Annotated in this window: 101 protein-coding genes, 1 tRNA gene, 2 pseudogenes and 1 riboswitch (1 of these 105 running past the window's edge); of the genes and pseudogenes, 59 read left to right on the top strand and 45 right to left on the bottom strand. The window is 35.5% G+C overall.

Going from position 1 to position 115,343, the window contains the following annotated elements:
* Positions 1-195: 195 nt before the first annotated feature.
* Both F6U93_RS03335 and hutH read right to left on the bottom strand, forming a co-directional pair.
* Positions 196-501 (bottom strand): GIY-YIG nuclease family protein, encoded by a 306-nt coding sequence (locus F6U93_RS03335; RefSeq protein ID WP_150936831.1) that lies wholly within the window; start codon positions 499-501, stop codon positions 196-198.
* An 892-nt stretch (positions 502-1,393) separates the two neighbouring features.
* Positions 1,394-2,884: a histidine ammonia-lyase gene (gene hutH, locus F6U93_RS03340; RefSeq protein ID WP_225312536.1), complete on the bottom strand. Its 1,491-nt coding sequence runs from the start codon at positions 2,882-2,884 to the stop codon at positions 1,394-1,396.
* A 226-nt stretch (positions 2,885-3,110) separates the two neighbouring features.
* On the opposite strand from hutH, the pseudogene F6U93_RS14800 reads away from it, so the two are divergent.
* The 4 genes and pseudogenes from F6U93_RS14800 to F6U93_RS03355 all read left to right on the top strand — a co-directional run bounded on the left by F6U93_RS14800 (position 3,111) and on the right by F6U93_RS03355 (position 6,906).
* Positions 3,111-3,467: pseudogene (locus F6U93_RS14800) on the top strand (LysR family transcriptional regulator).
* Positions 3,452-3,832 carry a LysR substrate-binding domain-containing protein gene (locus F6U93_RS14805; protein WP_262713933.1) on the top strand — a complete coding sequence of 127 codons (381 nt, stop codon included), beginning with the start codon at positions 3,452-3,454 and terminating at the stop codon, positions 3,830-3,832. Before F6U93_RS14800 ends, F6U93_RS14805 begins: the two are co-directional and overlap by 16 nt.
* 307 nt (positions 3,833-4,139) lie before the next feature.
* Positions 4,140-5,939: a DEAD/DEAH box helicase gene (locus F6U93_RS03350; RefSeq protein ID WP_150936835.1), complete on the top strand. Its 1,800-nt coding sequence runs from the start codon at positions 4,140-4,142 to the stop codon at positions 5,937-5,939.
* 172 nt (positions 5,940-6,111) lie between these two features.
* Positions 6,112-6,906, top strand: a complete 795-nt coding sequence (locus tag F6U93_RS03355; RefSeq protein WP_150936837.1) for a carboxypeptidase-like regulatory domain-containing protein — start codon at positions 6,112-6,114, stop codon at positions 6,904-6,906.
* Between the two features lie 259 nt (positions 6,907-7,165).
* Here the strand turns inward: F6U93_RS03355 and F6U93_RS03360 are convergent, their stop codons facing one another.
* On the bottom strand, positions 7,166-7,822 hold the full coding sequence (locus F6U93_RS03360; protein WP_150936839.1) for a TrmH family RNA methyltransferase: 657 nt from the start codon (positions 7,820-7,822) through the stop codon (positions 7,166-7,168).
* A gap of 182 nt (positions 7,823-8,004) precedes the next feature.
* Here F6U93_RS03360 and F6U93_RS03365 point away from each other — a divergent pair, with 182 nt between their 5' ends.
* From F6U93_RS03365 to F6U93_RS03375, 3 genes are all read left to right on the top strand, one after another.
* Positions 8,005-9,123, top strand: a complete 1,119-nt coding sequence (locus F6U93_RS03365) for a tetratricopeptide repeat protein (protein WP_150936841.1) — start codon at positions 8,005-8,007, stop codon at positions 9,121-9,123.
* An 81-nt stretch (positions 9,124-9,204) separates the two neighbouring features.
* A complete protein-coding gene (locus tag F6U93_RS03370; RefSeq protein ID WP_150936843.1) occupies positions 9,205-9,885 on the top strand; it encodes an SIR2 family NAD-dependent protein deacylase in 681 nt (226 codons plus the stop codon).
* A 61-nt stretch (positions 9,886-9,946) separates the two neighbouring features.
* The gene (locus F6U93_RS03375; RefSeq protein WP_150936845.1) at positions 9,947-10,354 is read left to right on the top strand and encodes a hypothetical protein; all 408 of its coding nucleotides are present in this window, start codon (positions 9,947-9,949) and stop codon (positions 10,352-10,354) included.
* 11 nt (positions 10,355-10,365) lie between these two features.
* Here the strand turns inward: F6U93_RS03375 and F6U93_RS03380 are convergent, their stop codons facing one another.
* Both F6U93_RS03380 and F6U93_RS03385 read right to left on the bottom strand, forming a co-directional pair.
* On the bottom strand, positions 10,366-11,601 hold the full coding sequence (locus F6U93_RS03380; protein ID WP_150936846.1) for a glycosyltransferase: 1,236 nt from the start codon (positions 11,599-11,601) through the stop codon (positions 10,366-10,368).
* A 40-nt stretch (positions 11,602-11,641) separates the two neighbouring features.
* Positions 11,642-12,106, bottom strand: coding sequence for a heme-binding domain-containing protein (locus F6U93_RS03385; RefSeq protein WP_150936847.1), 465 nt, complete (start codon positions 12,104-12,106; stop codon positions 11,642-11,644).
* Between the two features lie 49 nt (positions 12,107-12,155).
* Here F6U93_RS03385 and F6U93_RS03390 point away from each other — a divergent pair, with 49 nt between their 5' ends.
* Both F6U93_RS03390 and purB read left to right on the top strand, forming a co-directional pair.
* Positions 12,156-12,719, top strand: a complete 564-nt coding sequence (locus F6U93_RS03390) for an adenylosuccinate lyase (RefSeq protein ID WP_150936849.1) — start codon at positions 12,156-12,158, stop codon at positions 12,717-12,719.
* Positions 12,720-12,962: 243 nt separating this feature from the next.
* A complete protein-coding gene (purB, locus tag F6U93_RS03395) occupies positions 12,963-14,306 on the top strand; it encodes an adenylosuccinate lyase (RefSeq protein ID WP_150936851.1) in 1,344 nt (447 codons plus the stop codon).
* 429 nt (positions 14,307-14,735) lie between these two features.
* Here purB and F6U93_RS03400 read toward each other — a convergent pair whose 3' ends face one another.
* From F6U93_RS03400 to F6U93_RS03415, 4 genes are read right to left on the bottom strand one after another with little or no spacing between them, the layout of a single operon-like run.
* On the bottom strand, positions 14,736-15,278 hold the full coding sequence (locus tag F6U93_RS03400) for a DUF4252 domain-containing protein (protein ID WP_150936853.1): 543 nt from the start codon (positions 15,276-15,278) through the stop codon (positions 14,736-14,738).
* A gap of 12 nt (positions 15,279-15,290) precedes the next feature.
* Positions 15,291-15,887 carry a DUF4252 domain-containing protein gene (locus F6U93_RS03405; protein WP_225312539.1) on the bottom strand — a complete coding sequence of 199 codons (597 nt, stop codon included), beginning with the start codon at positions 15,885-15,887 and terminating at the stop codon, positions 15,291-15,293.
* 4 nt (positions 15,888-15,891) lie between these two features.
* A complete protein-coding gene (locus F6U93_RS03410) occupies positions 15,892-16,374 on the bottom strand; it encodes a hypothetical protein (RefSeq protein ID WP_150936855.1) in 483 nt (160 codons plus the stop codon).
* Positions 16,361-16,870: an RNA polymerase sigma factor gene (locus F6U93_RS03415; protein ID WP_150936858.1), complete on the bottom strand. Its 510-nt coding sequence runs from the start codon at positions 16,868-16,870 to the stop codon at positions 16,361-16,363. The genes F6U93_RS03410 and F6U93_RS03415 overlap by 14 nt, the downstream gene beginning before the upstream one ends.
* A 177-nt stretch (positions 16,871-17,047) precedes the next feature.
* Here F6U93_RS03415 and F6U93_RS03420 point away from each other — a divergent pair, with 177 nt between their 5' ends.
* From F6U93_RS03420 to F6U93_RS03430, 3 genes are read left to right on the top strand one after another with little or no spacing between them, the layout of a single operon-like run.
* Positions 17,048-18,565, top strand: coding sequence for a S41 family peptidase (locus F6U93_RS03420; RefSeq protein WP_150936860.1), 1,518 nt, complete (start codon positions 17,048-17,050; stop codon positions 18,563-18,565).
* Between the two features lie 13 nt (positions 18,566-18,578).
* Positions 18,579-20,042 (top strand): S41 family peptidase, encoded by a 1,464-nt coding sequence (locus tag F6U93_RS03425; protein ID WP_150936862.1) that lies wholly within the window; start codon positions 18,579-18,581, stop codon positions 20,040-20,042.
* Positions 20,043-20,049: 7 nt separating this feature from the next.
* Positions 20,050-20,775 (top strand): Dph6-related ATP pyrophosphatase, encoded by a 726-nt coding sequence (locus F6U93_RS03430; RefSeq protein ID WP_150936864.1) that lies wholly within the window; start codon positions 20,050-20,052, stop codon positions 20,773-20,775.
* Positions 20,776-20,827: 52 nt separating this feature from the next.
* Here the strand turns inward: F6U93_RS03430 and F6U93_RS03435 are convergent, their stop codons facing one another.
* Both F6U93_RS03435 and F6U93_RS03440 read right to left on the bottom strand, forming a co-directional pair.
* Positions 20,828-21,901, bottom strand: coding sequence for a YncE family protein (locus F6U93_RS03435; RefSeq protein ID WP_225312541.1), 1,074 nt, complete (start codon positions 21,899-21,901; stop codon positions 20,828-20,830).
* 9 nt (positions 21,902-21,910) lie between these two features.
* Positions 21,911-23,785, bottom strand: a complete 1,875-nt coding sequence (locus F6U93_RS03440; protein WP_150936868.1) for a TonB-dependent receptor plug domain-containing protein — start codon at positions 23,783-23,785, stop codon at positions 21,911-21,913.
* A gap of 27 nt (positions 23,786-23,812) precedes the next feature.
* A riboswitch (cobalamin riboswitch) is annotated at positions 23,813-24,048 on the bottom strand.
* Positions 24,049-24,138: 90 nt separating this feature from the next.
* On the opposite strand from F6U93_RS03440, the gene F6U93_RS03445 reads away from it, so the two are divergent.
* The 4 genes from F6U93_RS03445 to cobC are packed head-to-tail and all read left to right on the top strand — an operon-like array spanning position 24,139 to position 26,986.
* Entirely contained in the window at positions 24,139-24,642 is a 504-nt protein-coding gene (locus tag F6U93_RS03445) for a bifunctional adenosylcobinamide kinase/adenosylcobinamide-phosphate guanylyltransferase (RefSeq protein ID WP_150936870.1), read from the top strand.
* 4 nt (positions 24,643-24,646) lie between these two features.
* Positions 24,647-25,669: a nicotinate-nucleotide--dimethylbenzimidazole phosphoribosyltransferase gene (gene cobT / locus F6U93_RS03450; RefSeq protein WP_150936872.1), complete on the top strand. Its 1,023-nt coding sequence runs from the start codon at positions 24,647-24,649 to the stop codon at positions 25,667-25,669.
* Between the two features lie 4 nt (positions 25,670-25,673).
* The gene (locus F6U93_RS03455) at positions 25,674-26,435 is read left to right on the top strand and encodes an adenosylcobinamide-GDP ribazoletransferase (protein WP_150936874.1); all 762 of its coding nucleotides are present in this window, start codon (positions 25,674-25,676) and stop codon (positions 26,433-26,435) included.
* Positions 26,420-26,986, top strand: coding sequence for an alpha-ribazole phosphatase (gene cobC, locus F6U93_RS03460; RefSeq protein WP_150936876.1), 567 nt, complete (start codon positions 26,420-26,422; stop codon positions 26,984-26,986). The genes F6U93_RS03455 and cobC overlap by 16 nt, the downstream gene beginning before the upstream one ends.
* A gap of 494 nt (positions 26,987-27,480) precedes the next feature.
* On the opposite strand, the gene F6U93_RS03465 is transcribed toward cobC, so the two are convergent.
* Positions 27,481-28,131, bottom strand: coding sequence for a Dph6-related ATP pyrophosphatase (locus F6U93_RS03465; protein ID WP_150936878.1), 651 nt, complete (start codon positions 28,129-28,131; stop codon positions 27,481-27,483).
* 86 nt (positions 28,132-28,217) lie between these two features.
* Between F6U93_RS03465 and F6U93_RS03470 the strand changes: the two genes are divergently transcribed.
* The 7 genes from F6U93_RS03470 (at position 28,218) to F6U93_RS03500 (ending at position 35,536) form a co-directional block, all read left to right on the top strand.
* The gene (locus F6U93_RS03470; RefSeq protein ID WP_150936880.1) at positions 28,218-29,357 is read left to right on the top strand and encodes an ABC transporter substrate-binding protein; all 1,140 of its coding nucleotides are present in this window, start codon (positions 28,218-28,220) and stop codon (positions 29,355-29,357) included.
* Entirely contained in the window at positions 29,358-30,386 is a 1,029-nt protein-coding gene (locus F6U93_RS03475; protein ID WP_150936882.1) for a FecCD family ABC transporter permease, read from the top strand. It begins immediately after the preceding gene.
* Entirely contained in the window at positions 30,386-31,180 is a 795-nt protein-coding gene (locus F6U93_RS03480; RefSeq protein WP_150936883.1) for an ABC transporter ATP-binding protein, read from the top strand. Before F6U93_RS03475 ends, F6U93_RS03480 begins: the two co-directional genes overlap by 1 nt.
* Before the next feature lie 127 nt (positions 31,181-31,307).
* The gene (locus F6U93_RS03485) at positions 31,308-33,032 is read left to right on the top strand and encodes a tetratricopeptide repeat protein (RefSeq protein WP_150936885.1); all 1,725 of its coding nucleotides are present in this window, start codon (positions 31,308-31,310) and stop codon (positions 33,030-33,032) included.
* Between the two features lie 185 nt (positions 33,033-33,217).
* Complete coding sequence (gene rmuC, locus F6U93_RS03490; RefSeq protein ID WP_150936886.1) at positions 33,218-34,606, top strand: DNA recombination protein RmuC; 1,389 nt, start codon at positions 33,218-33,220, stop codon at positions 34,604-34,606.
* Between the two features lie 12 nt (positions 34,607-34,618).
* The gene (locus tag F6U93_RS03495; protein ID WP_150936888.1) at positions 34,619-34,993 is read left to right on the top strand and encodes a 6-phosphogluconate dehydrogenase; all 375 of its coding nucleotides are present in this window, start codon (positions 34,619-34,621) and stop codon (positions 34,991-34,993) included.
* A 6-nt stretch (positions 34,994-34,999) separates the two neighbouring features.
* Positions 35,000-35,536 carry an acyl-CoA thioesterase gene (locus F6U93_RS03500; protein WP_150936890.1) on the top strand — a complete coding sequence of 179 codons (537 nt, stop codon included), beginning with the start codon at positions 35,000-35,002 and terminating at the stop codon, positions 35,534-35,536.
* A 47-nt stretch (positions 35,537-35,583) separates the two neighbouring features.
* On the opposite strand, the gene carB is transcribed toward F6U93_RS03500, so the two are convergent.
* Positions 35,584-38,439, bottom strand: a complete 2,856-nt coding sequence (gene carB / locus F6U93_RS03505; protein WP_150936892.1) for a carbamoyl-phosphate synthase large subunit — start codon at positions 38,437-38,439, stop codon at positions 35,584-35,586.
* A gap of 113 nt (positions 38,440-38,552) precedes the next feature.
* Positions 38,553-38,714 carry a 50S ribosomal protein L34 gene (gene rpmH, locus F6U93_RS03510; RefSeq protein ID WP_042495769.1) on the bottom strand — a complete coding sequence of 54 codons (162 nt, stop codon included), beginning with the start codon at positions 38,712-38,714 and terminating at the stop codon, positions 38,553-38,555.
* 302 nt (positions 38,715-39,016) lie between these two features.
* On the opposite strand from rpmH, the gene F6U93_RS03515 reads away from it, so the two are divergent.
* Positions 39,017-39,592, top strand: a complete 576-nt coding sequence (locus F6U93_RS03515) for a DUF2892 domain-containing protein (protein WP_150936894.1) — start codon at positions 39,017-39,019, stop codon at positions 39,590-39,592.
* Positions 39,593-39,848: 256 nt separating this feature from the next.
* On the opposite strand, the gene F6U93_RS03520 is transcribed toward F6U93_RS03515, so the two are convergent.
* The gene (locus F6U93_RS03520; RefSeq protein ID WP_150936896.1) at positions 39,849-40,775 is read right to left on the bottom strand and encodes a lytic transglycosylase domain-containing protein; all 927 of its coding nucleotides are present in this window, start codon (positions 40,773-40,775) and stop codon (positions 39,849-39,851) included.
* A 36-nt stretch (positions 40,776-40,811) separates the two neighbouring features.
* Positions 40,812-41,480, bottom strand: a complete 669-nt coding sequence (locus F6U93_RS03525) for an alpha/beta hydrolase family protein (RefSeq protein WP_150936898.1) — start codon at positions 41,478-41,480, stop codon at positions 40,812-40,814.
* Positions 41,481-41,595: 115 nt separating this feature from the next.
* Between F6U93_RS03525 and F6U93_RS03530 the strand changes: the two genes are divergently transcribed.
* Positions 41,596-41,892, top strand: coding sequence for an N-acetyltransferase (locus tag F6U93_RS03530; protein WP_150936900.1), 297 nt, complete (start codon positions 41,596-41,598; stop codon positions 41,890-41,892).
* A 62-nt stretch (positions 41,893-41,954) separates the two neighbouring features.
* On the opposite strand, the gene mtaB is transcribed toward F6U93_RS03530, so the two are convergent.
* Positions 41,955-43,280 (bottom strand): tRNA (N(6)-L-threonylcarbamoyladenosine(37)-C(2))-methylthiotransferase MtaB, encoded by a 1,326-nt coding sequence (gene mtaB / locus F6U93_RS03535; protein ID WP_150936902.1) that lies wholly within the window; start codon positions 43,278-43,280, stop codon positions 41,955-41,957.
* 148 nt (positions 43,281-43,428) lie between these two features.
* Between mtaB and F6U93_RS03540 the strand changes: the two genes are divergently transcribed.
* Entirely contained in the window at positions 43,429-45,051 is a 1,623-nt protein-coding gene (locus tag F6U93_RS03540; protein WP_150936904.1) for an ABC transporter substrate-binding protein, read from the top strand.
* On the opposite strand, the gene F6U93_RS03545 is transcribed toward F6U93_RS03540, so the two are convergent.
* The 4 genes from F6U93_RS03545 to F6U93_RS03560 form a co-directional block, all read right to left on the bottom strand.
* Positions 45,035-45,739 carry a lysoplasmalogenase family protein gene (locus tag F6U93_RS03545; protein WP_150936907.1) on the bottom strand — a complete coding sequence of 235 codons (705 nt, stop codon included), beginning with the start codon at positions 45,737-45,739 and terminating at the stop codon, positions 45,035-45,037. The two genes, F6U93_RS03540 and F6U93_RS03545, sit on opposite strands and share 17 nt — an antisense overlap.
* Positions 45,740-45,761: 22 nt before the next feature.
* A complete protein-coding gene (locus F6U93_RS03550; protein ID WP_191963446.1) occupies positions 45,762-46,457 on the bottom strand; it encodes a lysoplasmalogenase family protein in 696 nt (231 codons plus the stop codon).
* 267 nt (positions 46,458-46,724) lie between these two features.
* On the bottom strand, positions 46,725-47,900 hold the full coding sequence (locus F6U93_RS03555) for a GlmU family protein (RefSeq protein WP_150936911.1): 1,176 nt from the start codon (positions 47,898-47,900) through the stop codon (positions 46,725-46,727).
* Positions 47,901-48,050: 150 nt separating this feature from the next.
* Positions 48,051-48,302 (bottom strand): type B 50S ribosomal protein L31, encoded by a 252-nt coding sequence (locus tag F6U93_RS03560; protein WP_150936913.1) that lies wholly within the window; start codon positions 48,300-48,302, stop codon positions 48,051-48,053.
* A gap of 172 nt (positions 48,303-48,474) precedes the next feature.
* Here F6U93_RS03560 and F6U93_RS03565 point away from each other — a divergent pair, with 172 nt between their 5' ends.
* The 8 genes from F6U93_RS03565 to F6U93_RS03600 all read left to right on the top strand — a co-directional run bounded on the left by F6U93_RS03565 (position 48,475) and on the right by F6U93_RS03600 (position 56,631).
* Positions 48,475-49,008 (top strand): DUF4199 domain-containing protein, encoded by a 534-nt coding sequence (locus F6U93_RS03565; protein WP_150936915.1) that lies wholly within the window; start codon positions 48,475-48,477, stop codon positions 49,006-49,008.
* Positions 49,009-49,046: 38 nt separating this feature from the next.
* Positions 49,047-50,003 carry a glycosyltransferase family 2 protein gene (locus tag F6U93_RS03570; RefSeq protein WP_150936917.1) on the top strand — a complete coding sequence of 319 codons (957 nt, stop codon included), beginning with the start codon at positions 49,047-49,049 and terminating at the stop codon, positions 50,001-50,003.
* Positions 50,004-50,095: 92 nt separating this feature from the next.
* A complete protein-coding gene (locus F6U93_RS03575) occupies positions 50,096-51,826 on the top strand; it encodes a phospho-sugar mutase (protein ID WP_191963447.1) in 1,731 nt (576 codons plus the stop codon).
* Positions 51,826-53,652 carry an ABC transporter ATP-binding protein gene (locus F6U93_RS03580; protein ID WP_150936919.1) on the top strand — a complete coding sequence of 609 codons (1,827 nt, stop codon included), beginning with the start codon at positions 51,826-51,828 and terminating at the stop codon, positions 53,650-53,652. Before F6U93_RS03575 ends, F6U93_RS03580 begins: the two co-directional genes overlap by 1 nt.
* Positions 53,653-54,066: 414 nt before the next feature.
* Positions 54,067-54,921, top strand: coding sequence for an oxidoreductase (locus F6U93_RS03585; RefSeq protein WP_150936920.1), 855 nt, complete (start codon positions 54,067-54,069; stop codon positions 54,919-54,921).
* Positions 54,922-55,101: 180 nt separating this feature from the next.
* The gene (locus F6U93_RS03590) at positions 55,102-55,644 is read left to right on the top strand and encodes an RNA polymerase sigma factor (RefSeq protein WP_150936922.1); all 543 of its coding nucleotides are present in this window, start codon (positions 55,102-55,104) and stop codon (positions 55,642-55,644) included.
* 33 nt (positions 55,645-55,677) lie between these two features.
* A complete protein-coding gene (locus tag F6U93_RS03595; protein ID WP_150936924.1) occupies positions 55,678-56,187 on the top strand; it encodes a hypothetical protein in 510 nt (169 codons plus the stop codon).
* Positions 56,188-56,190: 3 nt separating this feature from the next.
* Positions 56,191-56,631, top strand: a complete 441-nt coding sequence (locus tag F6U93_RS03600) for a sensor of ECF-type sigma factor (RefSeq protein WP_150936926.1) — start codon at positions 56,191-56,193, stop codon at positions 56,629-56,631.
* Here F6U93_RS03600 and F6U93_RS03605 read toward each other — a convergent pair.
* Positions 56,628-57,776, bottom strand: coding sequence for a WD40/YVTN/BNR-like repeat-containing protein (locus tag F6U93_RS03605; protein WP_225312543.1), 1,149 nt, complete (start codon positions 57,774-57,776; stop codon positions 56,628-56,630). The two genes, F6U93_RS03600 and F6U93_RS03605, sit on opposite strands and share 4 nt — an antisense overlap.
* Positions 57,777-57,978: 202 nt before the next feature.
* Here F6U93_RS03605 and F6U93_RS03610 point away from each other — a divergent pair, with 202 nt between their 5' ends.
* From F6U93_RS03610 to F6U93_RS03625, 4 genes are all read left to right on the top strand, one after another.
* Positions 57,979-59,193 (top strand): RsmB/NOP family class I SAM-dependent RNA methyltransferase, encoded by a 1,215-nt coding sequence (locus tag F6U93_RS03610; protein WP_150936928.1) that lies wholly within the window; start codon positions 57,979-57,981, stop codon positions 59,191-59,193.
* A gap of 706 nt (positions 59,194-59,899) precedes the next feature.
* Positions 59,900-63,574 (top strand): phosphoribosylformylglycinamidine synthase, encoded by a 3,675-nt coding sequence (purL, locus tag F6U93_RS03615; RefSeq protein WP_150936930.1) that lies wholly within the window; start codon positions 59,900-59,902, stop codon positions 63,572-63,574.
* Between the two features lie 152 nt (positions 63,575-63,726).
* Entirely contained in the window at positions 63,727-65,748 is a 2,022-nt protein-coding gene (locus tag F6U93_RS03620) for an ATP-binding protein (RefSeq protein WP_191963448.1), read from the top strand.
* A gap of 6 nt (positions 65,749-65,754) precedes the next feature.
* On the top strand, positions 65,755-66,378 hold the full coding sequence (locus F6U93_RS03625; protein ID WP_150936933.1) for a response regulator transcription factor: 624 nt from the start codon (positions 65,755-65,757) through the stop codon (positions 66,376-66,378).
* A gap of 75 nt (positions 66,379-66,453) precedes the next feature.
* On the opposite strand, the gene F6U93_RS03630 is transcribed toward F6U93_RS03625, so the two are convergent.
* From F6U93_RS03630 to pflB, 3 genes are all read right to left on the bottom strand, one after another.
* The gene (locus tag F6U93_RS03630) at positions 66,454-67,956 is read right to left on the bottom strand and encodes a DUF3360 family protein (protein ID WP_150936935.1); all 1,503 of its coding nucleotides are present in this window, start codon (positions 67,954-67,956) and stop codon (positions 66,454-66,456) included.
* A 217-nt stretch (positions 67,957-68,173) separates the two neighbouring features.
* On the bottom strand, positions 68,174-68,923 hold the full coding sequence (gene pflA / locus F6U93_RS03635) for a pyruvate formate-lyase-activating protein (protein ID WP_225312548.1): 750 nt from the start codon (positions 68,921-68,923) through the stop codon (positions 68,174-68,176).
* A gap of 93 nt (positions 68,924-69,016) precedes the next feature.
* Positions 69,017-71,242: a formate C-acetyltransferase gene (gene pflB / locus F6U93_RS03640; RefSeq protein WP_150936939.1), complete on the bottom strand. Its 2,226-nt coding sequence runs from the start codon at positions 71,240-71,242 to the stop codon at positions 69,017-69,019.
* Between the two features lie 423 nt (positions 71,243-71,665).
* Between pflB and F6U93_RS03645 the strand changes: the two genes are divergently transcribed.
* The 7 genes from F6U93_RS03645 (at position 71,666) to F6U93_RS03675 (ending at position 82,014) form a co-directional block, all read left to right on the top strand.
* Complete coding sequence (locus tag F6U93_RS03645; protein WP_150936941.1) at positions 71,666-73,438, top strand: AMP-dependent synthetase/ligase; 1,773 nt, start codon at positions 71,666-71,668, stop codon at positions 73,436-73,438.
* A gap of 114 nt (positions 73,439-73,552) precedes the next feature.
* Positions 73,553-73,987 (top strand): MarR family winged helix-turn-helix transcriptional regulator, encoded by a 435-nt coding sequence (locus tag F6U93_RS03650; RefSeq protein WP_150936943.1) that lies wholly within the window; start codon positions 73,553-73,555, stop codon positions 73,985-73,987.
* Positions 73,988-74,005: 18 nt separating this feature from the next.
* Positions 74,006-76,414 carry a 3-hydroxyacyl-CoA dehydrogenase/enoyl-CoA hydratase family protein gene (locus F6U93_RS03655; protein WP_150936945.1) on the top strand — a complete coding sequence of 803 codons (2,409 nt, stop codon included), beginning with the start codon at positions 74,006-74,008 and terminating at the stop codon, positions 76,412-76,414.
* 139 nt (positions 76,415-76,553) lie between these two features.
* Positions 76,554-77,744, top strand: a complete 1,191-nt coding sequence (locus F6U93_RS03660) for an acetyl-CoA C-acyltransferase (RefSeq protein ID WP_150936947.1) — start codon at positions 76,554-76,556, stop codon at positions 77,742-77,744.
* 126 nt (positions 77,745-77,870) lie between these two features.
* Entirely contained in the window at positions 77,871-79,673 is a 1,803-nt protein-coding gene (locus F6U93_RS03665; RefSeq protein WP_150936949.1) for an acyl-CoA dehydrogenase family protein, read from the top strand.
* A gap of 122 nt (positions 79,674-79,795) precedes the next feature.
* Positions 79,796-81,445 (top strand): M1 family metallopeptidase, encoded by a 1,650-nt coding sequence (locus tag F6U93_RS03670; RefSeq protein WP_150936951.1) that lies wholly within the window; start codon positions 79,796-79,798, stop codon positions 81,443-81,445.
* Positions 81,446-81,447: 2 nt separating this feature from the next.
* Positions 81,448-82,014, top strand: coding sequence for a YdeI/OmpD-associated family protein (locus F6U93_RS03675; RefSeq protein WP_150936953.1), 567 nt, complete (start codon positions 81,448-81,450; stop codon positions 82,012-82,014).
* 131 nt (positions 82,015-82,145) lie between these two features.
* On the opposite strand, the gene F6U93_RS03680 is transcribed toward F6U93_RS03675, so the two are convergent.
* Entirely contained in the window at positions 82,146-82,556 is a 411-nt protein-coding gene (locus F6U93_RS03680; RefSeq protein ID WP_150936955.1) for a DUF4293 domain-containing protein, read from the bottom strand.
* 184 nt (positions 82,557-82,740) lie between these two features.
* Here F6U93_RS03680 and rho point away from each other — a divergent pair, with 184 nt between their 5' ends.
* Together rho and F6U93_RS03690 are read left to right on the top strand one after the other, a co-directional pair.
* A complete protein-coding gene (gene rho, locus F6U93_RS03685) occupies positions 82,741-84,435 on the top strand; it encodes a transcription termination factor Rho (protein ID WP_150936957.1) in 1,695 nt (564 codons plus the stop codon).
* Between the two features lie 156 nt (positions 84,436-84,591).
* On the top strand, positions 84,592-85,284 hold the full coding sequence (locus F6U93_RS03690; protein ID WP_150936959.1) for a carboxylesterase family protein: 693 nt from the start codon (positions 84,592-84,594) through the stop codon (positions 85,282-85,284).
* Positions 85,285-85,376: 92 nt separating this feature from the next.
* On the opposite strand, the gene F6U93_RS03695 is transcribed toward F6U93_RS03690, so the two are convergent.
* The 4 genes from F6U93_RS03695 to proS all read right to left on the bottom strand — a co-directional run bounded on the left by F6U93_RS03695 (position 85,377) and on the right by proS (position 87,977).
* Complete coding sequence (locus tag F6U93_RS03695) at positions 85,377-85,760, bottom strand: hypothetical protein (protein WP_150936961.1); 384 nt, start codon at positions 85,758-85,760, stop codon at positions 85,377-85,379.
* 193 nt (positions 85,761-85,953) lie between these two features.
* Positions 85,954-86,205, bottom strand: coding sequence for a 30S ribosomal protein S20 (gene rpsT, locus F6U93_RS03700; RefSeq protein ID WP_150936963.1), 252 nt, complete (start codon positions 86,203-86,205; stop codon positions 85,954-85,956).
* A 23-nt stretch (positions 86,206-86,228) separates the two neighbouring features.
* A tRNA-Glu gene (locus F6U93_RS03705) sits at positions 86,229-86,300 on the bottom strand.
* A 198-nt stretch (positions 86,301-86,498) separates the two neighbouring features.
* Positions 86,499-87,977, bottom strand: a complete 1,479-nt coding sequence (gene proS, locus F6U93_RS03710; protein ID WP_150936966.1) for a proline--tRNA ligase — start codon at positions 87,975-87,977, stop codon at positions 86,499-86,501.
* A gap of 99 nt (positions 87,978-88,076) precedes the next feature.
* Here proS and F6U93_RS03715 point away from each other — a divergent pair, with 99 nt between their 5' ends.
* The 5 genes from F6U93_RS03715 (at position 88,077) to yidD (ending at position 93,652) form a co-directional block, all read left to right on the top strand.
* Positions 88,077-89,168: a hypothetical protein gene (locus F6U93_RS03715; RefSeq protein ID WP_150936968.1), complete on the top strand. Its 1,092-nt coding sequence runs from the start codon at positions 88,077-88,079 to the stop codon at positions 89,166-89,168.
* A 94-nt stretch (positions 89,169-89,262) separates the two neighbouring features.
* Entirely contained in the window at positions 89,263-90,810 is a 1,548-nt protein-coding gene (locus F6U93_RS03720) for an OmpP1/FadL family transporter (RefSeq protein ID WP_150936970.1), read from the top strand.
* 238 nt (positions 90,811-91,048) lie between these two features.
* A complete protein-coding gene (gene folE, locus F6U93_RS03725) occupies positions 91,049-91,726 on the top strand; it encodes a GTP cyclohydrolase I FolE (protein ID WP_150936972.1) in 678 nt (225 codons plus the stop codon).
* Between the two features lie 61 nt (positions 91,727-91,787).
* Positions 91,788-93,269: a cysteine--tRNA ligase gene (gene cysS / locus F6U93_RS03730; protein ID WP_150936974.1), complete on the top strand. Its 1,482-nt coding sequence runs from the start codon at positions 91,788-91,790 to the stop codon at positions 93,267-93,269.
* Between the two features lie 158 nt (positions 93,270-93,427).
* The gene (yidD, locus tag F6U93_RS03735; protein ID WP_150936977.1) at positions 93,428-93,652 is read left to right on the top strand and encodes a membrane protein insertion efficiency factor YidD; all 225 of its coding nucleotides are present in this window, start codon (positions 93,428-93,430) and stop codon (positions 93,650-93,652) included.
* 102 nt (positions 93,653-93,754) lie between these two features.
* Here the strand turns inward: yidD and F6U93_RS03740 are convergent, their stop codons facing one another.
* On the bottom strand, positions 93,755-95,215 hold the full coding sequence (locus F6U93_RS03740; protein WP_150936979.1) for an aminoacyl-histidine dipeptidase: 1,461 nt from the start codon (positions 95,213-95,215) through the stop codon (positions 93,755-93,757).
* Positions 95,216-95,368: 153 nt separating this feature from the next.
* Between F6U93_RS03740 and F6U93_RS03745 the strand changes: the two genes are divergently transcribed.
* Positions 95,369-96,436, top strand: coding sequence for a DUF3810 domain-containing protein (locus F6U93_RS03745; RefSeq protein ID WP_150936981.1), 1,068 nt, complete (start codon positions 95,369-95,371; stop codon positions 96,434-96,436).
* A 1-nt stretch (position 96,437) separates the two neighbouring features.
* Here the strand turns inward: F6U93_RS03745 and F6U93_RS03750 are convergent, their stop codons facing one another.
* Positions 96,438-97,232 carry a DUF6503 family protein gene (locus F6U93_RS03750; protein WP_150936983.1) on the bottom strand — a complete coding sequence of 265 codons (795 nt, stop codon included), beginning with the start codon at positions 97,230-97,232 and terminating at the stop codon, positions 96,438-96,440.
* A gap of 83 nt (positions 97,233-97,315) precedes the next feature.
* Between F6U93_RS03750 and F6U93_RS03755 the strand changes: the two genes are divergently transcribed.
* Together F6U93_RS03755 and F6U93_RS03760 are read left to right on the top strand one after the other, a co-directional pair.
* Positions 97,316-98,107 (top strand): TrmH family RNA methyltransferase, encoded by a 792-nt coding sequence (locus F6U93_RS03755; protein WP_150936985.1) that lies wholly within the window; start codon positions 97,316-97,318, stop codon positions 98,105-98,107.
* A gap of 146 nt (positions 98,108-98,253) precedes the next feature.
* Entirely contained in the window at positions 98,254-99,486 is a 1,233-nt protein-coding gene (locus tag F6U93_RS03760; protein WP_150936987.1) for a M48 family metallopeptidase, read from the top strand.
* An 88-nt stretch (positions 99,487-99,574) separates the two neighbouring features.
* Here the strand turns inward: F6U93_RS03760 and F6U93_RS14810 are convergent, their stop codons facing one another.
* Complete coding sequence (locus F6U93_RS14810; RefSeq protein ID WP_225312549.1) at positions 99,575-100,384, bottom strand: OmpA family protein; 810 nt, start codon at positions 100,382-100,384, stop codon at positions 99,575-99,577.
* Between the two features lie 18 nt (positions 100,385-100,402).
* Positions 100,403-101,794 (bottom strand): annotated as a pseudogene (locus F6U93_RS14815) (DUF5723 family protein); the annotation flags it as partial.
* Between the two features lie 81 nt (positions 101,795-101,875).
* Here F6U93_RS14815 and F6U93_RS03770 point away from each other — a divergent pair.
* The 3 genes from F6U93_RS03770 (at position 101,876) to secA (ending at position 106,452) form a co-directional block, all read left to right on the top strand.
* Positions 101,876-102,454: a cob(I)yrinic acid a,c-diamide adenosyltransferase gene (locus tag F6U93_RS03770; protein ID WP_150936989.1), complete on the top strand. Its 579-nt coding sequence runs from the start codon at positions 101,876-101,878 to the stop codon at positions 102,452-102,454.
* 251 nt (positions 102,455-102,705) lie between these two features.
* Complete coding sequence (locus F6U93_RS03775; protein WP_019387375.1) at positions 102,706-102,927, top strand: DUF2795 domain-containing protein; 222 nt, start codon at positions 102,706-102,708, stop codon at positions 102,925-102,927.
* Between the two features lie 165 nt (positions 102,928-103,092).
* Positions 103,093-106,452, top strand: a complete 3,360-nt coding sequence (secA, locus tag F6U93_RS03780; RefSeq protein ID WP_150936991.1) for a preprotein translocase subunit SecA — start codon at positions 103,093-103,095, stop codon at positions 106,450-106,452.
* A gap of 110 nt (positions 106,453-106,562) precedes the next feature.
* Here secA and F6U93_RS03785 read toward each other — a convergent pair whose 3' ends face one another.
* Both F6U93_RS03785 and F6U93_RS03790 read right to left on the bottom strand, forming a co-directional pair.
* Complete coding sequence (locus tag F6U93_RS03785) at positions 106,563-107,021, bottom strand: DNA breaking-rejoining protein (RefSeq protein ID WP_150936992.1); 459 nt, start codon at positions 107,019-107,021, stop codon at positions 106,563-106,565.
* Positions 107,022-107,089: 68 nt separating this feature from the next.
* Positions 107,090-107,773: a peptidoglycan DD-metalloendopeptidase family protein gene (locus tag F6U93_RS03790; protein WP_150936993.1), complete on the bottom strand. Its 684-nt coding sequence runs from the start codon at positions 107,771-107,773 to the stop codon at positions 107,090-107,092.
* A gap of 137 nt (positions 107,774-107,910) precedes the next feature.
* Here F6U93_RS03790 and ttcA point away from each other — a divergent pair, with 137 nt between their 5' ends.
* On the top strand, positions 107,911-108,678 hold the full coding sequence (gene ttcA, locus F6U93_RS03795; protein ID WP_150936994.1) for a tRNA 2-thiocytidine(32) synthetase TtcA: 768 nt from the start codon (positions 107,911-107,913) through the stop codon (positions 108,676-108,678).
* Between the two features lie 281 nt (positions 108,679-108,959).
* On the opposite strand, the gene rimO is transcribed toward ttcA, so the two are convergent.
* The 9 genes from rimO to F6U93_RS03840 all read right to left on the bottom strand — a co-directional run.
* On the bottom strand, positions 108,960-110,264 hold the full coding sequence (gene rimO, locus F6U93_RS03800; protein ID WP_150936995.1) for a 30S ribosomal protein S12 methylthiotransferase RimO: 1,305 nt from the start codon (positions 110,262-110,264) through the stop codon (positions 108,960-108,962).
* A gap of 215 nt (positions 110,265-110,479) precedes the next feature.
* Positions 110,480-111,454 carry a signal recognition particle-docking protein FtsY gene (gene ftsY, locus F6U93_RS03805; RefSeq protein WP_150936996.1) on the bottom strand — a complete coding sequence of 325 codons (975 nt, stop codon included), beginning with the start codon at positions 111,452-111,454 and terminating at the stop codon, positions 110,480-110,482.
* 210 nt (positions 111,455-111,664) lie between these two features.
* Complete coding sequence (locus tag F6U93_RS03810; protein ID WP_150936997.1) at positions 111,665-111,817, bottom strand: DUF4295 domain-containing protein; 153 nt, start codon at positions 111,815-111,817, stop codon at positions 111,665-111,667.
* A gap of 47 nt (positions 111,818-111,864) precedes the next feature.
* Positions 111,865-112,047, bottom strand: a complete 183-nt coding sequence (gene rpmG, locus F6U93_RS03815) for a 50S ribosomal protein L33 (RefSeq protein WP_150936998.1) — start codon at positions 112,045-112,047, stop codon at positions 111,865-111,867.
* A 25-nt stretch (positions 112,048-112,072) separates the two neighbouring features.
* Positions 112,073-112,309 (bottom strand): 50S ribosomal protein L28, encoded by a 237-nt coding sequence (gene rpmB, locus F6U93_RS03820; RefSeq protein ID WP_150936999.1) that lies wholly within the window; start codon positions 112,307-112,309, stop codon positions 112,073-112,075.
* 82 nt (positions 112,310-112,391) lie between these two features.
* Positions 112,392-113,642, bottom strand: a complete 1,251-nt coding sequence (locus F6U93_RS03825) for a competence/damage-inducible protein A (protein WP_150937000.1) — start codon at positions 113,640-113,642, stop codon at positions 112,392-112,394.
* Positions 113,643-113,650: 8 nt separating this feature from the next.
* Positions 113,651-113,992, bottom strand: coding sequence for an Hpt domain-containing protein (locus F6U93_RS03830; RefSeq protein ID WP_150937001.1), 342 nt, complete (start codon positions 113,990-113,992; stop codon positions 113,651-113,653).
* A gap of 1 nt (position 113,993) precedes the next feature.
* Positions 113,994-114,605 (bottom strand): fumarylacetoacetate hydrolase family protein, encoded by a 612-nt coding sequence (locus F6U93_RS03835; RefSeq protein ID WP_150937002.1) that lies wholly within the window; start codon positions 114,603-114,605, stop codon positions 113,994-113,996.
* A gap of 65 nt (positions 114,606-114,670) precedes the next feature.
* Positions 114,671-115,343 carry the 3' portion of a 3'-5' exonuclease gene (locus tag F6U93_RS03840; RefSeq protein ID WP_150937004.1) on the bottom strand. The gene runs 104 nt beyond the window's last position, so the window shows 673 of its 777 coding nt (coding positions 105-777); the start codon falls outside the window, past its right edge; it ends in the stop codon at positions 114,671-114,673.

A 115,343-nucleotide genomic window follows, 5' to 3' on the forward strand; every position in this document is an offset into this window, starting at 1 on the left:
ATTGATGTTTTCAACGGTCTTCGAGCGGAGTCGAGAAGTGTAATTATATTTATAAACGCATACGCTATTTCTTTTAATTGAATTTCAAATTTAAACAATATGAAGTTCTTTTTTCTGATGTATTTTGTTCTCGACTCCGCTCGAACACCGGTTTAATTGATGTTTTCAACGGTCTTCGAACGGAGTCGAGAACTCTTACTCTTTGTTCCTGAAATTAGTATCATTCTTGCACTCTGATAACTCAGGCAATAATTCCCATTGATTTTCAATAAGAGCTCTTTTCTTTGCTTGAGACCATTTTTGAATCTTCTTTTCATATAAGAAAGCATCGGCAATATTCATAAAGTATTGTTGAAAAACCAACCTTATAGGCATTCTAGTTTTTGTATAGTTCGCTCCAACTCCAGATTGATGTTGATTTAATCTAACTTCTAAGTTTTTTGTACTACCAGTATAATATGTTCCATCTGCACATTCTAAAATATATAGATATCCTACCATTTGTTAAAGTATTTTTTATTGAAAATTGTTCTCGACTCCGCTCGAACACCAGTTCAATTGATGTTTTCAACGGTCTTCGAGCGGAGTCGAGAAGTGTGGTTATAACTATAAACGCATGCGTTATTTCTTTTAATTGAATTTCAAATTTAAACTACATGAAGTTCTTTTTTTTTGTCATATTTTGTTCTCGACTCCGCTCGAACACCGGTTTAATTGATCTTTTCAACGGTCTTCGAGCGGAGTCGAGAAGTGTGATTATATTTATAAACACATACGTTATTTCTTTTATTTGAATATCAAATTTATACAAAATGAAGCTCTTTTTTTTGTCTTATTTTGTTCTCGACTCCGCTCGAACACCGGTTCAATTGATATTTTCAACGGTTTTCGAGCGGAGTCGAGAACTCTTACTCTTTGTTCCTGAAATTAGTATCATTCTTGCACTCTGATAACTCAGGCAATAATTCCCATTGATTTTCAATAAGAGCTCTTTTCTTTGCTTGAGACCATTTTTGAATCTTCTTTTCATATATATAAAGTTTACGAAAGAAGTGATCTACTAGCTTTTCTGCATCTTAAAAACGAGATCTCAAGTCTCACAGAACTGTTCGAAATAATAATAGTAGAAAAGAGAGGGGATTGTCATGAAAAACGAGATCGCAGTCTCAATACACAAAATAACCTTAATCCTCTCTTTTTATTCTTTCTGTTTTGATACTTAATTTATAACTTATATTTGATAAAGATAACTTAAGATACAAAACGACCTGATGCATCCGTGTCACGGTGTTCGAGTGGAGTCGAGAACATAATTCCTTTACTTTCAACTTTACTTCTCGACTCCGCTCGAAGACCATTAATATTAACTTTTAATTGATTCTTAAGCCCCACTTTACCTTAAATTAAACGCCTGCGTTTTCACTAAGTGTATCATGTTATCTATATCATGTTTTAAAAGTCTATCGCTCTCTAATTTCGGAACTTTTTCGCGAATAATACGATGATTGTCTTCAATAATATCTGAAAAGGTATTAGGCCTTCTAAACTCTAGGGCTTGTGCGCCGTACATGAGTTCGATGGCCAGAATTTTTTCTAAATTCCCTAAAATCTGATTGAATTTACGTCCGGAAATGCTACCCATAGACACGTGGTCTTCCTGCCCCAATGAGGTTGGAATACTATCTGCGGAAGGCGGAAAGCAAAGCGATTTATTCTCTGTAACTAAAGCGGCTGTGGTGTATTGCGGAATCATAAATCCGGAATTTAATCCGCCGCCCGTGGTTAATAAGCGGGGCAAGCCAAATTTACCTTCAATTAAAAGGTAGCAACGTCGGTCTGAAATATTGCCCAATTCCGCGGAAGCGATAGACGCATAATCTAATGCCATGGCTAAAGGTTGTCCGTGAAAATTCCCTCCTGAAATCGCCTCGGTATCACTTAAAACAATTGGGTTATCGGTAACCGAATTCATTTCAATTTCTGCCAATTCTAACACGTGGTAATAGGCGTTTCTTGATGCGCCATGAACTTGCGGAATACAACGCATCGAGTACGGATCTTGCACACGCTCGCAGTTTTCATGCGAATTCACATTCTGAGATGAATACAACAACATGCTCATGCGTTCGGCCACTTCTATATTCCCTTTAAACGGGCGAATTTTATGCAATTCATCTCGAAAAGGTTGCGAACTACCTTGGTAACCTTCAATACTCATGGCGCCACAAACATCGGCGAGATCTAATAAGTACTCCATTTTTTTTAAACCAACAATGGCATGAGCTAATATAAATTGTGTACCATTTATTAAGCCCAATCCTTCCTTAGCTTGAAGCGCCATGGGTTTTAGATTATGCTGATTTAAACCAACTTTGGCATGTTGCATACCATCACCAACCCAAAATTCGCCTTCACCCAAAAGCGGTAAAAACAAGTGAGATAGCGGCGCCAAATCACCTGAAGCACCAACCGAACCTTGCTCTGGAACAACGGGTAATAAATCATTTTCAATAAAGTATAAAATACGTTCAATCAATTCTAAACGTACACCTGAATAACCATGACTTAAAGCATGCACTTTACAAATCATCATGATTTTAGACAAGTTTTTATCTATAGGATTCCCCACACCAACAGCATGAGTAATCAGTAAATTTTCTTGGAGTTTATTGGTTTCTTCAGGGGTGATTTGCACATCACATAAGGGCCCGAAACCCGTATTTATACCATATACCGCCTTGTTGGAATTTGCCATTTTCTCAACTTTTTCACGACAAACTTGTATTTGTTCTACCGCGGCATCACTTAAACTTGCTTTTAAAGTCCCGTTGGCTATGGCCAAGACTTTATCTACTGTTAGGGTGTCAATTCCGTATTTAAACATGATATATTTTTAGGTATTAATTTACGACTTATTTAAAAAACGAGCATCACAAAACCGCCCAAATCACTGATATAAAAACCATTACACACAAAGTAAAGTTTTAATAAAACCAGGAAAAATGAGGTTTCATGGTACTACCTTCAAAATCATCTATAAATTTGATACCAAATAATACAAATATTCTAACATATTAATAATTATGAGTTATCAAATAGAATATAGACATATGAAGTATTTTTTAGCTGTTGCTGAAGAATTACACTTTAGAAAGGCTGCGGAAACACTATTTATTTCACAACCTGGATTGAACCGTTAGATAAAAGCCATGGAACAAGCTTTAGGCATTAAACTATTTGATAGGAACAACCGTCAAGTACAACTCACCCATGCCGGTAGTTATTTAAAATTGGAATTGACCAAAAACTTGAAGCAGCTAGATACCATACTAAACCATGCCAAGCATATTGAAGAAGGCAAAGATGGTGAAGTTCACCTTGGTTATGTGGGGTCTGCCATGCAACATATTATCCCAGAATTATTAGAAAATTCACCAAAAACCACCCTAAAGTGCTATTTAGTTTAAAGGAAATGGGCAATAACAAGCAAATTGAAGCGCTCCTATCTGAAGATATTGATATTGGGTTTGTACGCTTTGAAGGTATTCCAAGAGGTTTAGAAAGTTCGCTCATTTTAAAAGAACCTTTTTGCTTGGTTCTTCCCAAGGCACACCCCATATGTGCTTCAAATTTTGAAAATATGGCGCAGCTAAAAAATGAAGCTTTCATACTTTTTGATCCTGAATACAGTGCTTCTTATTACGAGAAGGTGATGGGTGTTTTTGATTACATTGGTTTCACCCCGATAGTGTCTCATAACACCATTCACGCTAATTCTATTTATAAATTGGTAGAAAAAACTTTGGGATTTCTATCGTGCCTAAAACTTTAGCCAATTCAAACCACTCAAAAATCAAATTTATAACCTTAGACAAGCTTCCGCAAAGCACCTCGCTTTCAGCCGTTTGAAAAAAAGATAATAGCAACCCGATTTTAACCAAAATACGCGACTTAATTCATAAGGAAATCACAAATTAGTTCTATTGATAAATAAAAGACTATCTTTGCCGCTTGAAACTCAGAAAAATGAGTTTAAATTCCTCAGAGTGAGGATGTGTTACTAGAAGTTTAAGGTTAAGTATGTCGATTCGCTTCTTATGTAACACCACATAAAACAATCGAATACTTATATTTTAAGAATGAGCACATTCCAAGAATTAGGTCTTAATGACGACCTATTAAATGCAATTACAGATTTAGGATTTACAGAACCAAGTGAGGTTCAAGCCAAAGCCATCCCAATTTTATTAAATTCTGAAACCGATTTAGTGGCTTTAGCCCAAACCGGAACTGGAAAAACTGCAGCATTCGGTTTTCCAATGCTAGAAAAAATTGATGTAAGCAGCAGAACCACTCAAGGTTTAATCTTATCGCCAACACGTGAGCTTTGTTTACAAATTACCAACGAAATGAAAGCCTATGGTAAATACTGTAAAGGACTTAATGTTGTTGCGGTTTACGGTGGATCTAGTATTACTGACCAAGCCAGAGACATTAAACGTGGGGCACAAATTATTGTAGCAACACCGGGTAGAATGAAAGATATGATTAGCCGTCGCATGGTTGATATTTCTAAAATTCAATATTCCGTGTTAGATGAAGCCGATGAAATGCTAAACATGGGTTTCAAAGAAGATATCACTGATATTTTATCACACACCCCAAAAGATAAAAGCACATGGTTATTTTCTGCAACTATGCCTCGTGAAGTGGCGGCTATTGCCAAAAACTTCATGCATAATCCGCAAGAAATTACCGTTGGTAATAAAAATGAAAGTACGAGTAACGTTTCTCACGAATACTATTTAGTTAACGCTAGAGACCGTTACCAAGCCCTAAGACGTTTAGCGGATGCAAACCCAGATATTTTCTCTGTGGTTTTCTGTAGAACAAAACGCGATACTCAAAAAGTAGCCGAAAACCTGATTGAAGATGGTTACAACGCAGGAGCATTACACGGTGATTTAAGTCAGAACCAACGTGATTTGGTAATGAATGCCTTCCGTAAAAATCAAATTCAAATGCTTGTGGCTACCGATGTGGCTGCTCGTGGTATTGATGTTGATGATGTGACTCACGTAATTAACTACCAATTACCAGATGAAATTGAAACCTATACCCACCGTTCTGGTCGTACCGGTCGTGCTGGTAAAACAGGGGTTTCTATGGTGATTGTTTCTAAAAGTGAGGTGCGCAAAATTAAAAGCATTGAGCGTATTATTAAACGTCAGTTTGATAAAAAAGAAATTCCAGATGGTATGGAAATTTGCGAAGTACAATTAATGTCTTTAGCAAACAAAATTCACAATACTGAGATTAACCCAGAAATTGAAAAATATCTTATAGATATCAATGAAAAATTTGAAGACACTTCAAAAGAGGAATTAATTAAAAAATTCTTCTCTGTCGAGTTTACACGTTTCTTCAACCATTACCAAAAATCTAAAAACTTAAATGTTGCTGAAGGTAGCCAGGACCGTGAAGGCGGACGTGATTTTAAACGTGGTGGCAACGATTCAACCAGATACTTTATTAACGTAGGTTCTAAAGATGGTTTCGACTGGATGAAATTGAAAGATTTCTTAAAGGAACAATTGGAATTAGGTAGAGACGATGTCTTTAAAGTTGAAGTGAAAGATAGTTTCTCTTTCTTTAATACGGAAAACGAAACCAAAGAAAAAGTATTAGCATTCTTTACAGACTTTAAACATGAAGGTCGTTTTGTAAATGTTGAAGTTTCTGAAAACCGTGGTGGCGGAAGGCGTAACGACCGTCGAGGAGGCGGTGGCGGAAAACGTCGTGACGGCGGAAGACGTGATGATAGAAAAGGTAGTTCAGGAAACCGCAGTGAACGCCGTCGTAGTGACAGCTCATCAAAACCAAGACGTTCAGATTCTGGTGGCGGTAACTTCTCAAGACCAAGACGCTCAAGAAGATAATAATTTATAAACAAAAACCTCGACTATTTAAATCGGGGTTTTTGCTTTAAATACTGCTATTTCGTACCTTTATAGTCATACCTTATTGTTAATTTTTAGTCAAAATAAAACGATAAATATTTTTCAAACATTTAGTTTATTACTTTTATCCCCTAATCAACGTTAAGTTTTTATGAAACGCTATCTTATTTTATTAACTGTACTACTCATATCTGCCGTAGGCTTCGCTCAAGAAGAGGAAGATACCATCGTGGCTGATAAAGTTTATGGTGTGGTTATAAATGCGTCAAACGATGCAAAATTAGAGAGCGTAAACATTGTAAACTTAAACCAGGTAAAAGGTACCATAACCAATGCTGATGGTGAATTTGCCATTTCTGCAAAAGTTAACGACACGCTTCACTTTTCATATTTAGGGTTTAAATCCATAAAAGTTCGTGTAACAAATGACTGGTTGAAATTTGGTAGTTCAGAAATTGAATTAACAGAATTAGCCTTAGCCCTTGAAGAAGTGGTTGTAAATCAACTCAGACTTACCGGCTATTTAGAAGTAGATATCAAACAAGTTCCGGCTATGAACGATAATTACCGTTATCAAATTTCTGGATTGGAAGGTACCGGTTATGAAGCCAGTAAAGAATCTGCTTTAACTAAAGTGGTAGGCTCCCTTTTTAACCCCGCCGATTTCTTACATCGTATGTTTGGAAAGAATCCAAACGAGCTCAAAAAGCTTAAAAAAATGAAAGAAGACGACGAGATTAGAAACCTCCTTGCTTCGCGTTTTGATAGAGAAATGCTGACTGTTTTACTTCAAGTTGACCGTGTGGACTTAGACGAAATTGTAAGTCAGTGCAACTACTCCCAAGGTTTTATTCAATCGGCTAACGACCTTCAAATTCTTGATGCTATTAGCGAATGCTACGAAGAATACAAGCTTTTAAGTCGCGGTAGGAATCGTAAGATTTAGTCACTCGGTTATTGGTTTTTAGTTGCTAGTTATTGGCATATAGCCTAAACCGTCAAGCAACGAAATGTCTCACTGAGCCTGTGGGAGCACTTTTCGTTTGTAAGTAATTATAAAAAGGCTTCGACAAGCTCTGCCTGACGCAGCAGATACTTCCAACTTATATACAAATTATGAACATGACGTCACCCTGAGCGTGTCGAAGGGTTTTCATCATGATGTAGCGCCCTCCTATAATCACTTCAAAAGAGATATACCTATGCTACTTCTTTGAATAAAAACGACTCACTACATCTTCATAGCTCTTAATCGTTTTTTTACACCAATCTAGGCGTTTTTCGTTGATTTCATTTTCAGAAAGTTGCCAAGCAATGTCACTTTGCCTCAATTTAGTCGTAACATGTTGCAAAATAATCGCTGCTGAAACCGATATATTCAAACTTTCAGTAAAACCAACCATAGGGATTTTCAAATAACAATCGGCTTCATCTAAAACCGTCTGTGATAAACCTTCTGTTTCTCTTCCGAAGAAAAAACACGACTTCTTACTAATATCAAAATCATGTAATTCGCAATCATTGGTATGTGGTGTGGTAGCCACAATTTGATATCCCTTGGCTTTCACATCGGCAATACAGCTTTTTACATCTTGATAACGATTCAAATCCACCCACTTTTGGGCACCCATGGCAATTTCCCGATCTATACGTTTGCTATTACGTTCTTCAACAATATTTATTTCCTGAATACCAAAAACATCACAACTACGCATCACGGCACTGGTATTATGGAGCTGATACACGTCTTCAGTAGCGACTGTAAAATGTTTCGTTCTATTGGGTAAAACCGTATCAAAGCGGTGCTTTCTGTTTTCAGTAAGATAATATTCTAGGTGTTCTAGGAGTTTTAAATCAATCATGGTTCAAAATTAAGAAAGTTAATTTGTAATACAGAGTTATCGAATCTTAGATTACAATTAAGCGTTTAAACACAAGACGCTTATTAAAAATTCATTTTAGTATTAATTAATAGAAACGTAATAGACTTTATATAATTCTTTTGAATTTAGTATTAAAATGTATTTTTGAGAAAAAATAATACATGATTAAAGTAATTATTGGCGGTTTATTAATTTTAAACTCACTTTTAGGTTTTTCTCAACGTGGAAAACTTTATATGGGATATCCAACTGAATCATATTATAAAAATGGAAATCTAAGAGTATTACGCAGTTTTAAAGAAGGTCAAATATTAGGTTATAAAACCTTTTACAAAAATGGCAGCATACGATCTAACTACGTTTTTAACTCCAAAGGCTACCACGACAGCATAGCTAATTTTTATTATCCGAATGGAAACATTAAAACGGAATGGAAATACAAAAAAGATGTTGTAAAAAAAAGGATTGATTATACCTTAGAAGGAAAAGTCATTAAAGGCAAAAAAGACTATAACAAAATAAAAAAATGTAATGATTTTCTACCTTATGGTCCCGATAATTTAAGATGGGCATATAATAGAGCAAAGTTAAATTCAAAACTAGGTTTTCATGATGAAGCCTTAGAAGATTTTAATTATATTTTATCTAAGGTAAAAGAAGAATGGATAAAACAGTCTCCCTTAAGAACCATGTACCATACTATGGCAATTGACTATGCCGCTACTGAAGATTATGAAAATGCATTAATTTATAATTATAAAGCATTAGGCATAGAATATAATAACCAAGCAGTTTTAAACAATTTAGGCAGTTTATTATTACGTGTGAAAGATTATGACTTGGCTTTGAAATTTTTGGATGAATGTCATAGAATAAACCCTGAAAATTATCATGCTTTTTTTAATAAATCAAAACTTTACCTAGAAACAGGAAACTACCAAAAGGCCTTAGATTTTATAGAAAAAACAATTGCAGATGAAAGAAGTCATAAATTAAGCGAAAAGCACATATCTGAAGAGAAAACCATATGGGTTACAAGAGGCGAATTATACTATATATTAGGACGGCCTGATGAAGCTATTAAAGACCTACAAAAAGCCCTAGTTGAAAACCCGGCAAACTCCTATGCTTACCGTTGTCTCTCATTAATCTACAAAAGCAAAGGCGACCATATCAAGGCCTGCGATGCCTTGTCTAAAGCGGAAGAATATAAATATGATAAAATTTATAACACGAACGAGGTAGAACAACTCAAAAACGACTTTTGTTTAGCAAACTAATGAGGAGCTAAACTTTATTAGGCTTTAGAACTTATTACTAAGCACCAACTTTATCTTACTATAAAAAATTATCTTTATAAAATGAAGCATTTAGTTGTACTTACAGGTGCCGGTATGAGTGCCGAAAGCGGCATCAATACCTTTAGAGACGCCGATGGTTTGTGGGAAGGTCATGACGTCATGGAAGTCGCCACGCCAGAGGGTTTTGCTGCCAATCCGGAACTGGTTTTAGACTTTTACAACCAACGCCGTAAGCAACTCTTTGAAGTAGAACCCAATCAAGCGCACTTTGATTTAGCTGCATTAGAAAAAAACTTCAAAGTTAGTATCATTACCCAAAATGTAGATGATTTACATGAACGTGCAGGTAGTAGTAATGTGATTCACTTACACGGCGAACTACGTAAAGTAAAAAGCACACTTGACGACAATGATATTCTGCCTTGGGATACCGAATTAATTCTCGGTGACCTTTGTAAAAACGGACATCAATTGCGTCCGCATATTGTATGGTTTGGTGAAGCCGTTCCTATGATAGAACAGGCCATAGCCATATGTGAAACTGCTGATATTTTAATGATTATTGGCACCTCTATGCAAGTTTACCCCGCCGCAGGCCTTAAAGATTATGTACCAGAAAACACACCAACATACTTTATCGACCCTAAGCCTAATATAAGTAGTAAAAACAATCTCACGGTTATTGCAAAACCAGCAACAATTGGTGTAAAGGAAGTCTTTGATATTTTAAATAAAAATTGAACTCAAAAAAAGAGGTATGGTTTATGCCTTAAATTAAATAATAATTTAAATTTTATAAAACATGAAAAAAATAAGCACATTAATTCTAGGAGTACTTATGCTTTTCTCTTGTGGAAACGCTAACAAAAACAAAAACGACAAAACTCAAGAAATGGTTGGTAACGATAAAGACAAACATGGCTGTATAGCTTCTGCTGGTTACACATGGAGCGAAATTAATCAAGATTGTATTCGCGTTTTTGAAATAGGGGAACGTTTAAATGCTGTTGAAGAAAACGAAACAAACAGTGTTTTCGTTATTTTTAATGATGAAGACTCTAAACTAGAATTGTTCTTCCTTCCAGAATCCAATGCATCTAAAATTCTACCGATCATGGAAGACGGTAAATATGGGTCTGAGAATTATATTTTTGATAAAAATGAGGGGACTTTAGCAATAGATGGTGCTGTAAAGTATAAACGACTTTAATTACAAATTAATTAATTCTTATTCTTTTCCTCAATCCACCTACTCATAAACTTAGTACTTTGCATCGTGTGGTGCTGTAACATTTGCCCGGTGAAATTATTAAGGCGTCTTTCTTGAAGGTTTAAAAAGGTATCTCCTAACACACTTAAAAACTGTTTTTGAAATTCAGCTTTATTAAAACGCGCGTTTATAACAGGAAATCCGTTTTGTTGTTTATCAATCCATAGTGATTCATTTTGATAGAGTTGCATTGCATTATTGACAACTAATTCAGGGTCATCTTCTATAAATCCGTTAGGCTCAAAATCACCAAACATGCCTTCCGCAGCAATGCTTGACATTACGCATGGTGTTCCGTTTTGCATCGCATCAACCAATTTGCCTTTTAAGCCCGCCCCGAAACGCACAGGCACCAAACATACTTTCGCTTTTTGCATCACGGCATTCACATCTTCCGCAAAACCTTTTATAAAAAAACCTTGTTTTTCATTATGGAGTGGGGTGACTTTTTGAGTGGCGTAAGCGCCGTAAACATGTAATTCGGCTTTAGGTAATTGTTTTTTTATTCGCGGCCAGATGGTTTCTTTTAAATATAAAACGCCGTTGTAATTGGGTTCATGAAGAAAATTTCCGATGGTAATAAAATGTTCTCTTGATTCAAATTTTGGTAATTCTTGTATCGCTTCCGCGGAAATACCTTCCAACATAAATGGTAAATACATTAATAGAGCTGTATCCACCTTAAACTGATTATGAAGAATATTCATTTCAGCTTCCGAAATTATCAAGCTCAAATCACATCTATAAATACTAGCAATTTCACGCTTGGCCACATCATTAAACAGATCACTTTTTTCAAAAGATTTTCCACCTTTAAAAGCTTGCTGTCTGCCTTTTCGTAAACAGTGTAAATCTTCTGTATCTAGAATTTTAATAGCATTCGGGCAATGTTCTGAAACCCGCCAGCCAAATTGTTCTTCCATCATAAAACGGTCAAACAGCACCACACTCGGGTTTATTTCTGAAATAAAGACATCAAAGCTTTCATTATTGAGTTCAATGGCCACCTGCGTAATGCCTATAGTTTCTAAATCAAAGGCATTATCACTTTTAGCACAAGGACTGGCAAACGTGATGTTATAATCATCAGATTGAAAAGTTTCAATAAGCTGCATCATTCTGCTACCAGCAGCCGAACTTTTCGGTTCTGGCCATACAAAACCAATAATTAGTAAATTTTTGTTCATTGGAACAGGCTAAAAACCCAAATAAGATATAAATAAAGAATTATTCAACTGGTAATTGCAAAGCATAACCGGCACGCACAATCTTCGCCCATTCTATAACAGACTGAATTTGTTCATCGCTAAGATTCGCTTCAGTGTGTGTCCAGGTATAAGAATTTAACGGCATTTCTTTTTCTTCAATCATTTCGATAAGTTCATCAAATTTATGGTCTTTTCTTTTCACCGAATTATCTATCCAGTTAGAAAAATTAAGATGTTTTTTTCCGTCGTTAACATGGCTCGCTAACCAATAATTTACAGGCGTAATCTTATCGTACCATGGGTAACGCGTCACATCACTGTGGCAATCGTAGCAAGTTTCTTCTAAAATACGCTTCACATCTTCTGGCGGATTGGTTTCTGCCACAAAAGGTTCAACCGACTGTAAATTCCCTTCATTTCGTTCTGGTCCGAAAAACTGAGCAATGACAAACAAAACGAGTAATACTAAAAATACTTTTTTCATTATCTTGAATATTTATTCTAATTTTAAAAAATAAAAATAAGAAAAGCTTTTGACTACCGCGCAACTTTATGAAGAATTAAATCAAGTCAACCACTCTAAAGAAAAGCGGTTGCACTACGCTAATTTAATATTAGCCAACCCCGATTTACTTCCCAAATTACTAGATATTTTATTTATGGTAGACGATAAAATGTCACCTCGAGCGGGTTGGGTATTAGAATTTATGTGCAGTGAAAACATCGCGCCACTACTCCCCTATTTAGATGTGTTTACCAAAAACATCCATAAAGTACATTTAGATTCTGCGGTGCGCCCTGTCGCAAAAATATGTGAATTATTAGCAAAACACTACACTTCAAAAGAAGCCAACCCCGTTAAAACAACATTAACAACAACACACAAAGACCACATTATTGAAACCTGTTTTGACTATATGATTAATGACGAAAAAGTAGCCGCTAAAGCCTATGGCATGACCACACTTTTTATGTTAGGTTATGAGTACGATTGGGTACACCCCGAATTAAAACTCATACTAAATCGTGATTTTGCAATACAAAGTTCCGCTTTTAAAGCAAGAGCACGACATATTTTGAAAAAGATGAAAACGTAGAGGCTTTAGGGAATTGGTTATAAGCACTAGGCAATAAGCTGTAGGCTGTTGGTTTTAGGCAATAGACCTGTACAACAAAGCCTTCTACCCGCTCTGAAACTTTGAAACCCTGATACTTTGCCTCTTTGATACTCTGAAACTCTGCCGCTCTTAAACCCTGAAACTTTAAAACTTTGCCACTCTGAAACTTTCTCCATTACGCTGAAAAAAACTATATTTGCTACTTCTTAAAATCTAAAATTTATGTCATTATCAGCATTAAATGCCATCTCTCCAATTGATGGGCGTTATAGAAGTAAAGTTAGCGAGTTAGCCCCTTATTTTTCTGAGGAAGCTTTAATAAAATATCGCGTTTTGGTTGAAATCGAGTATTTTATCGCGCTTTGCGAAATGCCTTTACCTCAGTTAGAATCGGTTGACTCTTCTGTTTTTGACAGTTTAAGAGCGATTTACAAGGATTTTTCTACGGAAGATGCCTTGGCCATCAAAAAAATTGAAAGCGTTACTAATCATGATGTTAAAGCCGTTGAATATTTCATTAAAGAAAAATTTGATGCCTTAGGATTATCTGCATACAAAGAGTTTATCCACTTCGGATTAACCTCTCAAGATATTAACAACACTGCCATTCCTTTAAGTATTAAGGAAGCTATCACCGATGTTTACATTCCGGAATACACAACGGTTCTTAATAAATTAAAAGATTTATCTAAAGACTGGGCTGCGGTTTCTATGTTGGCTAGAACACACGGCCAACCAGCTTCTCCTACACGTTTAGGAAAAGAAATTGAAGTTTTTGTGGTGCGTTTAGAAGCGCAATTCAACATTTTAAAAGACATTCCTAACGCGGCTAAATTTGGTGGTGCTACAGGAAACTTTAATGCGCATAAAGTAGCGTATCCAAATAACGATTGGAAGGCTTTTGGAACCCATTTTGTTGAAGAGAAGCTTGGTTTACACCACTCGTTCCCAACCACACAAATTGAACACTACGATTTTATGGCAGCTTTATTTGATGCTTTAAAACGTATAAACACCATCATTATCGATTTAGACCGTGATATTTGGACTTACGTATCTACTGATTATTTCAAACAGAAAATTAAAGCTGGTGAGGTAGGAAGTTCTGCTATGCCGCATAAAGTGAACCCTATTGATTTTGAAAATTCTGAAGGAAACTTAGGGATTGCTAATGCGATTTTTGAACATCTTTCGGCAAAATTACCAATCTCGAGATTACAACGTGATTTAACAGACAGTACGGTTTTACGTAATGTTGGTGTCCCATTAGGACACACCTTAATTGGTTTTAAATCGACTTTAAAAGGTTTAAATAAATTACTTTTAAACGAATCGAAGTTTGCTGAAGATTTAGAAAACAACTGGGCTGTGGTTGCCGAAGCCATTCAAACGATTTTACGTCGTGAAGCTTACCCGAACCCTTACGAAGCTTTAAAAGGTTTAACTCGAACAAATTCGAAAATAAACCAAGAGTCAATATCAAACTTTATTGACACATTAGAAGTTTCTGATGCAATAAAAGACGAATTAAAACGTATTACACCTAGTAACTATACTGGAATTTAATTATTTATGTATGCTAAGCGATAAACAATCTTTAATTCTTACTATGTTGATGGTTGCTGGAATTTTCACTTTCGGCATTCTTGAAATCTTAGGCAATTTTATTGTTTTAACGGTGCTTACGCTTATTTTTTCTACGGTAGTGATTAATTTGATTTTGGTTGAACGAAAATCAAGGCACAAAGCGGAAAAGTAAAAAATAGATACCCTTATTTGATTATCCGTAAACTGACATAATACTAAAAAAATGATTTTGTCCTTCAGATGGAGGCACGACTGAAGAATCTTTCCATGATTAGTGAGATTCCTCGATTCCTCAGAATGACAGAAAACGCAATAAGCGTATTTACGGACATCTGGTAACCTAATAAAAAACGGGCTATTTGAAATTTTCAAATAGCCCGTTTTTAGATTTTAATACGCCCCCTTTGTTTATTCAAAGAAATTTACAATACTTTCAACCTTAGCTTTATCGAAATCAGAATCTTTAAACGCTTTAATTAAGGTCGCTAATTTTTCTGGGTGCATATCATCACCTAAAACACGAACAATACCAAAGCCTTTATCTTTAGAGCTTCCGAAAATGATAACTTCATCGGCTTCAGCATCGGTTCCCGTGTATTGCACTGAAATACGGTCGCCTTTAATATTCAACTCCATTAAGTCATTGTACTTATCATCTTTTAAAATGCCTTTTATTTTTTCAACTTCAGCATTATAAGTATCTACATTATCAGGTGTTATTTTAAAACCTATAAAATTTAATTTATCTACCGAGTTATAGGCTTCCAATTGCTGTTTGGTAAATTGTGATTTATCTACATCAACCATAGAAAGCGGAAAATCTTGAGATATAAAATCTTTGGTTTCCTGGTGTTCTACAAAATAACGCTGCAAAGTTTCAGAATCATTACAACTGGTTAAACCGAAGGCTATAACAAGTGCTAAAAAGCAAGTTTTAACTGTATTTTTCATAACTCTATGCTTTTAGTGTTTTTTTTCAAGGTGTTTTCCGCCAGGAATACTCATTTTATCAGTAAGTTTTGAAATTTGTTTCAAATCGATATCTCCCGTAAGCGATACCACAATAGTTTCGATTTCGCCAGTTTCTTTGCTTACATCTACACCTTGATTCTTCAGCATTCTATCAACACCATTTACAAAAATTAAAAGTTCCTTGACATGGTCGGCATCTTTTCCTTCCTTGACGTAGAATTTTACATCAGTGCCTTCATCTTTAACCTCCATCAACTCTTCCAACGTGTTTGAACGTGAAGTAACCCACTTACTAATATCACCAGCAATAGTTTTATTGGCTGTTACAATAGTTTTAAAACTGGTAATACTTTTTACCATGTCCATATAAGCTTCGGCTTCTGGATCATCGACATTAATGCCCATATTGGCTATCATCTGAAACATTTTTGGTTTTATAGACACGTACGTCACATCGGTATTATCACTGTATTTTTCAAAAATATCGCTTTGTGCCCAGCCCGAAAGCGGAACTAACATAAGCGCTAAAACAGCTATTACAATTTTATTTTTCATGGTTCTTCTTTTTATGGGATTTGAATTTTTCATAAATCTAATGTTTTTGTTCTTTAAATATAATTTGGGTTGCATTTTCTAATTCTTTAAGATAACTTATTGTAGCAGTTCCTTTATTCACTTCTTCGAGATAACCAATGGTTGATGTCCCTTGATTGAGTTTTTCTGAAATCATTGCTAAAGATTTGGTGACTTCTAGATAGGCTAATTCCGGGTCATCATAGGTTCCTAAGTCTTCACTAGACTCTGAACTAGCCCAATAAAAACCAAATAGCAAAACAACTGCTGCAGCCACCGAAATCCATTTAAAAGTAAACCGTCGTTTGGACTCTAACGGCAGTTTTTGAGTAAAGACTTCTTCTTGACTTACTTTATAATAAGCAAACATGCTTTTATAAACTTCTAGATGTGCTGGCACGTCTTCCTCCGAGAAAAACTGCTTTAAGGCCTGTTCTTCAGCTAAAGTTGTTTCGCCATTTTCGTATTTTTCTAGTAAGGCTTCTATTTTATTTAATACCATAATTATGTGTATTAGTCAATTGTTCTCTAATAGTTTTTCTTGCTCTTGATAAGGCGACGCGAATAGCTGTTGGTTTCATATCAAGCATTTTTCCTATCTCATCAAAATCATAAGCTTCAATATCTCTAAGCTGAATAATTAAACGCTGCTGTTCTGGCAAACCTTCTATTATCTTTTCAACCCAATTCATGCTATCGTGCAGTTCAACTTGCTTTTGCAATCCAGTTTGCTTGTCTTCGTAATTGCTATGCACAATTTTTAAATTCTGTGCTTGCTTCGACTTAAGCTTATCATAACAATAATTTTTTGTCATGGTCATTGAAAAAGCTTCCACATTGTTATACCCTTGAATTTTCCCTTTGTTTTTCCACAGTTTAATGAGTACCTCTTGGGTCGCGTCTTCGGCTTCTTCCGTCGAGACCAATAAACGCTTTGCCAAACGAAACACTTTGTCTTTAAACGGTGTTACAATATGTAAAAACTCAGCTTGAGTCATTTTTGGGTTTTAGTTATACAATCGTGTGATTAGGCGATTTGTTATTACGACGAACACATCGCACTTTTGTTACAATTAAAACATTAAAGGCTAGCATTATTTTTTTAGTACGCAATAATCTCTGTAAATTTAGAGTTTATTTGACGACCAACTAAAACCACTAATAACTTATCTTTCATGAAAAAAGTCAAACTATTTAGTTTTCTTACTTTATTGGTCTTTAGTTTTATATTCAGTTGCTCTAAATCTGATGACAGCCTTTCTACTGAAGAACCAGAAACTGAAACAGAGGAACCTGTGGTTTTAGATGATGAAGTTAACGATTTTATATGGTCAAGTTTAAATGAAGTTTATTTATGGCAAGGTGAAGTGCCTAACCTTGCAGATGATAAATTCGCTAGCACCGACGATTATTATGAGTTTCTAAACAGCTACGATTCTCCTGAAAGTATCTTTGAAGACTTACTTTACAGACGTGGTGATGTTGATAAATACAGTGCGATTATTAATGATTCTGAACCTACAAGTAAATCCTACCTAGGTACTACCAAGAGTAACGGATTAGAAATTGGCTTGGGAAGAATAACAAACACCAATGACGTTTTTGGATTTGTTTATTACGTGGCCAATAATTCTGATGCCGCTTCAAAAGATATAAAAAGAGGTGATTTTTTCCTTTCGGTTGATGACCAACAATTAACCGTTTATAATTACGAAGACCTATTGTTTGGAGACAGTGATACTTACACACTTGGCATGGCCACGATTAACAATAACACCATCCAACCTAGTGATAAAAATGTCACATTAACCAAAACAAAAATCACAGACAACCCCATACATATTAGTAAAGTTATAGAAACTCAAGGCATAAAAGCGGGTTACTTCATGTTCCATAGTTTTAATAGTGATTTTGATAATGAACTCAATGCCACCATTGCCGACTTAAAAGCCCAAGGGATTACAGAGTTGGTTTTAGATTTAAGATATAACTCTGGTGGAGATGTTAATTCAGCTTTAGCCTTATGTAGCATGATTACAGGTCAGTTTTACGGAGATGTTCTAATGAAGGAACAGTGGAATGATAAGTACCAAAGCTATTACGAAGAAGAAAATCCAGAACGCCTAATCAACCGTTTTCCTAATCAACTGCCAGATGGCACTCCTATTGCATCCTTAAACTTAAATAAGGTTTATATTTTAACTACTCAAAGCACGGCATCGGCAAGCGAACTAATAATAAATGGCTTAAACCCATATATTGATGTGGTTCAAATTGGTACCAACACCACTGGAAAATATACAGCATCGATTAAATTATATGATGCTGATGATTATAGCGAAGCCAACGCCAACCCAAACCATTCGTATTATTTACAACCATTGGTGTATAAGGCGTTAAATGCAAATGATGTAACCGAGTATGCTGACGGTTTAGAGCCAGATTTCCGTATGACTTACCAAACAAGTTCTGGTAGCACTGCTGAAGGCGAAAACATAGTAAACCTAGGTACTCTTGGTGATGAAAATGAACCTTTTTTAGAAAAAGCCTTATCGTTAATCTCGGGTACTACCACAAAGGCGAGTCTAGTCAACAAAACGATTATAGGTTTAGACGTAGAACTTATTGCAGTCTCTAATGACTTTAAACCCCTAAAAAAAGCTATGTTTACTAGCTTTAAACCCAAAAATTAAATCCTACTTTTTAATGAAACATATTAAAGTCACTATTCTATTTTTATGTACCTGTCTCATGGTGAGCTGTTTTGAAGACATAGACGATCACGCGGTTTCAGCCAGTGATGTTAATCACTTTGTATGGAGCGGAATGAATATCTTTTACCTATATAAAGATGAAGTTCCTAATTTAGCAAACGACCGTTTTTCGAGCGATGGCGAATACGCCAGTTACCTTGATGGGTTTTCACGTCCCGAAGATTTGTTTGAAAGTTTAATTTATAGGAGGGAAACCGTAGACCGTTTTAGCTGGATTGTAGACGATTTTATTGCTTTGGAAGAAGCCTTTAAAGGCGTTAGCATTACCAATGGTATGGAATTTCAGTTATACCAATTATCAAGTACTGAATCTACTGTTTTTGGTATTGTTACTTATGTTTTACCAGATACAGATGCCGAAACAAAAGGGATTACTCGTGGTGATGTTTTTTATGGTGTTGATGGCACAGCACTTACCATTAATAATTATAGCCAGCTTTTAAATCAGGACCAATACAACATTGACCTAGCTACTTACAGTGATAATGGCACTTCTGATAGAGACGATGACAGCCTCACACCACTTAATCAAAGCATAGCACTTACAAAAGGACAGTATTCTGAAAATCCTATTTATATTCATGATGTATTAAACGTAGATACTAAGAAAGTTGGTTATTTAATGTACAATGCTTTTACCGGAACCGATGAATACAACACGCAGCTCAACAATGTTTTCGGAACTTTTAAAGCGGAAGGCGTTAACGAATTGGTTTTAGATTTACGATACAATTCAGGAGGCTCAGTAAATAGTACTATTTTGTTAGCCAGTATGATTACGGGACAGTTTAAAGGTGACATATTTAGCACCGAACAATGGAACAACGAATACCAACAGGTTATTGAAGACTCAAACCCTGAAATGCTTATCAATCGTTTTGTTGATAATAATAAAGGGACCGCACTTAATAGTTTAAACCTCTCTAAAATATATATTCTTACAACTGGCCGAAGTGCTTCAGCAAGTGAGTTAGTTATAAATGGCTTAGCCCCTTACATTCAAGTCGTACAAATAGGCACCACAACCTCTGGGAAATATCAAGCCTCAACCACTTTATACGATTCTCCTAATTTTGGACGTCAAGGCGCTAACCCAGGCCATACTTATGCCATGCAACCCTTAATTTTTAAATCGCTTAATGCTGATGGTGTCACCGATTATTTTAACGGTTTAGCACCAACCATAGAATTAGCAGAAAACATCAACAACCATGGAATTTTAGGAGATGTAAATGAACCACTTCTAGCTGCTGCACTTTCTGATATTACAGGAACAGCTAAAAAAGCAACGAGCAAAAGTTATTCTATAGAAATATTAAAAAACAGCAGCGATTTTAAAACCATGCAACCTGGCATGCACGTGGAAAAAGCGCTGCCTTCACATTTAACAAATTAGTTTGATTTTGAATAAACACAAAACCTACTTCAACTGGAGTTCGGGTAAAGACTCTGCATTAGCTTTGTATCACCTTTTACAAGATGAAAATTATCAAGTTGATGAATTAATTACAACTGTAAATAGTCATTATAATCGTGTGTCTATGCACGGCCTTCGTAAAGAACTGCTAAAAGCGCAAACCGATGCGATTAACATTCCTGCGCAACTAATTGAACTTCCTGAAATGCCAACTATGGAAGTCTATGAGGAGAAAATGCTAGAAATGGTGACACGCCTAAAAAATGAAGGCTTTACACACAGTGCCTTTGGTGATATTTTTTTAGAAGACTTACGTATTTACCGTGAAAAACAACTAGCTAAACAAGGTTTTCAAGCCGTTTTCCCTATATGGAAACGCGATACTAAAGAACTCCTAAATGAGTTTTTAGATTTAGGCTTTAAAACAATTATAGTTTGTGCTAACTCTAAATTCTTTGGAGAAGATTTTGTAGGTACCGTTATCGATAAAAATTTTGTAGCCAATCTACCTGAAGGTGTTGACCCTTGTGGTGAAAATGGCGAATTTCACACCTTTTGTTTTGATGGGCCTATTTTTAAAAACCCCGTACCATTTACTATAGGCGAAAAAGTATTGCGCGAATACAAAGCTCCGAAAACCGAAGATGACGATTCCGTTTGTAAAAGCGATACCGAAACCTATGGGGTTTGGTATTGTGATTTAATTCCATAAAAAATGCCCCCCAAAAAGAGTGGCATTTTATTCTTTCTAAAAGAAATATACTCTAGTTAAAATATATTTTAGCAGCACCTAAGGCCACCTCTTTAGTATCTAGTTTTTCTTGGGTATCTAAATCATAGATATTCAACTTACTAACATCAGAAAAACTGGTATCTGTTGCATAAATTCTATCTGAGTCTACAGCAAAAGCATACATAAAGCCTTCAGCTTCAAGTAATGAGGCGCTTGGTAAATTTGAAGCGCTTTCATTCATAGCATAAATTTCATTATTTAAAGCAAAATAAACAGTACTTCCGTCTAATACCATTAAAGACGGTGAGTTTCCATCAGCAAAAACCAATTCTTCAACTACAGCATTAGAGCTGGTATCAATGGTTGAAATACTAGCTGCCGTCTGACCAACAACATTCCAATCTGCATCATAAATGGTATTCCCTTCAGAAAGCACCATTAAATCACCAACACTGTTGATGAATAATTCATCTGGATTATCTTTTACCGTGATTTCTTCAACAGAATCATCATCAGTATCAATTACCGAAATAATATTGTTTGTAGAATATGCCCCTTTATGAGACACATATAATTTTCCGTTATTTTCTACAATACGCTCTGGACCATTACCAACAGGTATCGTTTCAACAACAGCATTAGAATTTAAATTCACTACTGCGATAAAATCATCAGAATCATTTGACGGGTCTCCCCAATTCGTCACATAACCAGTATCACCATCAACCACCATAAATCTTGGTGTTGATAAGCCTGTAGATATTTCACCTTCATATTCAAAAGTATATCTATCAACCACAGTAATGGTGTTGGCATTATCAACAATAATAAAAGCGCTGTCATCATCAAAAGCAACAGATTGCACGTAAACCCCTAATTCAGTACTGTTTACTTTCTTATAAATTAGGTTTTCAGAAATCGTTAAATCATCTGAAACATAAGATATAGAGCCTGTTCCAGCCCCACTACCTTCACCACTAATTAAGATACCGTTATCATAAGCACCTTTACTTTCTTCTGGGTTTGAACCACCGTCATCATCACTACTACATGATGCTAAAAACAGTAGACTCAAAACAAAAAACTGAGATATTAATTTATTCATTTTCATAGGTTAAAATTTATAGTTTATATTAAAATTAAAGTTTCTATTAGGCATTGGTCGTCTTGGTTGAACCACATAATATTCATCAAAAACATTGTTCACTTTCACACCAAGCGTGCATTGATTGTTCTTAGTATTGAAGAGTCTAAAATCTAAGCCCACATTAGCTACGGCATGTTGCGGCACAATAAAGTCTTCAGAATTACTTTCTGTGGTATACACTTTTCCTGTAACAAGTTGTTGATAGTACAAGCTAAAACGCCCGTAAGTGTACCCCAAGCTACCTTTTAATAAATGCTTCGGAACAAAAATGACTTGCTTTCCAGTTTCTTGATTTATGGATTCGGTATAACTATAATTCACATCAACATGAATGTGGTGTTTATTAAAGCAATTGTTATATGAAAGGACAAGCTCAACCCCTTTATTATCTACATCATCAAGATTTATTGGTACCCAAACATTAGGTTTATTAAGGTCGCCGTTAGGTGTCCAAACTATTTTATCACTAGCATCAATATAAAAAGCACCAATATCTACATTAAATAAATTGTTTTTAAAACCAATACCTACATCTGCTTGCCAAGCGGTTTCAGGGATTAAATCTAAATTACCCTGTCCTGGCCAATATAAATCGTTATATGTTGGTACTCTGTAATTTTTAGAACCATTTGCTCTAAAGAAAAAGCCGTTATTTAGGTGTAGTTTCATCCCTAGAGCATACGTAAAAGGCACTTCATAGTCAGAATTAAAATCTTTTCGAACTTTCGCATTATAATCGAATATCGAACCAATTTTTTGTTCAAAAATGAAAGACTGAGAAAACTGTTTTCTGTTTTTTTCTAAAATTTTATTGGTATTACCGAAGGTGGATTCATATTCAGAATAAGAACTGATACTCGCATTTAATTGAGGCCATTGATAACTGATGTTGTAATTTGCGATATACCGTTTCGATTTTCCGTAATCGTAGTAATCAACCGCTTCATTTTCGAAATAACGGTATTCATCCGATATAAAAGCCAGCTTGGCTTCCTGGTATATTTTTCCCTTGTCATGGGTATAAATTAGCAAGTTCCTGAAACTAAAATCGTTGTACTTATCATTTGCTGAAAACGGATTGGGTAATTCTCCGGAAAAAAAGCGTTCACCCAAATAATTGGCACTATAAAGCTTTAGTTTAGAATAGGTATTCAACAGAAAAGCCGCATTCACATTGAAGGCCAAGTTTTGGTAAGCACCATTATAATTGTATAAATCGCCGTCATTCCAAGGATAATCATTTTCAGACTGCACATAATTAAGTCCGGCATTTAAAGCGAACTTGGCATTCGACACATTAATTTTATACAAACCATTATAAGTCTCAAAACTCCCTACGGAAGCTACAAACTGGTTGGTAATGCGCTCTTTTTCTGAAAACTGTAAATAATCATTCAAGTGTACGGTACCTCCAATGGCTCCAGAACCATACTCTAAACTTCCGCCGCCACTGCGTATATCAATAGCATCAAACAAACTAACGGTTAAAGCATTAAAATCTGTTTGTCCGTTGTTAACAGCATTGATATTTATACCGTTCCAAACCACAGCCGTATTCGTGGCACTCGTGCCTCTAAAACTAACAGAACTGGTACCTCCTGCACCATACTCTTTAACATACAAAGGTGAATTGAAACGCATTAAGGCACTAAACGATTCTGTGTTTTTCAACAAAATAGAATCATTAAGGCGTGTTACTTTATACCCAACGGAATGCTCTTTCAACCTATAATCGGCCTGAATAATCACTTGATCTAAGTGATTCACCAAACTATCATGTTGAGCAAAACCATTAAAAAATGTAAAACAGACTATTACTAGGAATAGATTTTCTTTTTTCATAATCAACTTTTATCCCGAAAGCTTAACGTATTAGTTTTGAATGAGGCAGGTCTCCTGACTTGTTTAATGCTATTTTACCTTCCCAGCTAAAAGCCAGTGGTATATGAAGTGAATAACACCCTTTTTAAAAGGTACCAAAAACAGGTTTTGGCATAAACTTACAGTTGCGGGAACAGTTCTGGACTTAATTAAAAATTGCACCAAATTCCCTTTTAATCCGTTTAACTTCAAAATTAAACAGAACCAAAATTCGCTGCAAAGGTACTACCAATTTTTAAAATCAAAATCATAAATCGGGCATATTTCTCAAAAAAATAATAATCTTTGTGACACTATTTAATACCTCGATTTTTATGATTTATTACATCACAGGTGGCGAGCGCTCAGGAAAAAGCAGTTACGCACAAAATTTAGCCATGTCTTTTACTAACAATCCAAAATACATTGCAACATCAAGAGTTTGGGATGGCGATCATAAAAAACGAATTGATAGACATATTGCCGATAGAGACGAGCGTTGGACCTCCATTGAAGAAGAAAAAGAAGTCGCTAATTTTGTGAACCCAAAAGATGTTGTCGTTATTGATTGTGTTACTTTGTGGCTTACAAACTTCTTTATAGATACCAAAAATGATATCGATAAAGCTCTGGAACTCGCAAAAATAGAATTCAATAAACTGCTCGATATCGATGCTACCATCATCATCATTTCCAATGAAATTGGTATGGGTGTACACGCTCAAACCGAAATTGGTAGACACTTTACCCAACTACAAGGTTGGATGAATCAACACATCGCCAAAAACTCAGATAAAGCCACCATGATGGTTTCTGGAATTCCCTTAACTTTAAAATAATCTCATGATTAAAACAGACGTACAACAAGCGCTTCAACATAAAATAGATACGAAAACCAAACCATTAGGTGCTTTAGGTAAATTGGAAACATTAGCCTTTAAAATTGGAAGCATTCAAAATACCGAAACGCCTACAATAGCTAAACCAGCCATTATTGTTTTTGCAGGAGATCATGGCATTGCTTCAAAGGGCGAAGTGAATCCGTTTCCTCAGGAAGTTACGGCTCAAATGGTCTATAATTTTGTAAATGGTGGCGCTGCCATAAACGTATTCAGTAAAACAAACGACATCGAATTAAAGGTGGTTGATGCTGGTGTTAATCATGAATTTGGTGCTGACTTAAACATCATAAATGCTAAAATAGCCTTAGGCACGAAAAATTACCAAGAAGAACCTGCCATGACCTCAACTCAATGTACCGATGCTATGAGAAAAGCGGGTGATATTGTTGAAAACCTTCATAAAAACGGCTGTAACACCGTTGGTTTTGGCGAAATGGGCATTAGTAATACGTCTTCCGCAGCCTTATTAATGAGCTATTTCACAAAAATACCCATTGAAGACTGTGTGGGCTCAGGAACTGGATTAGATTCTGAAGGTATTTCAAAAAAAGGAAAAATTCTTTCTGAAGTTTATGAAAAGCATCAACCAAAATCTGCCGAAGAAGCGCTTGCTACTTTTGGAGGTTTTGAAATCGCCATGCTTTGTGGCGCTATTTTAAAAGCATATGAATTAAATATGGTGATTGTTATAGATGGTTTTATTGTGACTTCGGCACTACTTGCTGCTCAAGCCATAAACCCTAAAGTTCTAGAGTCCTGCGTTTTTGCGCACAGTTCTAATGAGCAAGGCCACAAAAACATGCTAGAATTTTTAAATGCCGACCCCCTTTTAGCTTTGGGCTTAAGATTGGGTGAAGGCACAGGAGCCGCTTTAGCCATTCCGTTGTTACGGGCTTCTGTAGATTTTTTAAATAACATGGCAAGTTTTGAAAGTGCTGGAGTAAGCGGAGAATCTGAAAACTAAAACCATGAAAAGAGAGTTTCAAATATTTCTAACAGCCATCATGTTTTTCACCCGAATTCCTTGTCCGAAATGGGTCAATCATGAACCTGAGTTTTTAACCAAAAGCTCTAAATATTTTTCTTTAGTTGGCATTATTGTAGGCAGCATAGGCGCCCTTATTTACTTTGGGGCTTCTTTTATTTTTTCTACGGAAATTGCTATCGCTTTAAGTATGGTAGCCACTATTTATGCTACAGGTGCTTTTCATGAAGATGGTTTTGCCGATGTTTGTGATGGCCTTGGTGGCGGATGGACCAAAGAGAAAATCTTACTCATTATGAAGGATTCCCGATTGGGAACCTACGGCGCAGCGGGATTAGGCTTAATTCTGGGCATAAAATTTTTAGCGCTTTCCGACCAACCTCTAGCTTTAATTCCAATAATTATTATTTCGGGCCATAGTTTAAGTCGTTTTATTGCAACCACTTTAATTTACACGCATCCATATGTAAGAGATACAGACGATAGCAAAGCCAAACCTGCCGCTAAAAGCATGAGTTTTTCCATGTTGCTTATTAGCGCCATTTTTGGTATCACTCCCCTATTCTTTTTTAAAACGCCTCTTATTTTCTTAACTATTATTCCCTGTTATTTATCTAAAATGTTTTTAGCAGCGAAGTTTAAAAAATGGCTTGGCGGACAAACGGGCGATTGTGCTGGAGCCGTACAACAATTTTCTGAAGTTATCTTTTACTTAAGTGCTCTAGCCTTATGGAAATTTATCTAATTAGACATACCACACCTGCGGTGGAAAAAGGTATTTGTTACGGGCAAACAGATTTAGAGCTCACTGAAAATTGCGAGGAAGAATTTGAAGCCATTTTATCAAAACTTCCGAAGGAAAAAGAATTTCAGGTGATTACTAGTCCATTGAAACGTTGTACACAACTCGCTCAAACATTTAGTAAAACCATCACCTTAGAGCCACGTTTAAAAGAACTTAACTTTGGAGACTGGGAAATGCAAGCTTGGAACGACATACCAGAAGAAGTGATGAACCCCTGGATGACCGATTTTGTAAATGTTGCCGTTCCAAATGGTGAATCATACGTACAACTCGCTGCCAGGACACAAGCATTCTTTGAAGATTTAGCTACTTCAAAAAACCAAAAAGACATGATCATTGTCTCCCACGCTGGCCCGATGCGTGCGTTCTTGGCTCATGTATTAGACATTCCGCTTAAGGATTCTTTTAAAATAAAAATACAATACGGCGATGTGTTTCATTTGAAATTAGTTCATGAAAATTTTCAGTTGATAACGACTGTTGAATTGTAATAATTCAACAAACTATTAAATTGAATTTTAATTTCAGTGTAAGGCCGAGCAGTTACGAAACAGCAATTTCACAGGTGTTCGAACGGAATCGAGAACAATTATGAATATAGCTTTCCTTACTAATGAGAAATTGAAAACACAGTAACTACTAAGGCTTTTAAAGTAAAAAATCAACCATAATAATACTAACAAGACTGCTTTTCGACTCGAAGATCGTTACAAAACAGCAATTTTACAGGTGTTCGAGCGGAGTCGAGAACATTTATGAATATAGCCTTCCTTACTAATGAGAAATTGAAGATTCAGTAAATTCTAAGGCTTTTAAAGTAAAAATTAACCATAATAATACTAACAAGACCGCTTCTCGACTTCGCTCGAAGACCGTTACGAAACAGCAATTTTACAGGTGTTCGAGCGGAGTCGAGAACAATTACTCAAAAAAAAACAATAACCCTTTTTATGCTACAAATAACAAACACATATTTTCGAACGCATTAACCTTTAAGCTGCAAAACAGCAAAATTATAATTACTAGAAACTGTTTTTTCAACATTCTCTACTTCTACTTTATTTTTAAAAAACGGTGCATTAACCACCAAGGTATGAAACTCCCCATTTTCGCCACAGGCATCAATCCCTTTGTTTTCCAGTTCTTCTACTAAATCTGCGGTAATGGTTCTCCCCAAATAATCAGGCCCTAAGGCTTGATTACAGGATACAATCATGGCTTCAATACCGGCTTCAATCATTTCTAAAACCAAGGCTCTTCTGTTTCCTTGCCATAAAGGTAAAAGGGCTTCTAATTGCGCTGCTGCAGAAACTTTTTCTTCCCAAGCGCGATGTGATTCAATATCGATATCACCGAAAACTGCATGAGATACGGGATAACTTTTAGTGAGAGCTTGTAGATTTTTTATGTATTTCACCTCGTAGTCCGTCCAAGTACTGCTAAAAAAATGAATTGGCAACCCTAAAGCTTCGGACTGTGCTTGCAAAATATTTTTAGGAATGCCGTGCGACCTAGAGCGATCGCCAAATTCATTCATCACATTTAGAAGTACTGCTGGTTTATAGCCTAGTTTTATTGCTTGATAAAAGGCATAACAACTGTCTTTACCACCACTCCAAGAACATAAAAAATTCATGTATTTTTATTTAATTTGCTCAAAAGTAAGCTTCGACCTATCGAAATACAAAAAAATTAATGACCTTTGAACTTCAATTATAATCCATGCGTTTTTTTATTTTACTCTCCCTCAGCCTTCTTTTTTTAACCTCTTGCAAGGATGAAAAAAAAGACAACAATCCCAATTCTGGTGTACAAGTAACCCCAGAAAATCTTAAATATGCTAAAGGGTTTAGCATTAAAAATCATAAAAATCACACCGAAATCGTCGTCACTTCGCCATGGCCCCAAAGCCAGGATGCCTTTCGCTATATTTTAGTCGATAACGAAGAAGACATTCCCAAGTTTGTTGAAGCTGCTATCGTCATTCTACGTCCCATAGGCAAAGTGGTGGCTATGTCTACCACCAATATTCCGGCTTTAGAATATTTAAACCTTGAAAACCGTTTAGTAGGTTTCCCTGGAACGAAATACATTTCTTCAGAAAAAACAAGAACACTCATTGATGAGGGCACCATCAAAGACTTGAACAACGACTTAGAAATTAATATGGAGTTGTTTCTGGAACTCCAACCTGATATCGTCATTGCGTTTACCGTAAATGGAAAGAACAAATCACTAAAACAGATTGAAAAATATGGTTTTCCAATAGTTTTAGATGGCTCATGGACCGAAGAACACCCTCTAGGTCGTGCCGAATGGATTAAGTTTTTAGGTGCTATTTTCAACAAACAAGACGAAGCAAATGCCCTTTTTGAAGACATTGAAGCCGATTATTTAGAAGCCAAACAATTAGCCTTGGAAGTCAATGAAAAACCTATTATTTTTTCAGGGTCTATGTTTAACGATGTGTGGAATGTTCCTGGCGGACGCAGTTATATGGCCCAATATTTTCATGATGCCAACACCAATTATTTATGGAAAGACGACACCTCAAACGGCAGTATTCAACTCAATTTTGAAAATGTTTTAGAACACGCTCAACAGGCTGATTTATGGATCGGCGGAGGGTCATTTCAAACCCTTGAAGCCATGAAAAACAGCCATAAAGGCTATAGTTATTTTGATGCTTATAAAAACAAAAACATCTATACCTATACTAAAAAAATTGGTCCGAAAGGGGGGCTTATGTTTTATGAACTTGGTCCTTTACGTCCGGACCTTATCCTTAAAGACATCATCAACATTTCACATCCAGGGTTATTAGATGATTATGATAATTATTTTTTTAAACGCCTAGACTAGTTGCAAAACACTAAAAGATACCAACTGATATTTTTAGCACTCATCTTGCTACTTGTTCTATGCTTTTTTGTGAACATAAGCTTGGGATCTATTTCTATTCCTAACGCCGAAATTATTCAAACCATTTTCGGAACCTCTAAAAACATTTCGTGGCATCACATCATTATCGATTACAGAATCCCAAAAGCCTTTACGGCTATTATTGTGGGTTCTGGCTTAGGTATTTCTGGCCTTATGATGCAAACCCTATTTAGGAACCCTTTGGCTGGGCCCTTTGTTTTGGGTATAACCTCTGGTGCGAGTTTAGGGGTCGCTATAGTAACTATGGGAACGTCCTTGTTTGGTGGTTTACTTTTAGGGGTTTTAGCTTCCAAATGGACCTTAGTTATGGCAGCCACTTTAGGGAGTTTTTTAGTATTACTTACCGTATTAATTGTGTCAACACGGGTTCGTGATGCTATGGCGATTTTAATTATCGGACTCATGTTTGGAAGCATTTCTGGTGCTGTAGTAAACGTGTTATCTTATTTTAGTTCTGCCGAAGAATTACAACAGTATTTCTTTTGGGGTTTTGGTAGCTTAGGCAATTTATCTTGGAATGAATTACTTATTCTTTTTGTACTCTATGCTTTAGGCATCCTGTTAAGTTTGGGCGCCATAAAAAGCTTAAACTCTCTATTATTAGGTGAAAATTATGCTAAAAGTTTAGGCTTAGACATAAAAAAAAGCAGATTACTAATCATCACATCAACCAGTTTGTTAGCTGGAACTATTACGGCTTTTGCTGGTCCTATTGCCTTTATTGGTTTGGCAATTCCGCACATTACAAGACAGGTTTTTAGCACTTCAAATCATAAAATATTATTACCCGCTGTCTTTTTATTTGGAGCTATTATCATGCTAATTTGCGACAGCATTGCTCAATTACCATCAAGTGATTATACCTTACCTATTAATGCGATTACCTCTTTAATTGGTGCGCCTGTAGTGATTTGGTTATTGGTTAGAAAACGAAAAATGATGTTTTAATGGCAGATTCTAACACACATATCGTTTTAAAAACCGAAGATTTATCAATTGGTTACCGCAGTAAAAAGGACACAACTGTTATTGCTTCCAACATCAATATTGCATTACAAAAAGGTGAATTGGTTGGTTTAATTGGCGCTAACGGTATTGGAAAATCCACACTTTTACGTTCACTTACAAACGTACAACCTAAATTAAGCGGTGGTATTTCAATTAACGATAAAGCTTTAGAATCGCATTCAAATTTAGAATTAGCCAAAGTTTTAAGTTTGGTACTTACTGAAAAGTTAGCCTCTAAAAACCTCACTGTTTTTGAACTGGTAGCTTTAGGAAGACAGCCCTACACGAATTGGATTGGGAGTTTTTCTAATGAAGATATCCACATGATTAATACCGCGCTTAAGCAAATAAACATTGAAAACCTTAAAGACAAAAAGTGTTTTGAATTGAGTGATGGCCAGCTTCAAAAAGTCATGATAGCTAGAGCTTTAGCCCAAGATACCGATTTAATCATTTTAGATGAACCCACCACCCATCTAGATATGTATCATAAAGCCTATATTTTAAAGCTGCTTCAAAAATTGGCTAAAGACACTCAAAAAACCATTTTATTTTCATCTCATGAAATTGATTTAGCCATTCAGCTTTGCGATAAATTGATTGTGATGACTCATGATACGGTGGTTTCAGATGAACCCTGCAACCTCATTTCTAAAGGCACTTTCGACAGTCTCTTCCCAAAAGATTTAATTGCTTTTGATGCGAATACAGGAACTTTTAAGGTGAAAAAATAAAAAGCATAAGCTATTTTTTGTATCTTTAGTAAGTTCATCATTTCCCCGTTTTAAACTCTACCTTATGACACCTATAAATTCTATTTGCAGATAAATAGCTGTTTTCGTTTGGTTTAAATTCGGAATTATGAAAAGTAAACTTATTATCTTCTTAGCATCCCTCATCCCTATACTATTTTTAACTTTCAATCCTAACAGCAACGATAGTTTTGATTATTCAAGAAAAGTTGGAACGAACGCTATAAGTTGTACTCCTGCAAAATTTATGCTTACAGGTGTAGATACAACCAAACAAATTGCCCCATTGTTTGAAAACTTAGGAAACCATAGCTTTAAAGTGACTACTTCAAACGCTTTAGCTCAAAAATTTTTTAACCAAGGACTCAGACTCACTTACGCATTTAATCATGCTGAAGCACATCGCTCCTTTATGGAAGCCTCTAGGTTAGACCCCAATTGCGCTATGGCCTTCTGGGGCCAAGCCTATACACTAGGCCCTAACATAAACGATCCATTACCTGATGATGAACGAAAAATCAAATATAATGAGGCTATTTCTGAAGCAAAAAAACGAATTAGCAACGCTAGTCCTAAAGAACGTACTTTAATCAATGCCCTTTCAAATAGGTACTCAGAAGACTTAGCTAAGGATGTGTCTGAGCTAAACATGGACTATATGAAAGCCATGAAAAAAGTGGCAAATAACTATGGGGAAGACTCTGATGTATTAACATTATATGCGGCTTCAGTTATGAACACCGTCCCGTGGAATTATTGGGATAAAGAAGGGATTCCATCTCCTAATATTCAAGATGCTAAAAATGCCTTAGAGAAAGCCATTCAATTAGATGGCAACAACCCAGGAGCTCATCATTATTACATTCACATGGTAGAACTTCCAAAGCCGGATTTAGCAGTTCCAAGTGCGGAAAAGCTGGGGGAATTAATGCCTTCCGCAGGACATATAGTACACATGCCTTCTCATATATATATTAGAGTGGGACGCTATAAAGATGCCGTTCTTGCCAATCAAAAAGCAATTTTAGCTGATGAAGACTACATATCCCAATGTTTTGCTCAAGGTATTTATCCTTTAGGCTATTACCCACATAATATTCATTTTTTATGGTCGGCCGCAAGTTTATTAGGAGACAGCAAAACGGCCATTGATGCTGCCAAAAAAACGGCCGAAAAAGTACCTGTAGGCGAAATGAAAGAACTTCATTTTTTACAAAATTTTGCAGCAACACCATTGTTAGCCTATACCAGATTTGGTAAATGGAATGACATTTTAACCACACCAAAACCCAATGATGATATCAAGCATTTAAAATTAATATGGCATTATGCCAGAGGAATTGCGTTTATTAGAAAAAACAATTTAAAGGAAGCGAAAGAAGAATTAGAAGCTCTTAAAATCATGACTACAGACCCGGAATTAGAAGCAAATATGGCAACCGGCTTTGATTCCAGTCAAACCATTGCCAAACTAGCTTATGAAGTTGTCGCTGGGGAACTCGCCTTTTATTCAGGAGACCAAAAATTAGCCATAACGCACTTAGAAAAGGCGATAACTATAGAAGACGCCTTAGTTTACAATGAACCTGCCGCTTGGTATATCCCAACAAGACAAAATTTAGGTCATGTGCTTTTAAAATCTAAAAATTATGCCGAAGCAGAAACCGTTTATCGCGAAGATTTAGAAAACCTTCGCCAAAATGGATGGTCTCTAATAGGATTATATCATAGCCTATTGGCACAAGGAAAAACAGATGAAGCAAACGACATTCATAAAGAATTTGATAACGCATGGCGTGACTCAGACATTATGATAAATTCATCAATATTATAAAACGTTCATGTTTGCAACCAACTAAACTTTGTTTAATGACTATTAGATTACATAAGAAAATAAGTAGATTAACGGTTAAAAAATAAGAATCTATAAAATCAAATTCTAAACTTTAAATCTTCTAGCAGCCAAGTTCTATCTTCAGTTTAAAAAATTTATATTTGATTATATTTCCTTTTTTTTAAATGAACGACAACATCATTCTTATTCTTGCTATTCTAATTGCTGCAGCCATTGGGGCTTATGTTGGTAAACTCATTTCACAGCTTAAAAGCAAAAGTGAGAAAAGCAGTTTAGAAGAACGCAACAGCTATTTACAAGAGCAGATCAGGGCCATTAAACAACAAGGTGAAGCCGAAAAACAAAAAGAAAAGGAATATTTTGAAGCACAGTTAAACAACTTAAAAGAAAGCCTTTCAAAGGTTGAAATTGAACGCGAATCGATTCGCCGTGAAAAAGATTTTTTAAATACAGAACTTACGAGGAAGAATTCTGAATTTGAAAACCTTCAGCTGAAAAACAATGAACAAAAAGCTGAAGTCGAGCAGCTTCAAGAAAAATTCACCAAAGAATTTGAAAACTTAGCCAATAAAATTCTAGAGGCTAAATCGGAGAAATTCACCCTTCAGAATAAAGAAAATATCAAAAATATACTGAGTCCGTTACAAGATAAAATTAAAACGTTTGAAGAAAAGGTAGATACTTCTCAAAAGGAAAGTTTGATGATGCATACTGCTTTAAAAGAACAGTTATTAGGCTTGAAAGATCTAAATCTTCAAATGACCAAAGAAACCACGAACCTCACTCGTGCTTTAAAAGGTGATAGTAAAATGCAAGGGAACTGGGGCGAATTGGTTTTAGAGCGTGTCTTGGAGAAATCTGGATTAGAAAAAGACAGAGAATATTTTGTACAACAAAGTTTCACTAGACCAGATGGGACTCGCGTACTTCCAGATGTGGTTTTAAGTCTGCCTGATGGCAAAAAAATGATTATTGACAGCAAGGTATCGTTAACCGATTACGAGCGTTTAGTCAATGCTGAAGACGAAGACAAACCTTTACACCTAAAAGCACACGTAAACTCGATTAAGCGCCATGTTGACCAACTTTCAGAAAAAAATTATCAGGATTTATACGATATGGAATCGCCAGATTTTGTACTCATGTTCATTCCCATAGAACCCGCGTTTGCTGTGGTTGTTAATGAAGACAATTCGATTTACAACAAAGCTTTTGAAAAAAACATCGTGATTGTGACGCCTTCTACCCTATTGGCGACTTTACGCACTATTGACACCATGTGGAACAATGAAAAACAACAACGCAACGCATTAGAAATAGCACGACAAGCAGGCGCGCTGTATGATAAATTTGAAGGCTTGGTTACCGATCTTACCAATGTTGGAAAAAAAATAGATTCAGCAAAAGGCGATTATTCATCAGCAATGAATAAATTAGTAGACGGAAGAGGAAATATCATCGTGAGCATTGAAAAACTCAAAAAAATGGGTGCCAAGGCTAAAAAAGCCCTTCCAGATGCCATTGTTAAACGTGCTCAAGAAGATCACAACTAATACTATGAACAAATGAAAACCTTTATTAAAATTATTATCGTTCTATTCGTCATTGCCGCTGGATTTTTCAGCTTTTTATATTTTGCCAAGTATAGCGAAGGTGTTCGCGCTGGTGAACTTGTGAAATTCACGAAAAAAGGCTTAATTATCAAAACCTGGGAAGGTCAAATTAGTCAGGGGGTTTCAGAGTCTCAATTTTTTGAGTTTTCGGTTCAAAACAGCGAACAAGGGGTGATAGACGACCTTAATAATTATCAGGGGGAATATGTGAAACTTCATTATTTTGAACGTTACCGCGACCTCTTTTGGCTAGGGCACACCAAATACTTTGTAACCAAAGTTGAAAAAATAAAAAAACACGAACAGTACAATCTAATCAATAAATAGTATCTTATGTTTAAACACGCATCAGAATCTCAAGTTTCTATAACCCAGCTCATGCTGCCTTCCCACTCTAATTTTAGTGGAAAAATTCATGGCGGACATATCTTAAGTTTAATGGATCAAATTGCTTTTGCTTGCGCTTCAAAGCATTCGAGACATTATTGTGTCACCGCATCGGTAAACCGCGTCGATTTTCTAAACCCTATTGAAGTAGGCGAACTTGTAACCTTAAAAGCCTCGGTCAATTACACCGGAAAAACCTCAATGGTTGTTGGACTTCGCGTAGAGTCACAAAACATTCAATCTGGAGAAATAAAACACTGTAACTCATCTTATTTCACCATGGTTGCAAAAGATGAAAGCGGCAAAAATGTTAAGGTTCCTGGTTTAATTTTAGATGATATCCAGGCCGTAAGACGTTTTGCAAGAAGTATTGCTAGGCAAGAACAAGCAAAAACGAGATCATCAAAATTTAAGTCTTCAGAATTTAAATTTGAAGAACATTTGGAGTTTTTAGAGAATCAAAACGCTAAATTAAAACTATAAAAAAAGCCGCTTAAAGCGGCTTTTTTATTATATGATATACTGATGTATTATTTACTCAAGTACATTTTACGTCTAGCATATAAGTCATAAAACTCATCATCTTTCAAGCTATCAATAAACAAGATACTTTCTCCTGTACTCTTCATTTCAGGTCCTAAACGTTTATCAACATTAGGGAACTTATTGAATGAGAACACTGGTTGTTTGATCGCATAACCCTCTAATTGCGGGTTAAAATCAAAATCAGTTACCTTTTTCTCACCTAGCATCACTTTAGTCGCGTAGTTTACATACGGTTCTTTGTAAGCTTTAGCGATAAACGGTACCGTTCTAGAAGCTCTTGGATTCGCTTCAATGATGTACACCTTATCTTCTTTAATCGCAAACTGAATATTAATTAAGCCCACCGTATTTAATGCCTTAGCAATAGTATGGGTGTGGTCAATAATTTGTTGTTTTACTAAATCACCAATATTAAATGCTGGTAAAGTTGCGTTTGAATCTCCCGAGTGTACCCCACAAGGCTCGATATGCTCCATGATTCCGATAATGTAAACATTACCATCAGCATCACAAATGGCATCAGCTTCAGCTTCAATAGCACCATCTAGATAGTGGTCTAATAGAAGTTTGTTGTTTGGTATTTTACGAAGTAAGTCTACTACGTGCTCTACCAATTCTTCCTTGTTGATTACAATTTTCATTCCTTGTCCTCCTAATACGTATGACGGACGTACTAAGATTGGGAAGTCTAATTCTTCAGCTAATTTTAAAGCTTCGTCTGCATTTTCAGCAACTCCAAACTCTGGGTACGGAATATTGTGATCTTTTAATAATTTTGAGAAACTACCACGATCTTCAGCTAAATCTAAAGCTTCAAAACTCGTTCCTATAATTTTAACACCGTACTTGGTTAATTTTTCAGCAAGCTTTAAAGCCGTTTGACCACCTAACTGAACAATGACACCTTCTGGGTTTTCATGACGAATGATGTCGTAGATGTGTTCCCAGAAAACAGGTTCAAAATATAATTTATCTGCCGTATCAAAATCGGTTGAAACAGTTTCAGGGTTACAGTTGATCATGATGGTTTCGTAACCACATTCAGCAGCTGCTAAAACACCGTGTACACAACAGTAATCAAACTCAATTCCTTGTCCGATTCTATTTGGTCCAGAACCTAGTACAACAATCTTTTTCTTATCGGTAACAACACTTTCGTTATGAACGTAAGTTTCACCTTTTGCTGTTTCAATTGTATTTTCAAACGTAGAATAGTAGTATGGTGTTTTTGCTGTAAACTCAGCCGCACAAGTATCTACTAATTTGAATACACGTTGAATGTTTAATTCTTCTCTTTTATTATACACTTGACTTTCTAAACAACCTAACATATGAGCGATTTGACGGTCACCATATCCTTTTTGTTTAGCTTCTAATAGTAAATCACGGTCAAGTGAATCTATAGTATAATTTGAAATTTCCTTCTCTAATTGGAATAATTCCTCGTACTGCTTTAAGTACCACATGTCAATTTTTGTGATATCATAAATCTGACTTAATGGAATACCCATAGCAATCGCATCGTAAATGACAAATACACGATCCCAACTTGCATTGGTTAATTTATCAATGATTTGGTTGTAGTTGGTGTACCCTTTTCCATCTGCACCTAAACCATTACGTTTAATCTCTAAAGACTGTGTTGCTTTGTGTAAGGCCTCTTGGAACGAACGTCCAATTCCCATCACCTCACCAACGGCTTTCATTTGAAGTCCTAAAGTTCTATCAGAACCTTCAAATTTATCGAAATTCCAACGCGGTATTTTTACGATAACATAATCTAACGTTGGCTCAAATAAAGCTGAAGTTGATTTTGTAATTTGATTATCTAATTCATCTAAAGTATAACCAATAGCTAATTTGGTTGCTATTTTTGCAATTGGGTAACCTGTTGCTTTACTCGCTAAAGCGGAAGAACGTGATACACGAGGGTTAATTTCAATAGCAATAATATCTTCTTTATCATCTGGAGACACTGCAAACTGAACATTGCATCCGCCTTCAAAATCTCCAATACTGCGCATCATTTTGATGGCCAAGTCACGCATTTTCTGGAAAGTACTATCACTTAAAGTCATTGCTGGTGCCACGGTAATAGAATCTCCAGTATGGATTCCCATTGGGTCCATATTTTCAATAGAACAGATAATCACCACGTTGTCATTTCTATCACGAAGAAGCTCCAACTCGTACTCTTTCCATCCCATCATGGCTTTATCAATCATCACCTCATGAATAGGTGACACTTCAAGACCATTACGTAATTGCTTATCAAAATCAGCTTCATCATAAACAATTGCAGCACCGGCTCCACCTAAAGTAAAGGAAGAACGAATACATAAAGGGAAACCAAACTCTTGAGCAATCTCTTTTCCTTTTAAGAAAGAAGTTGCTGTAGCTTGAGGAGCCATATCAACTCCAATTCTACCCATTAACTCACGGAACTGTTCTCTATCTTCAGTAATATTGATCGCGTTGATATCAACACCAATTAATTCAACATTAAAGTCTTTCCAAATCCCTTTTTCATCTGCTTCAATACATAAATTTAATGCTGTTTGCCCACCCATTGTTGGCAATACGGCATCAATTTGTGGATGCTCTTTTAAAATTTTTATAATAGACTTGGTATTCAAAGGCAGCAAGTACACATGATCGGCCATAGAAGGATCGGTCATAATAGTTGCTGGATTTGAATTGATCAAAATCGTTTCAATTCCATCTTCTCTTAAAGATCGTAAAGATTGTGAACCTGAGTAATCAAACTCACATGCTTGCCCAATTACAATGGGTCCTGATCCAATAATAAGTATTGATTTAAGTTTTGGATTTTTCGGCATTTTCCTAGTTATTATGTTGTATTATACTATTTTACAAAAGTAACAATGATGTAGGTATAAAAAAAGGCGTTACACTTAAGTAACACCTTTATATTATAAACAATTATTCATTATTATTTTTTATGTCTTGTTTCAGTTGATACAGACAATTTTTTTCTCCCTTTAGCTCTTCTACGAGCTAATACCTTTCTACCGTTAGCAGAAGCCATTCTTTCTCTGAAACCGTGTTTGTTTCTTCTCTTTCTTTTAGAAGGCTGAAATGTTCTTTTACTCATTGTCTTATATCTTTAAAATCTGAAAATGTATGTTTTTTTAATCCTTTGGGCTTTCTTCAAAACCGAGGGCAAATATACAAAGACTTTTAACTTTCGCAAACCATATTTGAAAAAAAATTCAATAAATTTTATTTTCTAACCAAAAGCAGCTAAGACCGTTATATATTAAGGACGTAGCTCGTCTTTTGTTAAACAACTTTATACTGAATTTGATAAAAATTTAGTTTCTTTGCAGTCTTAAATTGGCGAAAAAGTGTCAATTTAGAGAAAAACACATTACAAAGTTAATCGAAACTAGACCTATGTTCAACAAAATTATAAAACTTATTATTGCTGCTGGCCTTATTGCCTATGCTGTATATCAATTTACTGAAAGTAATATTGGAAATGGTATCATGCTTATTTTATTAGCGGGTATCTTCATATTCCTTTATTTTAAGAATGAATTTATACTATTAGCTTTTTTAAAGCTGCGTAAACAAGATTTTGACGGTGCAAAAAAATGGTTAAACAGAATTAAAAACCCTGAAGCCGCTTTAGTAAAAAAGCAACAAGGGTATTATAATTACCTTCATGGTATTATGGTATCTCAAAGTAATATGAATGAGTCTGAAAGGTATTTTAAAAAAGCCATTGAATTAGGATTATCTATGGATCATGATTTAGCCATGGCAAAATTAAATTTAGCAGGTATTGCCTTTTCAAAGCGCAGAAAGCAGGAGGCGACAAGATTGCTTAATGAAGCGACTAAGCTTGACAAGCAAAACATGTTAACCGATCAAATTAAAATGATGAAGGACAACATGAAACGTGCTCAAATGCCAAACCAACATTATGGTGCTGGCGGATCGATTAGAGCGCAAAAGCGTCGCGGATAATACATCGCCTTCTTTTAAAAATAACAAAAAGCTCAAAACGTCATGTTTTGAGCTTTTTTTGTATCTATTATATCCACCCTTATTTAATGAATTAATTATACCAATTATGATTTAAAGGCGCCCTAAATAATTTGGAATATATTGGATTCATATGAAATACAAAATCAAAGCATAGCAGCGCTACGGTTATATTTTTTATTAAAATGTGAGTTTAATAGAAACAAATTATAGGGCTCATTTTAGGTTATAATTGGTATTACCTATTTGGGTAAACGCCTTCTTTAGGAATTTCAATATGATATAGCTTTCTACTATCGTTATTAAGCTTTGGCTCTCTCAACCAAGGGTTATGCAGTTTTAATATTTTATAGTTAATATCAAACTTTTTAGCAAAAAGGGCAAAATCAGTAACTGCTGTATCTACTTTCACTTTAAAAGTTGGGACTTGAGTATACAAGTCTTTTTCTCTAAAATTGAAGCCATACGTTGTAGGGTTTGATAAGATTTCTTTTAAGGCTACAATTCTAAACACATAGCGTCCAGTTTCATCTCCAAGTAATAAATCATAGTAATCATCTACCATTTGCTCTTCCAAGCGTCTAGACACACCCGTATTTCCAGCATTATAGGCAGCCGCAGCAAGCGTCCAAGATCCTAACAATTCTTTCGACTCTAGGAGGTATTGACAGGCTGCTTCTGTAGATTTTTCAAGATTATATCGTTCATCAACATTATCATTAACCTCTAAGCCGTACTCCTTAGCAGTAGAAGGCATGATTTGCCAAACACCTCGAGCACCAGCGGGAGAAACGACGTTTAACAGTCCACTTTCTATAACTGCTAAATATTTAAAATCGTCAGGAACCCCATGCTTCTTTAAAATAGGCTCAATTATTGGAAAATATTTATGTGCACGCTTAAACATCAGTAAACCGTTAGATTGCCAATAAGTATTGACTAACAACTCACGATCCATCCTCTCATAAATATCTGGATTATTAACAGGTACTGGCTCTCCTGCTAAATTCAAATTATCAGGCATTTCTAGAGCGTAAACATTATAGCCATTAACACGTTCCTTTTCATAATTCTCATCTGTAGGTGCGTCTTGCATGGCGTAGATAAATAATCCGCAAAGCCCCAAAAGCCCCATAAACATCAATCCTTTTTGTAGTATTTTCATTTCTAAAATTTTACATTAAAGGTAAAGAATTTTCGACTATTCTGCTAATATAATCTGCGGTAAATTAGCATTAAACCACCTGTATTTATTAATAATCATGATGTGTGTTCCTTTAGAGATGCTAATACAATTTGAGATATACTGTATAGGAAAAACAGGGTCTTTATCGCCATGAATGTGAACGATATCAGAATCGTATTCCTCTTGATCCCAACACACCATTTCTTTAATAGCCCAACTTAGGTAATCAGGATTTGTAACTGAAAGGTATTTTTTATAAAGCTCTAAGCGCTTAGTCATCACTTTTCCGAAGGCATATTTTTCAAACACATCAATTTTACTGGCCAGTTGGGTTGGAACAATTTTATAAGCCCCAGTCATTCTAGTCAGCTGCATTTTTTTAGGTAATTCGTGCTTGGTTTTCACACTTGAAACAATAATGAGTTTTCGCACCAAAATGTGCTTACGCATCTCTTGAACCAAAACGCCACCAAAGGACACTCCTATTAAAACGGGACGTTCATGCTTGATGTGTTTGATTAGACGTAAAGAATAATCTGATATCGATTCCTCATAACTTAAAGGGATTAACCACTCTAAAAAATGGACTTGAAACCTGTCTTTTGGCAAGACAATATATTCAAATATTTTTGAGCTCGCCCCCATCCCCGGCATGAAGTAAACATGTATTATCTCTTGACTCATAAGGCATTAACGATAATTTTACTTTTTCTTAACGTTTTTTTTCGTACTTTTGCAAAAAGTTTAAAATAAATAGCCCTCACTATTTAGGAATTATTAAAAACTAAAATAAGACAAAATGGTTGAAGCTGCAGAATTAATTGACAATGATTTTCTACGTCAATATGAGATTAAGATCGATAATCATTTGGCAATAATCGAATACGCCTTACAGGAGAGAAAAATATTTTTAACGAAATTAATTATTCCTGAAGAAATTACTGACGAAGATTTCCCAAAGGCTTTTCTAACCTTAGTTTTCGAACAAATTCAGGAACGCAATCTAAGCGTGGTACCTACAAGTCCTGAAATCGCAAAATTTGTAAGAGGTAACAGAAAGTACAAACGTATGCTTCCTGTTGGCGTAAGAATATAAGCGCTAAATTAATACAAGACATGATTAAAACCTGAAGCTTAAACCTTCAGATTTTTTTTGTTTTAAGCCGAAAGCACTTTCACAAAATCAAAACGCACCAAACCATCTTCATCAATTTCAGTAAGTTGCACAGTATGTAAGGTATTCACCAAATCAGGGTTCCATGGTGTTTTAACCTTTACGTAATTTTCGGTAAATCCGTGAATATATCCTTCTTTATTTTCGCTTTCAAATAGCACGGTTCTTTGTGTTCCTAACTGACTTTCATAAAAGGCACGACGCTTTTTAACCGATAAACCTCTAAGCATTTTACTGCGTTTTGACCTTACATTTCCAGGCACTACCCCCTCCATATCAACGGCTTCCGTATTATCGCGCTCAGAGTAAGTAAAGACGTGTAAGTACGAAATATCAAGTTCAGCTAAAAAATTATAGGTTTCTAAGAAATGCGTATCGGTTTCCCCTGGAAAACCAACAATCACATCAACCCCAATACAGGCATGTGGCATCACTTCCTTAATTTTTGAAACACGATCTACGTACAATTCTCGCATGTAACGGCGTTTCATTTTTTTAAGAATCTCATTATTTCCAGACTGTAAAGGCACGTGAAAGTGCGGCACAAAAGCACGAGATTGCGCTACCAAATCAATGGTTTCATTCTTTAATAAATTAGGTTCAATAGAAGAAATTCGTAAACGCTCAATACCTTCAACTTTATCTAATTCGGTAACTAGGTCTAAAAAGGTATGTTCGTGTTTTTTGTTTCCGAACTCTCCCTTACCATAATCACCAATGTTTACTCCAGTTAAAACAATTTCTTTAATGTTTTGCTGTGAAATTTCTCGGGCATTCTTAAGCACGTTATTCATAGTATCACTTCTAGAAATACCACGAGCCAACGGAATGGTACAATAGGTACACTTATAATCACACCCATCTTGAACCTTCAAAAAAGCACGGGTTCTGTCCCCTATGGAATAAGACCCCACATAAAAATCGGCGTCTTCAATCTCACAAGAATGCACTTCACCAAAGTCATTTTTAGATAAGTCGTTTAAGTAGTCTGTAATTTTAAATTTCTCAGTCGCACCAAGCACTAAGTCGACCCCATTGACATCTGCTAATTCTTGAGGTTTTAGCTGCGCATAACACCCAACAGCAGCAACGAAAGCGTTTTCGTTTGCCTTTTGAGCTTGCTTTACTATGGTTTTAAAACGCTTATCTGCATTTTCGGTTACCGAACAGGTGTTTATCACGTAAATATCTGCCTTTTCAGAAAAATCAACCCGATCAAATCCTTCCTTACTGAAATCTCTTGCTATGGTAGAGGTTTCCGAAAAATTCAACTTACAACCTAACGTATAAAATGCGACCTTTTTATTCATGCTATTTTGTTATCCTGAATTTGCTTCAAGATCATTTTAAAATTATCTTTACCCTTTCACATTTCTAAAATCATTAGAAAATGATTCAGAGTATCAGGTGAATTTACCCATCCTGATTGGGCGTGCAAATTTACAACTAATTAGTTACATGATAAAACCTAAAACCAAACAATTAATCAACTACCTATCAATTAGTTATATTGCACTTTTATTAATTTCTTGCAAGTCTGATGTTGACATCAACCGAGATCATTTGGTTTTTAGATATAACGAATATGCCAACATCAACACATTAGATCCCGCTTTTTCACGAACACTACAAGACAACTCGGTTTGTAATCAAATATTTAACGGACTCGTACAATTGGATGAAGAACTCAACATCCTGCCTTGTATTGCTAAGGACTGGACGGTTTCTGAAGACGGAATTACCTACTCCTTTAACCTTAGAAAGGACGTTTATTTTCACAATCATAAATTATTTGGAAAAGACTCTACAAGAACCGTAGTTGCTGAAGACTTTAAGTACAGCCTAAACCGTTTAAGAGACGAAGAAATAGCTTCTCCTGGTAGCTGGGTTTTAAATAAAGTAGATGACTTTGAAGCCATTAACGACACCATTTTTGAAATAAAACTAAAGCAACCCTTCCCTGCCTTTATCGGACTTCTAACCATGAAATACTGCTCGGTAATTCCAAAGGAAATCGCTGAATTTCACGGTTCAGATTTTAGAAATCACCCTATAGGTACAGGGCCGTTTAAATTTAAACGCTGGGAAGAAAATATTAAATTGGTTTTCAGAAAAAACCATAACTATTTTGAAAAAGACGAAACGGGCAATCCGCTACCTTATTTAGAAGCAGTGGCTATTACTTTTTTACCTGACAAACAAAGTGAGTTTTTACAGTTTGCCCAAGGCAACATCGATTTTATTTCTGGCCTTGACGCCTCGTATAAAGACGAACTATTAACCGCCAACGGAAAACTTCAAGACCAGTATACTAAAACCGTAAATATGATTCGCGGCCCCTATTTAAATACAGAATACCTCGGTTTTTATTTAGATTCTGAAACTCCAGAAATCCAATCGCTTTTACTACGACAAGCCATTAATTACGGTTTTGATCGCAAAAAAATGATTACCTATTTAAGGAATGGCATTGGTAATCCTGCCAACGGTGGTTTTATTCCTATGGGCTTACCTGGCTACAACGCTTCTATAGGCTACGACTACCAGCCTCAAAAAGCCAAGCAATTGGTTGCTCAATTTATAGAAGAAACAGGCATTACAAACCCAAAAATTACTTTAGTTACCACGAGTAACTACCTGAGTTTTTGTGAATTTATTCAACGTGAACTTGAAAAAACAGGATTAAATATTCAAGTTGACGTGATGCCAGAAGCTTCCTTGCGTTCTGCACGTTCAAACGGTAAGGTAGACATGTTTAGAAGCTCATGGATTGCTGATTATCTCGATGCTGAAAATTACTTATCTATTTTCTACAGTAAAAACTTTGCCCCTAATGGCTCAAACTATTTTCACTATAAAAATGAGAAATTTGATAGCCTCTACAATAAGGCCTTTACTGTAACCGATATTGAAAAAAGAAAAAAAATATACACAACCATGGATTCGCTAGCAATGAAACATGCCCTGATGGTGCCTTTATATTACGATGAAGTCATACGTTTTACAAGACAAAACATTGAAGGTCTAGGGGTTAATCCTATTAATTTATTAGACCTAAAACGGGTTAAAAAGAGTCTTTAGCGCCCTCGATCTCAGGCTTCTCGATAATAATACCATGAATGATGAGATATATACCTGTGGCATAAAAAAACATGATACTAAAATCTTGGTATGGCACATCGGTTTTAAAGGTTTTTATAACCATAATACCTTCCGAAAGCATATAACTCAATACACCTACAAAAACCAGAAGATAACTTTTTCTATCCACCACACCTTTTCTTAAATAAGCAAATTGACATAGTAGCAAAGAAATAAAATAACTAATAATTGCTGGAAAAAAGAAATTACCTAGGTCATGATAGATAAAGCTTACTAAACCCATTGTATAAACAAATATAACAACAGAAAACGGTATTAACCGCCGTACTTGAAAATCTGATTTATGTGAAAACCTAAAGCATAAAAACAATTTAGCCACGGAATATATAAACAAGCTTGTAACTAATAGGTAAATGTTTTCATGATCAATAATTAATAAGTCACCAAGAAAATAACAAACTAAAGCGAGCATAGTCCACCAATAATTACGCCTATTCGTTGCCGAATTATTATAGTAGTAATAAACTATTAACAAGAGCATTACAGGAGGTTTTGACATAAAACGATAAGGATATACAGGCAGACACACCTTAACTACCGTATCTATTAATAATACGACAAAAAAGAGTATGAAAAACTTTTTTTTATCTCTTATAATCCCCATCATACTTATCACTTAGTAAGAAACTTTAAATAATATATTTAGGTTCAATTCTTTTTTCAATAACGATACCATGTACAATTAAATAGATTCCTGTGGCGTAAAAAAACATGATACAAAAATCCTGAAATGGCAAATCAGTTTTAAAGGTATTTACAATGGTTATGCCTTCTGAAATCATGTAACAAAACACACCTACTAACACATAAAAATAGCTTTTTCTATCTACAGCTTCTTTTCTTAAATAAGCAAATTGACACAGTAAAAGCGATATAAAATAACTAATAAGCGCTAACAAGAAGTAATCGCCAAGACCTTCATAAATATATATAATTAGGCCTACTGTATAAAAAAATATAACAATAGAAAAGGGAATTAACCGACTCACCTTAAAATCATACTGGTGAGAAAACCGAAAACACAAGAACACCTTCCCAAGAGTATATACGACAAAACTAGACACCAATAAAGTAACATTCTCTCTGTTAATAATTAACAAGTCTGCAATAAAAAAACAGCCCAGTGCCAACATCACCCATGAAAAATTACGTCCTCTTGATGTTGAATAATTATAATAATAATAAGCAATAATAAGCAAGATTACTGGAGGCTTAGAAATAAAACGATATGGCCAATGAAAATTAGATTTAACTACGGTATCGATGAGTAGAAAGATAAAAAATAGTACAGCAAACTTTTTTTTATCATATAAAACAGTCATCATACTACTTGATTTGAGCATAACATGGTGTCATTTATAGGCTTAGGAGGGATTTACTTTCCTCTGCAAATTACAAAAAAATTACTATCCTCTTAAAAAAGAATGCTAATTTAGTTAAAGCTCCTTCTAATCACATCCTTAAGCGCTTCTTATTTTGAGGATGATTTCACAATTCAAACAGCTCTAGAATGTCGTATACTTACAAAGTTTAAAGTAAAGCGAAAAAAAAGCGCCATATTGATATCCTTCAAAAAAGGAATTCATTAAAATTTATTCGCGTCTAAACTTCTTTGACTCCTCAAAAACATGTTCCAAGATAGCCTTATCTTGATCAGAAAGCTTGAGATCACGTCGTGACATAACCACCTCTGCAACTTCAAAAGCTTTTTTAGTTAAGTATGTTGTGAAGCCACTACTACCTCCCCAACTAAAGCTAGGCACAAAATTACGTGGAAACCCACTTCCGAAGATATTCGCACTTACACCAACAACTGTCCCGGTGTTAAACATGGTATTAATACCACATTTACTATGATCGCCCATCATAAGTCCGCAAAACTGCAACCCTGTTCTGGCAAAACTTTCGGTTTGATAGTCCCATAATCGCACTTCGACATAATTATTTTTCAGGTTCGAATTATTAGTATCGGCACCTAAATTACACCACTCACCTAAAACAGAATTTCCTAAGAAACCATCATGCCCTTTGTTTGAATAACCAAACAGCACAGAGTTATTAACTTCACCACCAACTTTACTATGAGGTCCAATTGTAGTTGGCCCGTAAATTTTAGCACCCATTTTTACGGTAGCATGATCACATAAAGCAAAAGGCCCTCTAATTATCGCGCCTTCCATAATTTCGGTGTTTTTACCAATATAAATAGGTCCGTTAGAAGCATTAAGCGTTACAAACTCTAACTTAGCGCCATCTTCAATAAATATATTTTCAGCAGCAATAACATTGTTACTTGTTGGAATGGGTTTAGACTTTCGGCCATCGGTAATTAAATCGAAATCTTCTTGAATGGCAGCTCCGTTTTTTGAAAATATATCCCAGGTGTTATTTATTTGAATGGCTTCAGCATCAAATTCAATAGCTTCGTAAGCATCAAAATCGATATCCTCCTGCTCTTCTTTTGCAAAAAAAGCAATCACATCTTCACCATTAAAAATCGCTTGATTTTCCTGAAGCTCTTTAATCATTTCAACCAATTCTAAATTTGGCAGATATGACGCATTAATCATGACATTATTTTCCATTTCAACCATGGGGAATTTGTCAGATAAATAATCTTCAGTAACTGTAGTACTTGTACAATCTAAAAAAGACTCCCACTTTTCACGAATGGTTAAAACACCAACACGAATATCGGCTACGGGTCTTGTGTAAGTAAAAGGCAACAAATTTTTACGCGAAGGACCATCAAAAAGAATGTAGTTCATTTTTAGATATAAAATTAAAAGTTAGGTTGCTGAAAATAACTTCTCAAAACACCTAACTCAAGTTCTGTAAACCAAAAATAACCTAATTAACTAAATAAAAAAAGCCTCTCTACAATAGAAAGGCTTTTAATAATATATTTTTTGCTAAAATTATTTTTTAAACTTAGCATATTTAGTTTTGAACTTGTCAATTCTACCAGCAGTATCTACTAATTTAGATTTTCCTGTGTAGAAAGGGTGCGATGTTCTAGAGATCTCCATTTTTACTAATGGGTATTCTACGCCATCAACTTCAAGAGTTTCGTTAGTATCTGCAGTAGACTTAGTTAAGAATACATCTTCGTTAGACATATCTTTAAATGCTACAATTCTATAATTTTCTGGATGTATACCTTTTCTCATCGCTAAATGCTTTATTGTTACTTTCAATTTTGGAGTGCAAATTTAGTTATTTTTTACAAACACACAACACTTTTTTGAATTTTATTTCAAAAAAACAAAGATAGATATTTAGTTAGTATATTTGATTTCTAATTAAATTAAGCTTGCAAAGCTATTAACCAACACTATACTTATGGAAAAATCTATTAAATCAATTGCTAGTGACCTTGGATTGTATCTTGGTATACTTTTATCACTATACACACTTACCGCTTATTTAATCGATTTAGGCTTGATAGTTAATATATGGCTTATGATGCTCATTATTCCCTTAGTAATAGTTGGCTTTGGAATTTTTTCAACAGCTAAGGCTAAAAGTTTTAATAATGGCTTCTTGACTTTTAAGCAAGCATTTTCTTCATATTTTATTACCGTAGCCATAGGAATCATGATAAGCACCTTGGTTACTGTTGTAATTTTTAATTTTATTGACCCCGAAGCGGCCGTAGAAACAAAAAATATCCTCGTTGAAAACACAGCTACCATGATGAAAAACTCAGGCGCTCCTACTGAAACCATTGCCGAAAAAATAACCGAAATAGAAAGTCAAGACACCTTTGCTATTGGAGTACAGTTGAAATCTTTAGCTCAAAGTTTAATCTTTTTTGCCGTCATCGGTCTTATCGTTGCAGCCGCATTAAAAAAAAGTAACCCTGAGGCCGAATAATTTCTGTATTTTTGAATTTTATATTCGAAAACATCCAAATGAACATATCTGTAGTTATTCCACTACTTAACGAACAAGAATCTTTAACCGAACTACATGATTGGATTGTAAGAGTAATGCTCTCCAATCAGTTTTCTTATGAAATCATCTTTATTGATGATGGTAGTACCGACGACTCTTGGAGAATCATCTCAACATTAGCCTCGCAAGATGTGCATGTGAAAGGTATTCAATTTTTAAAAAACTTTGGAAAATCTCAAGCCTTACATGCTGGTTTTGAAAAAGCCCAAGGCGAAGTGGTCATTACCATGGATGCCGATTTACAAGACAACCCTGATGAAATCCCAGAACTTTACCACATGATTAAAACCGAAGGTTATGACTTGGTTTCGGGCTGGAAAAAGAAACGCTACGATTCGGTTATATCAAAAAACCTACCTTCAAAATTATTTAATTGGGCGGCTAGAAAAACATCAGGTGTTAAATTAAACGACTTTAATTGTGGTTTAAAGGCCTATAAATTGGAAGTGGTAAAAAATATAGATGTTAACGGTGAAATGCACCGTTATATTCCCGTACTTTCTAAAAACGCAGGTTTCACTAATATTGGTGAGAAAGTTGTACAACATCAAGCCAGAAAATATGGCATTACCAAATTTGGAATTGACCGCTTTTTACACGGTTTTCTCGATTTAATTACCATTTGGTTTTTATCGCGTTTTGGAAAACGTCCTATGCACCTATTCGGCGCCTTAGGTTTTATTATGATTACCATAGGTTTTGCTTTCGCTCTTTATCTAGGTATCAATAAGCTCTTTTTAAATCAGGAAGGTCGATTAATCACCGATCGCCCAGAATTTTTCATATCCCTGACCACTATGGTTATAGGAACCCAGTTTTTTGTAGCCGGATTTTTAGGCGAAATCATTTTAAGAATGAAGCAAGACAAAAAACGCTATGCAATTAAGAGCGCATTAAATTTAAATGAACACTAAAACGCAGTATTAACTTTCGTATATGTTTTCTGCATTTACAACTAAATAAAACAGGAATTACTTATTTTTGTATTCCTTTATTTCAAGACATTATGATACACATTGAACCAAAAATCTTAGAAAGAATAAACAGCTGGCTAACCCCTGCTTTTGATAAAGACACGCAAAATACCATTAAAGAAAGTATTGCACACAAACCCAAAGACATTCAAGAAAGTTTTTACAAAGACTTAGAATTTGGTACAGGTGGTATGCGTGGTATCATGGGTATTGGAACCAATAGAATTAACAAATACACCCTTGGAAAAAGCACCCAAGGTTTAAGTGATTATTTACACCAACAGTTTCCTAACGAAACCCCAAAAGCGGTGATCGCTTACGATTGTAGACACAACAGCAAATCTTTAGCAAAAGTTGTTGCCGATGTGTTTTCTGCAAATGGTGTTGAAGTGTATTTATTCGAAGACTTACGTGCTACTCCAGAATTATCATTCGCAGTTAAACATTTAAACTGTCACTGCGGAATTGTTTTAACAGCATCACACAACCCACCAGAATATAACGGCTACAAAGTGTACTGGCAGGATGGCGGACAGCTAGTACCGCCACATGATAAAGGTGTGATTGATGTTATTAATACCGTTGAATACGCAAACATTAAATTTGAAGCTAACGATAGCTTAATTCATTATATCGGTGAAGACGTTGATGATATTTTTATTAATGCTTCTGTTGAAAATGGTAGCGTAGGTGCCACTCAAGCGGCTAAAGATGATTTAACCATTGTGTTCACATCTCTTCACGGAACCTCCATTACCGCGGTTCCTGAAACCTTAAAACGTGCTGGATATAAAAATGTACATATTGTAAAGGAACAAGAAGCTCCTGATGGCGGTTTTCCAACCGTAAAATCACCTAACCCAGAAGAGCCTGCTGCCTTAAAAATGGCTTTAGAATTAGCTGAAGAAGTTAATGCCGATATCGTTATTGGTACCGACCCAGATTGCGATCGCTTAGGGGTTGCCGTGCGTAACGCCGAAAATGAATTGCAATTGCTTAACGGAAATCAAACCATGTTAATGATGACTGATTTCTTATTAAAACAATGGAAGGCGGAAGACAAAATTAAAGGCAAAGAATTTATTGCATCTACCATCGTTTCTACACCGATGTTGAGCAAATTAGCTGAATCTTACAAGGTTGAAAGTAAAATTGTTCTAACCGGTTTCAAATGGATTGCTAAGTTAATTCACGATTTCCCAGAACTAGATTTTGTAGGTGGTGGCGAAGAAAGCTTTGGGTTTATGGTTGGCAATTTTGTTCGTGACAAAGATGCCGTAACTTCTACCCTTTTGGCTTGCGAAATTGCTGCAATTTCAAAATCTAACAACAGTTCTTTTTTCAAAGAATTAATCAGTTTATACACTGAACACGGGTTCTACAAAGAAAAACTAGTTTCACTTACGAAGAAAGGTATTGAAGGGGCTGAAGAAATCAAAAACATGATGATTGACGCTCGTGAAAACCCGTTGAAAGTGATTAACGGCTCTAAAGTGGTAAAAATTGAAGACTACGATTTATCGGTTTCAAAAAACATGATTACCGGTGAAACGAGTACTATCGATATTCCAAAATCGAATGTTATTATTTATTACACTGAAGATGGTAGCCAAGTAGCGTTGCGACCAAGTGGTACAGAACCTAAAATCAAATTCTACGTGAGTGTCAACGACACTTTAAAAGATGAAGCTGATTTTAAATCTGCCGAAGCACAACTTGATGCTAAAGCAGAAGCCATCTTAAAAGATATGAATCTTATTTAATGGAGTATTTAAAAAAACTTTCTCAATTTATAAAACCGTACAAAAAGTACGGTTTTTTAAATATATTCTTTAACATCTTATATGCCTTGTTTAGCACTTTGGCCATGGTCGCTTTAATGCCCATGATAAGTGTGCTCTTTGGAGAAACTGAAAGATTAACGATTAAACCAAAGTACCAAGGCTTTAAACACCTCAAAGATTACGGGCAAGATTATTTAAATTATTTTGTAACCACAACCAACGCGAGCGAAGGCCCAGAACGCACTTTGCTCTACATGATCATTTTAATTATCAGCCTGTTTCTACTTAAGAACATCTTTAACTATTTAGCACTTTTTTCTATTACTTTCCTTCGGAATGGTGTTCTGCAAGACATGCGTAATGCCATCTATGACAAAGTCATTACTTTACCTATTTCTTATTATTCCGAAAAGAAAAAAGGGGATATTATCGCCCGTATTTCAGGCGATGTAAACGAGGTGAAAAATTCGTTGTTGGCTATTTTAGAACTTATCATAAAAGAGCCTTTAACTATTGTTTTTGCTATTGTCACTATGTTTACGCTTTCAGCAAAACTCACCATTTTTGTGTTTATCTTCATTCCTATAGCCGGGTTTATTATCTCGAGAATAGGAAAAAGCCTAAAACGAAAATCAGGACAGGTACAAGCTGAACAAGGGGTTTTTATTTCTACTTTAGAAGAAACCTTAAGCGGACTGAAAGTCATTAAAGGCTTTAATGCTGAAGGTAAATTCAACAGGAAATTTCAAGAATCTACGAATCGTTTTTATCATTATTCGAATACCCTTTTAAACCGACAAAATTTAGCTTCACCTACTAGTGAATTTCTAGGTATTGTGACCATAGCGGCCTTACTTTGGTACGGCGGAAGCATGGTTTTAATAGAAAAAACACTTACAGGTGGTGCTTTTATCACCTATATGGCTTTAGCTTATCAAATTTTAACACCCGCCAAAGCCATTAGTAAAGCGAGTTACAAAGTGAAAGCTGGAAACGCCGCTGCCGATCGTGTTTTAGAGGTTTTACACACTCCTTCTTCTTTGGAAGATAAGCCTGATGCTATCGTGAAAGAAGATTTTACAACTAGTATTGACATCAATAACATTTCTTTCAAATACGAAGACGAACTGGTCTTAAAGAATTTTTCAATACAAGTTCCTAAAGGAAAAACCGTGGCGCTTGTTGGTCAATCTGGAAGTGGAAAAAGCACCATTGCCAATCTAGTGACGCGTTTCTACGATGTGAACTCCGGAAACATTTCTATCGATGGTACAGATATACGTGATTTAACCAAACATTCGCTTCGCGATTTAATGGGGCTAGTCACACAAGATTCTATCCTGTTTAATGATTCTATTAAAAACAATTTACTAATAGGAAGAGCTAACGCCACAGATGCTGAAATTATTGACGCCTTAAAAATTGCTAACGCCTGGGAGTTTGTTAAAGACCTTCCTCAAGGTATTGAAACCAATATTGGTGATTCTGGAAATAAACTTTCTGGCGGACAAAAACAACGCTTGAGTATTGCACGCGCCGTGCTAAAAAACCCTCCAATCATGATATTAGATGAGGCTACCTCAGCCTTAGATACCGAAAGCGAGCGCTTGGTTCAAGATGCGCTTGATAAAATGATGCAAAACAGAACCTCTATAGTTATTGCACACCGTCTTTCAACCATACAAAAGGCTGATCAAATCATTGTTTTAAACAAAGGGGAAATCGTAGAACAAGGAAAACACAGCGAGCTTTTAGACAAAAAAGGAATCTACCATAAGCTAGTTGCCATGCAAAGTCTGGCATAAAAAAAGAACCTAACTTAATAATGTTAAAAAAGATAGAGATTTGGGCTTCTATCCTTTTTTCTATGTTATTGATAGACATGGGGACATCTAACAATAATAAGTTAGGTTCTGAAGTAAAAGTAAATGACAAAACTTTATTTCGCAAGAAAAACGACACTTAATCGTTTGTTATATGCACTTTACCGACAAAACCACTACAAAACACCTGTCTACCAATACTTTACATTTATCAGGTATTATACGGATAGTACACGCTTCATCATATCTTAATAAGTTTGTATAACCAACACATATTCCTGTACCGCAGCGCTCCTTTTTCATAGAAAAATAAAAACATAATAGAACATTCCAATAAGTTTAAATCTTTTACTAACTTGCTTTTCAATAATAATTAAAAATAGATTAAAATTACAAATGGATATTAAAGAAAAAGTGTGGTTCATCACTGGTGTTTCATCGGGTTTAGGAAAACAATTAGCAAAAGAAGTATTATCAAAAGGAGAAATTGTTGTTGGTACTTTTAGAAAACAAGAACAAGTAGAAGCATTTAACAGTGAAGTCCCAGGGAAATCTTTTGGTGTCCTTATTGATGTAGCCTCAAACGATATGATTATTGATGGCGTAAAATCAATTTTAGATAAATTTGGTAAAGTTGATGTTTTGGTAAATAATGCTGGATACGGCGTTATGGGAAGCGTAGAAGAAGTTTCAGACGAAGAAGTAAAAAGACAGTTTGACGTTAATGTTTTTGGTGTTTTAACGACTATTCGTGAATTATTACCATCAATGCGTGCCCGTAAATCTGGTCATATTATTAATATCACTTCAATTGCTGGTCGTATTGGTTCTCAAGGTTTAGGCATTTACAACGGTTCTAAATTTGCTTTAGAAGGTATTGGTGAAGCCCTTGCTGCTGAATTAAAACCTTTAAACATTAAAGTGACTAACGTAGAGCCAGGACCATTCCGTACTGAGTGGGCTGGAAGTTCTGCTGATTATGAGAATACAAAAATCAAGGATTACGAAAGTACTGTAGGTGAGCGTATCACGTCTCTTCAAAAATTAAGCGGAAACCAACCTGGTGACCCTGAAAAAGCAGCTGATGCTATATATAAATTAGCGCAACTAGAAGAAGCGCCTGTACATTTACCTTTAGGAAAAATCGCTTATGAAGTTTTTGATAAAGTCAATAACGGACTTATTGAAGAACTTGCCAAGTTTGAGCATTTAGGAAAAGAATGTGACTTTGATAATAATTATTACGTATAATTGAACTATCAGTTCTCTATATAATTCAGAAAAACCGTCTTTTAGACGGTTTTTTTATGGGCTAATATTTCAGTCTCCGTATTAATACCATTTTAACCATCAACTAAGTTTTTAATCAAAAAGCACCAACCCCATTAAACTTTCAGTAATTTTAAAAGTCTAAGTAATAAATAGCCATTCGTGACAGACGAAACGATACTTTTAGAACAACTCAAATCTGAAAACCAAAAAGAACAGGCCTTTAAAGTTTTACTAAACTTATACAAGGAACGTTTGTATTGGCACATTCGTAATATCGTAAAGTCTCATGATGATGCTGATGACGTACTTCAAAACACCTTTATAAAGGTTTATAAAAACATAGCAGGTTTTAAAGGTGATAGCAAACTATACTCTTGGATGTACCGTATTGCCACCAACGAATCGTTAAGTTTTTTGAGTAAAAAGGCTAAACAATTACAAATCACCAACGAAGAGCTGCAAAATACAACCATAAATAATTTAGCTTCTGATGTTTATTTTGAAGGCGATCATATTAAATTAAAATTACAACAAGCCATTGCAAGCTTACCTGAAAAACAGCAATTGGTATTTAATATGAAGTATTTTGAAGACATAAAATATAAAGATATGGCAGAGATTTTAGAAACTAGTGAAGGGGCTTTAAAAGCATCATACCACATTGCAGTGAAAAAAATTGAATCTTATCTCACCCAAGATTAAACCTTTACAAAAAAACAGAGTCTTATAAATAAGATGAAAACAAATAAGTTACATAACGATAAATCTACTGGCTTTAAAGTTCCTGAAGGCTATTTTGATGCGCTTGATGATAAAATCATGAGTCAAATCAAAAACGCTTCTCCTTTAAATGCTGTAATGGAAAGTGGCTTTGAAATTCCTAAAGACTATTTCAATACCGTTGAAGATAACATTTTAGCTGGTATTGAAAAACAGGAAAAACAAACACCTGTTATACCTCTTTTTAGTAAGAAAACAATTCTATTTGCATCGAGTATTGCTGCTTCCGTATTACTTTTATTTAATCTGTCTGTTTTTGAAAACAAACCAACTTTTGATAGTTTAGATACACAAACTGTTGAAAATTATATTTTGAATGAAAAAATAAGCACTTCTGAATTGGCTTCACTTTTTTCTGATGAAGAATTAGACGAAAGCATATTTTCTGAATCTGATATTGATGATGAGCATATTGAAGACTATTTATTGAATTATGCTAATATTGAAAATTTAATAACTGAATAACTTATGAAAAAATCACTCCTTATACTTCTTTTATTTTCATCGTTAACGGTGTTCGCTCAGAAAAACAAAAGAGACCACATCAAAGCCCTAAAAGTGGCTTATATTACCGAAAAGTTAGACCTCACTTCTAAAGAAGCGCAAGGTTTCTGGCCAGTTTATAATACTTACGAAGACAAAACGAACCAAATTAAACACGAAGAAATACGCAAAATCAGACGTGAGATTAAATCAAATTTCGAGTCTATGACCGATGCCGAAGCAAAAGCTTTAATCACGAATCTCAATGACGCTGAAATAAAACTGCATCAGCTTCGTATGGATTTTGCAAATGACTTACTAGACATTCTTCCGCCTAAAAAAATCATCTTACTGAAAGTATCAGAAGAAGAGTTTAAGCGTAAAATGTTTGAAGAATATAAAAAACGAAGAAAAGAAAAGCCTTAATTCAGGCTATCTTTAAAGGTTAGTTTAGAAATTTTCCCAGCTCCTGTACCATAAGCTACAGAATCGTTTAAAAAACGTAAAGAGTAAAAACCAGCTTCGGTAACCTCTTTCCAAGTGCTACCTGAGTTTGTACTATAATAAATACCTTTAGCACTTGAGGCCACCAAGGCTTTACCACCTGCTCTAGGTACATAACGCACACAACTGCTATATCCCGGATTTTGATGTTGCGCGACTAAAGTCCAAGTTTTACCACCATCTGTAGTACGAATTTTATTTGCAGCATTGCCTTCTGGCTTGGTATAATCACCACCAATAGCAAAACCATTCAACTCATCGTAAAAATCTATAGAGTAGATGCCTTCGGTTTCTTCAGCACTCGCTATATCTGTTTTAGTTACCGACCAAGTTTTACCACGGTCTGCTGTGTAATAGATGTTTCCGTGTGTAGTACCAAACCATGCTTTATCGCCTAAGGTCTTAATATTGGTATTACTGGCTGCAAAAGCTCCCTCGCCTATTTCGGCTTCAGGTAACTGCGAACAATCTAACTTTTTCCAAGTTGAACCTCCATCTCTGGTGATAATCACCGACATGCAACCATCAACACTATCACCTATCGCAATCCCTTCTTGGTCATCCCAAAAGGTCATGGCATCATAAAATACGCCTTCGCCTGCTTCTTGATACACTAAAACCATACTTCCGTTATCTCCTGTTTTGTAAAGTAAAGCCGGACTTTCAGTAGTCAACATAAAAAAATCATGCGCTGTATGTGCTGTAGCTCTAAAGTTCAAAGTCGTGTTTTCACGAGTCATGGTTGAGGTCTGCCACATACCTGTTTTTAAACTATTCATACCAAAAACACCATTATTTGCAGCAAAGGCTAAGCTTTTATCTTTTAAAATTTCTATCGTTCGGATACTGTAATCTGCATCACGAAATATACCTTCTACCTGAACGATATTCACATCTTTAAGGATTATAGGGGCTTCAATATGAATATCTGAAACTGTCAAACTATCTTCATGAATGGCTGCAGGCATTCCATCAGGAGATTCAATCGAGGTTTCAACAGGGCGTTTATTTTCTTCTTTACAATTAAAAAGAACCAGTAATAAAGCGAATAGGCTAAAATATTTCATCTATAAAAATTTTGAGTAAAAATAGGGAAGCTTGGCTTAAGATTAAAATATACACATGGAAATAACAACCGGATATAGACAAGTTAAATCATCCTTGAATTTTTAAAACCGAAACACTAGCACAATTAAATACAGTTAAAATTAAAAAAGTCGTGAATTCGTAGCAATTAATGTAACTTTGCAGCCTTATTATTTTTATACCATGCGATTACACAGAAATTTATGCTTTGCCGTTATTGATGGCTTAACCCTAATCTTTAACGAAGGAAAGTACGCCGATAAGGTGATACAGCAACTTTTAAAACGTGATAAACGTTGGGGCGCTCGCGACAGAGGTTTTGTTGCTGAAACGACTTACGATATTGTACGTTGGAAGCGTTTATACGCTGAAATTGCAGAGGTAAAAGAGCCTTTTGACAGAGACAACCTTTGGCGCATGTTTGCGGTTTGGGCCACTTTAAAAGGGATTACTTTACCGGATTGGAAATATTTTGAAAATACCCCTACTCGAAAAATAAAAGGTCGCTTTGATGAACTTTCTCAAACTAGAAAACTCAAAGAATCTATTCCTGATTGGATGGATGAAGTGGGTGAAAAAGAATTAAGTGCTGATTTCTGGTCTAAAGAAATGGCTGCCCTTAATGAGCAAGCCGATGTGATTTTAAGAGTAAACACCCTTAAAACAACCAAGGAAAAACTACAATCTGAATTATTCGATTTAAATATTGAAACAGAATTTATAAAAGGTTATCCAAGCGCCTTGAAACTTCGTGAACGTGCTAATGTGTTCTCTACGGAAGCTTTTAAAAACGGACACTTTGAAGTTCAAGATGCCTCATCACAATTAGTGGCTGAATTTGCAAACGTACAACCAGGCATGCGTGTGGTAGATACTTGTGCGGGAGCTGGCGGAAAAACGTTGCACCTTGCTGCGTTAATGGAAAACAAAGGACAAATTATTGCTATGGATATTTATGCGAATAAGCTGCATGAATTAAAACGTAGGGCCAAACGTGCCGGCGCACACAATATCGAGCCTCGTGCTATTGATTCTACAAAAGTGATTAAAAAACTTTACGATAAAGCAGACCGTGTGGTAATTGATGCCCCGTGTTCTGGTTTAGGTGTTTTACGTAGAAATCCTGATGCGAAATGGAAACTGCAACCTGAGTTTCTTGATAAAATAAGAAAAACACAACAGGAGATTTTACAACAGTATTCTCGCATGGTGAAAGCTGGCGGACAAATGGTTTATGCCACGTGCTCAGTTTTACCTTCTGAAAATCAGCTACAAGTAGCGAGTTTCTTAAAATCTGAAGCTGGAGCTAACTTCACGCTTTTAAAAGACAAAAAAGTATCCGCTCACAAATCTGGGTTTGATGGTTTTTATATGGCACTTTTAGAAAGAAAGGCATAGTTTTTCTTTAAAAATATACTTATTTTAAATGAGGCTGTCTAAAAAGTAAGTTTACCGTCAACCTGAATTTATTTCAGGTTCTCATAATGATTGATTTTCAATATGATGAGATTCTGAAATAAATTCAGAATGACGAATTTCAACACTTTTTAGACAGCCTCATTTATTTTATTAATTCTACTTTGTAATAATTACAAACTGTGAAACGGATTAATAAAAATTACTGTATTAACGAAAAAAGACCCTTCAGGTTTTAAAAACTTGAAGGGTCTGTAGTCACTGAGATTACGATGGAAAATGTATTAATCTTAGTTAATAAGGATTAATACATTTTTTTACATAAACACAACTTTTTGAAAATACTTTCCAAAATCAAAACCACACCAAAACACAACGATCGACTTAGCAAGCACGCCCGCGTTAGCGATTGTAGCGGCATCCTTTTTAAATTTTAAGAACGTGATTTTTGTTTTAACACCAAACCACTAATAGAACGACTTCTTTAAATTTTAATCGAAATAATTTAAAAAGATATAGCGGAAAGCGCGACCCTTGGGTAACGCCCAAACATTAATAATTATTTTGTTTTTTGTTTGTTTAAAACCTTGTAAATAACTCGGAAATTCTGGTGTTATATTTTTAGATGAAATTCCACTAAAAAGCAGTAAATTTGTGCTTTCTTTTTAACAATACAAATTAAGATATAATGATTCATTTCTTTGGAAACGTAACCAGCAAAGTATTTGCTGTTCAAGCAACAAAAGAATTATCAACCGAAACCATTACTAAATTGGAGTGGTTATTTGGCAACCAGCCAAAAATAGAGCAAGCATCATTGGATGCTTTTTTTGTTGGGCCTCGTGCTGCCATGATCACACCTTGGAGTACTAATGCTGTTGAAATCACTCAAAACATGGGGATTTCAGACATCATCAGAATTGAGGAGTTTCAATCGTCTTCTGAAGATTTTTCGGATTTCGACCCTATGATTTCTGAAAAATTCAATGGTTTGAATCAAGAATCATTTACTATTGATATTCAGCCAGAACCTATTTTAAATATCGATGATATTGCGGCTTACAACAACCAAGAAGGTTTGTCGTTAAGCGATGAAGAAGTAGCGTATTTAGAAGGGGTGGCTAAGAAAATTGGGCGTCCGTTAACAGATTCTGAGGTTTTCGGGTTCTCACAAGTGAATTCTGAGCACTGTCGTCACAAAATTTTCAACGGTACATTTGTTATTGACGGTGAAGAAAAACCAACGTCGTTATTCAAATTAATTAAAGAAACGTCTAAACAACATCCTAACGATATTGTTTCGGCTTATAAAGATAATGTGGCTTTTATAAAAGGCCCAAAAGTGGAACAATTTGCACCTAAACGTGCCGATATTCCAGATTTCTATGCGACTAAAGATTTCGATTCTGTAATCTCGCTTAAAGCGGAAACGCACAATTTCCCAACCACAGTGGAGCCTTTTAATGGTTCGGCAACTGGTGCTGGTGGTGAAATTAGAGACAGACTGGCTGGCGGAAAAGGCTCTTTACCTTTAGCTGGAACAGCGGTTTATATGACGTCTTACTCACGTTTAGAAGAAAACAGACCTTGGGAACAAAAGTTTGAAGCTAGAGATTGGCTATACCAAACGCCAATGGATATTTTAATAAAGGCCTCTAATGGTGCTTCAGATTTTGGTAACAAATTCGGACAACCATTAATTACTGGTTCTGTATTAACTTTCGAGCATAACGAAAACTCGTCTGTAAGTGATGCTGCGGCAAGACGCTTAGGTTTCGATAAAGTGATTATGCAAGCTGGTGGTATTGGTTATGGTAAAGCAGAACAAGCTTTAAAGGACACGCCTAAAGCTGGCGATAAAATTGTGATTCTTGGTGGTGAAAATTACCGTATTGGTATGGGGGGTGCTGCGGTATCATCGGCAGATACAGGAGCTTTTGCTTCAGGAATCGAATTAAATGCGGTACAACGTTCTAACCCAGAAATGCAAAAACGTGCGGCCAATGCTGTTCGTGGTATGGTTGAAGGCGATGAAAACTTTATCGTGTCTATTCACGATCACGGTGCTGGTGGTCACTTAAATTGTCTTTCGGAATTGGTTGAAGATACCGGTGGAAAAATTGATTTAGATGCGCTTCCTGTTGGAGATCCAACTCTTTCTGATAAAGAAATTATTGGTAACGAATCGCAAGAGCGTATGGGCTTAGTGATTGCTGAAGAACATATTGAAACCTTACATAAAATTGCCGATCGTGAGCGTTCGCCAATGTACACCGTAGGTGATGTTACAGGTGATGACCGCTTTACGTTCCAATCTAAAACTAAAGGCAATACGCCAATGGATTTAGCTTTAGAAGATATGTTTGGTAGTTCGCCAAAAACGGTTTTAACCGATAAAACGGTTACCAGAAAATATAAAAACTCAAGATACAAGACTAAAAACTTACAAATCTACTTAAATCAAGTGTTACAACTTGAGGCTGTGGCTTGTAAAGATTGGTTAACAAATAAAGTAGACCGTTGTGTTGGTGGTAAAGTAGCCAAACAACAATGTGTTGGACCATTACAGATTCCTTTAAATAACGTGGGCGTTATGGCCTTAGATTTTAAAGGTAAAGAAGGTGTAGCAACTACTATTGGGCACTCCCCTATTTCTGGATTAATTAATCCGCAAGCGGGAAGTAGAAACTCGATTACAGAGTCGCTTACTAACTTAGTTTGGGCGCCATTAAAAGATGGTTTACAGTCGGTTTCATTATCTGCAAACTGGATGTGGCCTTGTAAAAATGAAGGTGAAGACGCCCGTTTATACGAAGCGGTTCAAGCGGTTTCAGAATTTGCTATCGATTTAGGTGTGAATGTGCCAACAGGAAAAGATTCGCTTTCTATGAAGCAAAAATATCCTGATGGTGATGTGATTTCTCCGGGTACGGTGATTATTTCGGCAGGAGCCAATTGTAACGATATTACTAAAGTTGTAGAGCCTGTTTTAAAACAGAACGGTGGAAACATTTACTACATCAACATCTCTCAAGACGAATTTAAATTAGGTGGAAGTTCTTTTAACCAAGTTTTAAATACGATTGGTAGCGATGCTCCTGATGTGAAAAACCCTGCTTTTGTAAAAACAGCTTTCAATACCATTCAAAACTTAATAAAAGACGATAAAATTCAAGCGGGACACGATGTGGCTTCTGGTGGTTTAATTACCACACTTTTAGAATTGTGTTTTGCCGATGTGAATTTAGGTGCCGATTTAGATCTTTCTGCTTTAAATGAAGAAGATTCTATTAAGGTATTATTTTCTGAAAATGCAGGACTTGTATTTCAAGCGGATGCTTCAGTAGAAACTGTTTTAGCTGAAAATAACATCGAATTCTTCAATATTGGTTCAGCTAACAACACAGGAAACTTAAACATTAAAAATAATGAGGATAGTTTCTCTTTCAATATTACTGAAAGTAGAGACGTTTGGTACAAAACATCATTCTTATTAGACCAAAAGCAAACGGCTAACGGTTTAGCTCAAGCGCGTTTTGATAACTATAAAGTTCAACCTTTAGAATATACATTCCCTGCTAACTTCACAGGAAAATTACCAACTCTAAATGGTAGCAGACCAAAAGCAGCGATTTTACGTGAAAAAGGATCAAATTCTGAACGTGAAATGGCGAATGCCATGTATTTAGCTGGTTTTGATGTGAAAGATGTACATATGACCGATTTAATTTCTGGTCGTGAAACGCTTGAAGATATTCAGTTTTTAGGTGCTGTTGGAGGATTTTCTAACTCCGATGTTTTGGGTTCTGCAAAAGGTTGGGCAGGTGCTATTAAATACAACGAAAAAGCTAATAAGGCGATTCAAGACTTCTTCAAAAGAGAAGACACTTTATCTGTTGGTATTTGTAATGGATGTCAGTTATTCATGGAATTAGAAGAAATTCACCCAGAACATAAAGTTCACGGAAAAATGCTTCACAACGATTCTAAAAAACACGAAAGTTCTTTTACTTCAGTAAAAATTCAAGAGAATAACTCGGTGATGCTTTCTACTTTAGCAGGAAGCACATTAGGCGTTTGGATTTCTCATGGTGAAGGTAAATTTAACTTACCAGAAAAAGAAGATCAGTATAACATTGTAGCTAAATATGGTTACGAGGGCTACCCAAATAACCCAAATGGTTCTGATTATAACACGGCGATGCTTTGTGATAAAACAGGTCGTCATTTAGTAACGATGCCTCATATTGAGCGTTCTACTTTCCAATGGAACTGGGCAAATTACCCAGAAAACAGAAAAGACGAAGCAACACCTTGGTTAGAAGCCTTTGTGAATGCACGCCTTTGGATTGAGAAGGAATAAAACTTTACCATATAAATATTTTTCTTAAGCGAGAGGCTGCCTAATTAGGTAGCCTCTCGTTTATATTTGTAATACGTTTTAAATTTTTAACGTAATAAAAGTCTGGAGTATTATATTTGCAGATGGAACATTCCTCAGCGAAAATAGCCCCAATGAAAAAAGTGCTTTTAATTGTTTTACTTCTAATATATGGTTTTAGTCATGCTCAAAACGATAATGACAAACGTCGTGCAGGTGCCTTAAAAAAACAAATAGATTTAGAAGTAAACAAGTCCCATAAACTAAAACTACTCGATAGTCTAACTCAAATTGTTAGAAATAAAGAAACCCTAGATTATGATTCCATTGCAAAAGCTACTATAGACTATGCCATTGAATTAGACTCCCTAAACATTGCAGCTTACAACACTACAAACCTCATCAATTTCTATAATAATTTCTTAGGAAAGCCCAAGGAAGGGCTAAACCTTTACAAGAAATATTTTAAAACTTTAAAAGGGAATATAACAAATAGAAACATGGCTTGCCTGTATATTGATTCAGGTGACAGTTACTATTTTATAAAAGAAAAAGATTCTGCCTTGCAGCATTATGATAAAGCCATTGAATATGCAAGAAAAGACGAAAACGATCGCCTTATGGCTACGGCCTTGTTATACAAGGGTTATGCGTATTCCGATGAAGGCAACCTTACCAAAGCTTCACAAACCCTACAAGAGGCCTCTAAGGTTTTCATTAAATTAAAAGATACCTCTAAAATTATTTCGATAAAAAACTCTCTATCTATACTTTACAGCTACAATGGTTTTAGAAAGGAAGGCCAACTAGAACGCCTTGAAGCTATATCACTTGCCGAAAAACAGAAAAACGACGACTTGCTTACCACCTTATATTTCAATCAAGCCTTTGATAACAAAAAAGAGGGATTAGAAAAGAAACGATTAACCCATTTACATAAATCCTTAGCTTCTGTAAAAAACACCGATAAATATCAATATTTTAAACCTATATTATATACAGCATTAGCAAGTGCTTATGCTGAGAATGACAGCATTGAAAAAGCTAAATGGTACTTAAAAAAGGTCGAAAAAGACAAAGAAAACACAGAAGGTATATATGAGTACCATTATTATAAAGCACTAAAAAAGATTGCTTACGCCCAAAAAAAATATGCTGAAGCAGAACAGCTAGGCTTAAAACACCTCGAAATTGTAACATCATCCAACCAGATCGAGAACATACAGCGTGCTCAAGCCTTTTTAGCAAAAGTCTATGAAAAACTAAACAAACCTGATTTAGCTTATAAATACTTTAAGGTTTATAAAAAATCGGAAGACTCTATTCTCTCTGTACAAAAAACCAAAGCGCTCGCCTACTACCAGACCTTATATGAAACCGCTAAACGCGATCAAAAAATAAAAGAACAAGACAGCCAAATTGAGCTTTTAGATGAGCAAAATAAACGCAAAAAACAATTACTCTGGTTTGTTGGGCTTAGCCTATTCTCATTATTCAGTATCTTCTATCTATGGCGTTCACGCACTTTTTCAAAACGAAATGCCATACTTCAGAAAAAATTTGCTCAAGATATAATTAGAAATATTGAAATAGAAAGAAAGCGAATTTCTAGTGAGTTACATGATAGTGTAGGACAGAGTTTACTGCTCATTAAAAACAAAATATTCTTAAATTCTGAAAAGAAAACAGACACTAGTTTGGTTGATGGTGCTATTGATGAAGTTAGAACCATTTCACAACAATTACACCCCTTTCAATTTGAGCAATTAGGATTAATCAACTCTATTAAAAATACAATTGAAAACTTTCAAAAAAATTCTGACATATTTTATTCCGAAGATATTGAAGTCAAAGCATCAAACATTCCTAAAGACAGTGAAATATTCGTTTTTAGAATGATACAAGAATGCTTAAACAATGTGGAAAAACATTCTCAAGCTAAAGCGTGTAATATCACCATTGAAGACCATAAAAATACCGTATGGTTTCAAATTAAAGATAACGGTATCGGTTTTGATGTCACCGAAAACAGCACCTTGCTTAATAGCCTTGGCATGAAAACACTTAAGGAGCGCGCACAAATTATTGGTGCCCAAATTCAAATAAACTCTATCAAAGGAAAAGGTACAACCGTTCAAATTAAAGTTCCAAAATAAAAAATCATGAAAACCACTATTATTCTTGCAGATGATCACCCTCTAATCCTAAATGGAACTAAAGGCGTTTTAGAAAAATTAGGTTACCATGTTATTGATACAGCCACAGATGGACAAACCGCTTATAACAAAATATTAAAGCTAAAACCCCATGTTGCTATTTTGGATTTTGATATGCCAAAGCTTAGCGGTATAGAGATTGCTAAAAACATAAAAAAAAATAACGTTCCTACGAAAACCATTATTCTTACATTACACAAGCAAGAATCTATACTTTCTGAAGTAGGCAAAGCCATTGAAGGATACATCACTAAAGATACGGCCTTAGAAGAATTAGAAGTCTGTATAAAACATATCATTTCGGGAGATACTTATACTAGCTCGAAACTTCAAAATTCTTTACATTTTGATGCCAAAACCAATAAAGATTTTAAACTATCTGCGAGCGAAATAAAAATATTAAAATATTTAGACCAAGATTTTACGAGTGCACAAATTGCTGAAGAATTGTTTATTTCAAAACGTACTGTAGAAAAACACCGAAGTAATATTATAAAAAAACTAGAATTAGATTCTTCTAGCCCTATGGCGCTTATCCTCTGGTTAAAAAATAATCCAGATCTTTTTTAAGAAACCGGTTTAGTTTATTATAAAACAAAACATATTGATGCCTACATACCTCAAAGAACTATTCAAGCACAATCCTTACAAATATCCTGAAATACCGTAAGTCCCTTCTAACATTCCTACAGCAAGCATAGCAATGATACAGATAATTAAAATACTTAGAGGAATAACATAACGATCTATAACAGACAGCCTTTTAGGACGCTCTAAATCACCTATTAATCCGTTATTATCTAAAAACATAGCTAAAGCCCAAGCTAGTACCGGGTTGGTAACCATTGCTGCAAAAATACAAATACCAGCTGCTTGCGCACAAGCACTTTCTTTTACCATTTGTATTCCAGCTTCAATCATTGGTAAAAATACACCAACCAATAACGCAATGCAACGTACTGGTGGCCAAATAGCTACATCCATTGGCGAACCTAGTATGGCGACACCCATAACCATTAACCCAAGAAGTATTGCTCCAGCAGGAATAGGTCGTTTTGCTATCGCGGCTGGTATCATATAAGTACCCCAAGACGACGTGATATTTCCACCACCAAGAGCCGTACCCACCATTTGCCGAAAAGAACACATAGTCATGGTATCATCTACATCCATAAGCACTTTTTCTGATTTTTTTGGGTAATTCATTTCTTGAAAAATACGGTGTCCTAAAAAATCAGGGGACCACATAGCTACCGCCAAAATAGCAAAAGGTAAAGATGCTACAAAATGCTGCATATTTGGCAATCCTAACATCCAACCTTCTTCTGTACTTCCCCACCAATAAATTGGACTTAAATTAGGGATCCCCATTTCGGTTGTAAAATGAAGGTCGAAACCTGCTCCTCCTATCAAAGCAGTTATTAAAGCAATAATCGCACAACCAGGTATGGACAACCATCTTTTTCCGATGCGGGCCAAAAGGCTATAAACTACAATAGTTATCCCTAAAATTACAAGACCTAAATATCCTAAGGAACCTGAGTGGGCAGTAGCATGTTCTAAGCCCATGCTCCAAGTTTGAATCGTTTTAATCTGACTTAAGCCTCCCGAAAATCCAAGAAAAATAAGTAATCCGCCAGCGACGCCCTTACTTGTTAAATTTACCAAACGCGAGCCGCCTTTAAAAAAACTAAGCAACAATCCAAATACCCCTATTAATATAGCTAAAGCTAATGGATGTGCGCCTGCTAAAGCGATACTGGCAATTAGCGGAATCATAGGCCCATGATTACCTGCTAAATTTGCTCTAGGATTAAAAAAACCTGAAGCAAAAATTACAAATAATAAAGCAGGAATAAGCATCTCAACACGAGTAACTTCTATAGCAAAGTCTTTACCAAGACTCACATGGCTCCAAGCTTCTGTTAAACCTTCTGCCCAAGCCATCATTACAGAAGAATACATAGCAATAATCCCAACGGTCCCAGCAAATGCAGGCACCAAATCTTCCCATTCAAAACTAAAATCTCTTCCAGGAAGGTTTAACCTAAAGCGTTTAGGTTTCATGATTTGTAATTCATGATTTAAATAATCAGATCGATTTTCAAATTCAGATGCAGGTTTGTGTAGGTCTTTATAGGTCTTCATTAAATTATTTATTTCTCCTACAAAAGTACCTTTCGTCCTTAGAAAATTTAATGATAAATATCAGTAAACATTAAATACCTAAATTATATTACAGACACCTAAATAAAAATAACTAAGCATTTATTTTAGATTATATGATGTTTAACAAACAAAAAAAACGATTTGAAAAATTTCAAATCGTTTTTTTTAAGTTGACTATAACTTCTATATAAAAAAATTAATTCACCTTAACCTCTTTAAAGTATCCCTTTAAAATCTCAACCGCAGCATCCAATTCTTCTTTTGTGTTTTCTCGAGCATCTTTCAATTCATAATCCCAACCTAAAGCTTCCCATTTATGGATACCGAGTTTATGGTACGGCTGAAGTTCAATTTTTTCAATGGTTTTGTAATCTTTGAAATGTTCACCTAATGCATGAAGCAATTCTGGCTTGTTTGTTATTCCCGGTATTAACACATAACGTAACCACATGGCTTTTTCCGAATCTTCGCGGTGTTTTGCAAAGGTTAACGCCGTTTTCATATTTCGCTGCCCTGTTAAGGCTTCATAACCTGCTTCGGTCATGTGTTTAATATCCAACATCACCAAATCGGCATAATCGTCTAAAAGTGATTTGGTAAAACTGTTTAGAATTCTTCCGTTAGTATCAATATTGGTATGAATACCTTCTTCTTTTAATCTTTTAAAGAAAGGCACCAAAGCTTTCGATTGTAGTAAAGGTTCGCCACCAGAAACGGTTACACCTCCTTTTTTTCCGAAATAAGGTTTCACTTTTAAAACCATATCTACTAATTCTTCAATTTCGTATGGTTTCCCACCAACGGTATCAATAGTATCTGGATTATGACAATACAAACATTTCAACTTGCAACCTTGTAAAAAAATAACAAAGCGAATACCAGGTCCGTCGTGGGTTCCAAAAGATTCTACAGAATGTACATTTAATATGTGGTCTTGATTTTTGATAACGTTCTAATTTAGATTAAAAAAATAAGCATCTGAAAAATACAGCTTTTATACTTCATTTCCAGATGCTTCCTCAAAATATAAATAAAAACTCTACATGGATTCGTGGAAAGAACGTGTGATTACCTCTAGTTGTTGTTCTCTTGTTAATCTCACAAAGTTAACGGCATAACCTGAAACTCGAATGGTTAATTGCGGATATTCCTCTGGGTGCTCCATAGCATCCATTAACATTTCTCTGTCCAACACATTCACATTCAAGTGCTGTGCATTTCTACTGAAATAACCATCAATAATCGTTGCTAAGTTGTCAATTCTATCATCTTCATTAGACCCTAATGATTTAGGAACCATTGAGAAGGTATTTGAAATACCATCTAACGAATCTTTATAATCGATTTTAGACACTGAGTTTAAAGAAGCAATAGCCCCGTTACAATCACGTCCGTGCATTGGGTTTGCTCCAGGAGCAAAAGGCACACCACTTGCTCTTCCATCTGGAGTAGCTCCTGTTTTCTTACCGTAAGACACGTTTGATGTAATTGTTAATACAGACATTGTTGGTTCTGCATTTTTATAAACTGGCAGTTGTTTCAGCTCGTTGTTAAAATCGGCTACAGCATTTGCAGCTAACGTATCTACACGATCGTCATCATTACCATACTTAGGAAACTCTCCTTCAATTTTGAAATCTACTGTTAAACCTTCTTCATTTCTAACAGGTTTTACCTTAGCGTATTTAATTGCTGAAAGTGAATCGGCTACAATAGATAAACCAGCAATACCATAAGCAATATTAATGCTTGGGTTGGTATCAATTAAAGCCATTTGAGCTTTTTCGTAGTAGTATTTGTCATGCATGTAATGAATAATGTTCATCGAATCATTGTACACACGTGCAACTTCTTTCATAGCAATTTTAAAATTAGCCATGACTTTATCGAAATCTAAGTACTCACAGTCGCAAGCTTCAATACCTTCAACCATAACTTTACCCGTATTTTCACAACGACCACCATTAACAGCTAACAATAATGTTTTAGCTAAGTTGGTACGTGCTCCAAAGAACTGAATTGACTTACCTAAACTTTGGTAGGATACGCAACAAGCAATACCATAATCATCTGAACCACGTTCTGCTCTCATCAAATTATCATTTTCAAACTGAATTGAAGAAGTATCAATAGCTACTTTTGCACAGTAATCTTTGAAATTCTGAGGCAATTCTTGAGACCATAAAATCGTCATATTAGGTTCTGGTGATGGCCCTAGGTTGTAAAGTGTATTTAAGAAACGGAAAGACGTTTTTGTTACTTTCGTTCTTCCATCTTCAAACATACCACCAATAGCCTCTGTTACCCAAGTTGGGTCTCCTGCGAAAATCTCATCGTAAGCAGACATTCTTAAGTGGCGCACCATACGTAATTTCATTACGAATTGATCGATATACTCTTGAGCTTCTTCTTCAGTAATGATTCCTGCTTTAAGATCATTTTCTATATAAATATCTAAAAATGTAGAGGTATTACCTAAAGACATTGCAGCACCATCTTGTTCTTTTACAGCGGCTAAATAGGCCATATAAGTCCATTGCACGGCTTCTTGAGCATTTTCAGCTGGACGACCTAATTCTAAATCGTATTTTGCCCCTAATTCAAGAATTTCATTTAAGGCTTTAATTTGGGAAGACACTTCTTCACGTAAACGAATCACAGATTCTGTCATTGGTCCGTTGATGTTCTCTAAATCCTTTTTCTTAGCTTCAATTAACGCGTTGATTCCGTAAAGAGCCACACGACGGTAATCACCAATAATTCTACCTCTAGCATAATTATCTGGCAATCCAGTTAAAAATCCTAAAGAACGGAATTTTCTAATTTCTGCATTATAAGCATCAAAAACACCATCATTATGGGTTTTTACGTATTTAGAAAATAATTCTGTTAAGTTGTCATTTGGTTTTACGCCTTGTTCTTGTAACGCTTTTTGAACCACTTTAAAACCTCCAAAAGGTTTCATGGCACGTTTCAACAATTCATCGGTTTGTAAACCAACGATAACTTCATTTTTTTTATCAATATAACCTGCTTCAAAAGCGCTAACCGTTGAAATAGTTTCAGTATCTACAGCACGAACTCCGTTTCTTTGGCGTTCCTCTTTGGTGGCAACTTTACAAACTTCCCATAAATTTTTAGTTTTTTCACTAGGTCCAACTAAAAATTGGTAAGTTCCATGATAAGGTGTAATGTTTTGAAATACAAAATCTCTAACATTAATTTCCTTAGTCCAAATTCCGTTTTTAAATTGTTTTACTTCCATGTTGATTTTATTAAAACTTTGAATATAATTTCTTTACTTTAATATGATTACAAAGATAGAACCGCATTAATAGTAATAAGATGACATTTGTCAGTTTACACGAATAATTACATTTGAAATTTCACGAAAACGTTTGATTTTAAAATATTTTATCGATGATATTTTAATTAATACAGCTTTTTACTTCAGAATTAAACAACTTTAATTAAATACCTGAACAATTCGTCATCATTTTAAACAAAATATTAATGAATTCACAAAAACAACTTAACAAATACTTGAATTGATGATATATTCATAATATTATAAGGCATATTTTCTGAAATAATTAACAATAGTTTGTCTAAACTTTGTAAATCTTATTTGAAAATATTGTTTAATTTCATACTTTGCAGTACACCACACTATTCTATAACTGTTAAGATGACTGAGATTACAAGATTATTTGATTTTCCTTACTACCAACTTGAAAACAAACCCATTGATTCTGCTTTGGTAACCAAATACCATGGCGAATGGGTAAAAACATCTACTCAAGAATATCTTGATAAAGCCAATGCGATTAGTCGTGCTTTACTAAAACTAGGTGTTAAAAAGGATGATAAAATTGCAGTTATCTCGTCGTCAAACAGAACAGAATGGAATATTTTAGACATTGGTGTTTTACAAATTGGCGCTCAAAATGTTCCGGTTTATCCAACTATTTCAGCTGAAGATTATGCCTATATTCTTAACCATAGCGAATCGATTTACTGCTTTGTTTCTGATGAAGAAGTTTTAGAAAAAGTGCTTCAAGTTAAAGACCAAACCGCACTGAAAGACATTTACTCTTTTAACCATATTAAGGGCTGCAAGCATTATTCTGAACTTCTAGAACTTGGTGCAGACACCTCAACTCAGGACGAGGTCGAAGCTAGAAAAGCAGCTGTACAACCTAACGATTTAGCTACAATCATTTATACCTCTGGAACTACTGGAAAACCTAAAGGGGTCATGCTTTCACATTGGAATATTACAAGCAATGTTTTAGCCAGCATGCCTAGAGTGCCTTTATCTGAAGGAAATACCAGAATATTAAGCTTTCTACCCATTTGCCATATTTTTGAGCGTTTACTTATTTATGTGTATCAACACACGGGAACTTCTATTTACTATGCTGAAGGTCTTGATAAAATAGCCGATAATGCCAAAGAGATAAAACCTAATTTAATGAGCGTGGTACCGCGACTATTAGAAAAGGTATACGACAAAATCATTGCTAAAGGCACTGAACTTACTGGAATCAAAAAAGCCTTATTCTTTTGGGCTGTGAGTTTAGGTGAAATCTGGGAACCTTATAGACAAAACGGAGCTTGGTACGAATTTAAACTTAGTATTGCTAATAAATTAATTTTCAGCAAATGGCGTGATGCTTTAGGTGGCGAGCTAACTACCATGGTTTCTGGTAGCGCCGCATTACAACCGCGATTAGCTAGAATATTTTGTGCTGCTGGTATGCAAATTATGGAGGGTTACGGACTTACAGAAACTTCGCCAGTAATATCAGTTGGAAAATATGCCGATTACATGTTCAAAATAGGCACGGTTGGGCAACCTCTAGAAAATGTTGAAGTTAAAATTGCTGAAGACGGCGAAATTTTAATAAAAGGACCAAATGTCATGCTAGGGTATTATAAAGACCAAGAGAAAACGGAAAGCGTAATGACCGGCGACTACTTTCACACAGGAGATAAAGGTGAAATTGATCCAGATGGTTTCTTAAAAATAACTGGACGGAAAAAGGAAATGTTTAAAACCTCTGGCGGAAAATATGTGATCCCTACCCTGCTGGAGAACGACTTGAAACGGTCTCGTTTTATTGAACAAGTGATGGTGATTGGTGAAGGCGAAAAAATGCCTGCCGCAATAATTCAACCAAATTTCGAATTTATTTCTGAATGGATTGAAAAAAAAGGCCATCAGGTAGAATTAACGAATGAGGCCATGGCCAATTCTGAAATCGTACAAGAACGCATTCAAAAAGAAATTGCGAAATGCAATAATAAGTTTGGTAAATGGGAACAAATCAAAGTCTTTAGGTTAACCCCTGATGAGTGGTCTATAAAATCACAACATCTTACTCCTACTATGAAAATGCGTCGTGATGTTATAAAAACACTCTATCACGATCTAATTGAACAAATATATAGACCGTAATCTACTAAAAACGAGTCTGTTTACTAAATTTAAAAAGCTGTTTTAAATTTTATTGTTTTTATTATGCGCGCATAATAAATTTTTCTATATTTGGGAAAACCATCCAAATATAACATGAAAGATAAGACCATTGATTATATATTAAGAACAACCTGGTTAACGGTTCAAAAAATGTATAATGAAGAAGCTGCGAAAATTGATAGCACCATGGCAACTGGGTTTACTTTACTCAGTATAGACCCCGAAAAAGGAACACCTTCAACATCATTAGGCCCCAAAATGGGTATGGAAGCCACAAGCCTATCCCGTATTCTTAAATCCATGGAAACCAAAGGGCTTATAGCCCGAAAACCGAATCCTGATGATGGTCGAGGTGTCATCATCACCTTAACCGATTTTGGCCTAGAAAAAAGAGACTTTTCTAGAGAGAAGGTACTCACTTTTAACGAAGCCATAAAAAAAGAAGTTTCAGAAGAACAACTAAACCACTTTTATGAAGTTGCTGAAATCATTAATAATATGGTTTGCAACAAAAAAATCTACAAATAATTCAACAGCTAAACTAAAATGAGCAAAAGAAGAATAAAAAAGATAGCCATTATTGGCTCTGGAATCATGGGTAGTGGTATTGCCTGCCATTTTGCTAATATTGGCGTAGAAGTACTTTTACTAGACATTATTCCTAGAGAACTTAATGATAAAGAAAAAGCGAAGGGCTTAACTTTAGAAGATAAAGCCGTTAGAAATCGCTTAGTAAACGAGGCCTTAGCGGCTTCAATAAAATCTAAACCGGCTCCACTTTACCACAAAAGTTTTGCCAATAGAATTAGCTCTGGAAACCTTGAAAATGACATCGCCAAAGTCGCTGATGCCGATTGGATTATGGAAGTGGTTATTGAAAGGTTAGACATCAAAAAACAAGTCTTTGAAAAACTTGAAAAACACAGAACCCCAGGTACACTTATTACGAGTAATACCTCGGGGATTCCAATAAAATTCATGAGTGAAGGCCGAAGTGAAGACTTTCAGAAACATTTCTGTGGCACCCACTTCTTCAACCCTGCCCGCTACTTAAGATTATTTGAAATTATCCCTGGCCCGAAAACTGATGCTTCTGTTTTAGAATTCTTAAATGGCTATGGGGAACAATTCCTTGGAAAAACTTCTGTGGTCGCAAAAGACACACCAGCCTTTATAGGGAATCGTATTGGAATTTTCAGCATCATGAGCTTGTTTCATACGGTTAAAGCTATGGACTTAACCGTTGAGGACGTTGATAAGTTAACAGGACCTGTGATTGGTAGACCTAAATCGGCCACTTTTAGAACCGTAGATGTTGTTGGTTTAGATACTTTAGTCCATGTAGCCAATGGTATAGAAGAAAACTGTAAAAATGATGAGCAATTAGCATTATTCAAACGCCCTGATTTCATCAATACTATGATGGAAAAAAATTGGCTAGGAAGTAAGACAGGCCAAGGTTTTTATAAGAAACAGGTGTCAAATGATGGTTCAAAAGAGATTTTATCCTTAGACCTCAACACGCTCGAATACCGCTCAAAAAAACGAGCTAAATTTGCTACCCTAGAGCTTACAAAGCCTATCGAAAAAGTCATCGACCGTTTTAAAATTTTAGTTTCTGGAAAGGATAAAGCCGGAGAATTCTACCGAAAAACATTTGCAGCCTTATTTGCTTACGTCTCACATAGAATCCCTGAAATTTCAGAAGATTTATATAAAATTGATGACGCCATGAAAGCTGGTTTTGGATGGGAACACGGTCCTTTCCAAATATGGGATGCCATTGGTGTTGAAAAAGGCTTAGACCTTATAAAAGCTGAAGGCTTAGAACCTGCCTCATGGGTAAACGACATGGTGGTATCAGGAAACACTTCTTTTTATAATGTTAAAAAAGGTGCTAGTTATTTTTATGATATTCCTTCTAAAGCCCAACAAAAAGTACCAGGGCAAGATGCCTTTATCATCTTAGACAATATTAGAAAGTCACATGAGGTCTTTAAAAACTCAGGCGTAGTGATTGAAGATTTAGGCGATGGCATTTTAAACTGTGAATTCCAATCTAAAATGAACACTATTGGTGGTGATGTTTTAGCAGGACTGAATAAAGCCGTTGATTTAGCCGAAAAAGATTTTGACGGTCTCGTTATAGGCAACCAAGGGGCTAACTTCTCCGTTGGTGCGAATATTGGCATGATATTCATGATGGCTGTTGAACAGGAATACGATGAATTAAATGCAGCCATAAAATATTTTCAAGACACGATGATGCGTATGCGTTATTCATCAATCCCAACAGTTTCTGCACCTCACGGCATGTCTTTAGGTGGAGCTTGTGAGTTATCCATGCACGCCGATAAAGTAGTTGCTGCTGCAGAAACTTATATCGGTTTAGTAGAATTTGGTGTAGGTGTGATTCCTGGTGGTGCTGGCTCCAAAGAAATGGCCTTACGCGCGTCAGACACCTTTAGAAAGGGTGATGTTGAATTAAATATTTTACAAGAATATTTCCTAACTATTGGAATGGCCAAAGTAGCCACTTCAGCTCATGAAGCTTTCGATTTAGGCATTCTTCAAAAAGGAAAAGATATTGTGGTAACCAATAAGGACAGGCAAATTGCAACAGCAAAAGCCCATGCTAGAATCTTAGCCGATGCCGGTTACACCATGCCTGTAAAACGTAAAGACGTCAAAGTACTCGGAAAACAAGCTTTAGGCATGTTTTTAGTTGGCACAGACTCTATGGAAGCAGCTAATTTCATCAGTGAACATGATCAAAAAATTGCTAACAAACTAGCGTATGTAATGGCTGGTGGTGATTTATCTGAACCTACTTTAGTTTCCGAACAATATTTATTAGATCTAGAACGTGAAGCCTTTTTAAGTTTATGTACAGAACGTAAAACCTTAGAACGCATTCAACACATGCTAAAAACAGGAAAACCACTTAGAAACTAATAGCCCCCTATCCCCCATAAGGGGAAACAAGTAAACGGGAAACTTAGATGTATAAACATGAACAGTTACAAATAAAATAACAAATAAAATCCTATTGACCCCTAATAGGTATTCCCCCTTCGGGGGCTAGGGGGCTAATATGAAACAAGCATATATAGTAAAAGCATATAGAACCGCAGTTGGAAAAGCTCCTAAAGGCGTTTTTCGTTTTAAAAGAACCGATGAATTAGCTGCTGAAACCATTCAGCATATGATGAAGGAATTACCTCAATTAGACAAAGATCGTATTGACGATGTCATTGTGGGTAACGCCATGCCTGAAGGTTCTCAAGGACTTAATATGGCACGTTTAATTTCCTTAATGGGACTAAACTCTGTGGAAGTTCCAGGGGTTACCGTAAACCGTTTTTGTTCTTCTGGAATTGAAACTATTGGTATTGCGACAGCCAAAATTCAAGCAGGGATGGCAGATTGTATTATAGCTGGTGGTGCTGAAAGCATGAGTGCTGTACCAATGACGGGCTATAAACCTGAGTTAAACTATGATATTGTAAAGGCTGGTCATGAAGATTATTATTGGGGTATGGGAAATACCGCCGAGGCTGTTGCCAATCAGTTTAAGGTTTCTCGAGAAGATCAAGATGAGTTTGCTTATAACTCACACATGAAAGCACTGAAGGCTCAAGCTGAAGATCGTTTTCAAGATCAAATTGTTCCTATTGATGTAAACGAAACCTATATTGATTCTAGCGGAAAAAAAGCCACAAAATCATATACAGTTACTAAAGATGAAGGGCCTCGTGCAGGAACCAGTTTAGAAGCCTTGTCAAAATTACGTGCTGTTTTCGCTCAAGGCGGAAGTGTTACTGCAGGAAATTCATCTCAAATGAGTGATGGGGCTGCTTTTGTAATGGTTATGAGTGAAGATTTGGTAAAAGAACTTAACCTAGAACCCATTGCAAGATTGGTAAACTACGCTGCCGCAGGTGTAGAGCCCCGAATTATGGGCATAGGCCCTGTAAAAGCGATTCCGAAAGCCTTAAAACAAGCAGGATTACAGCAGTCAGATTTAGAACTCATCGAGCTCAACGAAGCTTTTGCTTCTCAAGCACTTGCTGTAATTAGAGAACTTGAACTAAACCCAGATATCGTTAACGTTAACGGTGGGGCTATTGCCTTAGGTCATCCTCTAGGATGTACAGGTGCCAAACTCTCTGTACAATTATTTGATGAAATGCGAAAACGAAACATGACAGGTAAATACGGCGCAGTAACCATGTGCGTTGGAACCGGTCAAGGGGCCTGCGGTATTTTTGAGTTTTTGAAATAGGAGCCCCTCCTAACCTCCCCAAAAGGGAGGAAATATTATAAAAACAACGACATTTAAACTAAAGTATAATTAAAAAACACCCCATAACAATACTCCCCCTCTTGGGGAGATAGAGGGGGCTAAATTATGGAAAAAGACATTTTACGTGGCGGCCAATTCTTAGTAAAAGAAATTGATTGCGAAGATATTTTCACTCCTGAAGATTTTAATGAAGATCAGCTTATGATGAAAGAAGCTGTTACCGAATTTATAGATCGCGAAGTTTGGCCTAAAAAACCACAATTTGAACAAAAAGACTATGCCTTAACGGAATCCTGTATGCGCAAAGCAGCAGACCTTGGCTTTTTAAGTATTGCAGTACCGGAAGAATATGGAGGTATGGGACTTGGATTTGTCGATACCATGTTGGTTTGTGACTATATTTCGGGAGCAACAGGTTCTTTTAGTACTGCTTTTGGTGCCCACACAGGTATTGGAACCCTACCAATCACCTTATATGGTACCGAAGAACAAAAACAAAAATATGTACCAAAACTCGCTTCAGGCGAATGGTTTGGCGCTTATTGCTTGACTGAACCTAGTGCGGGTAGTGATGCCAACTCTGGAAAAACAAAAGCCGTACTTTCCGAAGATGGCAAATCCTATAAAATTACAGGACAGAAAATGTGGATTTCAAATGCTGGATTCTGTAGTTTAATGATTGTATTTGCGCGTATTGAAGATGACAAAAACATCACTGGTTTTATAGTTGAATACGACCCTGAAAACCCAAATGGCATTACCCTAGGTGAAGAAGAGCACAAACTTGGTATACGTGCCTCTTCAACACGTCAAGTATTTTATAATGACACCGTTGTTCCTGTTGAAAACATGCTATCGACACGAGGGAATGGTTTTAAAATCGCCATGAATGCCTTAAACGTAGGACGTATAAAATTAGCCGCAGCCTGTTTAGATGCCCAACGTCGTGTTATCACAGAATCAGTGAAATATGCAAACGACCGCGTTCAGTTTAAAGTACCTATCTCTAGTTTTGGGGCTATTCGTCAGAAAATTGCCGAAATGGCTACCAACTGTTGGGTAGGCGAAGCCGCAAGTTATCGTGCCGCAAAAAACATTGAAGACCGCATTGAACTAAGAAAAAACAATGGAAAAGACACCCCGCAAGAAGCTGAATTAAAAGGTGTTGAAGAGTATGCTATAGAATGTTCTATTCTGAAAGTTGCTGTCTCTGAATTTGCTCAAAAATGTACCGATGAAGGCATTCAAATCTTTGGTGGTATGGGTTTTTCAGAAGATACACCAATAGAATCAGCTTGGCGTGATGCACGTATATCAAGAATTTATGAAGGCACCAATGAAATTAACCGCATGTTATCTATTGGCATGCTCATTAAAAAGGCGATGAAAGGTCACGTTGATCTTTTAACACCTGCTATGGCAGTAAAAGAAGAATTAATGGGTATTCCGTCTTTTGATACACCAGATTACTCTGAGTTATTTTCAGAAGAAAAAAATATCATCAAAAACTTGAAAAAATTATTTTTAATGGTTGCCGGTGCTACTTTAGAAAAATACGGTGAAAAAATTGAACAACAACAGCAACTTATGTTAGCAGCGTCTGATATTTTAATTCAAATTTATATGGCAGAATCTGCCATTCTCCGTGCCGAAAAAATGGCCAAGAAAAACGGAGCAGAAAAAGTAAAAGCACAGATAGCCATGGCGCAGCTTAATTTATTCCATGCTATTGATGTCATCGAAACTGCAGGAAAACATTCTATTATATCATTCTCTACAGGCGACGAACAACGTATGATGCTTATGGGCTTAAAACGTTACATCAAGTATGTTAACATGCCAAACATTATAGAATTAAGAAACATCATTGCTGGAAGCGTAATTGAGGAAAATAAATATTGCTTTTAGCAAAAATTATAAGTATTTTTAAATTAGTGACTAACTCAATTTACAAAAACGCTTCGGTAATTAAGATCGAGGCGTTTTTATTTCGTTATTTTTAATCGTCCGTTTCCCTATAAATTCTCATAATGTATCATTACCGTTTTTGCTTCGCGTTACTATTTACTTTAACTACAATTATTTCCGCGGAAGCGCAAAGTTTATTTTCAGAAAATCATAACTTTTCTAGACAGGACACTTTAAGAGGCAGTATTACGCCTGAACGCTCTTGGTGGGATTTAACATACTATCATTTAGATATCAAGGTTAAGCCAGACACCCAGTTCATTTCCGGAAAGAACACGATACAATATAAAGTTTTAGAGGAAAATAAAGTCCTGCAAATAGACTTACAGCAGCCTTTAAAAATCACGAAAGTGGTGCAAGACAACCAAGAATTGGCTGTAAAACATGAAGGAAACGCACATTTTATCCGTTTAAAAACCAATCAAGATATTGGAAGCGTACAAAACCTTGAGGTCTATTATGAAGGCCAGCCTAAAAAAGCAAAAAACGCCCCATGGGACGGTGGATTCTCGTGGAAAAAGGATAAAAACGGAAATGACTTTATAGCAACGTCGTGTCAAGGTTTAGGTGCTAGCGTTTGGTGGCCATGTAAAGATCATATGTATGATGAGGTCGATAGTATGCTCATAAGCGTTAACGTGCCAAAAGATTTAGTAGATGTCTCAAACGGTAGACTTAGAAGTGTTGAAAAACACGCAGATTCTAAAACCTACTCTTGGTTTGTTGAAAACCCTATTAACAACTATGGCGTAAACGTAAATATTGGTGATTATATCCATTTTCATGAAGTATATGATGGCATAAAAGGCAAACTCGACATGGACTACTACGTCTTAAGAGGCAACCTTGAAAAGGCTAAAACGCATTTTAAAGATGCTCCAAAAATGATGAAAGCCTTTGAACATTGGTTTGGCCCCTATCCTTTTTATGAAGATGGCTATAAACTGGTTGAAGTACCTTATTTGGGCATGGAGCATCAAAGCTCTGTAACTTATGGTAATCAATATAAGCAAGGTTATTTGGGCAGTGACTTGTCAAGAACTGGTTGGGGTCTAAAGTTTGATTTTATTATTATTCACGAGTCTGGACACGAATGGTTTGCCAACAACATCACAAACAAAGACATTGCAGACATGTGGATTCACGAGAGTTTTACAGCCTATTCTGAAAGTTTATTTCTAGATTATTATTACGGAAAAAAAGCGGCTTCTGAATATGTTATAGGCACCAGACGAACCATTTTAAACGACAAGCCCATGATTGGGCACTACAATGTTAACAATGAAGGCTCTGGGGATATGTACTACAAAGGAGCTAACATGCTCCATACTTTAAGGCAGCTTATTGAGGATGATGAAAAATGGCGTAAGATTCTCGTAGGCATGAACAAAACATTCTATCACCAAACAGTTACCTCAGCTCAAATCGAGAATTATATCAGTAAAAATTCAGGGATTGATTTAACAGATTTCTTTAATCAATATTTAAGAACTATTAAGATTCCTAGTTTAGAATATACAGTGTCAAATAATGTTCTAAAATACCGCTGGTCAAATGTGGTTGCCAGCTTTGACATGCCTATACAAGTAAAAATAAACGATGTAGAACAATGGATTTACCCGAATTCGCAATGGAAAACTATAAAAAATGAACATAAGATTTCAACTTTTGAACTAGACAATGATTTTTATGTAACTTCAAAAAAGATCTAACCATGGAAGATCCTATCGAACTACATTTTGAACGCGACACCGATTGGTACGACTGGCTTCTTAAAAATCATAATAAAGAAAAAAGTGTTTACTTAATCTTTTATAAGCTTGAAACAAATAGACCAACCATGCGCTGGGAAGAGGCTGTAAAAGTAGCTTTGTGTTTCGGCTGGATAGATTCTAAAGTTCAAAGTTTAGGTGATGGTAAACGCCGACAATATTTTTCACCTAGAAAAGCAAACAGTAACTGGAGCGCTCTAAACAAAAAATATATTGATGAGTTAATTGCGACAAACTTAATGCAAGAATCGGGCTATAAAAGCATTCAAATTGCTAAAAAATCGGGGACGTGGACTGCTATGGATGCTATTGAAAAAGGTATCGTTCCAAATGCTTTACAAGATGCTTTTAATCAAAACCCAAAAGCTTTTGAAAACTTCAATAACTTTGCAAAAAGTTATAAAAAATCATATCTCACCTATTTGAATAGTGCCAAACGTGAAGCCACCCAATTAAAAAGAATCAATGAAATTGTAAAGCTCTGCGAAGCAAATAAAAAAATGAGATAAGGGTTGAAAGTATGGTATGCTTTTAAAAAATGAAGTCACGCTAAACGATGTCTTATAGCGCAAAATAAAACATAAAAAAACCCAAGATCTTCACCTTGGGTTTACGCACTAATACTACTAAGATGTTAGGTTTAACGCAATCGATCTACAGATTTCACGAGATCTTCATCCTTCTTGATGGCCTTATTGGCTAGGGCCAAAAACACGATAGAAACAATAGGGAGAAGCATCCCAATACCTTTCTCAGAAACCGCCGTTTCTCCAGATAAATTTAGAGATAAATACACAAAAAATCCTAATAAAAAAAAGTTTAATATGATGTTAAGTCGTCCCAACATAAATTGTGACTTCCTATTTTTGTAACGTAGAATAGATACAATTGAAAACAATGCTGATGTTAAAAAAGCGATATACTCGTATGTCGTATCATTAATAAATACTTTCACTCCTTCTGGAGTTGTGTATAATTCAAACATGAAAATTAGGCCACCAGAAACAATGGCTGCCAGCAATAGATAGATAGTTTGAATGCGTTGTATCATTTGATTTTATAAAACTAGACCGCAAAAATAAAAGAATTAATGCAAAAAAATAAAATAAAGTCGTATAATTGCAGTAATAATTCTCAACAGTCGCAAATACAAGCGATTAAATCTTCAGAATAAACTCATATTTTTCAGAATTACTCAAGTAAGTGTTCAAATCAACATATTCAATTAAACATCAATGTTTGAAATTTCACAATTAAAAGAAAAAAAACTCGCTGATTTACAGGAGATTGCAAAAAAACTGAATGTTCCTAAGTTTCGTTCATTAAAAAAATTAGATCTAGTATATCAAATATTAGACCAGCAAGCTGCAGATCCTAAAGCAGTTAAAGCAGCGGTAACTCCCTCTGAATCCTCTGAACCTGCTCGAGCAACAGAAGAAAAGGAAACAAAAGCAGCAACAAAACCTGCTCCAAGAAAACCTAGACAGCGTGTTCAAAAACCTGCTAGAAATACAACTCCAAAAACAGAAGATCAAACTGTTAATACTCCGGCTAAAGCCGAAGTACCAAAAACAGAAGCTTCTCAAGCTGAAGCCCCTAAAAAAGTACCAGCTCCAAAGGAAGCTCCTAAAAAGGAAAGCACGCCAAAACAAAAAAGTCAAAACGACGGCCCTAAAAAGCCAAACCCAAGACCTCAGAATAATCAAAATAATAACCAGAACAGCAACAAAAACCAACAACGCAATCAAAAAAACGGCAATGTTGAAAAAGGTAACAAAGACAACCGTAACCGTTACCGTGAGCCTGATTATGAATTTGATGCTATTATTGAAAGTGAAGGTGTTTTAGACATCATGCAAGATGGCTATGGATTTTTACGTTCTTCTGATTACAACTATTTATCATCACCAGATGATATTTATGTATCACAATCTCAAATTAGATTATTTGGATTAAAAACAGGCGATACGGTTTTAGGACATGTGCGTCCACCAAAAGAAGGTGAAAAATATTTCCCTTTAATTAAAGTAAGTAAGATTAATGGTCAGAGTCCGAATGTCGTAAGAGACCGTGTGTCTTTTGAACATTTAACGCCATTATTTCCTCAAGAGAAATTTAATATCGCTGAAAAACAAAGTACGATTTCAACTCGAATCATGGATTTGTTTGCACCTATTGGTAAAGGACAACGTGGTATGATTGTATCACAACCAAAAACAGGTAAAACCATGTTACTTAAGGATGTTGCCAATGCTATTGCAGCCAACCATCCTGAAGTTTACCAAATGATTTTACTTATTGATGAGCGTCCTGAAGAGGTAACAGACATGCAACGTAATGTACGTGGTGAAGTTATTGCTTCTACTTTCGACAAAGAAGCACATGAGCACGTTAAAATTGCTAATATCGTACTTGAAAAGGCAAAACGTTTAGTTGAATGTGGCCATGACGTTGTTATCCTATTAGATTCTATCACACGTTTAGCCCGTGCCTACAATACGGTACAACCAGCCTCTGGTAAAATATTAAGTGGTGGTGTTGATGCTAATGCACTCCACAAACCAAAACGTTTCTTTGGTGCAGCACGTAATATTGAAAATGGTGGTTCATTAACCATTATTGCTACAGCACTGACCGAAACAGGCTCTAAAATGGACGAGGTGATTTTTGAAGAATTTAAAGGAACCGGTAACATGGAGCTTCAGTTAGATAGAAAAATTTCTAACCGTAGAATTTTCCCTGCTATTGATTTAACCTCATCAAGTACACGTCGCGATGATATTTTATTAGACGACACTACCGTACAGCGTATGTGGGTGATGCGTAAGTATCTTGCAGACATGAATCCTGTTGAAGCCATGGAATTCATCAATGAGCGCTTCAAACAAACAAAAAATAATGAAGAGTTTTTAATTTCTATGAACGGATAAGAACTTAAACATACTATTTAAAAGCCTTAACATATTTTGTTGAGGCTTTTTTTGTATCAATAAGTGATTAGTAACTTCTTAAAAAAGCATGAAATTCAAGTTAAAATTAGTAATTTGAAAACTCGTAATACAAAAGTTCTACAAACCTTACAATTCATGAATTATAAATCGTTGTTCTTATTATTAATTATATTTTTTACAGGAAAAAGCTTTGCGCAACTTCAGCCTTATACAACGGAAGCTAACACCCAAGAAATTTACCAATACCTCTTATACACACCAAATAAGAAGCAAGAACAGTACCCATTAGTGGTTTCATTACATGGAGGTGCAAACAGTGATACCGATCTTAATATTGTAAAAATACATGGCATTCCAAAACGAATAGCTGAAGGCAAAGATTTTCCTTTTTATGTATTTGCACCTTTAAATCCGAATAAAAAAGGCTTATGGAACGGCAGACAAATTCACCAAATGGTGATGAAGTTAGCCGACTCCTTACCTATTGATAAAAAACGTATCTATTTAACAGGGCTTAGCCGTGGTGGTGAAGGCATATGGCGTGTGGCTGTAAATCATCCAGACACTTATGCTGCGATGCTTTCGGTTTGCGCTGCAGATATTCCTATGATTTATATAAAATGGGCTAAAAACCTGCCCGTATGGTTTTTTCATGGAGAAAAAGACGCTGTGGTTCCTGTAGAACAAACTAAAGATGCTTATAAGATCTTAAAGAAACTCAATCCGAAAACAAAACTCACCATATATCCGCATGCCACTCACGACAGTTGGACAGAAACTTATAATAATGAAGCGGTTTACTCTTGGTTATTGGAACAACACTTATAAACAAGAAACTTTCATTTAGATATAATAAAAAAGCCCTAACATCAAGTGTTAAGGCTTTTTTTATTATTTTGAAAAACGCTTAGATTCTAAAATTAGTAATCTAATAGTAACGCTTTGTATGCTTTTAGGTCAGCAATATTCGTTTTATTCTTTAAGTTTCTAGTTAAAGAAATCACATATTTAAGACTTTCTACAGGATCTACAACCGCTGCCGTTTCTTCAGCGTCAATAATAGTTTCTCCATTTTCGTCTAAAATCTCATCATCATCTTCTGGCATTGGAATAAAGAATGAACCGTTTTCTTCTATATGCTCGTAAGCGTACCTTAGCACTTTTACAACAAGAGGGGCCTCCTCTTCTATCGCATAGGTTCTTAATGCTTTAATATCGCTTATTAACGTATCAGTATTGATTCCAGTGTTATCAAGGTCTTCTAGAATCTTATCAATTAATTTGATTGCTTTTGTATTTTCCAAAGAGGTAATATTATGTGAGTTATTAACTTTTTACAGATGCAAATTTATAGTATTAAAACAAAACATACTTACTTTTATATGCTTTTTTTACACCGACTTTGGTATGAAATATACTTAACTAAAGTGCATAAAAAAAGCTTCTCATTTCTGAGAAGCTTTTAAATATTTTAAAATCTTAAGTCGAACTTACTTATTAAAGTGCTGCAACGTGTTTTGCTAAACCAGATTTAAGGTTAGCTGCTTTGTTAGCATGAATAACGTTTTTCTTCGCTAATTTATCTAACATAGACACTACAGAAGGATATAAAGCCTCAGCTTCTTTCTTATCTGTTAACTCACGTAATTTTTTGATAGCATTACGCGTAGTCTTGTGCTTATACTTGTTAGTTAAGCGCTTCGCTTCGTTACTTCTTATTCTTTTTAATGCTGACTTATGATTTGCCATTTTCTTTTCTTATTAAAATATTGTAGCCCGTAGGGGAATCGAACCCCTCTTACCAGGATGAAAACCTGGCGTCCTAGCCGATAGACGAACGGGCCATTTGTTTTTTTGAGTTTGCAAAGATAAACTTAATTTACTAATCTGCAACTTAAATTTTACTTTTTTTTATCTCAATGCTTTCAAATAACATACAATGTTTTCCATTGCGGGTGCAAATTTACAACTTATTTTCACTTTTACAAGCACTAAATAAACTTTTTTTAAAAAAAATTATTTAGTGCTTGCTTTTTCATTGATTAATAAGCTTTTGCGAATAACACACGTTGTGCAGAAGGTTTCCCTGAATACACGCATACACCTGGTTCTACTGGTCCTTCTAAAGGAACACACCTAATTGTGGCCTTTGTGATTTCCTTAATTTTATCTTCTGTTTCTGTTGTACCATCCCAGTGTGCCGAGATAAAACCTGTTTTATTTTCTAAAACGTCTTTAAATTCTTCAAAAGAATTAACTTCTGTAATATGACTATCTCTAAAATCTAGAGCTTTATTAAATAAGGTGTCTTGTATTTCCTTTAATAAGTTTTCTATGGTTTCGGTTAAATTGTTTAAATCAACCACTTGCTTGCTTAGTGTGTCACGACGAGCAAGCTCTACTGTTCCATTAGCTAAATCTTTTGGCCCGATTGCAATTCGTAACGGTACACCTTGTAATTCATGCTGAGCAAATTTTGCTCCTGGCCTATGTGTATCACGGTTATCAAATTTAACCGTAATGTGCTTCGCTCTTAAATCGGTTAAAATGCTATTTGCGACTTCCGTGATGTTATTTAAATCTTCTTCACTCTTATATATAGGAACAATAACCACTTGGTTTGGTGCTAAACTTGGCGGTAACACTAATCCGTGATCATCACTATGTGTCATAATCAAAGCCCCCATGAGTCGCGTAGAAACACCCCATGACGTTGCCCAGACGTGATCTTGTTTTCCTTCTTTATTAGCGAACTTAACATCAAATGCTTTAGCAAAATTCTGACCTAAGAAATGTGATGTTCCAGCCTGTAAGGCTTTCCCATCTTGCATTAAGGCTTCAATACAATAAGTTTCATCAGCTCCAGCAAAACGTTCACTTTCTGTTTTTAATCCTTGTATAACAGGAATAGCCATAAACTTCTCAGCAAACGTAGCATAGACATTATTCATTAACGCCGCTTCGTCTAAGGCTTCTTTTTTAGTCGCGTGAGCTGTATGACCTTCTTGCCACAAAAACTCAGCTGTTCTTAAAAATAAGCGTGTACGCATTTCCCAACGTACCACATTAGCCCATTGGTTTATTAATAAAGGTAAATCTCTATAAGATTGTACCCATCCTCTAAAAGTATTCCAGATAATCGCCTCACTAGTTGGTCTTACTACCAGCTCCTCCTCCAATTTAGCTTCTGGATCTACGCGTAGCTTCCCTGGTTTATCAGGGTCATTTTGTAATCTATAATGGGTAACAACAGCACATTCTTTTGCAAAACCTTCTGCATTTTTTTCTTCAGCTTCAAACAAGCTTTTAGGTACAAGTAAAGGAAAGTAAGCGTTTTGATGCCCCGTTTCTTTAAACATACGATCTAATTCTGCTTGCATCTTTTCCCAAATAGCATAACCGTAAGGCTTAATAACCATACAACCCCTAACTGCCGAATTCTCAGCTAGATCAGCCTTGACAACCAATTCGTTATACCATTTTGAATAATCTTGCGCTCTACTAGTAAGTTTTTTGCTCATATCGTTTTTTTGGCACAAATGTTGTACCTCTGTTAAATATAAAAATAGTTCAGCAAAACTAACTATTTTTGTGATGTTCAACAATTAAAATAAACAGATATGCAATTAATTAAATCCTTACAGAGAAAAGCACCATTAGTAAGCCTCCTAGGTTTACTCCTAGTACTGAGTTCTTGTGGTTCCTACGAGTATGTTAGCGCGAGCAATGATGGGATTTATGCCGGATCTGTAGCGCAAACACAACAACAATACCAAGAAACACCTAATGATAATAACTATTATACGAATTACTTCAAGACCAAATCTATAGAATCTGAAAACTTCATAGAAGACCCTGCTATTTTTACCGATATTGATTCATACGAAAACTCTGCTTATACAGAAAATGATTCCATTGTTGATAATTATGAAGGTTATGCAGGCTGGGGCCAAAACAACAGCTCTGTTACCATTAATTATATTGATAATGGTTGGAATAACTGGGGCTGGGGTTATGCTGGTTGGGGTTACGGTTATGGAGGCTGGGGTTACGCTGGCTGGGGCTATCCAGGATACGGTTGGGGCTACCCTGGTTATGCATGGGGCTATCCAGGTTATGGCTGGGGTTACCCAGGATACGGTTGGGGCTACCCTTACTACGGTGGTGGTTATTACCGTTACAACAACAGATACTCAGCGTATAGCGCCACAAGAAGAGGTAGTTATAGAGGTTATGGAAACACTTATGCCAATAACCGAAGAAGCTCTTATTCAAGAAACAACGTAAATGCTGGAAACACAACACGTCGTAGTTCTGCAAGCACCAATAGAGGAACAACTTCTAAATACAACACCACAAGAAGAACCAGTGGCAATACCGTGACTAGAAATTCGCAAGGCACAACCACTAGAAGAAGTTATACAACTAATAGAAACCCATCTCAAACTGGAGTAACAAGAAGAACAACGACATCAAATACACCTTCAAATAATTCAACGAGAAGGTCAGCTTCTTCTAACACTAGAAAAAGCACGAGTACGGTATATAAACAGCCTACAAGTCGTTCAAGTTCAAACTATAACAACAACCGATCTTCATCAAAAAGTTCAAGTTACACACCAAGTTCAAGTTCGCGATCTAGCGGATCATCAATGCGATCATCTGGAGGTAGCAGCAGAGGTTCTTCATCTGGAGGCGGTAGAAGACGTTAATATTAAAACCTCATAAAAAACATAACCAAATAAGTTGATAATCACCTCAATTTATTTGGTTATTTAATTCCCTAAAACAATTAATACGATACACATGAAAAAGTTATATTTCCTATTCATAAGCGCATTGTCATTATCGACCGTATATGCCCAAGATATCACTGATGCCTTGAGGTATTCACAAAACGAAATTCAAGGTACTGCTCGATTTAGAGCCATGAGCGGTGCATTTGGAGCTTTAGGCGGTGATTTAAGTGCTGTAAGTTTAAATCCAGCCGGTTCTGCGGTGTTCAGTAACAGTCACATTTCCTTCACCGGAACCTTTAACAACAAAAAAAACGAAACAAGTTATTTTAATGGTCTGACAAACACCGATGAATCTTGTTTCGGAATTAATCAAGGGGGTGCTGCTTTTATATTTGTAAATAGAAATTCGAGTTCGCCTTGGACTAAATTTGCCATGTCCCTTAACTACGAACGCACCAATAACTTTAATGATTTCTGGCAAGCAAGAGGAACCAACACCAATGACGATGGTAATTTCACGAATTCTATCGCTAGCTTTTTTTATGACTATGCTCAAGGGCAAAGACTCGCCGATATTTCAACATTACCTAACGAATCTATTGACCAAGCCTACAGAGCCATTGGAAACAGTTTTGGTTACGGAAATCAACAAGCATTTTTAGGTTATGAATCCTTTATATTAGACCCAGAATTTGACGATGACGATAACACCACTTATTTTTCTAATGTTGCTTCTGGGGATTTCGATCATAAATACACTTATTTAGCAACAGGCTATAACGGCAAAATGAGTTTTAATTTTTCAACGCAATATGAAGATAAATTTTCTTTAGGTGTAAACTTCAACTCTCATTTTATCAATTATGAACGCTCAACCGTTTTAATAGAAGACAATAACAATGTAGGTTCTACAGTAAATCACATTGATTTTGAAAACAGCCTACTTACAACTGGTGCTGGTTTTTCTTTTCAATTGGGAGGTATTTTTAACATCACTCAAAACCTTAGAGCTGGCGTTGTTTACGACTCCCCTACATGGTATTCTATTGATGAAGAAACGACACAATACATCAATACCGTAAGAGATGATGCTGGAACAACCATATCTCAAACGGTTGATCCACACATTGTAAATATATATCCAAGATACCAACTTCAAAGTCCGGGGAAAATAACAGGAAGTTTGGCCTATATTATTGGAAAGCGCGGACTAATAAGTTTCGATTATTCTAATCAGAATTTTGGAAACACCGAATTTAAACCAACACACGACCCTGATTTTGCTGATCAAAACATTTACATGAGTAACGCTTTAACTCATGTTTCAACATATCGTATTGGTGCAGAATTTAGAGTGGTTAATCAATTGAGTTTACGTGGTGGTTACCGGTACGAAGACAGTCCCTATATAGATGATAACGTCATGAGTGAGTTACAAGGCTTCTCCGCTGGTATCGGCTATAACTACGGAAACATGAGATTAGACCTAACTTACGACCAAGCTTCAAGGTCATACCAAAACAATCTTTATAATCTAAATGGTGGCGGTTCACCTTTCGCTTCAATCGATAGAACAAATCAAAATGTAACACTATCTATTGGCTTCAGTATTTAGAGATTTTTAACTGAAAAAATATATTAATAATACTGCTGTAATTATTTGAATCGTTTTCAGACTAAAACAAAAAATTAATAATTCATCAACATCAAGTATAACAAAACGGAATTGCTTACCTTTGCAAACTAATTTTTGAAATATTAATCATACACCATTCAAACGCAACACTCTTATAAACAAAGAACTAGCAAATGAATGAATTTTATGATTGTTGAAAAATAATAGATTTTAACAGATGAAATTTGATAGTAATTTAGACGATTTTGACGCCTTAGGAGAAGAACATATTGGTACTTCTGAAGATACGCCAATGCGAAATGATGCTTTTAAACTGTCTAATGAAGAGAAAATAGACATTATAAAAGATGATGTGCGTCACATCATGGAAACTTTAGGTTTAGATTTAACAGATGATAGTTTAAGTGGCACGCCAAACCGTGTTGCGAAAATGTTTGTTAAAGAAATTTTTGGTGGCTTAGACCCTAGCAAAAAGCCTAGCGCTTCAACTTTCGACAATAAATACAAATATGGTGAGATGCTTGTTGAAAAGAACATTACCGTTTATTCAACCTGCGAGCACCACTTACTACCTATAGTTGGTAGAGCACATATTGCATACATTTCAAACGGAACCGTTGTTGGCCTCTCTAAAATGAACCGTATTGTCGATTACTTTGCAAAACGACCACAAGTACAAGAGCGTTTAACCATTCAAGTGGTAAGAGAACTTCAAGATGTTTTAAACACAAAGGATGTGGCTTGCGTGATTGATGCGAAGCACCTTTGCGTAAACTCTAGAGGTATTAGAGACATTGAAAGCAGTACGGTGACTTCAGAATTTGGAGGAAAATTCAAAGACATGGCGACACGTCGCGAATTTTTGGATTACATCAAGCTCGATACTAAGTTTTAAAGTCATTTTGTAATTTACTTTATTAAGTCATAAACGACTCACAACATACGCTTAAACCACTATGCAACTTTATAAAGACCAACCTATCAAAATTTACAATTCGCTAAGCGGAAAAAAAGAAACCTTTAAACCTATAAACGAAGGCCATATTGGCATGTATGTTTGTGGGCCTACCGTTTACAGCAATGTTCACCTAGGTAATGTAAGGACTTTTATGTCTTTTGATATGATTTTTCGCTACTTAAAGCATTTAGGTTATAAAGTACGCTACGTTAGAAATATTACCGATGCTGGTCATTTAGAAAATGATGCTGATGCCGGTGAAGATAAAATCACGAAAAAAGCACGTTTAGAACAAATTGAACCTATGGAAGTAGTACAACGCTACACCGTAGATTTTCATAACATTCTAAACACCTTTAACTTTTTACCACCAAGTATTGAACCTACAGCTACTGGACATATTATTGAGCAAATTGAATTAATCAAAAACATCATTGATAATGGTTTTGCCTACGAAGTGAACGGTTCTGTTTATTTTGATGTTCATAAGTTTAATGAAACAAACGAATATGGTAAATTAAGTAAGCGTAAACTTGATGATTTAATTCACAATACACGTGCGCTTGATGGTCAAAGTGATAAAAAAAACCCGCAAGATTTCGCCCTTTGGAAAAAAGCCGAACCGCAACATATTATGCGCTGGCCTTCACCATGGAGCGATGGTTTCCCTGGATGGCATTTAGAGTGTACCGCTATGAGTACCAAGTACCTTGGTGAGCAATTTGATATTCACGGTGGCGGTATGGATTTAAAATTTCCACACCACGAATGTGAGATTGCACAAAATGAAGCTGCTCTAGGAAAATCACCAGTAAATTATTGGATGCACGCCAACATGTTAGAGCTTAACGGGCAACGCATGTCTAAATCTACTGGAAACACGGTAAATCCAGACGAGTTACTTTCTGGAGACAACAAATTTTTTAGCAAAGCTTATGCACCTAGTGTGATTCGTTTCTTTATAGCGCAATCATCTTATCGCAGCGTGCTAGATTTAACTGATGACGGTTTACTAGCCAGTGAAAAAGGCTTTAATCGTCTTATGGAGGCCCTTAATATTCTAAACAACCTACAAGCCTCAAAAACGTCTTCTTTAGATATTTCAGCATGGAAACAGAAATGTTACGATGCCATGAATGACGATTTCAATTCACCTATTTTAATCGCTCATTTATTTGAAGCCGCTAAATATATCAATCAAATTAAAGAAGGTGTAGAAACACTAACTGCTGATGACCTAAACCTACTGAAAGACACCTTAAACAGTTTTGTTTTTGAAGTTTTAGGTTTAGAAAACACGGCAAATAGCAATTCTGGCACTGATAAACTTTCAGGAGCTGTTGATGTTTTAATCAAATTGAGACAAGAAGCTAGAGCGAACAAAGATTTTGCTTTATCTGATAAAATTCGTGATGAATTAGCCGAAGTTGGTATTCAGCTTAAAGATGGTAAAGACGGGACTTCGTTTTCTGTGAATTAATTTCCAGCCTAATTCACGTCAACCTGAATTCATTTCAGGTTCGCATAACATAGCACCCACAACTTGGTGAGATTCTGAAACACCCGCCTGCGGTCGGCAGGAGTTCAGAATATCGAAACGGAATTAAAGAAGTTTCCTAAATTCGAAAGAATAAAAAAATGCTTAAAAAACTACTGATAGCACCGTTTTTGTTTTTGATAAAAGTGTATCAAACATTGATATCGCCATTAACGCCCGCAACCTGTAGGTACCAACCCACTTGTTCACATTACGCTAATGAGGCCTTAACAAAACACGGATTTTTAAAAGGTGGATGGCTGGCAATAAAACGTATTTTTAGTTGTCACCCATGGGGCGGTTCAGGGTATGATCCGGTTCCTTGATTTTGTAGATTTGTTGAATCGTTTAACCGTTTAACCGCAAAGTCGTAAAAATTTGATGAAATCAAATTTTTACGCATAACTCCTTAACTCCTAAAAAACAAACTAACGCACAGGAATCTCCTTCAAAATTTCCAATACAAACTTCCAATATTTTTGAACAGAAGAAATTTGAGCACGTTCATCTGGAGAGTGCGCCCCTTTAATTGTTGGTCCGAAACTAATCATATCCATGTTTGGATAATTTTGCCCCAGAATACCACACTCTAAACCAGCGTGGCAAGCAGCAACATGAGCTTTTTCACCATTTAAATTCTCATAAATTTTATCCATAACTTTTAAAATTGCAGAATCCATATTTGGAGTCCAACCAGGATAATCACCAGAAACCTCAACCTCACAGCCCGTTAATTCAAAAGTTGCTCGTAACGTATTTGCCAAGTCATTTTTAGAGCTTTCTACCGAAGAGCGTGTTAAGCAGCCAATATGTATGTCTCCATCTTTAACAATAATTCGTGCAATATTATTAGAGGTTTCAACCAATCCAGGAATATCAGCACTCATTCGGTATACGCCATTAACAGCAGCATAAATAGCACGTGTTAAACCTTCTTGCACTCCTAAATCCATAATGTGCTCAGGTGTTTCACATTTCACCACCTCAATCACCAAATCTGGCTCCATGGTTTTAAGTTCTTTTTGTATGGTATTGGTGATAAGCGCCATTTCCATAATAAAAGCACCTTCGTGAATGGCATCAATAGCCACAATAGCATGACTTTCGCGAGGAATAGCATTACGTAGGCTTCCTCCATTTATTTCAGATATTCTCAATCCGAAATTCTCAAAACCATCAAACAATACACGGTTCATGATTTTATTGGCATTTCCTAAACCTTCATGAATTTGCATTCCTGAGTGCCCGCCTTGAAGTCCTTTTACAGTAATTTCATATCCGATTTTAAACTCAGGTGTTTCTTCTAAATTGTAGTTTCGAGTTGCAGTCACATCAACACCACCGGCACAACCAACACCAATTTCATCATCTTCTTCGGTATCTAAATTTAATAAGATGCCTCCAGACAGCAACCCACCTTTTAGGCCCATAGCTCCTGTCATTCCCGTTTCTTCATCAATGGTAAACAAGGCTTCAATAGCAGGATGTTGAATCGTATCACTTTCTAAAATCGCCATTATAGTGGCAACCCCAAGTCCATTGTCAGCTCCTAAAGTAGTGCCTTTAGCACGTACCCAATCGCCATCCACATACATCTCAATCCCTTGCGTGTCGAAATCAAAATTGGTATCGTTATTTTTTTGATGTACCATATCTAAATGGGATTGCATCACGATGGTTGTTCTGTTTTCCATCCCTGAACTTGCAGGCTTTTTAATAATCACATTGCCAACTTCATCAACAAGAGTTTCTAAGCCTAAGTTTTCTCCGAAATTTTTCATGAAAGCAATAACACGCGCTTCCTTTTTTGAAGGTCGTGGTACGGCGTTTAAATCTGCAAATTTATTCCAAAGGGCTTGTGGTTCTAATTGTCTAACTTCTGTGCTCATCTTGTAATTATTTTATCGATCAAAGATAGAAAAAATGCGCGCACCTAAACTTGAAATCATAAACCGATTCTTTAAGATTTAACAAAGTTTAACCTTCTTATAATCTTTCAGAATTCTAAAATTTATAACTCCATTTTTTTAGTATTTTTGATCATGCTCCAAAACAAAAAAACACTTTTAGCCTTAACTTTAATACCGCAAATTATAGGCATTAGAATACTTTCTAATTATCCTGAATTTGTAGAACGTTATTACAGCAACGGCATCTATCCCATAGTTTCAAAATTATTTCGATATGTTTTAGGCTGGTTACCATTTTCATTTGGTGATTTCATTTATGCATTCACTATTGTCTTTGGCCTCCGCTGGCTTATATTGAACAGAAAACGCTTAAGGCTAGATACCAAAAACTGGTTTATTGATGTTTTTGCTTCTTTGTCTATCTTTTACTTTGTTTTTCACTTATTTTGGGGACTGAATTACTACCGTTTACCTTTACATAAAAGCTTAAACCTTTCGCACGACTATTCTACAGAGCAGCTTATTGCTTTCACTAAAAAATTAATTGAGAAGTCTAATACCGTGCATCTAGAAATCACAGAAAACGATAGTTTAAAAGTAGATATGCCTTTTAGCAAATCTGAAATTCTTACAATGGCTCCTGAGGGCTACAAAAACTTAAAAAAAACGTTCCCTCATTTAGAATATCATCCTAAAAGCGTAAAGAAATCATTATTTAGCTATCCACTCACTTACATGGGGTTTAGTGGGTATTTGAATCCGTTTACAAACGAAGCTCAAGTTGATGGCTTAATTCCAATCTATAAATTATCAACCACCACAACTCATGAAATTGCCCATCAACTAGGCTATGCTGCAGAAAACGAAGCCAATTTCATAGGCAGTATGGCTGCCATTAAGCATGATGATATTTATATCAGATATACTGGCTACACTTTTGGGTTACGTTTCTGTTTAAATGAAATTTACAGACGAGATCCTGATTTATACGAAACTATGGCTAAAACAGTAAACCCAGGAATCTTCAAAAACTACAAAGAGGTTCGTGAATTTTGGGAAAAACACCAAAATCCTGCCGAACCTCTTTTTAAATCTTTTTATAATGGTTTTTTAAAAGCGAACAAACAAAGCAAGGGGATGCAAAGTTATAATTATGTGGTAGCGCTTTTAGTTAACTATTATGAAGAAAATAACTTATAATTTACTCAACTAACTGAGCATCTTCAGGCATTTCAAAAATATCCTGATTTGCTTGTTCTTTGGTTAATTTCACATTAAAAAAGTTGTTTTCACTATGTACTGTTGTTGGTAAATTGTTTTCGTATTCATACCTAACAATAATTTTTGGCAATAACAAGCCATTAAATTCTTCCCATTCACTATATTTTCTAAAGTGCCATTCTTTAGCTTTTTCTTGACTAAAAAACGTAACAGTATAACCTAACCACTCCATTTTATATGTGTCAGGGTTGTAGTAGAGTGCATATTCATCTTCTGGCGACTCCCCTACACCACTTTCGTAGCCTACTTTAATACCTGGGTATGTTTTACCTTCAAAAACCAAAGGCTCAATATCACCATAAACAATGCCATCATCAGCCAAAATAAAAGGCATAGCGTAGAAATAAGACATTAAGTTATAATAGAATTTAGGTTTTCCTTTATATTCAGCGTCTCCTTTATTTTGTAACCAAACTTGTTTTCCGTCGTAACCAAGCTTATGATCTGGCGTTTCTACTAAAGATTTTCTGTTCCATAAATCGGTTGAAGTCACCTCATCAACACCATTTTTTTGCATGCTAAACTCTAAAAAGCGCATCTTTTTCCATTGGTCTAATCCGCCATGAGCTTCAAATACTTTCTCTAAGGCTTCTGGGTAATTACTTTCAACAACCTCTTCAGTTTTGGTGGTTTCTGGAGCTACAACTGTTTCTTTTTTAGCATCTTTACAAGAAAACATAGAGACAGCAATAAACAAATAAATAAAATTTTTCATTTTGTGATTTTAAATGGTTTTAGGTTTTGACGAACGAAGATCTATTTAATTACATAAAAATCGATTACTTTTGCCTCACTTTTATGAAAGAAATAACAAGTATACAGAATCCTCTTATAAAACAGCTTTCACAATTAAAAGACAAGTCCCGTGAACGTAGAAAAACAGGCACTTTTTTAATTGAAGGAGCGCGTGAAATCGCTTTGGCTCTAAAAGGTGGATTTCAATTAGAAACTATTTTGTTTTATGCTGAATTGTTTACAGCAAAGCAATTAGAGGCGTTTACTTCGGAAGGCATACAGCTCATTGAAATTTCAAAAGAGGTTTATCAAAAATTAGCCTATCGTGAAACGACTGAAGGTGTTTTAGCAGTGGCAAAATCGAAAACACAAGAACTCTCCAATTTAGCTTTCGACAAAGAAAACCCGTTAATTTTAATTGCGGAAGCCCCTGAAAAACCAGGAAACATTGGTGCGATCTTAAGAACTGCAGACGCCGCTCATGTAGATGCTGTCATTATAGCCAACCCGAAAACCGATTTATACAATCCCAATATTATTCGATCGAGTGTTGGTTGTGTATTCACAAATACCATCGCTTCAGGAAGCACTACTGAAATTATTGATTTCTTAAAAGTCAATAAAGTCAATATTTACTGTGCAGCCTTACAAGCTTCGGTACCATACCACACACAGGATTTCACAAAAGCAACAGCGCTCGTTGTTGGTACAGAAGCCACGGGTTTAAGTGAAGCTTGGCGTAAAAATTCTACCCAAAACATCATCATCCCGATGCAAGGTGAAATAGATTCTATGAATGTATCAGTAGCCGCTGGAATTTTAGTGTTTGAAGCTAAACGACAACGGGGGTTTTAGTTAAAAGGAAACTTCAAAATTAAAACTTCAGCCTTGCTTTTATACCATTAAAACATATCAACAATTCCTCATTTCTACATCATCAATAGTCAATTTATCACATAAAAAACAGTTAATCAAATCTACATCTAACAACACCTCTATAAATGACCTCTCAAGCCCTTTTCTATATTATTATTGCTATTATTAGCATCAGTTTTATCGTTGATAAAATTTTAGATGCTTTAAACGCTAAACATTATAACGATACCCTTCCGAAGGAATTAAAAGATGTTTACGACGCTCAAGAATATCAAAAATCACAAAATTATAAAGCAACTAATTATAAGTTTGAAATTATGACTTCGACTTTTTCTTTAGTGCTTACTTTAGGTTTTCTGTTTTTAGACGGCTTTGAATATATAGATAATATAGCTCGCAGTTTTAGTGACAACCCTATTGTAATCGCATTGATTTTCTTCGGAATTATTATGATTGGAAGTGATATTTTGACCACACCCTTTTCTTACTATAGTACCTTTGTGATTGAAGAAAAATTCGGATTTAATAAAACAACGAAAAAAGTCTTCTTTTTAGACAAACTAAAAGGTTGGTTGATGATGGCAGTTATTGGAGGCGGTATATTGGCTTTAATTATCTGGTTTTATCAAGTCACTGGAACACAATTTTGGTTATACGCCTGGGCTTTAGTTGCTGTTTTCTCCTTGTTTATGAATATGTTTTACTCCAAACTCATTGTACCATTATTCAACAAACAAACACCTTTAGAGGTTGGGAGTTTACGTGATAACATTTCTAAATACGCGGAAACAGTTGGTTTCAAGTTGGATAAAATTTTTGTTATTGATGGTTCTAAAAGGAGCACCAAAGCCAATGCTTATTTTTCAGGTTTTGGAAGTGAAAAACGTGTGACGCTTTATGACACTTTAATCAATGATTTAGACGAAGATGAAATCGTTGCCGTTTTAGCCCATGAAGTTGGCCATTATAAAAAGAAGCATATCATTTTCAATTTATGTGCTTCTATTCTACTTACTGGAGTAACGCTTTATATTTTATCCCTGTTTATTTCAAATCCATTATTATCAAATGCTTTAGGTGTTGAAATTCCTAGTTTTCATATTGGATTGATTGCTTTTGGCTTACTCTACGCGCCGATTTCAGAAGTGACAGGTTTAATTATGAACCTATTTTCTAGAAAATTTGAATACCAAGCAGATGACTACGCTAAAAACACTTTTAAGGCTGAGCCATTGATAACATCACTAAAAAAACTATCAAAAAATAGTTTGAGTAACCTAACACCGCATCCTGCTTATGTTTTTATGCATTACTCTCACCCTACTTTATTACAGCGTATATTAAATTTAAAACGATAGCACAAGTACATTTTAAATCATTCAGAATATAAAAAAGGTCTGTAACACCTTAAGCATTACAGACCTTTTAAAAATTATATAAACGTGATTATTGCTTCACTAAAACCACTTCAACACGTCTGTTGTTTCTTCTACCTGCTGCCGTAGAGTTATCATCAATTGGGTTAGATTCTCCATAACCTTTATGTGATAAACGTGATGAACTCACTCCATTCTCAATTAAGTAAGTCATTACCGTACTCGCTCTATCTTCTGATAACCTCTGATTTAAAGCTTCAGAACCAGAACTATCAGTATAACCATTAATAGTGAAATGTGCATCAGGATATTCCTGTAAGACTTCAACAATATTATCTAAAACTGCTTTAGAAGCATCTTTTAAAGTTGACTTCCCATTATTAAATAAAATCGTTTTTGCATAAGCGCTTAAAGTATTTAAGACTGCTTCAGTTACTTTTGGAGCAGGAGCAGGACAACCGTTATTTTCAACTGTTCCAGCTACATCAGGACATTGATCAACGTTATCTAAAACGGTATCATTATCAGCATCTCCCCAAGGGCAACCTTTATTTTCTAGTGGCCCAGCTATATTTGGACAAGCGTCTTCATTATCTAAAATACCATCGTTGTCTGAATCTCCCCAAGGACATCCTCCATTTTCCGTTGGACCTGCTTCATTAGGACATTTATCTTCGTTATCTAAAACACCATCAGCATCAGCGTCACCCCATGGGCATCCGTTATTTTCTTCTGGACCAACCTCTTTAGGGCAAGCATCTAACTTATCAATCACACCATCGCCATCTCTATCTTTAGCTTCACCTTGATAAATAGGAATTTTTAAACCAGCATAAACATCGGCAGCCTTAGTATTATCACTAACCAAAGCACTTAACACAGAACCAGAACCTAGATATAATGGCCCTAATCTTAATCCTGCACCGGCTTGAAAACCACTATACTGCACAATACCCATAGGTAAATAAAAACTAAACCATTTACTCTCAAAACGAGGCGTTAATGACAAGGTATTCGCAACACGAGTAGCCCCTACTTTCTCTTTTGAAACTAAAGACAAATCGGTGTTTAAATTCACATATAAATGATTAGTAAAACTCCAATCTGCATTAAAATGAAGTGCTGTTGGTAAGCTTACTTTATAACCACTTCTTGAATCGACTAATGTATAATAAGTACTCAAAAAGTCTTCAAAACTATCTGCATTATCAAAATCATCTTCAAGATCTTATACGTTAACATCTGTTTGATTGATGTTATAAGTTTCTTCAATACCGTCTTTATAGTTAATACTTCCAATATCTGTAATGGAAAGCCCTAATTTAAGCTTGTACTTATTTTTGTCTTTAACATAATAAGTATCACCATTACTATTTGTCTTTTGATATTTTGGGTAATCTGGACGCCATTCGTACACAAAACCTAAGTCAAAACCAACTCCAGTAGCTTTAGGAAGTTCATATTCATAACCATCTTCATCTACAGAAGCATCAAAAACAGCATAGGTTAAATCACCCGTAGTTGATATGCTTGCAGTATCTGGTCCATACCCATCAACATCTAGATCAACGCTAATATTATCTCCATTTATATGAGCGCTACCCGCTCCTTGAAGATATTTAACAGTAAGACCTCCTTTTAAAAACTTCGTTCTATCATCAATAATCACACGAGCATAAGTCACACCTAACTCACCCCAACCATGGCCTGTTGTAATTAAACCACCATCATCAAAGCTTACGTCTTCATTGTTATCACCTTCAAAATTGTCAATCAGTTCCCCATTAACATTATGAGCAGTAACAAAGGCTCTAGAACGGGTAAACACAGCTAAAGAGCTATTTTTATTTATATTGAACATGAATGCAGGCCCCATGATATCGGTATTTACTAGGGCATTGTTATTATCTGTTGGATAAAGTTTAGCACTGTCCTCAAAATCATATCCACTTTTTGTAGCGTCTAAAACATTGATACCTGCATAGTCATTGCATCCAAAAGCACTAACTCCCACAAGATTTATATCTGTTTTAAATCGGGAATCGGTAATATTAGCGGGGTTAGCAATAACACTATTCACACCACTGTAGTTATCGGTTAAAAAACCATTAAATGACTGACCTTGCATCAAATACGGTGATACAATAATCAATAGTAGTAAAGTAATTTTTTTCATAAATCGTTGTTGTATGGTTTGTAAAGCGCGAAAATATAACATATATGTTAAAGAAAACATAAAATTAAGGTTAAACCTAGTGTATACAACGCTTACATGATATTCAAAAATCATTTTCTACATTTCTAATTACTTTAAACTTATTAGTATATTACCAACCATAAGTTAAAAAATCAATTAACAGAACGCCATAAAATGAAGATTTACACAAAAACAGGAGATAAAGGCACAACCGCATTATTTGGAGGTACACGAGTACCCAAACATCATATTCGCATAGAAAGTTACGGTACGGTAGACGAACTAAACTCTTATTTGGGTTTAATTCGTGATCAACCCATTCATCAAGATTATATAGATCTGATCATCCGTATTCAAGACCGTTTGTTTACCCTTGGAGCCATTTTAGCAACAGATCCTGAAAAAGCCACATTAAAGAACGGCAAATCACGCTTAAATATTTCTAAAATTTCTGATACCGACATTGAACGCTTAGAGCACGAAATGGATCTCATGAACGCAGCCTTACCAGAAATGACGCATTTTATTTTACCTGGCGGAAACCAGTCTGTGTCATTCTGTCACATTGCACGTTGTGTATGTCGCAGAGCCGAACGTTTAGCCTCACAACTCAATGAAATTGAACCCTTTGAAGCAAACGCCTTAATCTACCTCAATCGTTTGTCTGACTATCTTTTTGTGTTGGCACGGAAGTTGTCTTATGATATGCGAGCCGAAGAAATTAAATGGATTCCTGAAAAAAGTGAGGAGTAAATTCATTTAAAGGTTTAAATAACAAAAGTACGTTCTTGTAATTATTGATAAAATGCGTTTTAAAAACTCCCGTGAAATGTAGAGATTCTTTTCATAGAGATTTTTTAAACTAATGCCATGCCATGGTTATTAGAAAGTATCCATTTTCAAGATTTCTTTAATAGTAAATTTAAAGAATGTGAAATAATTGTTTTTTTTCTTGTCTATTTAAACTAAAAATTTATTTTTGCACAAAATTAAACACGTAAGAAATGTATTGGACTTTAGAATTAGCTTCTTATTTAAGTGATGCACCTTGGCCAGCAACTAAAGATGAACTTATAGATTACGCTATTAGAACGGGAGCACCGTTAGAAGTAGTGGAAAATTTACAATCTATTGAAGATGAAGGAGACTCTTATGACTCTATTGAAGAAATCTGGTCTGACTATCCTACTGATGAAGATTACCTTTGGAATGAGGATGAATATTAGATAAACGCATAAATAATAGTTAAAAAGTCTCAATTTGAGGCTTTTTTTTTGTCCAAATCTTTAAACAAGATGTATCTTTGGAAGCACTAAATACGCATACTAAAGAACCAAAAAACATATTACAAAAACCTTACGCCGTGAGGTGTAACATATAAAATAACTCTCATGAATTTTTTAAATTCTGTATTAAAAGTATTTGTTGGCGATAAGTCTAAACAAGATGTCAAAGCCATCACACCAATAGTGTCTCAAATAAAAAGCTTTGAAGCTGCTTTAGAAGCCCTATCACATGATGAATTAAGGGCTAAAACAGCTGAATTTCAAGCCAAAATTGCCGAGGCGAAGAAAGACATTGATGCCAAAATAGAAAGTCTGACTTTAGAAGCTGAAAACACTGAAGACATTGATAAACGTGAGGATATCTACCTAGACATCGACAAGCTTAAGGATGATGCCTATGCCGTGACTCAAGAGGTTTTAAATGACATTCTTCCCGAAGCCTTTGCTGTGGTCAAAGAAACAGCAAAACGTTTTGTTCACAACACCTCTATTCCAGTTACTGCTAACGAATTTGATAGATTAATTTCTAGTGAAAACGATTATGTGGTTTTACAAGACGACAAAGCTGTTTGGGCAAACTCTTGGGACGCTGCTGGAAAAGCCATTACTTGGGATATGATTCACTACGATGTACAGCTTATTGGTGGTATTGCGATGCATCAAGGTAAAATTGCAGAAATGCAAACAGGTGAAGGTAAAACCTTAGTTGCAACATTACCTGTTTACTTAAATGCCTTAGCTGGAAACGGTGTGCACTTAGTAACTGTAAATGATTACTTAGCAAAACGTGATAGCGCTTGGATGGCCCCTATTTTTCAGTTTCACGGACTAAGTGTTGATTGTATTGACTACCACAGACCAAATTCTGAAGCCCGAAGAAAAGCCTATAACGCCGATATTACTTATGGTACCAACAATGAGTTTGGCTTCGATTACTTACGTGATAACATGGCACATGCTCCTGAAGATTTGGTGCAACGTCCACATAACTATGCTATTGTCGATGAGGTCGATTCTGTTTTAGTTGATGATGCCCGTACACCATTAATTATCTCTGGACCAATCCCTAAAGGTGATCACCATGAATTCAATGAATTAAAACCAAAGGTTGACGATATTGTTTCTGTTCAACGTAAATATTTAACTGGTGTTTTAGCTGAAGCTAAGAAACTCATCAAAGAAGGTGATACTAAAGAAGGTGCTTTCCAATTACTACGTGTTTACCGTGGTATTCCTAAAAATAAAGCGCTTATTAAGTTCTTATCTGAAGATGGTATTAAGCAACTACTTCAGAAAACAGAAAACTTTTACATGCAGGACAACAATCGCGAAATGCCAAAGATTGATGCCGAATTGTACTATGTGATTGAAGAAAAAAACAACCAGGTTGAATTAACCGATAAAGGTGTTGATTACATTTCAGGAAAAGACAATCCAGACTTTTTCATCTTACCTGAAATTGGTTTAGAAATCGCTAAGATTGAAAAACAAGGTCTTTCTGCTGAAGAAGAAGCGACGCTTAAAGAAGATTTATATAAAGATTTTGGTGTGAAGTCTGAACGTATTCATACATTAAATCAATTATTAAAAGCTTATGCTTTATTCGAAAAAGACACACAATATGTGGTCATGGAGAATAAAGTGATGATTGTTGATGAACAAACGGGTCGTATTATGGATGGTCGTCGTTATAGTGACGGACTCCACCAAGCGATTGAGGCTAAAGAAAATGTAAAAATTGAAGATGCTACTCAAACGTTTGCTACGGTAACGCTTCAAAATTACTTTAGAATGTACCGTAAACTTTCTGGTATGACCGGTACTGCGGTTACCGAGGCTGGAGAGTTCTGGGAAATCTATAAATTAGATGTGGTTGAAATTCCAACCAACCGTCCTATTGCTCGTGATGATAGAGATGATTTAGTTTTCAAAACGAAACGTGAAAAATACAACGCTGTAATTGATGAGGTTACCGAAATGTCTAAAGCAGGACGTCCTGTTTTAATTGGTACAACTTCAGTAGAAATTAGTGAGTTATTAGGAAAAATGCTTAGCATTAGAAAAATTCCTCATAACGTATTAAACGCGAAACAACATAAACGTGAAGCTGATATTGTTGCTGAAGCTGGTAACGCTGGCCAAGTAACAATCGCAACAAATATGGCGGGTCGTGGTACCGATATTAAATTATCTGATGAAGTTAAAAAAGCAGGTGGTTTAGCCATTGTTGGTACTGAGCGTCATGATTCACGTCGTGTTGACAGACAGTTACGTGGTCGTGCTGGTCGTCAAGGAGATCCAGGAAGCTCTCAATTTTATGTCTCTTTAGAAGATAACTTGATGCGTTTATTCGGTTCTGAGCGTATCGCGAAGATGATGGATAAAATGGGATTAAAAGAAGGTGAAGTGATTCAGCATTCTTGGATTTCAAAATCTATTGAAAACGCACAGAAGAAGGTAGAAGAAAACAACTTTGGTGTTCGTAAGCGTTTATTAGAATATGATGATGTTATGAACGCGCAACGTGAGGTGGTTTACAAACGCCGTCACCACGCTTTACACGGTGAGCGTCTACGTGTAGATATCGCCAATATGCTTTTTGATACTTCAGAAGGCATTGCTGAAGGAAACAAAAACGCTAATGATTATAAGAATTTCGAATTTGAATTGATTCGTTATTTCTCAATGAGCGCACCTATTTCTGAAGATGAATTTGCTAAACTTTCAGCTCAAGAAATCACTTCTAAAGTGTACCATGCGGCTTTCAAGCATTATAAGGAAAAAATGACGCGTAATGCTGATATGGCCTTCCCTGTAATTAAAAATGTATACGAAACACAACGTGATAAGTTTAAACGTATCGTGGTACCGTTTACAGATGGTATTAAAAGTTTAAACGTGGTTACTGACCTTGAAAAAGCTTATGAAACAAATGGAAAACAATTAATTACCGATTTTGAGAAGAATATTGCTTTAGCCATAATCGACGATTCTTGGAAAACTCATTTACGTAAAATGGATGAGTTGAAACAATCGGTGCAATTAGCCGTTCACGAACAAAAAGATCCTTTACTAATTTATAAGTTTGAAGCTTTTGAGCTATTCAAAGGTATGATTGACCAAGTGAATAAAGATGTCATTTCATTCTTATTTAAAGGCGAATTACCTCAAGAAACTCAAAATACCATTCAGGAAGCAAGACAACAACCTGCTACTAAGGAAAACTTGCAAACCCAAAAAGAGGAAATTCCTAATTTAGACGAGCGTTCTGCACAAAGTAGAGCGGCAGGAAATACCCAACGCCAACAAGAGGTTATTGAAACCGTTGTACGTTCTGCTCCTAAAATTGGTCGTAACGATCGTGTGACTATCAAAAATGTTATGAATGGTGAAAACAAAACCATGAAATTCAAACAAGCAGAACCTTTATTAGCCAAAGGCGAATGGGTTTTAACTCAAGAATAAAATAGTAGCCTTATCAAGGTGACTTTAGAAAATTAAAAAATCCCGATAGAATATTCTATCGGGATTTTTATTTCATTAAAATCATAAAAACTGATTCTAACCAAAATACTTTAATCTTCTTGTCCTGGGTTACTTACAATAATCTCTAATTTATAATTTGCTTTTTCATTTCGTCTTGCTGCGCTACGCATTAAATAAACACGAATTGTATAATCACCAGTCTCTTGCAACTCATCCTCAAACATATTGTCCTCAACCGAGCCGTTAAAAATAGCGACATACTCTTCTTCTGGTTCCATGATATTAAAATAATTTGCGGTATTATCTGTAGCCATACTTACATTTAAAGACTGCCCTTTCTTCACATTAACCGTATAATCAACAGTTTGTTCTCCTTTTAGACTATTTTCAATGATTGTACTAAATTTACCTTCTTCAAACTTTACTACTTCTTTTTTTATGCCCTGAGCATGTGCACTAGAAACAGCTAAACAGCTTGCGAAAATGCAAAAAGCTAGCACCTTCACCATAATTTGTTTTATTCCGATAATTACATTTATTTTTCTCATAATAAAAATGTTATAAGGTTATACATTACTACTAAAGATAAATAAAAAAGCGGTGAAAAAAATATTTTTTAATAATCTATCTTCAACATGGAAAATGGATTAGGGCAGTTCGTTCTATAAAAGCTAAGTTCCAATCTAGAGCAAACTCCAGGGTAATCGCCATAATAATTTTGAATATCTTTTATAACTTGAAAATGTAAATGAGGTGGATAATCACCGTTTACCGAAGCATCTCCAAGAGCACCAATTACCGCTCCTTTTTCAATATACTGGCCAACTTGTTTATCTTCTAGAGAAGACAAACTTAAATGCCCATATAAAGTGTAAAACGCTACCCCCAAATACTCATGCTTCAAGATGATAGTTGGTCCATAATCACCAAAATGTATGTTATTTTTAAAACTATGTATAACACCCTCTAATGGCGCATAAATAGGTGTATCGACCGGGCTCCATAAATCAACTCCTAAATGAATATTCCGCTCTAACTCACTAGGATTATTAAAATGTATACTGCGTCGATAAAGGCTTCTTTGTTCTAAATAGCCACCAAAAGCCACATTAGCCTCATGTTGCTGTAAATAGTGATCTACGAAATTTCCAAATTTTAATGAACAAGACACATCAACCTTTAATAAGCTTTTATTGGATTCAGACAAATCCAGTAAAGCGTATTTTTTAGGAATCAAATGGTCGCCTAAAACGCCTAAACTATGCTGACTTACTTTATGAAGCACCTCTAAAAAGTCCATTAACTATTTAATTATGATATTATCAAATGTAGTAAAGTATTGTTGAAAACAAATCATATTAAAATGCCACACCCGAGAGGCTATTCTTTCCTGTTAAAATTGGTTTTTTCTTGTGATTATATAATATTTTTGCAGGCATGGAAAATATAGAACAGGTTACTAAAAAACTACATCGTGCCGTAGGCGAAGCCATTAAACAATTTAGCCTACTTGAAGAGGGTGATCGTATTATGGTTTGTCTTTCTGGAGGAAAGGATAGTTATACTTTGCTAAACATGTTATTACATTTCCAAAAAGTAGCACCGATTTCATTTGAAATTATAGCTGTTAACTTAGACCAAAAACAACCTGGTTTCCCTGAAGAAGTATTGCCAAACTACCTCGAACAATTAGGTGTTGCCTATAAAATCATCGAAAAAAACACCTATAAGGTGGTCATGGAAAAAACTCCTGAAGGAAAAACCACATGTAGCCTCTGTTCAAGATTAAGGCGCGGTACGCTTTATGAAGCTGCCAAAGATTTAGGTTGTAATAAACTGGCTTTAGGGCATCATAGAAATGATATTATTGAAACCTTTTTACTAAATTTCTTTTTTGCTGGAAAGCTTGAAACGATGCCTCCAAAGTTTAAAAATGATGCTGGTGATTTGCTGGTGCTACGACCTTTAGCTTTATGTAAAGAAAGTGATATCGAGGTGTATTCGGAGCATATGAATTTCCCCATTATCCCTTGTAACTTATGTGGTTCACAGGAAAACTTACAACGCAAAAAAGTAAAACAAATGATTGCCGATTGGGAAAGTGATTTTCCAGATAGAAGCTCGGTAATGATGAATGCCCTTCAAAATGTATCACCTTCTCATCTTTTGGATAGAAAGATTTATGATTTTGATGTTTTGGAGTAAGTCTTCCATATTATAATACATCTATTTTTTTGTCATCCAGATACGCAGTGAAGAATCTCATCTAAAACTAGGGTATTCCTAAATGAAAAGATTTTTCCTTACGTCGAAATGACAGTAGTCGTGTGTAATGCAGATAGAAACTTATCTCTTTAATAGGGTTCGAGCGGAGTCGAGAACATTATAGCTCCAATTAAACAAAACTTCTAGACTTCTTTCGAAGACCTCATAAATTTCCAAGAATAAGTGGTTTCTATGCGTTCTGCATGATAAGAGGTGTATAATTACGAAATAACTTCGCCATAAAGATCGAAATCTTCAGCTTCAGTAATTTTAACGGTTGTAAACTCTCCAGTTTTCAAATAAGTTTTAGAAGCATCAATTAGCACTTCATTATCTACATCTGGTGAATCAAATTCAGTACGACCAACGAAATAATTTCCTTCCTTACGGTCGATAACCACTTTGAACTCCTGCCCTATTTTCTGCTGATTCAATTCCCAAGAAATTTGCGACTGAATTTCCATAATTTGGTTGGCTCGGTCAATTTTCACCTCTTCAGGAACATCATCTTCTAAATTATAAGCATGGGTGTTTTCTTCGTGACTGTATGTAAAACAACCTAAACGCTCAAAACGCATGTCAGAAACCCATTGTTTCAGCTCTTGGAAGTTTTCTTCCGTTTCACTTGGGTAGCCCACAATTAAAGTCGTTCTAATGGTCATTTCAGGAACGATGGCTCTAAAATCATGAATTAAGTTTGTGGTTTTCTCCTTTGTAGTACCACGACGCATACTTTTTAATAAGCCATCAGAAATATGCTGTAACGGAATATCAAGATAGTTACAAACTTTAGCTTCACGCTTCATCACATCCAATACATCCATTGGAAATCCTGTTGGAAAGGCATAATGTAAACGAATCCATTCAATTCCTTCAACCTTTACTAGGGCCTCTAAAAGCTCGGCTAGGTTACGTTTTTTGTATAAATCTAATCCGTAATAAGTTAAATCTTGAGCGATTAAAATAAGCTCTTTAACGCCATTGGCTGCTAATTTTTCAGCCTCGGTCACCAAATCTTCAATAGGCGTACTTCTGTGTTTTCCACGCATGATTGGAATCGCGCAAAACGAACAAGGTCTATCACATCCTTCAGCAATTTTTAAATAAGCGTAATTTTTTGGGGTCGTCGTTAAACGCTCACCAATAAGTTCGTGCTTATAGTCGGCCCCCAAAGCTTTAAGTAAACCTGGTAATTCCGTAGTTCCAAAATACTGATCGACATTAGGAATTTCCTTCTGTAAATCTGGTTTATAGCGCTCACTTAAACAACCAGTTACAAAAACTTTATCAACATCGCCGTCTTCTTTCTTTTGCATGTACTCTAAAATGGTATTCACACTTTCTTCTTTGGCATTATTAATAAAACCACAAGTGTTAATCACCACCACGTTGCCTTCTTCTTCATGTACAACATCCTTTCCGCTAGCCTTTAATTGCCCCATAAGGACTTCACTATCGTAAACGTTTTTACTACATCCTAGAGTAACCACGTTAATTTTATTTTTCTTTAGAGTTTTTGTACGCATAACTTGAATAAATGAGGGCGCAAAGATACGGAATGATTCACGATATTAAGTTTTATCGCAAAGACTTTATTAAACCTTTAATATACTGAAAGTCAATACTGTATTTATGAATATTAAAATTGGATAAAGAATTCCTTTAAACAAAAAAATACTTAAAGATGACTAAACAGAAAACCTGTGTAGAATTTTAAACCAAAACCACCTGAGCTTTTATCTTATTTGAAGAAGGAGTCTACGAATTCAAATTTATTAAAAACCTGAAGATCTTCAATACCTTCTCCTACACCAATATATTTAACAGGAATTTGAAACTGGTCTGAAATACCAATAACCACACCACCTTTTGCCGTTCCGTCTAATTTGGTTACGGCTAGTGAAGTCACCTCTGTAGCTGCTGTAAACTGCTTGGCTTGTTCAAAAGCATTCTGACCTGTCGAACCATCTAAAACCAGTAACACATCATGAGGCGCATCGCCAATAACCTTCTGCATTACACGTTTTACTTTAGACAACTCATTCATTAAATTTACCTTGTTGTGCAAACGTCCAGCCGTATCGATAATAATCACATCGGCGTCTTGATTAACACCAGATTGTAAAGCATCAAAAGCAACTGAAGCAGGATCACTCCCCATTTCTTGACGTACCATAGGCACATCAACACGATCTGCCCATACTTGAAGTTGGTCTATAGCTGCTGCTCTAAACGTATCTGCAGCACCAAGAACGACTTTTAAACCTTGTTTTTTGAATTGGTAAGCGAGTTTTCCAATAGTTGTTGTTTTACCAACACCGTTAACACCAACCACCATTAAGATATATGGTGTTTTTGTGCCATCTGCTTGGTTTGGTAATTTAGGAATAGTGTATTCTGTTTCTTCACCAGAATTTGTTTCACTTAACAAACCTGCAATTTCCTCACGAAGAATTTGATTAAGCTCACTAGTTCCTAAATATTTATCTTCAGCAACACGTTCTTCAATACGCGTAATCACTTTTAAGGTTGTATTCACCCCAACATCACTAGACACTAAAACTTCTTCAAGATCATCTAAAACGTCATCATCAACTTTAGATTTACCTGCAACGGCCTTACCTAATTTGTCGAAAAAACTAGATTTAGATTTTTCTAATCCTTTATCTAAGGTTTCTTTTTTTTCTGAGGAAAATATTTTTTTAAAAAAACTCATATGCTAATTGTAGTTCGTGATTTAATTAATTTATTCATCAAAAGATAAGTTCAAACTACTTTATGATGACAGGATATACATGTCAACTTCCTTACCACAGTGATCAAACTGATAATATGGCAGATGTTAACAATTCCACCTCAAATATAAAAATAAAAAAGCTGCTTTCGTTAAAGAAAGCAGCTTATAATATATCGAAACGTTACGTTTTTACTTTTTAGCTAAAAAGTCGTTAACTTGATCTGGACTCATAATAGATTCAACGAACATGTAAGCTCCAGTTTTAGGAGACTTTACCATTTTTATCGCTTTAGTTAATCTTTTAGATCCTGTTTGTAATGATGCTACTGATTTCTTTGCCATGACCTATTGGTTTTTTTCGGCATTTTTACAAGTGTAAAAATGTCTAATTATTTAATTTCTTTATGAACTGTCATACGCTTAAGAACTGGATTAAATTTCTTAATCTCCATTCTATCAGGCGTGTTCTTTTTGTTTTTCGTAGTAATGTATCTAGAAGTTCCAGCTTGACCAGACTCCTTGTGCTCAGTGCACTCTAAAATTACTTGTATTCTGTTACCTTTCTTTGCCATGTCTTTTTACTTTTAAATACAGCTATTATTTTAAAAATCCTTTAGCTTTAGCATCTTTAATTGCCGCAGAAATACCAACTTTGTTGATAGTTTTCAAAGCAGATGCAGAAACTTTTAAAGTTATCCAGCTGTCTTCTTCTGGAATGTAAAAACGCTTCTTAAGTAAATTCGCATTGAATTTGCGTTTAGTTCTGTTTAATGCATGAGACACGTTGTTTCCAACCATCGCTCTTTTTCCTGTAAGTTCACAAACTCTTGACATTTCTATATAACTTTAATTTCTTGTTGCTTAAAATCGAGGTGCAAATATACAACTTATTTACATTATAGCAACACAAATCTAATCAATTTTTAAAAATTTCTTTTAGAAGCATTTCCAAGGCCTTATTTACCCCTCTATTTATGACTTTAATTCTTAGGTTTCCAAAGTTAAATTCCTGAGAATAGACAGCCTCTTTTGTAGCTACGGCAACAAAAACAGTACCAACATCAGCATCAGAATCGCCTTTTTCAGGCCCTGCATTTCCGGTAGTTGCCACGGCATAATCAGACTGAAATAATTGCTGTGCATTTTGAGCCATGGCCTCTGCCACCTGAGCACTTACTACAGAATATTGATTAATTGTTTCTTCTGAAACCTTTAAAACATTTATCTTCGATTGGGTCGAATAAGTTACTAAACCTCCCTTAAAATAAGCTGAAGCTCCAGGATTTACGGTAAAACGCTCGGCTACAGCTCCTCCAGTACAACTTTCGGCTATAGCTAAAGTCTGACCTGTTTTTGTAAGTTGTTTAGCTATAATAATTTCAACCGACCCCTCTTCGTCTTCAATACCTGCAAATTCATTTTCAATTAAAGGAATTACTTTATCAATTTGTTCTTGAACTTCTTGATTAAGTATTTTAGCATCATATCCCTTTGTTGATAAACGTAAACGCATCAAACCTAAGCTTGGCAAATAAGCCAATTTTATTTGAGAAGGTAGATTATCTTCCCAGGACTCAATCCGTTCGGCTAAGGCACTTTCGCCAATATTATAGACTAAAAGTGTTTTATGTAATATATAAGGACAATTATATTTACGCTTTAATTTAGGTACGACTTCATCAACTATAAGCGCTTCCATCTCATAAGGCACTCCAGGAAGCGAAATAAAGACTTTTTCTTCTTTTTCCATCCACATGCCAGGAGCGGTACCAAGGCTGTTCATTAATGCTTGAGATTTTGAGGGTACTAAAGCTTGATCTTTGTTAACTTGAAGCAGTTTAGAACCTACATTTTGATTCCAAATTTGTTCAATATTTTCTAGAACATCGGCATTAAGCACTAGGCTGTCATCAAAATACTCAGCTATTGTTTTTTTGGTAATATCATCTTTGGTAGGTCCTAAACCTCCTGTAAGTATAATAATATCTACCCTTTGCTCGGCTTCTTCTAAGGCTTTTAAAATATGTGATTTATCATCTTGAATCGAGGTGATTTGATGAATCGAAACCCCTATTTTATTGAGTTTTTTAGCTATAAAAGCAGAGTTTGTATCAATAACCTGACCTATCAGTAGTTCGTCGCCTATGGTTATTATTTCTGCAATCATCTATAAATTTATAAGTTGAAATCTTCTTTAATTTCGGCTACGGCATTATCAACCGCCGTTAAAACAACATTCAATTGTGCCGTAATATCTTCTTCTTTTTTCTCGAATTTCCCCCAATCTTGAACTTCGATTAGAGTGTCTAAAACACCTAATTCAAATAAATCAACCGTAGGCTTCATTTTATGAGCCGCTTGATATGCAGTGTAATAATCTTTATCTGCTACAGCTTTTTTTAACCTTTCGGCATCTTCAGGAACTTCCCCTAAAAAGGCTTCAGCCAATGCTGTGATAAATTCTTGATCATTATCTGCTAATTCTTTCACCCTAAATAACTTGTAATGCTGCTCCATCTTACTTTACTTTTATTGAAAACATTTCTCTGTTGTCTATAAATCCTGTTAACTTGTCATTTGCGCATACTTTACCTACGCCTGCTGGGGTTCCGGTAAATATAATGTCTCCTATCTTTAATGTGAAATATTTAGAAACATATTCTATGATTTCATCGATTTTCCAAAGCATATGGCTAGTATTTCCTTTTTGTACAATATTATCGTTCTTTTTTAAAGAAAACGTAATATTGTTTTCATCAGAAATTTCACTTTTTGGCAACCACTCACCTACTACGGCCGCACCGTCAAATGACTTTGCTTTTTCCCATGGTAAACCTTTAGCCTTTAATTTACTTTGTAAGTCACGCGCTGTAAAATCGATTCCTAAACCAATGTCATTGTAGTACTTGTGAGCGAATTTCTTATCGATGTGCTTGCCAACACGATTAATTTTCACCAAAACCTCTACTTCATGATGCACATCATCAGAAAAATCTGGAATAAAAAAAGGTTGTTTTTTTAATAAAATCGCTGTGTCTGGTTTTATAAAAATAACAGGCTCTGTTGGTTTTTCATTTTGAAGTTCGGCGATATGTTCTGTGTAATTTCGCCCTATACAAATTAGTTTCAATTTAGATTAATTATTTGAATATTAATGATTTAAAATTAAATTAAAACTCCAAGGGAGAGCCGCTATTAACTTAATTTATTGTTTAAACTTCTTAATTTAATGGCCGTTAATACTTTTTTAGTATATAACGGGAAATCGGCATTTAATAACCAACCAAAATAACCAGGCTCTTTATCTAAGATTTCAGTGACCAATTTACCTTTATGTTTCCCAAATGAAAAACATTCTTCACCTTTTTTATTAAAAGCGATAAAACCAGCAAAATCGGCAAACTTTTTACGTGAACTAAATTCTGCTAAAAACTTCGTATCATTTTCAAGCTCATCATATTTAGAAAGCTGCGCCTTTAATACTTCATAAGTTGCATTGGTATCGGCTGCTGCGGTATGCGCTCCTTCTAAATTTTTATCACAATAAAATTTATAGGCAGCACTTAATGTACGCTGTTCCATTTTATGAAATATCGTTTGTACATCTACAGCCAAACGATTTTTCATATCAAAATCGACCTCAGCCCGTAGCATTTCTTCAGCCAATAAAGGAATATCAAATCGGTTGGAATTAAACCCACCCAAATCTGAATCTTTAATCATATTATAAACATCCTTTGCTAATGCTTTAAAAGTAGGCTCATTCGCTACTTTTTCATCAGAAACACCATGAATAGCTGTGACTTCTGCTGGAATAGGTCTTTCAGGATTTACCAACCAGGTTTTGCTTTCCTTGTTTCCATTTGGA

Source organism: Pseudotamlana haliotis (assembly GCF_008806375.1).
GTDB lineage: Bacteria > Bacteroidota > Bacteroidia > Flavobacteriales > Flavobacteriaceae > Pseudotamlana > Pseudotamlana haliotis.

What these genes read in the sequence shown, in the direction of transcription:
- F6U93_RS03335 (WP_150936831.1), bottom strand. Translation starts at nt 501, where the DNA reads ATGGTAGGATATCTATATATTTTAGAATGTGCAGATGGAACATATTAT.
- hutH (WP_225312536.1), bottom strand. Translation starts at nt 2,884, where the DNA reads ATGTTTAAATACGGAATTGACACCCTAACAGTAGATAAAGTCTTGGCC.
- F6U93_RS03350 (WP_150936835.1), top strand. Translation starts at nt 4,140, where the DNA reads ATGAGCACATTCCAAGAATTAGGTCTTAATGACGACCTATTAAATGCA.
- F6U93_RS03355 (WP_150936837.1), top strand. Translation starts at nt 6,112, where the DNA reads ATGAAACGCTATCTTATTTTATTAACTGTACTACTCATATCTGCCGTA.
- F6U93_RS03360 (WP_150936839.1), bottom strand. Translation starts at nt 7,822, where the DNA reads ATGATTGATTTAAAACTCCTAGAACACCTAGAATATTATCTTACTGAA.
- F6U93_RS03365 (WP_150936841.1), top strand. Translation starts at nt 8,005, where the DNA reads ATGATTAAAGTAATTATTGGCGGTTTATTAATTTTAAACTCACTTTTA.
- F6U93_RS03370 (WP_150936843.1), top strand. Translation starts at nt 9,205, where the DNA reads ATGAAGCATTTAGTTGTACTTACAGGTGCCGGTATGAGTGCCGAAAGC.
- F6U93_RS03375 (WP_150936845.1), top strand. Translation starts at nt 9,947, where the DNA reads ATGAAAAAAATAAGCACATTAATTCTAGGAGTACTTATGCTTTTCTCT.
- F6U93_RS03380 (WP_150936846.1), bottom strand. Translation starts at nt 11,601, where the DNA reads ATGAACAAAAATTTACTAATTATTGGTTTTGTATGGCCAGAACCGAAA.
- F6U93_RS03385 (WP_150936847.1), bottom strand. Translation starts at nt 12,106, where the DNA reads ATGAAAAAAGTATTTTTAGTATTACTCGTTTTGTTTGTCATTGCTCAG.
- purB (WP_150936851.1), top strand. Translation starts at nt 12,963, where the DNA reads ATGTCATTATCAGCATTAAATGCCATCTCTCCAATTGATGGGCGTTAT.
- F6U93_RS03400 (WP_150936853.1), bottom strand. Translation starts at nt 15,278, where the DNA reads ATGAAAAATACAGTTAAAACTTGCTTTTTAGCACTTGTTATAGCCTTC.
- F6U93_RS03405 (WP_225312539.1), bottom strand. Translation starts at nt 15,887, where the DNA reads ATGAAAAATTCAAATCCCATAAAAAGAAGAACCATGAAAAATAAAATT.
- F6U93_RS03410 (WP_150936855.1), bottom strand. Translation starts at nt 16,374, where the DNA reads ATGGTATTAAATAAAATAGAAGCCTTACTAGAAAAATACGAAAATGGC.
- F6U93_RS03415 (WP_150936858.1), bottom strand. Translation starts at nt 16,870, where the DNA reads ATGACTCAAGCTGAGTTTTTACATATTGTAACACCGTTTAAAGACAAA.
- F6U93_RS03420 (WP_150936860.1), top strand. Translation starts at nt 17,048, where the DNA reads ATGAAAAAAGTCAAACTATTTAGTTTTCTTACTTTATTGGTCTTTAGT.
- F6U93_RS03425 (WP_150936862.1), top strand. Translation starts at nt 18,579, where the DNA reads ATGAAACATATTAAAGTCACTATTCTATTTTTATGTACCTGTCTCATG.
- F6U93_RS03435 (WP_225312541.1), bottom strand. Translation starts at nt 21,901, where the DNA reads ATGAATAAATTAATATCTCAGTTTTTTGTTTTGAGTCTACTGTTTTTA.
- F6U93_RS03440 (WP_150936868.1), bottom strand. Translation starts at nt 23,785, where the DNA reads ATGAAAAAAGAAAATCTATTCCTAGTAATAGTCTGTTTTACATTTTTT.
- F6U93_RS03445 (WP_150936870.1), top strand. Translation starts at nt 24,139, where the DNA reads ATGATTTATTACATCACAGGTGGCGAGCGCTCAGGAAAAAGCAGTTAC.
- cobT (WP_150936872.1), top strand. Translation starts at nt 24,647, where the DNA reads ATGATTAAAACAGACGTACAACAAGCGCTTCAACATAAAATAGATACG.
- F6U93_RS03455 (WP_150936874.1), top strand. Translation starts at nt 25,674, where the DNA reads ATGAAAAGAGAGTTTCAAATATTTCTAACAGCCATCATGTTTTTCACC.
- cobC (WP_150936876.1), top strand. Translation starts at nt 26,420, where the DNA reads ATGGAAATTTATCTAATTAGACATACCACACCTGCGGTGGAAAAAGGT.
- F6U93_RS03465 (WP_150936878.1), bottom strand. Translation starts at nt 28,131, where the DNA reads ATGAATTTTTTATGTTCTTGGAGTGGTGGTAAAGACAGTTGTTATGCC.
- F6U93_RS03470 (WP_150936880.1), top strand. Translation starts at nt 28,218, where the DNA reads ATGCGTTTTTTTATTTTACTCTCCCTCAGCCTTCTTTTTTTAACCTCT.
- F6U93_RS03480 (WP_150936883.1), top strand. Translation starts at nt 30,386, where the DNA reads ATGGCAGATTCTAACACACATATCGTTTTAAAAACCGAAGATTTATCA.
- F6U93_RS03485 (WP_150936885.1), top strand. Translation starts at nt 31,308, where the DNA reads ATGAAAAGTAAACTTATTATCTTCTTAGCATCCCTCATCCCTATACTA.
- rmuC (WP_150936886.1), top strand. Translation starts at nt 33,218, where the DNA reads ATGAACGACAACATCATTCTTATTCTTGCTATTCTAATTGCTGCAGCC.
- F6U93_RS03495 (WP_150936888.1), top strand. Translation starts at nt 34,619, where the DNA reads ATGAAAACCTTTATTAAAATTATTATCGTTCTATTCGTCATTGCCGCT.
- F6U93_RS03500 (WP_150936890.1), top strand. Translation starts at nt 35,000, where the DNA reads ATGTTTAAACACGCATCAGAATCTCAAGTTTCTATAACCCAGCTCATG.
- carB (WP_150936892.1), bottom strand. Translation starts at nt 38,439, where the DNA reads ATGCCGAAAAATCCAAAACTTAAATCAATACTTATTATTGGATCAGGA.
- rpmH (WP_042495769.1), bottom strand. Translation starts at nt 38,714, where the DNA reads ATGAGTAAAAGAACATTTCAGCCTTCTAAAAGAAAGAGAAGAAACAAA.
- F6U93_RS03515 (WP_150936894.1), top strand. Translation starts at nt 39,017, where the DNA reads ATGTTCAACAAAATTATAAAACTTATTATTGCTGCTGGCCTTATTGCC.
- F6U93_RS03520 (WP_150936896.1), bottom strand. Translation starts at nt 40,775, where the DNA reads ATGAAAATACTACAAAAAGGATTGATGTTTATGGGGCTTTTGGGGCTT.
- F6U93_RS03525 (WP_150936898.1), bottom strand. Translation starts at nt 41,480, where the DNA reads ATGAGTCAAGAGATAATACATGTTTACTTCATGCCGGGGATGGGGGCG.
- F6U93_RS03530 (WP_150936900.1), top strand. Translation starts at nt 41,596, where the DNA reads ATGGTTGAAGCTGCAGAATTAATTGACAATGATTTTCTACGTCAATAT.
- mtaB (WP_150936902.1), bottom strand. Translation starts at nt 43,280, where the DNA reads ATGAATAAAAAGGTCGCATTTTATACGTTAGGTTGTAAGTTGAATTTT.
- F6U93_RS03540 (WP_150936904.1), top strand. Translation starts at nt 43,429, where the DNA reads ATGATAAAACCTAAAACCAAACAATTAATCAACTACCTATCAATTAGT.
- F6U93_RS03545 (WP_150936907.1), bottom strand. Translation starts at nt 45,739, where the DNA reads ATGATGGGGATTATAAGAGATAAAAAAAAGTTTTTCATACTCTTTTTT.
- F6U93_RS03550 (WP_191963446.1), bottom strand. Translation starts at nt 46,457, where the DNA reads ATGATGACTGTTTTATATGATAAAAAAAAGTTTGCTGTACTATTTTTT.
- F6U93_RS03555 (WP_150936911.1), bottom strand. Translation starts at nt 47,900, where the DNA reads ATGAACTACATTCTTTTTGATGGTCCTTCGCGTAAAAATTTGTTGCCT.
- F6U93_RS03560 (WP_150936913.1), bottom strand. Translation starts at nt 48,302, where the DNA reads ATGAGAAAAGGTATACATCCAGAAAATTATAGAATTGTAGCATTTAAA.
- F6U93_RS03565 (WP_150936915.1), top strand. Translation starts at nt 48,475, where the DNA reads ATGGAAAAATCTATTAAATCAATTGCTAGTGACCTTGGATTGTATCTT.
- F6U93_RS03570 (WP_150936917.1), top strand. Translation starts at nt 49,047, where the DNA reads ATGAACATATCTGTAGTTATTCCACTACTTAACGAACAAGAATCTTTA.
- F6U93_RS03575 (WP_191963447.1), top strand. Translation starts at nt 50,096, where the DNA reads ATGATACACATTGAACCAAAAATCTTAGAAAGAATAAACAGCTGGCTA.
- F6U93_RS03580 (WP_150936919.1), top strand. Translation starts at nt 51,826, where the DNA reads ATGGAGTATTTAAAAAAACTTTCTCAATTTATAAAACCGTACAAAAAG.
- F6U93_RS03585 (WP_150936920.1), top strand. Translation starts at nt 54,067, where the DNA reads ATGGATATTAAAGAAAAAGTGTGGTTCATCACTGGTGTTTCATCGGGT.
- F6U93_RS03595 (WP_150936924.1), top strand. Translation starts at nt 55,678, where the DNA reads ATGAAAACAAATAAGTTACATAACGATAAATCTACTGGCTTTAAAGTT.
- F6U93_RS03600 (WP_150936926.1), top strand. Translation starts at nt 56,191, where the DNA reads ATGAAAAAATCACTCCTTATACTTCTTTTATTTTCATCGTTAACGGTG.
- F6U93_RS03605 (WP_225312543.1), bottom strand. Translation starts at nt 57,776, where the DNA reads ATGAAATATTTTAGCCTATTCGCTTTATTACTGGTTCTTTTTAATTGT.
- F6U93_RS03610 (WP_150936928.1), top strand. Translation starts at nt 57,979, where the DNA reads ATGCGATTACACAGAAATTTATGCTTTGCCGTTATTGATGGCTTAACC.
- purL (WP_150936930.1), top strand. Translation starts at nt 59,900, where the DNA reads ATGATTCATTTCTTTGGAAACGTAACCAGCAAAGTATTTGCTGTTCAA.
- F6U93_RS03620 (WP_191963448.1), top strand. Translation starts at nt 63,727, where the DNA reads ATGAAAAAAGTGCTTTTAATTGTTTTACTTCTAATATATGGTTTTAGT.
- F6U93_RS03625 (WP_150936933.1), top strand. Translation starts at nt 65,755, where the DNA reads ATGAAAACCACTATTATTCTTGCAGATGATCACCCTCTAATCCTAAAT.
- F6U93_RS03630 (WP_150936935.1), bottom strand. Translation starts at nt 67,956, where the DNA reads ATGAAGACCTATAAAGACCTACACAAACCTGCATCTGAATTTGAAAAT.
- pflB (WP_150936939.1), bottom strand. Translation starts at nt 71,242, where the DNA reads ATGGAAGTAAAACAATTTAAAAACGGAATTTGGACTAAGGAAATTAAT.
- F6U93_RS03645 (WP_150936941.1), top strand. Translation starts at nt 71,666, where the DNA reads ATGACTGAGATTACAAGATTATTTGATTTTCCTTACTACCAACTTGAA.
- F6U93_RS03650 (WP_150936943.1), top strand. Translation starts at nt 73,553, where the DNA reads ATGAAAGATAAGACCATTGATTATATATTAAGAACAACCTGGTTAACG.
- F6U93_RS03655 (WP_150936945.1), top strand. Translation starts at nt 74,006, where the DNA reads ATGAGCAAAAGAAGAATAAAAAAGATAGCCATTATTGGCTCTGGAATC.
- F6U93_RS03660 (WP_150936947.1), top strand. Translation starts at nt 76,554, where the DNA reads ATGAAACAAGCATATATAGTAAAAGCATATAGAACCGCAGTTGGAAAA.
- F6U93_RS03665 (WP_150936949.1), top strand. Translation starts at nt 77,871, where the DNA reads ATGGAAAAAGACATTTTACGTGGCGGCCAATTCTTAGTAAAAGAAATT.
- F6U93_RS03670 (WP_150936951.1), top strand. Translation starts at nt 79,796, where the DNA reads ATGTATCATTACCGTTTTTGCTTCGCGTTACTATTTACTTTAACTACA.
- F6U93_RS03675 (WP_150936953.1), top strand. Translation starts at nt 81,448, where the DNA reads ATGGAAGATCCTATCGAACTACATTTTGAACGCGACACCGATTGGTAC.
- F6U93_RS03680 (WP_150936955.1), bottom strand. Translation starts at nt 82,556, where the DNA reads ATGATACAACGCATTCAAACTATCTATCTATTGCTGGCAGCCATTGTT.
- rho (WP_150936957.1), top strand. Translation starts at nt 82,741, where the DNA reads ATGTTTGAAATTTCACAATTAAAAGAAAAAAAACTCGCTGATTTACAG.
- F6U93_RS03690 (WP_150936959.1), top strand. Translation starts at nt 84,592, where the DNA reads ATGAATTATAAATCGTTGTTCTTATTATTAATTATATTTTTTACAGGA.
- rpsT (WP_150936963.1), bottom strand. Translation starts at nt 86,205, where the DNA reads ATGGCAAATCATAAGTCAGCATTAAAAAGAATAAGAAGTAACGAAGCG.
- proS (WP_150936966.1), bottom strand. Translation starts at nt 87,977, where the DNA reads ATGAGCAAAAAACTTACTAGTAGAGCGCAAGATTATTCAAAATGGTAT.
- F6U93_RS03715 (WP_150936968.1), top strand. Translation starts at nt 88,077, where the DNA reads ATGCAATTAATTAAATCCTTACAGAGAAAAGCACCATTAGTAAGCCTC.
- F6U93_RS03720 (WP_150936970.1), top strand. Translation starts at nt 89,263, where the DNA reads ATGAAAAAGTTATATTTCCTATTCATAAGCGCATTGTCATTATCGACC.
- folE (WP_150936972.1), top strand. Translation starts at nt 91,049, where the DNA reads ATGAAATTTGATAGTAATTTAGACGATTTTGACGCCTTAGGAGAAGAA.
- cysS (WP_150936974.1), top strand. Translation starts at nt 91,788, where the DNA reads ATGCAACTTTATAAAGACCAACCTATCAAAATTTACAATTCGCTAAGC.
- yidD (WP_150936977.1), top strand. Translation starts at nt 93,428, where the DNA reads ATGCTTAAAAAACTACTGATAGCACCGTTTTTGTTTTTGATAAAAGTG.
- F6U93_RS03740 (WP_150936979.1), bottom strand. Translation starts at nt 95,215, where the DNA reads ATGAGCACAGAAGTTAGACAATTAGAACCACAAGCCCTTTGGAATAAA.
- F6U93_RS03745 (WP_150936981.1), top strand. Translation starts at nt 95,369, where the DNA reads ATGCTCCAAAACAAAAAAACACTTTTAGCCTTAACTTTAATACCGCAA.
- F6U93_RS03750 (WP_150936983.1), bottom strand. Translation starts at nt 97,232, where the DNA reads ATGAAAAATTTTATTTATTTGTTTATTGCTGTCTCTATGTTTTCTTGT.
- F6U93_RS03755 (WP_150936985.1), top strand. Translation starts at nt 97,316, where the DNA reads ATGAAAGAAATAACAAGTATACAGAATCCTCTTATAAAACAGCTTTCA.
- F6U93_RS03760 (WP_150936987.1), top strand. Translation starts at nt 98,254, where the DNA reads ATGACCTCTCAAGCCCTTTTCTATATTATTATTGCTATTATTAGCATC.
- F6U93_RS03770 (WP_150936989.1), top strand. Translation starts at nt 101,876, where the DNA reads ATGAAGATTTACACAAAAACAGGAGATAAAGGCACAACCGCATTATTT.
- F6U93_RS03775 (WP_019387375.1), top strand. Translation starts at nt 102,706, where the DNA reads ATGTATTGGACTTTAGAATTAGCTTCTTATTTAAGTGATGCACCTTGG.
- secA (WP_150936991.1), top strand. Translation starts at nt 103,093, where the DNA reads ATGAATTTTTTAAATTCTGTATTAAAAGTATTTGTTGGCGATAAGTCT.
- F6U93_RS03785 (WP_150936992.1), bottom strand. Translation starts at nt 107,021, where the DNA reads ATGAGAAAAATAAATGTAATTATCGGAATAAAACAAATTATGGTGAAG.
- F6U93_RS03790 (WP_150936993.1), bottom strand. Translation starts at nt 107,773, where the DNA reads ATGGACTTTTTAGAGGTGCTTCATAAAGTAAGTCAGCATAGTTTAGGC.
- ttcA (WP_150936994.1), top strand. Translation starts at nt 107,911, where the DNA reads ATGGAAAATATAGAACAGGTTACTAAAAAACTACATCGTGCCGTAGGC.
- rimO (WP_150936995.1), bottom strand. Translation starts at nt 110,264, where the DNA reads ATGCGTACAAAAACTCTAAAGAAAAATAAAATTAACGTGGTTACTCTA.
- ftsY (WP_150936996.1), bottom strand. Translation starts at nt 111,454, where the DNA reads ATGAGTTTTTTTAAAAAAATATTTTCCTCAGAAAAAAAAGAAACCTTA.
- F6U93_RS03810 (WP_150936997.1), bottom strand. Translation starts at nt 111,817, where the DNA reads ATGGCAAAGAAATCAGTAGCATCATTACAAACAGGATCTAAAAGATTA.
- rpmG (WP_150936998.1), bottom strand. Translation starts at nt 112,047, where the DNA reads ATGGCAAAGAAAGGTAACAGAATACAAGTAATTTTAGAGTGCACTGAG.
- rpmB (WP_150936999.1), bottom strand. Translation starts at nt 112,309, where the DNA reads ATGTCAAGAGTTTGTGAACTTACAGGAAAAAGAGCGATGGTTGGAAAC.
- F6U93_RS03825 (WP_150937000.1), bottom strand. Translation starts at nt 113,642, where the DNA reads ATGATTGCAGAAATAATAACCATAGGCGACGAACTACTGATAGGTCAG.
- F6U93_RS03830 (WP_150937001.1), bottom strand. Translation starts at nt 113,992, where the DNA reads ATGGAGCAGCATTACAAGTTATTTAGGGTGAAAGAATTAGCAGATAAT.